The sequence below is a fragment of the Paenibacillus sp. NPDC101420 genome (genome assembly GCF_050277435.1).
Lineage (GTDB): Bacteria > Bacillota > Bacilli > Paenibacillales > Paenibacillaceae > Paenibacillus_AQ.
In genome coordinates this window covers 516,840-632,182 of the sequence record NZ_JBNNSE010000002.1, presented here as the reverse complement: position 1 = coordinate 632,182, position 115,343 = coordinate 516,840, and the positions used below count along the sequence as shown (strand labels likewise).

The window sequence follows — 115,343 nt, the reverse complement described above, 5'->3', positions numbered from 1 at the left end:
AAAGAAGCCGGACTGAATGATGTGGATAAGCTTCTTGGAGTAATAGAACTCTCTTCAGGTGAAAGTAATACCGGCTCCATCCTAATCGACTCTATCATTAATTACAAGTCGCAATTTGCCAAAAAGCTGGGTATTTCCTTTCAAACGGATATTAAGATTCCACCTCAGCTTGACCTTGATGCTTATGCATTTAGCATTATTCTAGGGAACACCCTTGATAATGCCATAGAAGCATGCAAGCATCCAGGTGTGACTCAGCCCTATATTAAATTCCAGCTTCATTATCATAAGGGTACTTTATTTATCAGAATACAGAATCCATATCAGCATTCAATACGTATGAATCATTTCGGGGAATTAGCCACAACAAAACGAGACAAGCATTTTCATGGTATCGGTCTAAAAAGCGTAAAGAATGCGGTAGAAGAAATCGGCGGAATATGGGATATCATCTATGAAAACCAAATTTTCCAAGTGGAAATTTGTCTTTTTAACATTGAGATCTTATCAGTTGCAGAAACTGAGCAAAAATGCACCTCATAGAAAGACATCGGACCCAGAGGTTTTTCCAATGTTTATTCTAAGGGGTGCATTTCAGTCACAAGTACATCTATTATTTTACTTACGGTTCGATTGTAAATTTAGACGAAAACGAAATACTGCATCTTCACCGTACCACATAGGGAAATTGGTACCCCAGATATTGTTGTGCAAATTAAAATGCCATCCTTTATCTAGAGAAACAAAAGAATTATCAAATTGTAGCAGTCTTTTTTGACCCGGTGCAGCCAAAGCAGCATCCATGGTTTCGATAAAGGCGCTCCCATCTGCCCCCTGATAACTAACGCCACGTCCAATTGCATGAAGATTACGATTCCCGTCCTTCACTACACGCAAAGGTGAGACTGGCAAGCCCATCTTATCCATCATCCAAAGATTTGGATTATCGACATTCAATGCACAACCGAACCAGCTTGCTTCTGGAAGGCGGTTCGCTTCTTTTCCGAACCATTGCAGTGATACGTCAACCGTACCTTCATGCTCAAAATCATACACTAATTCAAGTTCCTTCGGCGCACCATATAATTCATAGGCTTGTACCGGCATGCGTAAACGTAGCAAGAACCGTTTGCCGTTTACTCGCATCATATCAGTCACGATGGGCTCATATAGCTGATGGCTAGGTAATGGTCGAACGAATTCAAAGCCAGGCTTATTAAAGTCGGCATCAGACCATGGATGGGTGAAGCTTAAATTTTGCATATAGGTACGGAAGTATCTGGCATAGTCCTCCGTTCCAAACGTCTCATAGGCGTAAACGCCGAAGGGATGGCTTTCGTCTACCCATACTTTCTCATTAGCGTCCGATAAATGAACAAGTGAGCCATTCACACCAAAGGTCAGTTTATAACCCTCAACCGCGTACACCTCTTGGACACTAACCTGCTCAGCATCAGCGGAACAATCTTTCCTCGTAGGCTCTAGCCTACCGAACGCTTCCTTTGCCTCCGCTTGTTTATCTTTATCCAGGCATGCGACTGCCTGATCCAGATAGCCTCGTTGCTCCGCCCAAGAACGTTCGATCATCGAATACTTTCGGACGCTCTGTTCTGAGGCAAATAAACCAATAGAATGTTTATCGAATTCATCCATAGCGAATGCACCAATATAATTGAATTTCGCAGGAATATCGTCTATATCAATCTCGTCCTTGATTCTAGCATCATTGAAATCTATTTTCGCATAGTTTCGAAAGTCAGGAAGCCATTTTTTTACGTCTAAACCCCATGTATGCTCTGCTACCATCAACATAGCATCGCTCATCCCTTTATAGGCAGTACTATGCTCGTCTAAGCTTCCTTCGGACAGCCATTTGCTTCTCAAACGTTGAAGCTCACGAAGCTTGGCAAGTTTTAATGGATCTGTCCCTGCACCATGAATCCAAGTATCACCGATTTCTTCACTAACCACAGGAAGCTGCTCGCGAACTTGCATAAGACTTCTTGCAAATGCATCTAGTGAAGACGCTATAATCTCAGCGTCAGGGTATCGTTCTTGGATTTCACGGAACTGCTCTTCGATTTCCTCAGCACTTGGCGGCCCACAATTGTCACCTGTATGCGCAAATAGCAATATATCGTCGATCCCTTCAATCTCAACCGGCTCTCCGTAGCTTCCGGCATAGTTCACAATTAATTCGCTGCCATCCTCTGCCTGCCAGCGAAACAGCTTTGGTACATCAGGACGCATAGATGCTGGGTTAACTCCGAGATGCATATACTGAATGCCTGCTTTCTGCATATACGGAACCATGGACAGGGTATGACCTGGCACATCCGTCATTTTGGCGGCTATCGTTTGTTTTCCAAATTGTTGATCAAGCTCTTGGCTGATCGTTAGCCCGTATTGGAAAAGCTCCTTATCCATAAGCTCTGTATGTGTAGTGAACGGTAACCCATGCCACACTATATGTCCTTTACGAATTGCCTTCTCCATCGCTTCTCTTTCCGAAGCAGGTGCGCGATCCAAATAATAACGAATTAGCCAGGATCCAGTCGTCCATACAAATTGCGCGCGGCCTCCTTCAGCCTCTAATGTATCGGCCAAAGCGATCGCTTTCGGAATATACTCTTCCATGTATTGTCTTAATACATGCGCAGCCAAATTCGTGAACCCAATATCCAAATGCGTTTTAAATACAACATGGACCTTCTTAGTGTTATTCATTTTCCCGACCTGCTTCCGTTAGATTATGGCTTATAGAAAACTGGAATTTCCAACGATCTATTTTCAGATTATTATATGTCACTGATCTATACAACCAAATAGTCCGAAATAATAACATTAAATAATATGAAAAATACAATGTCGCAATTTTATATCACTGATATAAAAAAAACTCTTCCCTCCACAAAAATGTGGGGAAAGAGCCTCAAAAGTTAATTTACAAGCGAATTATTTAATAACGTTGGGTCTAACGGAGCTTCGCTCGACGATGGTGGTATCAATCTTAATCGTTAGCGCCCCTTCACGTGAATTATCCATCCGTTTAACAACTCGCTGGACAGCTGCTTGTCCGAGTTTCTCTGTAGCTTGTCTTGCTGTAGTTAATGGAACCGGCAGCAAGCTTGCCAATTGAATGTCGGTAAACCCTATGATAGACAAATGATCCGGAACCAATATTTGCATGGAGATTGCCGTATACAAGCATGATGCAGCGATATAGTCGTCTGCACATACGACTGCCGTTAAAGCGGAATTATTACCTAAAAACGACGCCAACTGCACATTCGGAGCATTCAACTGATGCATATAATCTTCTGAGCAGCTCAAGTAAATTTTACGGCTGTTTACCGGCAGATCATGATCCAGCATAGCTTGAAGATAACCTCTATACCGGTCTTCCCTGCTCGTCACACCATCAAATGCCATTGAAAGATATCCGATTTCCTGATGGCCTTTCTCAATCAAATACTGGGTGGTTTTATAAGCCCCTTGGTAATGATCATGGTAGACACAGTCAATCTGCACCTCTCGAAAGATACGATCAATGATAACTAGAGGGTAGTTTAATAGACTAAGCTCCAATACTTTCTCACTGCACTGCATACTCCCACGCGGATATAAAATAATACCCTCCACTTGATCATCGTACAGCTCTTGCAAGCATATGCTTTCGTCTTCTTTGTCCCCAGTCATTCGAATGAGTAAATGACAATTCGCTTCACGCGCTTCTTTTTCGACGGAAGTAATTATTCTACCAATATAATCATCCATATTAGGAATCACCAATGCAATCCTTCGTATCGGTTTCTTCTCCTCGATCACCTTCTCCAGCATCTGTTCACCGGAATGTGTATGCTGGTAATCAGCGGATATGAATGTCCCACGACGGGCATGGCGATAAACGATCCCTTTTTTCTCCAAGATCTGCAGAGCAAGCTTCGCCGTCATGCGACTGACACCGTACAACTTCGCAATTTCCCCTTCAGATGGGACAAGATCATGTGACTGAAGCCTTCTCTTCCTTATTTCTTCCATAATATGATTTGCTGTCTGTATATATAATAGCGGTTTCCGCTCTTTTTGATGATCCTGATTATCCATTCGAGTCTTCACCCTTTACTCTTCTATGCCGTTAGTCTAAATATTTCGAATGGGACATCTTGTTCTCAAAATAGAATGAACAGTGGATTTATATGCTGCGTTATCAAATAGGAGGTCAACCACTTGAAAAATAAAGAATCATTTGTATTCGTCACAATCCCACTATCCGAGATCAAGAAATTCATTCTTATTGACTTTGTAGCTGGAACGGTCATTTACTTTGCCATTAGGTTTCCCTTACATTCCTTTATAGCCGCCTCAGCCGGCAGCATGTTCGGCCCAATACTCATTCGCCAATCCATGAAATTGGTTCAGAATCGCGCTAAAGCTTAAACCATAAAAGGCAAACTTTCAACCTTGCTGTATGTATTTTAGAAATTGTTCAATCTGTTTTTTATGATGCTTATCATGTGGTATAAAACTTCTCATATACTTGCGAACACTGAACTTCTTGCGGTCTCCATCCTTATATTCCAAATCACATTCTTCATCCGATAATCCAGAGACTGCATCTAAAATTCTAGATCTGTAGAGCACAAATTGTTCAATCAAGGTTTGCTTGGATAACAATTTGGCATACTCAATCGCGTTAGCATTAAATTCGTTAAAATCCAAATGTTTCGTTGTTAGTGGTTCTTTCAAAATAATCTTCTTAATAGCACCTTCATAGAAATATTTATCCCAGAGCATGAGGTGACAGAGAATATCCTTCACGGTCCATTTACCAGTAGCTATGGGCTTATCCCAATGTTTATCTGGCACCTCTTCTAATGATTTCACGAATGGAATAAGAGACTTAAATTCGAGTATCATTTGCTCCTTTGATTTTACTGCCATAGAAGCTAACCTCCGTGTGAATATAAAATAGAATAGCAAAAATATTATGCAGCATCATCCTTAGAAGCAGTTATTAGATCAGCCTCAGTAGATTCTGGATTCAGCCAAATCTCAATCATATCATGGGTACGCTTTACATCATTTTCATCGAGTATATAATACCATTGATCCGTATGTTTTCCTTCCCCTTGGAGCATATGACTCGTTATTTCAGGGGTTCCACCTTCAAGAATTACCTTCTTAGCCAAATCCAAAATAAAATCTGACTTCATATTGGTTTTAAAGTTACTGCCAGCAATTTCAATAATGTTCTGTATATTAAGAATATTATCTATTCTTTTCATCCGATCAAGCGCTGCTTTTAGGAAAATCCTTTGTCTCTCTGTTCTCTTAAAATCAGAATCTTCCCGATATCTTACATACATTAAAGCTTCCTTACCGGAATAGATCGGTTTGTTCGGCTCAATTCTTAGTTTTTCATGATCGGGGCTCTTATTCTCTATCACCTTGGTGATTGGAAGCACCACTCCTCCAAGAGCATCTGTAACACCCACAAGCCCATTAAAATTAATAGTAGCATAGTAATCAATAGGTGCGTTCAGTAGATTCTTAACGGTATCCACACTCATCTGAGGACCACCGTAGGAATGCGCTGCATTAATCTTGGTTTCTTTTCGTGCTCCTTTGATATTTTCTGCTCCAATAATTTCAGTATATGAATCACGGGGAATGGAGACGAGCAGTGCTTTATGGTCTACAGGTCGAATAACTGTATAAATAATGGAATCAGAAAGTCCGTTTTCTTTGCCACGCTGATCGGTGCCTAGTAGAAGGATAGAGAAAGGACGGTCTTTATTTTCCGTCGTTGCTTGTAATCCAGATTCTTCAGTGTCTTCCAACGGCACATAAGACTCTTCAAGGGTGTGTTCAATAGTTGGTGCTACAACATTATCAAACCCAAAAATCATTAGTTCTTTACGGAAAATAAAGGATCCCAGCCCAACAAGAAGTAAGGTAGCGATCGAAAAGTACCAAATCTTCATTTTCTTGCTGATTTTATTCTTTTTCACTTTCTTTTTCTCGATTCTACTTAATGCAAATGAAGCAGGTGGATGAGTGCTCTGTTTATTTTTCATTTGAATGAATTACCCTTTCTGTTTATGCGACTTCTCACCATTAATGAACATCACTTTTTATTTGTGCCTACCCTCCATTACCTAAATATCCCATTATTATAGACGATCATTGGATCGATAAGTTTCTTTTTATAAGAAATTTTTGAGGCAAAAAAAAGACCACATCCTATCAAGGATGGGTCTGCAAAGTTTATTGAGGTTACATTAGGTTTTGTTCAGGATCGTATCGATTTCACTTTTCAGTAAAAGATACCTGACAACACTTCTCATAATTGGGACTTTGGTTAACTTATGCTGGTCTACATAGCTTTTCATTTGATCTTTAGACAGACCAAGCAAGCTACCGGCTTCAGACACAGTCAATACTTCTTTGTTGCTTGTAGCGTTAAAGGTTTTCTTCACTTTTAAATTCCAGTCTTCAAACACCTGCACTTACATCCGCCACCTTTCTACTAAGCGAGAAATATAAGACATAAAGTATTGTGTGAAACTTATAATTTCTTATATTTAAAAAAATCCCCAAACTATAAGTTTGGGGATTCTTTTCACAACTTTAGAGTTTTACAACATTCTCAGCTTGTTGACCACGATTGCCTTGAACTACGTTAAATTCTACACGTTGTCCTTCATCCAAAGACTTGAATCCGTCACCAGTGATTGCGCTGAAATGTACGAATACGTCTTCTCCGCCTTCAACCTCGATAAAACCAAAGCCTTTGTCTGCGTTAAACCATTTCACTGTTCCTGTTTGCATAATATAATTACCACCTTTTTTTAATTTACATGTTATTCTTATCCCAAAAAAATCTCTTACAAAATCTCTAAAAAAATAAAAATTCACATATGGTACAAGGTTATTGTCATCTTAAGAATAACCCTCTACGCTATGTGAATTAGCAGGTAACTACTTTCGATATATTGATTATAGCACATCCGATGGCATGTAGATACCTTTTAGATTATGTAAGAAATGGAAAAAACCCTAATCCTTTATAAAAGGACAGGGTTTCCCACCTGTAATCACGATATCACATCAGTTTAAATTTTAAAATAAGACAATTTGTCCAGCAAATCTTGCACCATTGAGCTAAGGGATTCCGTCGAAGCTGAGATCTCTTCCATAGAAGCAAGCTGCTCCTCTGAGGCTGCTGCTACACTTTGTGAATCTGCGGACGCTTCTGATGCAAGTTCGGCTAATACTTTTACACTAGCTGAAATTTGCTCTGTACCAGCAGTCATCTGCTGTGCAGCTGCAGATACTTCCTGAATCTGATCTGTAACCTGTGTCATTTCAGCAAGAATCGATGTAAACAAAAGATCACTGTCAGATACACCCTGCACACCGATACGTACTTGCTCATTACCAACGGCCATAGCCTGTGAGGCTTGATTAGTATCTTGGACCACATGTTCGACTAATTCAGTAACTTGTTCGGCAGCTTGTTTCGTTTGATCCGCCAACATCCGTATTTCCGAAGCTACTACAGCAAATCCACGACCTTGTTCACCCACTCTGGATGCTTCAATTGCTGCGTTTAATGCCAATAGATTAGTCTGCTTACTAATATTTGAGATCAGACCAATAATCCCACTAATCTGTACAGATCTTTCACCTAGTCGTTCAATCGCCAGACTGGTCTCGTCCACGGATTGCTTAAGCTCTGTCATCTGGTTCACCGCCATTTGAAGCTGTGCACTGCCTCTCTTCGTTTGATCGGTTACTTCGTCTGCAGATGCAGACACCGCTGATGAAGAGTCAGCGATACGTTGCACTCCAATGCTAAGATCGCTCATGGCCAGAGAAGATTCTCCTGCATAACCATTCTGCAGTTGCGCTCCCTCGGCGACTCGTCCAATAGCCACAGCAATCTGTTCAGCAGCTTTCCCTGTCTGTTCCGCGTTCGCTGTCAACTCTTCAGAAGTAGCACCCACTGACATCGATAAATCAGCCACAAGTCCAAACATTTCTCGAAGCTTATATGTCATCTGATTAAAATGTGAAGACATCTTACCGAATTCATCATCATTTCGAACCTGCAATGTTTGTGTTAAGTCCCCTTGAGCCATAAGCTGCAATTTCTCAGATAATACTCGAAGCGGTTTGATCACCATTAACCATAATTGTAAGACTATAACTATTCCTAGAATCAGCATCCCAACAATCATGATAATAAATGATTCTGTTTTCGTTTGTTCGTAATCAGCCATGATTGTAGCTTTAGGAATCGCAGTCTGCGTATACCATACCTGATCGCTTTCTGGCAGTGGAATCGGAACAAAAATACGAAGTACATTTTCTCCTTTCGAATTATTGGTGTACCCCTGAACCGACTTCCCATTCTTCACTTGTCTCCACAGTGCAGCTTTCTCTTCCGTATCACCGAAATCTTTAAGTACACTTTCTGGATCATTAGGATTAGCTGCATATTTACCATTACCCGTGACTAGAGAAACGTATCCACCCATAGGTTTATATTTCTCAGCATCCTCCTGGAGCTTTGATAACGAAACATCAAATCCTACCGTCCCAAGAAAAGTGCCCGATTTGTCCAAAATGGGCAGCATAACCGAAATCATCTCTATAGCCCCACCAGTCGTCTCATAGGAATAGGGTTCAATGTAGATCGGTTTTTTCTCTTTTTTAGGTATAAGGTAATAATCACCCGCACCTTCTACATCGTAATTCTTTAAGGGTTCAACCGTTATTGAACCTTGATTCCTAAGAACATAAGGAATAAAACGCCCCGTACCATCATCATATGGCGTCTTATTGATATTAGCCTGATCATTTTGATCGAAGGCATTGGGTTCCCACACTGTACTAATTGCAAAAAGCTCGGGTCTATTCTCAAGCATCGATTTCATTGTAGAAATAACTTCTTCACGACTCAAAGTTTGATGTTCTCTTGATTCAACCAGTACTTCTGTGAATACCTTTGCTGCCGACTCTATGTCTACCATACTATTCTGAATAGTTTCCGCATAACTTCGCCCAGCAACTTCCGCCTCTAGTTCACCGTTCGATATGCTCACACTTCGCAGATTAAGCAGATTCGCGATTAGACTAAAGAAAAAGATAACAATGATAACTAAACTTACTACCAGAACAAATTTAACCGTTAAAGAAAGCCTACGATATAACGCCATCTGAACAACTCCACTCTAGGATAATATACCTTATCTTTAATCGACAAAATACGACTATCATTAAATAGGTCTTTTCACCTATAATTAAATAATAAAATTTAAAACACCTATCCCTTCAAAAAGTATGTTTAAATAAAAGTAGCCTAACTAAAAAAATCTCAATACAAAGGAGTTCATGCCGATGGAAATATCCTCTTTTTTGTTGCCTAAAGATCAAGTTGCCTATATCACTAACTCACTATCCATGCTGGAAGCCTTAGAACAATTAGAGCAGCACCATTATACGGCTATCCCTATTATTGATAATGAAGGAAAATATGTAGGAACACTTTCGGAAGGGGATCTATTGTGGAAGCTGAAAAACACAGCAGGTCTAACTTTTGACAATATAGGAGAAGTTCCAGTAAGCGATATCCAGAAGCATGTTCATAACGAGAGCGTTCTCATAAATGCCGAAATGGAGGATATGCTGACGCTCGCCGCAGATCAGAATTTTGTTCCTGTGATTGATAAAGAAGGCGTGTTTGTCGGAATTATTCGTCGAAAAGATATCATTGAATATTATACTCGCAACATTACTGATTAACTGATTAATTGAACAACAAATAGACCTGATCAGCAACATCATGAGAAGATGAAGCTAATCAGGTCTATTTTCTACCCTAAATTATAGTTCAGTCAGAATAATAGTTCCTTGAGGGGTGATAGCTAATGTATGTTCATACTGTGCTGACAGACCGCCGTCAATGGTACGTGCAGTCCAACCATCCGCATCAATTTTTGTTCTGTAGCTGCCTGTGTTCAGCATCGGTTCAATGGTAAATACCATCCCCTCTTTAAGACGAGGTCCTCTGCCAGCCGGACCATAGTGAGGTACTTCTGGTGCTTCATGCATTTCTGAACCAATCCCATGGCCAATAAAATCACGCACAACTGAAAAACCATTAGACTCTGCGTAAACTTGAATAGCATGAGCGACATCCCCGATACGGTTGCCTGCAACTGCCTGCTCGATACCACGGAATAAAGATTCCTTTGTGGTGTCTAGCAATTTAGTCGCCTGCTCACTAATGTTGCCAATCCCATATGACCAAGCGGAATCTGCCAACCAGCCATCTAAGTTAACTACCATGTCTATGGTTACTATATCTCCATCTTTAAGTGGTTCCTTTTTCGGAAATCCGTGGCAGATTACATCATTTACAGAGGCACAAGTTGCGTACGGATATCCGTTATATCCCTTTTGCTCAGGAGTTGCTCCTTGAGACAGTATAAATTTTTCTGCAAATTCATCAATCTCCCAGGTAGTAATTCCCGGCTGTAGAATTTGCGCAATTTGACGATGACATTCAGCGAGAATTTTTCCCGCCGCACGCATTTTTTCGATTTCTTCCATCGTTTTCATGATAATCATAATATCGCCTCTTCTGTACAGAACACATCACTCTCGGGCAATGGCTCTTCTTTTGTATTTAGTTTCCCCTTTATATTATGAAAGAAAAACACGAGAAATCCAAATCATTAAGCAAAAAAAATATTTATTCCTGTCTGAAACTAAAAAACTCCCCTTATTCTTATAAAAATGTGGTTAGGGTTAGGGTTAGGCCAACCAACAAAGAGGTGTCCCAGCAGCCATAATGCAGGCTCTGGGACACCCATTTCAGTCTAAATTAGATTAGTCATGAAAATTAAGACCTGACGAAACCGCTTTGACATAACCTGCACGGATCACGAAATCTCCAAAATGCTCGCTATGCAGACGTTCTTTTGAATAACGATGAAGAATTGGCTCCAGCGTCTCCAGAATTTCTTTTTCATCTATGTTTTCTTTATACATTTTGTTCAAGCGATCTCCCGTAAAACCTGCTCCCAAGTACATATTATATCTGCCTGGACCTTTACCAATAAACGAGATTTCGCCTAGTGCCGGTCTTGCACACCCATTAGGACAGCCTGTCATCCGGATCACGATTTCCTCATCGCGTAGACCAGCTTCATCAAGGACAAGCTCTAGCTTATCAATCAACGAAGGCAAATAACGTTCTGCTTCAGCCATTGCAAGTCCGCAGGTTGGTAGCGCCACACAAGACATCGAACTGCGTCGTAGCGCAGACAGATGAGCTCCGTCCGTAAGTCCATGCTGTTTAGCCAGCTCAGCCACTTTTCGCTTTTTGGCAGTGGTTACGTTAGCAATCGTTAAATTCTGATTCGGCGTAAGCCGGAAATCCCCGGTATGAATCTTGGCAATTTCCCGCAGTCCAGTCATCAATGTGTACCCTTCTTGGTCATGAATCCGTCCGCTTTGGATATAAAGCGTCAAATTCCATTTTCCATTGGTACCCTTCACCCAGCCATAGCGATCTCCATTATGGTCGAAATGGTACTCACGTGCCGCCTCAAGCTGCCATCCGAGTCTTTCATGCAGCTCATCGACAAACCATTCCAGACCGTGGCGGTCAATCGTATACTTGAACCGTGCATTTTTGCGGACAGAACGATTTCCATAGTCCCGCTGAATCGTTACTGTCTTCTCCGCTACATCAATCAATTGATCAGGACGGCAAAAACCAATGATACGGCCAAGCTGAGGATACGTGCTGGTATCGCCATGCGTCATTCCCATACCGCCGCCTACAGAAACGTTGAACCCTACCAGCTTATCATTCTCAAGAATAGCGATGAAGCCTAGATCCTGCGAGAACACATCTACGTCATTTGAAGGAGGCACCGCAAGACCAATCTTGAATTTACGCGGTAAATATACCGGACCATAGATCGGTTCAACTTCTGCCCGATCTCCTAAACTATCCACTACCTTTTCACCGTCTAGCCAAATTTCATGGTAAGCGGGAGTACGTGGGGATAGATGATCACTAACTTTGCGCGCCCATTCATAGACTTCTGCATGCACCTCAGATTGATAAGGATTCGGATTGCTCATTACGTTACGGTTGACATCCCCACAAGCTGCAAGGGTTGTCATTAGCGTATCATTGATGCTTCGAATGGTCTTTTTTAAGTTCCATTTGAGAACGCCATGCATTTGAAATGCCTGTCTTGTAGTCAGACGTAAGGTTCCGTTACCATACTTCTGTGCCAGATCATCCATCACCAGCCATTGTTCCGGTGTAGCTACACCACCTGGGGCAACTACGCGAAGCATAAACTGGAATGCTGGCTCCAGCTTCTGACGTTCCCGTTCATTGCGCAAATCTCTGTCATCCTGCATATAGCTTCCGTGAAATTTAAGCAGCCGATTATCATCTTCAGGCAGACCACCCGTAATCGGATTGCTTAGTGTCTCAACTAATGCACCCCGCAGATAGTTACTCTCCGATTTAATATGCTCAACATCACTTGGAGGCCCGCCGATCGGCTTAACCTTCTCATTGTTTGCCATTGTTGTTATCTCCCCCCGAAGTCATTCGATAACTCCATCTATCCATTAATAGACATCACGCTGGTAACGCTGCGTCTGTTGCATATCTTCCAGATAAGCCGCTGCCGCTTCAGGGCTCAGTCCGCCCTCACTCTGAATCACCGTAAGCAGTGCAGAATGAACATCATGCGCCATGTACTTCTCGTCACCACAAACGTAGATATGAGCACCTTCTTGCAGCCATTCATAAACCTCACGACTCTTTTGTAAAATGCGATGTTGTACATATACTTTCTCTTCGGTATCACGTGAGAAGGCGACATCCAGCTTGCTTAGAACGCCATCCTTTAGCATTCTCTGCCAATCAGTCTGATACAGGAAATCTGTTACAAAATGCCGATCCCCATAGAACAGCCAAGATTTCCCTTCCGCTCCCAGTTCTCCACGTTCCTCGAGGAAAGAGCGGAATGGTGCAACACCTGTGCCTGGTCCGATCATGATGATCGGCGCATCCGGATTAGTCGGCAGCTTAAAGTTAGGATTATGCTGAATGTAAATAGGCAAAGTATCTCCCGGCTCTACTCTTTCTGCGCAATGCACTGAGCAGACACCGTAACGTTCCCTACCGTGAGCCTCATAACGTACAGCTCTGACGGTTAGATGAACCTCATCCGGGTTAGCTTTATAACTGCTGGCGATAGAATATAGCCGTGCAGGAAGCTTCCGCAAAATCGTCACAAAACTGCTGGCTGGACCTTCCCACGGTGAGAAGTCCTGGATCAAATCGAGTAGATCGCGTCCTTGAATATACGCTTTAAGCTCCGGAGCACGGTCTGGAGCTAATAACTCACTCAGCTTGTTTGAAGCAGACAGCTTTGCCGCTTGCTCCAGCAAAGGTTTGGTCAATACAGTGATTTCATAATGATGCAGAAGTGCCTCACGTAAGGCTCCTTCATCACCTTTCTTATTAAACGGAACCTTATCATTAGGATTCCAGCCCATAGTATGAATAATAGCGTCCACCAGTTCAGGATGATTCTCTGGGTATACTCCCAGTGCATCCCCAGGTTCAAACTGTATATTAGAGCCTTCAAGCGATAGTTCCAAATGGCGAGTCTCCCGGTCCGAACCGCGTCCGTTCAAATTCAGATTCTCCAGTACCTCTGCCTTAAAAGGATTATTACGAGTATATAGAGGTTCTTGTGACTCTGCGTCCTCCGCGGCTTGAACCGCTTTTGCAGCAATGGCTGGAGCATTTAAATTTGCATTTAATGCACCAATTACACCTTCAAACCATTCGGCAACGGAATCGTCATAATCGAGATCACAATCTACACGTGGACTTAGGCGCTTACCACCAAGCTCCTCTAACCTCTGATCGAACTCTTTACCCGTCTGACAGAAAAATTCATAAGAGGTGTCTCCCAGAGCCAGAACTGAAAACCGTAGGTTCTCTAATTGAGGAGCTCTTTTACTGTAAAGAAATTCATGAAAAATCCTTGCATTATCAGGTGGTTCACCTTCTCCATGAGTACTCACCAATAGAAGTAGATTTTCAACCTTTTTAAGCGCTGTAGGTTTGAAATTGTTCATCGCGGAGAGTGTGACCTGAAATCCTTGCTCTTCCAGCTTGCGGGACAAGCTCCCCGCAAGTCGCTGGCAATTCCCCGTTTGCGAACCAAATAATATGGTCACTTCCCGTGAGGCTGCTGGTTGGCTCGTTACAGCAGCGCCAACCTCTGTATTTCCAATCTTATTCGATGGCACTTGAAGTTCAGCACCTGCTGGCGCTGCCGCCGTAGTACGTCCAATCGCGGACAAATATCCACTGAGCCATATTTGCTGCGTCTCCGTTAAGGTTGGTAGAAGACGATTGAGAAGCTCGACTTGATTCTCGTTAAAAGGACTGTTCGTTACCTGTAGTTGCAACAATATCCACCTCTCCTAAACATGAAATCTGGTTATGATCCGTGCCTCAATTGAATTTATCTGAGCCTTTTTTAGAACCTCATAAAATCAGGCTATCACAATATTTGTAAACGATCAATGAAGTCATTTTCACCTAAAAATTGTTAATTATTGAAAAAGTATCAATAAAGTACGTAAAAACCGATCAAAACAGTATGATTTGCCCTGTTTTGATCGGTTTCATTATAAAAAATGATACTATTTATAAAATATTGTGATAAATAAAAACTATAAATCCTTCTTACTTTCGGGAAATAATACCTCGCCTACCCCTGTCTTTATCTTCACAATCTCTTCAAGCGTATTTGATAACTCACCTGGCGGATAAGGCTTCGTCAAATACTTCTGTATCACATCATTCAATTGGTTCTTATCTGATTGATCCAGAGCAGAAGAGATAACAATCGGAATATTCTCTGTTCTCGAATCCTCTTTTAGCATTCGGATCAAATCCCAGCCGTCCAGTTCTTCACCAAGCATCAAATCAACCACGATCGCAACAAATGGTGTTTTCAAGGCTTGATCAAAAGCTTGCTGTGGATGATAGTGATGGGTAACACGGAACCCCTTCCCTTTAAGCTCTTCTGATAAAAGCAACGAAAGACTATAATCATCTTCAACAATCATTACATTCGGTTTGAGCTCTTTATCAGCATTCCATTTATTCAGCTCATCTTGCTGCCGGCTTGCTTCTGCATTAAGGATTGGAAGGCTAAACCAAACGGTTGTCCCTTCACCCTCTACCGAATCTATACCGATGGTTCCCTTTTGTTTCTCAATAATTTCTTTACAGATGGCAAGACCGAGACCTGTTCCACCAATTCTTTTGGAGGCACTGTTGTCCACTCGTCTGAATTTTTGGAATAGCTGTCCGATTTGATCCTTTGGAATGCCCAGACCATTATCCTGGATACGCACAATAATATGATCCGGCTCATTATGCAGCAGTACCTTCACTTCATTGTTAGAGGGTGAGAACTTGATCGCATTACTTAACAAATTCGTTAGAACTTGGACGATCTTATCCTTGTCCACATCTACCTCCGCATTCAGAGCCTCATCCACCAATAGCACATGATGTGTGCTACTAAGTTTATATTGATCGATAACCCCAAGGACAATTTCACTAAGATTTACATGCTCCGTGATATACTGCTGCTTCCCTGACTCCATTCTCTGCAGATCCAGAAAATCATTAATAAGCTCAGTCAACCGCTTCGCTTCCTTATGAATCGTCTCCAAATACTTCAGCTGCTTCTCAGGCTTCATGGTTTTGGACAATAGCAGTTCCGTGAATCCTAATACACTCGACAATGGCGTTCTCAGCTCATGACTTACCGTACTGACAAGATCAGATTTCATAAGATCCAGCTCGTACTCCCTAGTGATATCTCTATATACAAACAATGTACCAATTCTAAGCTCCCGACGGAAAACAGGAATCGCATAAACATCAATATGCTTCTTGGATTCCGTTCCAATGGAGTATTGCATACTGCTAGACTCCAGAGCATCCTCAGAGATTGCCTGTTCAAAAAACGACCGAAGTTCATGGTTCTCATTCGAGCGTTCGATGAAATAATCCATCCATTCTTTTCTAGGAGTCAGTGTACCTTCGATCCAGTCATAGTTAACGATGTTGCACAGCGCCTTATTCATCTGAAGCATCACGCCTTCTGTACTCACGAACTGAATGCCTTCGTTTACGTTATTCACGATATCGCGGTTCAGCTTTCGCCCATGTTCAATCTCTTCGTACATGAACAAACGTTCAATCGCCAGAGCTACGCGATTCATCATTCCTTGAACCTCATTAATCTCTTCTTTACTGAAAGAATGTCCAATCCGGGTCCCGCAAAATACAGCTAGAATCTCATCTTCTGCATTTACAACAGTGGTATAGAAATCATAACAGTAGACCTCATCCGCAGAAATCCCCTGTTCCGATTGCGTAGCTAGACGCTTAATCAGATAGGTTTTTTCCGTCTTCAAACGATATAACATTTCATTGTTCTCATTATCGAGATAACGCTCTACATTTTCCTGAGGAATCCCTTTAACAGCCGCGATCTTATCTTTTACAAGAAGGAAGAAACTCGAATCAAATGAATACAGGTGATGCATGAACTGAATAAACTTATCTGCAAATTCATGTTTATCTAAGGTGTAAGTAATGTCATGATTCAACTGATTATTAAGCTCAAGCATTTTTTTTGTCTGTTCCGTATTCTTCAGCGTTTCCGCTAGCTCCAGCTGTACACTCTTCATAGAGGTGACATCATACGCGATAAAAATGTACTGATAAATCACACCCTCATTGTTCAGATACGGCACGACAGTCAGATGCATCCAGATTGGCGATCCGTCTTTAGTCAGAATCTGGAGTTCATTGCTCCATACCCCGCCCGTATATAATTTGTTGAAGATCTTCTGCATTTGTTCTCTAGAAATATTATAGAGTTCAAATAACTTATAGGTAAAACCGATAATTTCAGAATTTTTATAGCCGGTATATTTACTTAAATTATCATTCGCGTAGGTAAATACTCCTTTATCTGTAAGGATCCCCACCGCTGAGGATTGATCGAGTGCCTTCATCATACTCTCTATTTCACTAAGCGAACGTTGCAGTCTATACTGCTGATCCTGAAGTTCATCTTGCTGCGCGTGCAGCTCTTCATTCTGCATCATCAATTCTTCTTCTTTGTCCTGAATACTTCTGGCCATATTTAGAAATGCATTATAAAGCCGACCAATCTCATCTTGATGCTTAAGCTTGCCGAGAAGAATTTCCTCACCGGCAGCCAAGGAATGAGTGGCCCCTTCCAGCTTCAAAATAGGATTAATCAAATTCTTAAGAATCCGCCAGATCATAAAGGTAAAGAACAGTAGAATAATCGTGCTAAAAAAGAAGGCGATAAAGGTGAATTCGTTAGCTCGTTTAATATAATCCATAGCCATGGTATTTAATGCTGCATCGGATCGCTGTCTGTACTCTTTCGTATACGTTAGAAAATCATTCACTGATTTAGTAATACCATCTCCGGATAGTACTCTTAAAGCAGCATAATCATCAGCCTCGACAAGCCGAATTGCTTCCGGTAAGGTTTTATTTTTATACTGGACATAAAATGATTTTAAACCATCTCTAAACAAGGCTTCTTCGGCGGATAAATTAAGATTAGAATACGTATCCAGTATTTGATCAAATTTTACTAAGGCTGCATTTAAGAGCTTTAATTCATTCTCGTCCTTAAGCAAAGTGAATCCCCTAGCTCGGAAAAACACCTCATTTAACGTGCTCGCCATCTCGCTGATCGTGTCTGCTTTATACTGCAAACTTTCACGTTCTCTACTTAATTCATCTTGCTCATAGTTTATGAAAATAAAAAAAACAGTTCCCATAAGAAAGATTAAAGAAAACACTAATACAATGATGCGGAAATATTTATTTTTGATGCTGTGATTAGCGTTACTTTTCTTCACCACTCAGGATCCCCTCCACAATCTGCAAGAGTTCCATCGGACTAAATGGTTTCGGCATGAAGTAACGCGCACCTGCTTCAACTGCTCGAATTCGATCTACATCTTGAGCTTTGGCCGTTAACATTAATATAGCTGTACTTTTCTTCTTCTCCTCATCCAGCTGCTGAAGCACTTCAATCCCTGTCATTTCCGGCATCATATAATCCAGAATCACCAAATCATAAGGATCCGTAGACAGCTTAGTTAGAGCTTCCAACCCATTCTCCGCTGTGTGAATCTCAACATTCTCCAAATCTTCCAATGTATCCTCGATTAACATCCGTAATACTTCTTCATCATCCACTACCATTATTTTTTGCATATTCACACAATTCCCTTCATGTTAGAACAAGAATCTATGAGCCAACCGTTCCATTCGGGACAACAGCTCAGGCATATGGACAGGTTTTACTACATAATCATCGGCACCCATCTGCAGGGCATGTACAATATCCGCCTGATTATTTCTCCCTGTCAGCATGATCACTAATATATTCACTTCCGGATACGTCTTGCGAATTCTTTCCAGGACTTCAACGCCATCAAGATCCGGCATCACTCCATCTAGTAGAATGATATATTTCTCATCTATGGAATACCAATCCGATTGCAAGAAATCCAGCCCGTTCGCATAACTGCTGATATTCACCTCAGCAATATCCTCCGGCTCCCAAGTATCAATCTGATGAGTCACTATTTTTCGAATCAACGCATCATCATCCACAACAATTACATTTAGAACCGAATGCTTTTTAGTCGACGATAAATGGTCCGTGTAGAGTGTAGTCTGATTCCTTCCGGCATCTTTGCTGGCATAGAGAGCTTGGTCTGCTTCTTCTACAATTTTATCGGCAATATTCTCAGCTTCTGTTACCTCTGATATCCCACTCGAGAAGGTCACATGAAAGACTTCATTCTTCGCAAAAAAGTCAGTGGCAGCAAATTGCTCCTGAATACGGTTTATTACTGTCAATGCAGAACTCGCATCCGTATTTGGTAGGAACACAGCAAACTCTTCTCCACCGAAGCGGCAAAAGGTATCTTCCATACGAATCGAACCCTTTACAAGCTCAGACAAGGACTGTAATACCTCATCTCCGATTAGATGACCATATGTATCATTAATCTTTTTGAAATAGTCCAGATCAATCAGTGCTAAAGAAAACACCCGTTCCGTGCGCTTAAAATCGCAAATCAGCTGCTTCATCACTTGATTAAAGTGTTTTCGATTAAACGCACCCGTCAATTCATCCACAATGATGGATTCCTGCCACTCCCGCTTTAACTCAAAGCGGTTTTTAATCAAAGCCAGAAATAAATCAATATCTACAGGCTTCGATAAAAAATCCATCACGCCCAGCCTATACGCATGCAGTTGAGTCGCTTTGGAGTACTCCCCACTTATAATGATGATTGGAATACGTTCTTTTTTGGCTTTGCCGATAATTTGATTCAAGACCTCAATTCCGCTGATATCAGGCAAAAGAATATCCAGAAGAATTAGATCCGGTTTGGTTTCATAAAAAATCTTGAGACCCCGTTCAGCGGATAAGGCTATGCTTACATAATAGTTCTGCTTCTCCAATGATTCTTTTAAATAAGCCACTAATTCTACATCATCATCAATAAGCAAAATATCATTATGTGGGAGTGCAACATCATTTCCTTTTTTGTCTAACGGCTTAACTGAACCTAGAGAAACCGATGAATCTTGGTTAAACAGTGGAATAAGCGGATACAAATAATCGCCCCACTCTTCAATAGACCAGCTCTTAAGGCTACTTTCCATGAAATAGGGCAACGTTGCATCGGCAAACTGTTCAACTTCTTGTAACCCCACTGTTCCTGCCGTACCTTTCAAATTATGCAAAAAACGATAAATGTCCTTCTCGTTAACTTCCGACAGTTCCGACCATTCTTGGAGGGTTTGTTTGGTCCGCTCTTCAACCATATTTTTATATTTTTGTGTAGTCATATTTACTCCTTCAGAGTATCGTATCAATCTCTCACTTCATCATATTTTTCATATACTGTCAATCGAATTTTCTTTAAATTCATAGGACTTTATATAAAAATGATCAAACGGACAAAAAACCTTTGGTTGAAGCTTGCTTCAGCATTTGTAATAATGATTGGAATGGTTCATTCCGTTTACACGGCGTAATCACCATATACAAAGGGAGGCTGTATTTATGAAGGGGATTATTACTGTATTAGGAAAAGACAAAGTAGGGATTATTGCCAAGGTATGTACATATCTTGCCGAGCACAATTTGAACATTCTGGATATTTCTCAGACGATTGTACAAGATTATTTTAACATGATGATGATTGTAGACATTTCTGGCGCGACTAAAGCATTTGAGGATATTGTTGAAGATTTACATTTGATCGGAGAAGCGATCGGCGTGGAAATCAAGCTTCAGCATGAGGATATTTTTAATATTATGCACCGCATTTAGGAGGATGACCATGATATCACTGGTGGAAGTACAAGAAACGAATAAGATGATCCGTGAAATGAATCTGGATGTACGTACTATAACGATGGGGATCAGCCTCATGGATTGTGCACATACAGATATGAGAACTTTTAACCAAAACGTATACGACAAAATCACTAGATCCGCCGAGAAGCTCGTCAAAACAGGTGAAGATCTGGAAAGACAATTCGGTGTACCCATTGTTAATAAACGGATTTCTGTGACTCCTATTGCTATTGCTGCTGGCGCCGTGAAGACGGATACGTATGTGCCTGTAGCGGAAATTTTGGACAAGGCTGCCAAAGAAGTCGGCGTTAACTTTATTGGCGGCTTCTCTGCGCTTGTGCAAAAAGGGTGCACCAAAGGTGATCGTATTCTAATCGACAGTATCCCAGAAGCACTCGCAGTCACTGAAAGAGTCTGTTCGTCCGTCAACGTCGGCTCCTCCAGAAGTGGAATCAATATGGATGCTGTGAAATTAATGGGTGATATCATTATTCAAACTGCGGAACGCACCAAGGATCGGGATTCCATCGGCTGTGCTAAGCTGGTTGTCTTCTGTAATGCTGTCGAGGACAATCCTTTTATGGCTGGAGCCTTTCATGGGGTCGGTGAACGGGAATGTGTCATCAACGTTGGCGTCAGTGGCCCAGGTGTAATCAAGCGTGCATTAGAGGAAGTAAAAGGTCAGGACTTCGAAACCCTGTGTGAAACGATCAAACGAACTGCGTTTAAAGTTACGCGTGTGGGACAACTAGTTGCGCAGGAAGCATCGAAACGGATGAACGTGCCTTTTGGGATTATCGATTTATCTCTGGCTCCAACACCAGAAATTGGGGATTCCATTGCGGAGATCTTTCAAGTCATGGGTCTGGAAGAAGCTGGCGCACCAGGAACAACAGCAGCTCTGGCGATTCTAAATGACAATGTTAAAAAAGGTGGCGTGATGGCCTCCTCCTATGTTGGTGGACTCAGTGGAGCCTTTATTCCAGTTAGTGAAGATCACGGAATGATTCAAGCCGTACAACGTGGTGCTCTTACACTTGAGAAGCTAGAAGCCATGACCTGTGTATGTTCTGTGGGACTGGACATGATTGCTATTCCGGGAAGTACCACCAAAGAGACGATCTCTGGCATCATCGCCGATGAAGCTGCTATCGGAATGGTCAACAACAAAACAACCGCTGTTCGCGTCATTCCTGTCATTGGCAAGGATGTAGGCGAAATCGTAGAATTTGGCGGCCTACTTGGATATGCGCCTGTCATGGCTGTTAACGGCTTCAATTGTGCCAACTTTATCAACCGAGGCGGACGAATTCCTGCTCCAATTCACAGCTTTAAGAACTAATAGAAACCTCAAACAGCAAGTCCCTATTTGTACCTAGGCGACTTGCTGTTTTTTATTGTTCAGAGCTTGAAGATGTTAATGTTATCAGATTTAAGCTCTCTGGATCCCAATATTAGGTGTTCCCCCGGTCAAATCGATAAATAATACATAGTCATTTCCATCCGTGCCCTTCAGCACGAGTCCTGTCTGACTTGAAACTCCCACAGCGAAATATCTGACTTGCTGAAGGCTCGTAGGTGCTGAAACTGGTGACAATGCCTGATTCACCGCGATCAAACGGGTCGCAGTTTTGATGGTGCCTGCACCGCTAATCTCACCGGTAACCCCCAAATGACCGAGCAGGGACTGACTGCCGTTCACCTGAAGGCTTCCCATAATAGTCTGACTACCATTTAATTGCAAGTTTGAATCGATAGTCTCATTCCCGTTGACATGCAGATCATTTTGAATGGTCTGACTTCCTGTAACAAGAATATTATCGAAGGTTGGCAAGACGATCATCCCTTTCAGGTTTTATAGTATATCTTATGTTAGACAAGACAATCCGGTCATAGATAGATATACATCTTTTACTAAATCCGCTTTTTCCTTCAAGATTCAGATTAATGGTCTTATACCTAAAGTCAAATGAACCCCCTACACATATAATGATTAGCAAGACTAGGTGCTAGAGCGAACGACTGGCTCCAATGAATACAGGAGGAATTATGAAGAAGACAGCTACTAGGCTCACTCCTCAAAGGACCACAACTCACGAAGTCTCCATCAGCCAAGTTCATCAATCGCAACACCATAATCTCATTCTCGAGAACTCTTACAGAGCGGAAACCATAACACGGGAACTAAAGCAATTAAGAGTATTGCTTCTGGTCCCCTCAGAGATAAGTGATAAAATGCCTAATGTACGACTTTTTAAAGATCAGCTAAGGCATCAGGTCAAAGAAGTGCTTGCCATTAAGTTACATCATAATCTAGAAGAATATTTAGCCCAGTATCAGCCTGATCTGATACTAGCCTTGGGATCAGAATCCCTGTTCCCTGAGGAGAATATTCCTGCCCTCAAAGCTTATAACGCTCCTAAGGCCGTATGGATGGCAGACGCGACCTGCCTTACCCGAACAGAACGTAATCTAGCGCTGTTATTCGATTATATTTTCACACAGAACATAGCTAATCTAATCTATTATCAAGGTTTACGTGAGAAACATTCGTGCTACCTCCCTTATGCTCCAGATACAGAACTCTATTATCCAAGACGTGTCGAGAACCGTTACCACAGTGACGTACTCATTCTCGGACATTTTCAAATGAATAGTGTTCTTGACACCTTAGCTCATTCGGAACTACTTCATGGTCTCAAGATAATGACCATTGGTAGCGGGTGGGAGCCCACTAAAAATTTCATAGACATCACCTACGATAAAGCAGAAATATCTAACTATTATAATGGAGCAAGGATCATCATCAATTGCACAGGATCTGTGCAGCAAATTATGGAGGTCGCTGCTTGCGGTGTATTTCAGTTCGTGGAAGATCATCCCCATTTTCAAAGTTACCCCATCACAGAAGAAGGCCTTATTCGTTTCCAGAACTTTAAAGAGCTCTCTGAGAGCTTCAAGTACTATATTGCTCATAGTGATGCAAGGAGAAGTTCGGCCTCTCTTGCTCTAAAGGAAGTGAAGTACAATCATTCTTATCTTCAGCAGGGAAAGCTGCTTCTCAAAAAAATATTCACGGAACCATAGGGGGTGACTTGACTTGAAATGCATCGCTTTTGTATTGCCTCAGTTTCATCAGATAGCAGAGAACGATTCCTGGTGGGGAGAGGGATTTACAGAATGGACAAATGTCAGGAAGGCTACAGCCCTTTATCCTGGACATGATCAACCGAAAAAACCGTTAAATAATAACTACTACGATTTAACGGACCCTAATGTGAAACAATGGCAGGCAGAAACTGCAAAAGCTCATGGCATTTACGGTTTTTGTTATTATCACTATTGGTTCAATGGCAGGCGACTTCTGGAACAACCGGTTCAGCAGATTCTTGCCAGCAAAGAGCCTGACTTCCCCTTTTGTCTGTCTTGGGCTAACGAACCTTGGACACGTAGCTGGGATGGCACTGAAGAAGATGTCTTGATGCCACAAGAATATGGAGAAGAACGGGATTGGCGAATGCATTTTTATGCTTTGTTGGAGGCCTTCAAAGATGAACGATATATTTGCGTAGACGGCAAACCAGTATTCATTATCTATAGATCCTCCAGCATCCCTCGGTGTGATGAAATGCTTCAATGTTGGCGTGATTTGGCTCAGCAAAACGGACTTAAGGGCCTTCATCTTGTCCGGACACTGGGCGGATTCCCCCTATATACAGAGCACGGGTTCGACGCCAGTCTAGAATTCGAGCCTCACTACACATTCGCACATGGCGGTGTAAAGCACTTATGGAGTTCCAAGCAGGTGGAGGATCAAAAGCATATTGTCATTGATTACGATGAATTATGGGAATCTATGTTAGAACGGACACCTCATAGGGATGGGGAAATTATATATCCGGGAGCATTTGTTAACTGGGATAATACACCACGCAAAGGTGCTGCCGGACAAAGTACTTTAGGTGCAAATCCTCACAAATTCGGTCAATACCTGTCACGACAAATTGAGAGGACCAAGAAGATGTTCAAAAGTGATTTTATTTATATTAACGCTTGGAACGAATGGGCTGAGGGTGCCTATTTAGAACCGGATGATCATTATCGGTATCAATACTTGCAAGCCATTAAGAAAGCCCTTCAATATCATCACAAAGAAGATCCTTCCACGCCGTAGCGTCAGAAGGATCTTCTTCTTTTACTCCTTATGGTCTTTCCGAAGTCTGCACTCTGGCGCTTCTTGCACTAATCATTCTCCAACCCGTTAGCAGTGCAGCCACAAAGCATATGGATGCCGAAGTCATGAACACTACATGCATCCCACTGATAAATAACTCTGGTCGGCCTGGAACTAGACCTGTTACCCGATAACCAGCTTCACTGCTCATCACATGAAAGAGAATCGTCGTAGCTATCGTAATACCGACGACCATCCCCACATTACGAACAAGCGAGTTGACGCTGCCCGCAGAACCAAGCTGAGTTCTAGGCACCTTTGACATCACAAGCGAATTATTTGGCGACTGAAACAGACCACTCCCTATTCCTAACATAGCGATCCACACGCCTACCAGCACAACAGAGCTTCCTTCATGAAGCTCAGCTAATCCAAACTGAGCAATAACCATAACTACCAGCCCTGCAAAAGTTAGGAATTCAGACCCGATTTTATCAGATAAAGCACCGCTTATTGGTGCTACGACTACCATACATATCGGTAATAACATCAACAGGAATCCCGCTTCAAAGGGCGATAGATTCAGCATATTCTGTGCATAAAACGGCGCGATGATATTAAAGCAGAAGTTCGCTGTAAACACGAGAAACCCACATAAAATACTTAATGAAAACAACGGATTCTTAAATAATGACAATTGCAGTAGCGGTTCTTTCCGGCGAAGCTCCGTCCATAAGAAAGCAATGAAGCTGACTATAGCTACGATTAAAGACGTCACAATTAAGCTATCCCCATAACCGAGCTGCTGTCCCAATAAAAGCCCTGCGAACAAACTTATGATAAAAATAGCGAAGAGTAAACTACCCGGAACGTCTATTGTAGATTTCGTCCTAGTTAAATCCTTAGGCAGTACCTTCCAGCCTAACAGGATAGCGATCACTCCAATAGGAATGTTCACCCAAAAAATATACTCCCAGCCTAATGTCGAAACCATAATCCCACCTAAGCTAGGGCCAGCTATACTTCCCAGAGACACGAATGTACCTATGAAACCAAGCGCTTTCCCCCGCTCATTGGCAGGAAAGATATCCGTAACGATTCCCTGGCTGTTCGCCATTGTCATCGAAGCTCCGATAGCCTGAATGACACGCGAAGCAAGTAAAGCAGGTAAACTTAAACTAAATCCACACAGCATAGAACCAATTACAAAAACTATCGTACCAATCTTAAAGATTCGAATCTTCCCGACAATATCTCCAAGCTTCCCGAAGAAAAGAATCGCAGCACAAATTGCCATCAAATATCCTGTGGTTACCCATTCGATTTGTGCCATAGGCAGCTTCAATTGTTTCGATAATTCTGGCAGAGCGATGTTGACAATACTACCATCAAGTGTGGACATGAAGGTGAAAATATTCAGAACAATTAAAATTATCCAGCGTTTCTTCTGAATTTCCTTGTCTTCCTGATAGGTTGCGCTAATAGAACTCATAAACTAACACCTCATTGAATATATAATCAACGTTTAGTTGCGCACGCAACAAAACTCACTTACCCAGTGTACATCAATTTAGTTGCGCGCGCAACGACTTTATTGTACACTTTGTCTCAGAGTAGCAAATACGCGAACTATAAACCCAAAGAGGTGTCTATATCTTGGAAAAAGAGCCTATAGGAAAGTTGATTTCCTATTTTCATCGTCAAAATCAAAAGCAATTGGTAAAAAAATTCATGCCCTATGGAATAGGTAGTGGTGGGCAACATAGTTTTCTAAAACTGATTACTTCCAGACCAGGGATTACACAAGATCAACTAACTTCTGAACTAAAATTCGATAAAGCCACCACCGCACGCTCCGTGAAGCAATTAGAGAATTCGGGTTATATTGAACGTAAACCAGATCCTAATGATCGACGCTCTCAACTACTATATCCAACGCCTAAAGCAATCGATTTCTCGCCAATTCTTCAGTCTATTTTAGATGATTATAACAAGAGCCTAGTTGGTAAATTAACCAGCGAGGAAGTAGAGCAGCTTCGCTACTTACTTCAAAAAATCAGCACTGACGAAGAATAGGACAAAAAAAGAAACTGTCTCAAAAGTAGTAAAGGCTACTTAAGGGACAGCTTCTTTTTTTGAGAATTATTAGGGAAATGCTCCCTGAAAATAGCTGGTAAATGTTTTAAATGAATAGAAAGAGGGAAATCCTCCCTAAAAATCAGAGTAATATCGGTATTTGCCAACAAATCAGCAAAATTATAGGGAGATTTTCCCTAATTATTAGTCAGATGAGCAGAAATCTCAGAATTACAGGGAGAAATTCCCTAATTATCGATCTGTGCTCCCGTTTCCTTGGTGAGGACACTCCACTTTTCCACAACCAGTCCATTCACTCCGCTACTTTTAGAGAAAAAACCTATATCATCCCGTGTTCACTTCACCTTTACAGTTTCAGCAACTTCTTTCGTAATCGCCTCCCCGCCGAGGCTCTTCCATTTCGCTACAAAAACGTCAAAGTCACTAAGCGGTGAATCGCCCACAATGATATTCAAAAATGTCTCGCTCTCCAGATTTTGCAGCTCCGTCCACTTACTCTTCATTAGTTGGGTGTTTCCGTAAAATACTCCCCGCACTCCCTCAATAGCAGTTGAAGTTAAGACGGCAACTCCATATTTATATGCATTCGCTGCTTTCCAGCCTTCCAGATCTTTCTTTGGTTGTTCAGTGTCCTCCACCCATTGATCATAAATGAGACGGGTATCTGGATTTAATGTTTCCGGGTCTATTTTGCCATGCAAAGCTTGCTGGATATCTGCATAATGTTTCTCTATCGCATCCGAATAATCAATTAAAAGGTCAAACGGATAATAAGCACGCAGCTGAATTCCTGTTTGCGCAGAGAAATCATCCAGCTTCTTAACTTCCTCCGAATTAGGGTCTTGTCTTCTCTCAAGTCTTGTAAACACGTTCAACTGCTTCATAATCGCCTCTGGATGCTCGAAACCTTTACGCACAACAAGGTAACGGTCTGTTACCGGAGCCAAATGAGCAACAAATTTACCAGACTCATCAAGTGGAGCAGCATACGCTCTCCATTCTGCCTTCGTATCGAGAGCAACCGCCTCTGACAAAGGATAATACGGCATCCACCACGGGCCAAAGAACATGCCTGATTTCCCTGTAATAATAGGCTCTTGCGTTTCTTTATAAAGTGCAAAATTAGGGTCCAGCAACCCTCTTTTATACCAATCAGCCAGTTTGGCTAGCGCTTGTTTGGTCTCAGGTGCAATGGATCCATATACGATATTCCCAGCGTTATCCTTGATCCAATTGGTGGGAAAAGCATGCAATGCACTAAACACAGCATCCAGACCATTTACTAATGGCTTTGTCCCATAGATGATATTTTTGTAGCCGCTAAGTCCGACCGTATCTCTTTTGCCATTGCCATCGGGGTCCTTCTCAATAAAAGCCTTCGCTATGTTCTCAATATCTTCAAAGGTTTGCGGTGCCTGCAGCTCCAGTTTATCCAGCCAATCCTGACGCACCCAGAGCAGAACAGGCGAATCCGCATCAATGGCTACATTAGGCAATCCGTATAATTTGCCGTATCGAGAAGCATCGGATAATGCCTCACCCTGAGTAGAATTGTACATATCCTTAATTAAATCAGAGCCATATACATTGTAGGTCTCTGTAAGATCCTCTATCATGTCATTATCAATGAGTTTCTTCAATTGATCTCGATCAACAACCATCGCATCCGGCAAATCATTGCTATCGATCGCAAGCTGTGCTTTTTGATTAAAAGCATCTTCACCCTTCGCTTCCCAAGAGTGAACTACCTTGATATTCGTAATGCTCTCCAAATAACGGGTGATTGGATTGTTGTCGTTGCTGTCACCTGTATTTAGCCTGGAATCGGGAACCTTAAATCCTACACGAATCACGATCGGATCTTCGTATTTGCTATACGCTAAAGAAGCATCTTCGACCTCACCCTGAGGACTTCGAGTAGAATCTACTGTTTTGTTCTGGTCACGGCATGATGTAAGTCCGATCATCATTACAAGTAAGAGGATGGATCTATACAATCTCATCATTGGTCCTTCCCCTCCGCACGATATTCACTCGGGAGTTGACCAATACGTTCTTTGAACAGTCTACTGAAGTAACGGTCATCTTCAAAGCCAGACCTTGAAGCAATCTCACAGACGGGTAATGAAGTCTCCCGTAATAATGATTTAGCCAACTCAAGCCGCATTCCCCGTAAACATTCACCGAATGTCTCCCCGGCAAAACGAGCGAAACATTGACTGAAATAACCACGGCTCATATTAATTTCCGCCGCTACGTCGCTCTGATTGATTTTGTCACCTGCATGGCTCTTCATGTAACGAACTGCGCGAATAAGGCAAGACATCACCTCTTTAGTCAATCCTAGCTCGAGCATTCTCCTTCCCGCATGATCAGAAAATCGGCGCAGCCAGGTCTTCCAATGGCACCAGTTCAAATTAAAAGAAATATCCCGTTCCAGTTGAACAGCATCCTCTGACTTCAAAAGTAAAGAACTCCAGCTTTGCAAAAGGGAATGGGCGAACGTTAGAAATCTATCTTGCCTTGGCTTCTGCAGGAGTATGTTCGTTACAAAATTCTCCCATTCGTTTCCATCAATCGTCCACTTGAGATTTTGAGCTTGCACGAATAGATCAGCTTCATCCGGTTTTAAATGGGGAACCGCTATTTCCTTCTTTAGTTCCTCATAATTCAGAAAGGTCAGTTCTTCAGCACTAGAATGATAAAATAGCATATGCCGAAGCTTCGTGGTGAGCTGCTCCTCCAATTCCTGTAGTGACTGATCTCTTAACCCACTGATGAGCGCGGTCTGCCATCTCCCAGAAAGCTGGTTCTTAAGCTCACGCTTCCCCTCCTCTTCCGAGAACCGGTGAAGCAAGGGCGACATCCACATCTCATGAAAGGTAATCAGCGGATTATTCTTCACGAAGGATAGGTGAAATAACTCTTCTTCATTACAGTGGCTGCTTAATGGTAAATAGAGCAGTGCCTTGTCTGCAGCTATCCTTTTACCTTCACCATGAACCAGTGCATCCCTTGTATTGTCCTCCCATTTGATGCGATCGACCAGGCGACGTATAGTCTCGTCCGCATTTTCCATCTCCAATAGAGTTTTGACAATATAATCAACGGCTCCTAAACGCATGGCCTCCTGCACATAGTCAAACTCATGATGGCAAGTAAGCACAACACAGCGAATACCTGCGAAACGCTGCCTTACTAGTTTAATTAGCTCGAACCCAGAAATGCCGGGCATGGTCAAATCTACAAATAACAGATCCACATCCTGTTGTTGAAGTAGCTCCAAGGCCGATTTGCCATCTCCCGCCTCACCGACAATCACAACCCCTAAGGATGACCAATCAATTAGAGATATGAAGCCTTTCCGCACAAGTCTCTCGTCATCAACCACTACAGCCTTAATCATCGAAGTCCTCCTTACCTTTCCTCGGAATCACGATAGATACAACCGTACCTTCCCCTAGCTTGCTGTACATCTCTAGCTTCATTTGTTCTCCATAGTAGGTTCTGAGCATCCGGTTCACGTACGAGAATCCGATTCCGAGCCCCCGTTTCTTGGCGCCATTCTCTGACAGCAGTTGATCTAACGTATCCGCATCCATTCCAGCCCCATTGTCTCTTACACACAGCTGAACTTCTCCTTCACCATGCTCTGTAATCAAGACGTCCACCCTGCCATTATCGCTTAGTCCATGATAAATCGAGTTCTCAACAAGAGGTTGAAGTAAGAATCTGGGGACAGCCACAGACAATACATCCTCATCAGCCTCCACGTTAAATTCGAATTCATAGTCATAACGGATGCGCTGCAGTTCCATATAATTTCGGATCGCTTCAATTTCCTCTCCAAGGGTAACAATGATGCTTTGCTTGCCCAGATTATAATGCAGCACCTTAACAAGAAGGGTAACCAGCTTGTCGATCTCCTTCTGACCGTTAAGCCTTGCCATCCACTGCACCGTGTTCAATGTATTATGCAAAAAATGAGGGTTAATCTGGCTAAGTAGCTTTTCAATCTCGAATTGGCTTTTCTGCTTCTCATTATGGGCTACCGCAACAATCAGCTCATTCACCTGTTTCTTCATCTGCTGGAAGTTACTGAGCACAAAATCAAACTCTTCCACATTCGTGTAGGCAACCGGAGAGGTAACATTTTCCGCCATTCGATTAATTTCAAGGTTAACCTTGCGCAAAGGACCATAAATCTTTTTCCAGATCATCAAAGCCAGAACTCCAGCAAAGAGTAGTGTCGAGAACGCGAGCAGGATCATTTTATAGAACCAAGAATAAATTTCACTGTTGAATTCGGACTTTTTAACTACTGCAATAAGCTTCCATCCCTGTGGGCTAGCGTATCGAAACAGATGATATCCGGTAAGTGTTTCATGTGATAGATTAGAGTTGCTTCCAGCAGCTTTGATAATTCCTTGAGGCAATTTACCATCAATGACATAAGTGCTAGAGCCCTGTTGATTCACAAGCAGGTGGTTAACCTTCATCCCGTAAGATTCCTGATTAAATATTTTGCGAAGCAGGCTATAATTCGTCTCTAAATAAATATATAGCTTATGCTCACCTGGTACGCGTACAATGCGCTGCTCTGAGAACACGAGATTATCGCCGACGGCATACATCGTAGAATGAGGTCCATAATAATCAGCTCCGTTATATCGCATAAAAGAAGGTAACGTACTGATATCGAAATTTCTGCGCGCACTCATATTCGTGAACAGAACCGGATCATCACTGCTTGGCATAATGTAGGCTGTAAGTCCAATGTAGGGATTCGTGAAATTAACGAGGTTGATCTTCTGGTTGATGGAGTTCATCATTTGCGATTTGCGATAAATTTGCTTTTCCTGAATAAATGAGGACATTTCTTCCACAATCTGACCATCCAGCGCAAACTGTTTAGAGGCAAAATCCATATTGTCGATGGCATTCTCCAAGCTAGAGGCTTCCTGTTTCAAGCTTGCACTTATACCATTGCCAATTTTCCCTGAAAGAATAGAGTAAATAGAGGTGTAGGTTACGAATCCTACTAAGAGAAGCGGAAGAAGTGTTCCGATAACTAGATAGATGAATAAGGTATTCCGTAAGGATTTGACAACTGGGGTATGATTACGCTTAAGTACTCTTACCATCCGAATGATCCTCTTCCTTCTTCCTGTAAGCGTTCTATATATATATCAATGTGAGAATACCACATTTATCCTTAATTGAATAGAATAGGGCAGAACAGCCTCCACGCCGCCCCGCCCTATTTGTATTTTTCTAATCACACCTTATTTCACGCTTTTACGAGCCTCGAACAATTCCTCTGCCTTTTTAATCGAGAAATCCATAACTTCGGCATAGCCGAGACCATTCACCTTATCATGCATTTCTTTATTCAATTTGTCATATTCCGCTTGATCTTTAGCAAAAACCATTTTCCAAGAAATTTGTTGAATGACCGTACCAATTTGTTTGTTCTTTTGCTCCAGTGTTTTGTCCATCATCAATGGTTCTTTTCCAGTGAAGCCTTGTGGTGCTACGGCCAATAGATTATTTTTCTCAAAATACTCCTTAGGCGTCAGAACGCCCATCTTCGCTCTCCAGTCACTATCAAGCTTAGACGGATTACGCTCTAGGGTTGTCGTCCATAGATTGTGATCGTATGGCTCTTTGTTGTCTGGATTCACCATCGCCGGAACTACAAAAGAGAAGTTCATTTGATTAGAGCCGTAATAGTAGTCACCACCACCATATTCTGCAGGCACTTGTGTATTCTGTTGATCGGCATAAGCCTTCCAACCAAAGTCAGTCACGACAGGTTTACCGCTTGCATCCATATCCCAGGTTAGACCTTTAGGTCCGTTAGGCACCGCTGTTCCGCTTCCTGCAGAGATCATTGCACCTTCCGGAGTATACATCCAGTTAATAAATTCCATAATTCTAGCAGGTTCTTTAGCTTTTGCACCGATTGCTATAATACCGTTACCACCGTATACATTGAAGCCAGTGGAATACATCAGCTCATCCTTGAACGGAACTAATGCAAAACCTTTACCTTCTGCTGTTCTTTCCGATGTATTGTAGTTTGCTGCCCCTAGCCACGGGAACCAAGAGAACAACAGACGACCATCCTTGTATTTCGCTACAACATCGTCGAATTTTTGTGTCATAGAATCTGGATCCACCAGACCCATTTGGTTAGCTTCAAAATACAGTTTGAGCGACTTCATATACCAGCTGTCTTCGGATAAGAAGTCATAATATTTCTCTTCGTCTGCTTTAACATATACAGCGGTATCAGGAATTTCGTCATAGCCCATCATGTTGGCGAACTGTTTCGCCAGTGTCATTTTATAGTTGCCGTCCCAGTCAGACCACATCGAGAAAGCATAGGTTTTCTTTCCTTGCTCATTTTTGGGCTCAAGCTCTTGCATTTTTTTCAGCACGGGCAAATAATCTTCAATCTTTGAAATTTCAGGTGCTCCGATTTGTTGATAAAGATCCCATCGCAGGTCTGGCCCCCAAGTCATATCTCTCCCTTCAGAAGGTCCAGATGGATTAGAAGCTACGCTGTTTCCGATGCCAAACACTGATGATCCACCGCCAAAAGCAACCTTTGCTTTCTCAATCGCTTTTGGGAACGTACTCGCAATGTCTTTTCCGTATTTATCCAGAAGTCCGTCTTGTGTCCAGTCTAAGAGAAGCTTTCCTTTGATCGCATTTGGATAATGGTTCTTATCATCACCGAAAATAATGATATCTCCAAGATCTCCGGAAGCCATCATTGCAGAGATTTTGGTATCTCCACCTGTCAGGTTTGAAGCTACAATGTCCATCTCAATATTGAACTTATCTTTGATGATTTTGGCAAACCACCCGGTTTGTGGACCCGCATAGTTAGCTGTTGTAGAGAATACGGTCAGCTTCAGCGGCTTGGAATGATCAAGTGCTCCGTCATCCGGTGCTGCTGTTTCTTCCGCCGGCGCATTCGTTGCAGCGGAAGTAGGCTTCTCTGTGCTCGTGTTTTTACCCGAGTTAGCCGTATTATTCCCCCCGCCACATGCTGCCAGAACAAAGACCAGGATTACGGATAGCATGACAAGCGATGCTCTTCTTAGTCTCATTGCTTTATACCCTCCCTTTCGTATCTTCACATATAGTTCAGCTCTGCTCCTAGCAGAGGAAAACCCCATTTCGTTACCGATCCGGTAGCTCATTAGCCCTTAACCGCACCGATCATAATCCCTTTGACGAAAAAGCGCTGGAAGAATGGGTAAACGATTAGAATCGGCAATACGACGATCATCGTTACGGTCATCCGTACAGAGGTTGGAGTCTGCATATTCGCTACACTAGCGGCCATATCTGGTGAATTACGAATTAAAGCTGCGAGTGAGCTGGACTCGTTCAAATAACGCCATAACAAGAATTGGAGCGTAAAGTACTTCGTATCTGTCATCAGAAACGCCGTATCAATAAATGAGTTCCACTGATTCACTGCGGAAAAAATCGTAATCGTAGCCAAAATTGGCGTAGTAAGCGGTACAATAATGCTCCAGAACACCCGCATGTAACCAGCACCATCCATAGACGCTGACTCCTCAAGGGATGGAGGAATGGCCTCAACGAAGGTTTTGACCAAAATGATGTTGAATGGCGTAATAATCGTAGGCAAAATATAAGCCAGATAATTATTGGTCAGATGCAAATTGTGCATTGTAATATACCAAGGGATCAGACCTGCGCTAAAATACATCGTAACCACGACACTCCGGTACCAAATACTCCGGCCCCACATTTCCTTTTTGGTGAACAAATATCCTAAAAAAGCTGAAGACCCCACAGTAAGCAACGTCCCGACAACCGTTCTATACACGGAGACTGTTGCCGCATGTCCTAAACCGCTGATTCTTAGCACCTTACTATAGTTATCAAAATGGATCTGTCTTGGATAAAATTTGATATCCCCCGCTGCGCTAAGATCATTCGAGCTGATCGTATTGATGAACAAATAATAGAATGGGTAAATGCATGACAGGGTGAACAATCCAAAGAATGTATAGATCATAATCTGGAAGATAAGTTCTCCAGCCGTTAGTTTTTTCTTTCTCAAGTGGGATCACCCCTGACTTAAATGATAGATTCGTCACGCACCATCTTAGACAACGTGTTCGCTGCGAATAGTAGAATTACACTGACAACCGATTTCAACATGCTGACGGCCGTGGCAAAAGGAAAGTTGTTCGCGAAGGCGATGTTGTATACATAAAGATCCAGCACCTCAATAGAATCCTTATTCATCGCATTTTGAAAGGCAAAGTACTGCTCCATCCCGTTATTGACTAGATTACCTATGGAGAGCAGCAGAAGTACAAAAAAGGTTGGAATCAGACCTGGAATGGTGATATGCCAAATTTTGCGGAACCGACTTGCACCATCCACCTCAACAGCTTCGTACAATTCCTGATCAATGCCTGCGATTGCAGCAAGATAGAGAATAGCACCCCAGCCTAACGATTTCCACCAGTACCAAACGATCATCGTGACCCAAATATTTGAGCTGGAGGCTAAGAAGTTATACCCTTCATCTACCACTCCAAGCTGCACTAAAATGTGAGTGATGACACCGTTATCTACAGAGAACAACGAGAATGCCAATGCATATACCAGAATCCAGCTGATAAAGTTTGGAATCGTGGTTAGTGTCTGCACCAACTTGCGATACCAGCCTGACTTAATCTCAGTCAACATAATGGCAAAGATCACTGGAAAGATGGATGTAATTAATCCGAGTGAACTCATGGCAAGCGTGTTCTTCAGCACCCGCAGAACCTCTGCAGTCTGTGTCGGATTAGATACAATCGTCTTGAACCATTTCAAACCAACGTAAGGCGTGTCTGACAACGGTATTCCGGGAATGAAATCATAAAAGGCATAAATCCATCCGCTGATCGGCAGATAATAGAAAATAAAGGTGACAACAAGAAATGGAAAAGCCATGAAGAACAACTTATGTTTGTTCTTCATCTTCCAGCGGGATCGATGAACCGGATCGACGCTGGGAAGCAGTTCGCCAGCAGGTACCCCCATATCGGAATCTCCTATACCCAGATTTTGATTACGTTTTCAGAGTATCAGAATCTGAGCTTCTGGCGAGATAGAGAGCAGAACGCCTTATCAGGGAAACCGTCAGATACTTGTGAACCAAATTCGCAATACAATCGACCATTTTCTACCTGTTTGCGGGACTAGTGATGGAGGGCATATATGACTTTAGACAAAAAACGACCACCACTTAGGAAGTACCCGAAGTGGTGGTCGTTTTTTTAAATGTCTATTTTCAACTGAATCATAATCAAACGAATATTATCTAGACTACATGCTAATGCCCAGACGCCTGAACATTCCCTTCCGCAGAGGCATCCATCTTCTGACGTCCCATATAGAACGAAGCCAATAACGCTAAAGCTGCAGGAATCACCGCCCAAGCAAAGGTGTTTACTATGGAAGAAGATAACCCAGCTGTAATCTTACTCAGAATTTCAGGTGGAATGAGCGCCCTAGTCTCAGGTGAGAGCAAAGCATGCGGATCTTTAAAATCCATAGCTCCCGCCGGAGCCGCTCCTCCACCATTAGCCGAGAGTAGCTTGGTAAGACTGCCTGAGAAATAGTGACTTTGAATGATACCGAAGGTGGTAATGCCTATGGTCATGCCCATTGAACGAATGAAATTCAGCGTTGCGCTGGCAGAGCCACGTTGCTGTGCCGTCAATCCATGAATAGATGCCGTACTTAGCACTGAGAATGAAGCACCAATCCCTAGCCCAATTAAAATCATATATAAAGTAACAAGCAGTCGTGAAGCATCCGGCGTGAGTGTCGCTACAAGTCCAGTACCGATCACCAAAAGTGCGAATGTAGGAATCAGCAGGCTGCGGTAACTGGTTTTTGACATCAGAAATCCGCCCATTGTAGCTGTAACCACTGAGCCAACCATCATTGGCAGCAATACAAGTCCTGAATTTGTAGCTGATCCGCCCAATACCCCTTGAATAAAGATCGGAATATACACAGAAGCCACAATAAAGGCTGCACCGCTAAATAGTGCACAGATAATGCTCACCGCATATAATCTTTTTTTAAACAAAGCAAAGGAAATAATCGGTTCTTTCGCTTTAGTTTCTACAACAAGAAACACAGCTACAAGGATGGCAAAGGCTGCAAATAAACCAAGAATCATAGACGAATTCCAAGCATACTCTTTCCCGCCTAGTTCCAGCGCAAACATTAAGCAAATGACTGAACCAAGCAGCGTAGCCGCTCCCAACCAGTCAATGGGCTGTTTAGAATGCTCATGCGATTCTTTATAAAAGAATACGACCATCGCAAAAGCCAACAGTCCAAGGGGTAAGTTAATATAAAATATCCACTGCCAAGCAATATGATCGGTAATATACGCACCCAGTAATGGACCAAATATACTCGACAATCCAAATACTGCTCCGAATGCCCCGCCAAGCTTGCCCCGCGTCTCCAGCGGAACAGCATCGAACATGATGGCAAAAGCGATTGGCACCAGCGCCCCGCCACCAATGCCCTGAATAGCCCGGTACGCAGCTAACTGAGTTATTGTATCAGCCGTTCCACAGAGAGCCGAACCCGCCATGAATACGATAATTCCAAAAATAAAAAACTTCTTACGACCATACATATCAGACAGCTTGCCGAAAATGGGCATACCCGCCATCTCGGCTACGAGATAGGCTGATGTCACCCAGACAAATTTGTCCATTCCGCCAAGCTCCCCAACAATATTACCCATTGCAGTTGCAACGATGGTGCTGTCCATGGAGGCCATAAGAATTCCTAATAGGAGACCTGCGATAACAATACCCAGATTGGGCGATTTGGCAGCACTCATATGTTCCACTCCTCTTTTTCTCAAAAAATAACTATAATATTGTCTTTATATCTTCACTTGATGCTTCACTGTTGCGTGCTTATGAACTTCTAGTGTATCGCGGAATTCCACCGTTTCTATTTCACAATCCGGACCAATGATTACACGTTCTCCCCTTACCATACTAGCCTTTGTATTGACCAGATCAATAGCATCGCCTTCGATTAGCCCCGCTTCAAACAGTATTTTCGAAGTTGGCTTCATCATATGCAGCAGTCTCCCCGTTTTACTCTTCTTAATGGTTAAGATACTGCCCCCAACCTCCTTCGCACTACTTGGACCAAACAATTTAATCTCCAAATGCTCAGCACTAAGTAATCCAGCTACGCTTAAGGCACCGGAAATTTGCAATTTTTCCCCTTCACAATCACCCTTCACATCCAAATTTCCGTAGAGATGAAGCTCATCGATTTTTACGGAGGCTGCTTTTATTTCACCCTGTCCACGTAAGGAATCCCCTTCAAGATTACCCTCGAGTGCAATTTCGCCAGTGATTTTCATTTGCTTCATATGCAGATTTCCAGCTATATTGGCATTTCCAGTCAGATTCATCTTCTCGCAATTCACATCTCCAGCGAATTTGCATTCTCCAGTGATCTTAACATCTTTGAAAGAACCACCGGCTGAAGATGTCGTTCCAATTATTTTCAGATTATCATTCACAGGGCCTTCTCCACCTTTCCAACCTTAGCCTCTGGATGCACTGTAATTTGTTCTCGATACTCTACCCGTCCGAGTGTACAGCCTGGGCCAATAATGACAATATTTCCTCTGATGATATCCGCAGTTGTATATTCTACATCTATAAAATCTCCCTCAATCGTTCGAGCACATAGCTCAGGCCGAAGTTTAGGGATGATTCCGCTAAACATCTTACTCCAAAACCCATTATTCACTTGCCGTATCACGAGGCTTTCCACACCAATTTCATTAGCCTTCCCTTGACTCTGCAGTTTGAAATCCACATGACCGGCACTTAGTAAACCACCAACACTAAAGCTACCTTCACCTACGAAATCCTCAAGTTCACAATCCCCTTTGATACTCACCATTCCGTTAAGGGTACAGCTTTCACCTCGAAAACTCTTACCTACATTAAGAACCCCATCCACCTTTAGGGTACCAAAACGCATATTACCCATCACTTTGATGACCCCGTTGCATTCTGCTTCTTCTGCTGCGAGATCATCATTCAAATTCATATGCCCATTTCCTTTAAACATTCGCGCCACAATCGGTCCGACTACTTTACCTACACCATCCATGTTTACGTTGTTGTAAGTACCTCCGGCCCCACCACTAACCCCGTTTATTATTAAATCAGGCAGCTGATTTTTGTCCATTACTCTTCCTCCTATTCAACAAGCTTGTAGGCAAGCTTACCTTTCAATTGTTCGATCAAATCTGCATATGTCATTTTACTGACTAATCTAACCCCTTCATCAAACCATAACTCCGAAGGCGCTTGTGCCAGAATGAAGGATGAAACCCCCATTTTCCGGACAAAAAACAACTCCCAGCTTCCACTCTCGAGCCTTGAAACTTTCTCCTGCAAAGTGCGAAACAGAAGCTCCGCCTCCTCCATACTCATTTCCCCAGCACTAAGCAGACGGTCTACAGCGAATAAATGAACGAGCTCCTCAAAAGTATATTTACTTTCATCACCGAGACTTTCTCCAAATTTCCTCAGTGTTGTTGTCGAAACAATGTTACGTTCTATAATTTCCTTAGCAGTTAAACTCACCTTCTCAAAGGATGCCTTATCCGATAGCTTATCAGCCATTTCATCCAAAGAAAGCCCATCTTTCATATTCACAATGTTGTGAATTCGCGACAAGATCATCTCTTTAGGAAAAAAAGTCTCTTGTCCAGTAAAGGTAGATTTGCGAATAAACCATTCCTCGGGGATTAACTGCTTCCTTTTCCAGCGGTACAATTGCCCATATGAAATACCGGTTAAATCCAGTAGTTGCTTCTTCGAAATCAAATCATCTTCCATATGCGATCACTCCTCAAAAACATCGTAACATAACACTGTTACGTTGTAAATAAAACACTCCCCCTTAAATCTCCTACTGAAACAAATCATTGCATTAAAGTTTCCCTCCAAGATTTTACGACACAAGAAAAGAGTAAACCTCCGTCTAGAGGAGGATCTTCGCTCTTTTACCCGCACTGTATTCTTTGATTTAAGCTAGGCATATTAATTTATGACAAAAAGAGAAGGAGTCTTTATCGACTCCTTCTCTTTTCCTCACTTAATGTCTTTAGAATCTTTTTTTTGGTTTGGCTTAATCGTTTTTCAGCACCATGTGGGTGTAATGGTTCACCCCAGATAAATCCATCACCTTCGTACCTCGGAATGATATGCATATGGTAATGGGTAAGGTCGTTAAACTTCCCTCCATCTTGACAAATTCTTATACCGTCAGGTTTAAACAAGCTCTTCAAAGCAATTGAAAGTTTTTTCGAAGCATCCATGATAGCATAAGCAGTCTCTGACTCCATCTCTTCGACATCACAGTAATGCTTTTTGGGGAGGATTAGAGTATGTCCTTCATTAAAAGGAGCAATATCAAGCACACAAGTAATAAATTCATTTTCATAAACAATATTCAAGTCAGGTTCAATACCGTTAGCGATTCTACATCCTAAGCATTCCATGTACAGCAGCACTCCATCCTATTTATTTTCATTTACTACTTGTTGAGCAATGCTTAGAATTGTATCCTCATCCAAACTGTTGAACTTTAAAGTGATTGAACCTTTTGAAGCATTGAATGCTAAAAACGTATAATCACTTTTTTTTATTTTTTGCACCTGATTGCCGCTAATATCAATAATATCAGCATCGTTCAAATCAACTTGAGTATTGCTATAGGTTATTTCAATGAGTGTTTCTCCTTGATAAGGTCCGTAGATGATTTCTCTTTCATTGGACGCTTTTTGTTCCTTTGTTAACTTCTCCAGTTTCCCTTTGTTTTTCGTATATGTGACTAAAACTTCTTGATTATCTCCAATAAAGTTGCCTTGTTTGTCCTTTGAAGGGAATTTATGTTGTATATAACTAACTTCATATCCATCCAGTGTAGGGATACTAAATGAAGATCCTAATGCACTAACCTGCACCTGCGCTTTAGCTAATTCATCGTTGGAACCAGCCTTTTGACATCCTGATATTAAAAATATAATTGCAGCAATAAAAAATATAAATCCAGATTTGTTCATGAAATCACCTCTAATTATTTGAATTAATACCAATGGAAAACCTTGTTAGTTCGTAGATTTACTTCAGTAACATTCCTCTTAATCCCTTTAATATCCCTAAATATGGAAGCACTATATATACGTTGTAAAAGTAAATTTGTTGCACTAAACCCCTCGTCCATTTCGACGATACCTTGGAATGATTCCGTTGGAATTTACTTCATTTCCTTCAAATCCAATGGGTAATCAACATCTTACCATAGTGTCACCTTAATAAAAGAACAAACGTTTGTAAAAATCAAATATCAACAATGTGATTTAACATAGCCTAAAACAAAGAAAAGAAAGCCCTCCCGAGCCAATACTATGGCATCTGGGACAGCCTTCTTTATTTTACTTGCTCTATCTACAAATCTTATCGTTTAAGTCTTTCATTAACCTTACTGCACATAGGTATAATGCGCTGAATCATATTGTGGGCCGGATTTCTCGTAAGTGAACCAGTACTCAATGCTGCTGCCAGCACTTAACCCACTCACAGTCTGTTTCCATGTACCTGAGCTGTTGGTCATCCGGTAATTAAGCTGTGGCCCCCCGTTAACCTTATAATGCACATCTACATAAAGAGCACTGGTTACAGGTGTAATATAAATGCTCGCTTCTGTTGAAGAAAGTCTCGTTACCCCTGCTGTAAAGTCAGCCGTCACATGATCACCGCCTCCGCTGCCTCCAGTGGGATTAGTAGTAACTGTTGCGGTATTACTAGCGGATGATAAATTACCTGCTGCGTCCGTAGCTTTTACTGTAAACGTATAGGCTGTGCTCGGAGTAAGTCCACTAACAGTTGCTGTAGTTCCCGCCACAGAGGCTACCTGCTGTGTTCCGCGATAAACGAGATATCCCGTTACACCAACATTATCAGTTGAAGCAGACCAGCTCAGGTTAACTGCTGTATCCGTCTTGCTGGTTACTGTCAGATTAGCAGGTGTAGTAGGTGCTATCGTGTCTCCAGTATTACCACCACCCGTCAAGTATTGCCCGGTGAATGGGTTAAATCGATGCAGGGATAGAATTAACCAACCCGTGCTGGACACGCAGTTTTGCTGCGCCATCACCCAATAGCTGTTGCTGGTCCCTTTCAGTGAGTACGGGATTCCCCCAAGCGAAGCGCCGCTTGTGCCTTGTTTTTTAATAATTTCAGTGTTAATGGCATCCGCTTTGGATACATTGCCTTGCATAAAGTAGGCGAGCGACATAAATGCGCTTCCTTCAAACCATACATCAGCACCCGTGTTACCGATTTGATTCCCGTTATCGTCATATGCGGGTAAAACTTCATCCGTCCAGTCAAAATCATAGCCGGTCAGCGTATTCCCAGCATCATTGTAAGTAAGCGTCTGCTTGTAACGCGGATTTGCAAGGGTCCCCGGGGTGCCGGAGGCATTTTCAACATATGCTAAGCTTGCTCCATAGTTATGCGTTCCGGATACTCCTAAAGCCAGTACTCCCCATGGATTCACATCTAAAGGAATTTTAGGATCAATCAGATTCGTATCGTTTTTCCAGCCTCCCTTGAAGCGTTTGACACTGTCATCCCACACATAATTATCCAGGAAGGTTTTGACTCCAGTAGCTGCGCTATTGTATGTGGCAGCCTTTGAGGAATCCACCGTAGCATAATACTGCAGCACCCGATAAATATCGATATTGTGCTCGGTTGAGCTCCAAGGCTCATCTGAATTACTCCAACCACTCCATCCCCCTGCAATACTGCCATTAGCCTTTTTATACTGTAAACTCCAATCTAGTGCTTTGAGCGCCATTGGACGATACCGTGAATCATTATATTGCTTCTCATAAGCCATAGCAGCCATTGCCATCCATACAACGGGTCCCACATGTTTACGGATTTCTTCTCCGAAGCCATTGTTATACCAATAAGAATTCAGCCAGAAGCCTGAAGGGTCCTGAATGTCTCGCATTTTGTTCAACACTTGCTCTGCCCGTGTCCGTTCACCTTTTACAATAAAGGCAATAGCTGCAACAGCTTGATCATACGTGTATACAATCTGTTTGGGGTTGTTAGGTCCCCAGAAATCCTCAAAGCTATCTACCAGTCCCTCAAAAGCATATCCCGCCGTTGCATCCTGCTGGGCCTTCAGCCAGACTAAAGCACGATTTGAAGCATCACTTGTGGCATCTGCACTCGCTTTTCCACCAAAAGGTAGAGCTACCCCAAGCACCAACAGACTTGTCATTAAGATCGAAAACAGCTTCCTCACCTTCATAACTTTCCTCCTCATAATCATGATGAACTAGGCAATGAGAGTTCTTTGAAGCATAACACTAAAGCGTTTTCAAACAGCGACAACAGGAACTTTTGAATTCTTTACCATGGTAATTGTCCTCATTTTCAGCCTTCGCGGCCAATTCGTCAACGATTTTCTGTAAAATTTTAACTAAATGAGGCGAAACAACCATAAATCCCATTTAAGAAACTATACGAAAGACCGCACTTATTTTATTAATTCGTGTTCACGAAGACAAAACAAAAAGAGCAGACAGCTCCTTGGGTAGGATTCTATCTGCTCTTATGATTTAATAACTATTCTATTCAGCTTTATCTTCACCAGAAGCTTCGACTGCAGCTGGTTCAGCAGCATCTTCATCGGTTGGCTCTTGAGCTGCTGGAGGTGCGATCCGGACAATCAAAGTGTCCTCAGGCGTCAATACTTCCCAGCCTTCATGCTTCGGAAGATCAGACACCAGCAATTGATCACCAATATCTAGTCCACTGAGATCCACCTCAAAGGATGCCGTTAATTTATCTGGAAGTGTGCGAATATCCAGCTCATGCAATTCAATTTGCTGCACGCCGCCACTCTTCACACCTACTGGATCACCTGTAAAGTGGAATGCCACTTTTGTATCCAATTTAGCCTTCATATCAATTTGTTGAAAATCAATATGCAGCAGTTGTTTGGATACTGGCTGGCGCTGGATTTCTTGGATGACAACGTTCTTTTTACCCGAGTCTGGTAATTCCAAGGTTAATACTGCCCGAGGGTTATTAGCCAAAATCCCGGTAATTGTCTTAGCATCCGCTGTAAAGGACTGGCTATCTGAACCTGCACCGTACACGACTACCGGTACAAAGCCTTTTCTGCGCTGTGAAGAAGTCGAGCCGGATCTTTCTGTCAAACGTACTGTTGTATTCACGATGATTCCTCCTAAGTAGGGATTTTATACTAGACCGATTAGATATGTACGTCTAACCTAACCACTCTCTAATTACCCCATTAACCTGGCTTTGAAACCCTTAAAAACTTTTTGAGCACAGGCAAAAATAAGGTCAAATTGTATTATTATACAATTCAACTTTAATTATTCAAGACTTAGGAGCGAATCGTCATTATATCTTTGACAGCTATTAGACTAAATGACAAGCTACAAAATGGTTATTGCCGGCATCACGGAATACCGGGATTTCAGACCTACAAACCTCTTGTGCATAGGGACACCGGGTATGAAATTTACAACCGGAAGGCGGGTTCACTGGGCTCGGAATATCCCCCTTAAGGACAATTCTTTCCCTTTTCAGCTTGGGAATAGGTATTGGAACAGCTGATAGCAATGCCTTGGTATACGGATGGAGCGGATTCTTAAATAATTCATCTCTAGAAGCCGTCTCCATCATAGATCCCAGATACATAACACCGATTCTTGAACATAAATGCTCAACCACACTCAAATCATGGGAGATAAACAAATAGGTGAGCCCACGGCTCTGCTGCAGCTTACTAAATAAATTAATAATCTGTGCTTGGATAGATACATCCAAGGCCGAGACTGGCTCGTCTGCAATGATTAGCTCAGGATTCAGCACAAGCGCACGCGCGATTCCGATCCGTTGTCGCTGTCCTCCTGAGAATTCATGCGGGAAGCGATCAATATGATAAGAGGATAAACCACATGCCTCAAGCGCCTCAAGTACCCGATCACGAACCTCTGATTTTGAGCATAACCCATGATCCAGTAAAGCTTCTCCGATAGCATCCCCTATGCGGACCCGAGGGTTAAGTGAGCTATACGGGTCTTGAAAGATTAGCTGCATTTGGGGTCTGATATTTCGCAATTCAGCGGGAGACAAAGAATGAATGTCTATCCCTTTGAATTTGATCTCGCCTGCAGTTTTATCCGTTAGCCGTAAAATCGTCCGTCCGACCGTACTCTTTCCGCTCCCGGATTCTCCTACAAGCCCAAACGTCTCCCCTGGCTGAAGCGTGATGCTAATATCATCAACAGCCTTTACATGCCCAACCGTCCGGTTAAGCAATCCCTTAGTGACAGGGAAATATTTCTTCAGATGATTGACCTCAAGCAGTGCCTCAGGCATGAACAACCGCCTCCTCATACAACCAGCAAGCTACCTTTTGTCTGCTGGCCACTTCTTTAAGCTGGGGCTGCTGGCTGACACATACAGGCATGCAATGCTCACAGCGGTCATGAAAATAACAAGAGGGTACCAGCTCTAGCGGATTTGGCACTTGACCTGGTATGGAATACAGCTCATCCTGCCGCTGATTGATAACTGGCTTCGATTTGAGCAGCCCTTTCGTATAAGGGTGTTTGGGATTGTTGAACAATTCAACAACCTCCCCCTCCTCCACAATCTTTCCGGAGTACATAACAATCACGTAATCAGCCATCTCCGCGACTACACCCAGATCATGGGTGATTAATAGAATAGACATGCCGGAGTTGTCTTTAATTTCACGAAGCATATCCAGAATTTGTGCTTGAATCGTTACATCCAGCGCCGTTGTCGGTTCATCTGCAATCAATAACTTTGGACTGCAGGCGATAGCAATAGCGATCATTATCCGCTGCAGCATCCCTCCACTTAATTCATGTGGATAACTATCAGCAATTTGCTCAGGTCGTGATATGCCTACCTGTTTTATTAGTTCAATCGCCCGGATACGCGCCTGCTTCTTATTCATCTTCAAATGCACGATCAACGGCTCCATAATTTGTTCACCGATCTTGATTACAGGATTAAGGGAGGACATGGGCTCCTGGAAGATCATCGCGATCTCGTTGCCACGGATGGCTCGCAGTGTGTTTTTGTCCATTTGCAACAAATCTTCACCCTGAAAATCAATTTTGCCATGGGTTACCTTGCCCCCTGGCTCTTCAACAAGTCCCATGATGGACATCGCGGTCACGCTTTTGCCGCAGCCCGATTCTCCGACGATACAGACCGTCTCTCCTTCACGGACACGGAAGCTTACATCATCAACGGCTTTCACTTTTCCTTCTTCCGTGAAGAAGTATGTACTTAGACCGTCTATATTCATTAAATCACTCATGTGAGGGTCACCTACCTCTTCTGTTTAGGATCAAGTACGTCCCGGAGTCCGTCACCAAACATATTGATCGCGATTACTGTCGCGAAGATGGATAGCCCAGGTGGAATCCACAGCCACGGCCGATCCTTGAAGTCGATCATATTATTCGCTGCGTCAATCATATTGCCCCAGGTTGGCGTTGGCGGCATAACACCTAGCCCAAAAAAGCTAAGAACCGATTCACTCAGAATAGCGCCACCGATGTTGAGCGTTGCCATAACGATCAGCAGCGGGATAATGTTCGGCAGCAAATGGTTAAATAATTTACGCCGATCCCGAAGGCCTAATACTACAGCTGCTTGCATAAACTCACGTTCTCGCAGACTAAGCATTTGCCCCCGTACCATACGCGCCATACCTGGCCAGCTCACAATGCTGAGCATAAGCATAACGATATACATCCGGTAGTCCGTTGGAATCTTCCACTCTGATAATAATGCTCCAAAAATAAAGAGCAGCGGCAAACTCGGAACCGTCAATAGAAGATCCGCAATCCGCATTATGATTTGATCGGCGATTCCGCGGTAATACCCAGCTATGGCTCCCAAAAGAGCCCCGATAAACACTGAAAGAACCATTGATGCCAGTCCTACTGTTAGTGAAATGCGTCCTGCCTGCATCACCCGGGTCAAAATATCTCTGCCCAGCGCGTCAGTGCCAAGCCAATGCTTCATATCAGGGGCCTTGTTCATCAGTGCCATATTTATTTTGTTATCCGTATAGGGTGAGAACAGCGGGCCAATAAAACAAAGCGCAAACATAAAGATCACTACCACAAACCCGGATACCGCCAGCTTGTTCTTCAGCAACCTCCGAAGGGATTGCCGGAATAAAGAGGATTTTCCTTTGGTGGTCTGGGGTTTCGAGATACCCGCTACATTACTTTGAACTGCCACGTCAGCTTCCTCCTCTCTATAGCCGAACTCTAGGATCAGCAATCCGGTACAAAACATCCGAAAGCAACGTTCCTATGACGGTAAGTATGGCAATAAACATCGTAAAGCCCATCAGCAAAGGATAATCCCTAAGTCCGAAGGACTGCATATACAGCTGGCCAATCCCAGGCCAATTGAATATTTTTTCAATAATAAGTGATCCGCCAAATAGTGCTGGAAGCTCGAAACCAACCAGTGTAATTGCGGGCAGCAAGGCATTACGTAAGGCGTGTGTAAATAGCACCTTTCGTTCTTTTAAGCCTTTGGCACGGGCGGTGCGGATATAATCCTGTTTTAAGACATCGATCATATTACTGCGGAAATAACGGGTGAGTGAGCCCAATCCAAGTAGAGTCATAACAACAACCGGAAGGGTCATATGCGTTACAATCTCCTTAAAATACGCCAGACCCGTAGCATTACTACCTGTCGTGATTATTCCACCCGGAGGGAGCCACTTGAGATCGACGGCCAGGATTTTGATCAGGAATAAGCCTATAAAAAATGACGGCAGCGACATTGCTGCGAATATAGCGATCATCACGAGTGTATCGAACCAGGAATATTGCTTATAAGCTGAAATCACACCAATAATAACTGCAATCACCCACGTCAGAAACGTGGAAACGGCAGCCAGTAAAAAGGAATTCCAAATATAATCATTAAAAAGCTGCAGCACAGGCTTTTGTTGGGCTAAGGAATACCCGAAATCGCCATGCAGCGCATTCTTCATCCAGATTCCATAGCGCTCAAGCATCGGCTTGTTTAAGCCGTAAATCTCACGCAGCTCAGCTTTACGTTCTGCAGTCAATTTGATATTTCCGGTTATGAAGTCTCCGGGAGTTGAAGCATACAGGCAGAAGATCAATAATGATGCCGCAAATAAGATAATGACCATGTACAACAGTCTTTTCGATAAATAAGCGCTCATGACAGACTCCTTATGATTTGTCCCCTGCTCATCAGAGCAGGGGACACTGTTTTATTTATTTCAGGCTCCAAGTTGGCAGACTGCCAGCAAGACCGATGAACGGGCTGACCGATAGATTCTCAATACGTCCGTTATAGGCGTATACAGTCTTTTTGTAACTTGTGAAAATAATAGGCAGTTCATCATTGAAGAGCTGATACAGCTCTTTGTACACCGCTTTGCGTGCTTCAATATCAGTAGTAGCTAAGGCTTTATTGTATAGCTCCAGGAATTTCGGATTGTCATAATCCGTGATTTCTCCATCGAAGAATTGCATAAACCCGTCAGCCGGATCAGTTAACATACTTGTGGAGAAGGATACAAGATCGTAGTCCCCGCCTTCTACCTTAGATACCAAAGAGTTAAAATCTGCAAAAACCTCAGGCTGGAAATCGATACCCAGTGCTTCAAAATTCTCTTTAGCTACAGCAATGAAAATATCTGTATTTTTGCTCTTAGAGCCGAGGTAGTGAATGGTAAGCGGTTTGCCATCTTTTTCACGGATACCACCCGCGCCTACTGTCCAGCCTGCTTCATCCAGCAATTGTTTTGCTTTTTCCGGATCATATTTGTAAGGATTAATGCCTTCCTCCGTGTAAGACCAAGAGATAGGGGATGCCGGGATGTTGGCAATTGAGCCTGCACCTTGCGCTGCATCTACATAAATACTCTGACGATCCAGACCGTACACAATGGCTTGACGTACAAGCTTATCCTTGAGCTGTTCATGCTTCAGATTGACTTGCAAATAACCATAGGTGCTTGGAGTGTAAGGAATAATATTCACAAAACCGAGCGCTTTCAGCTTCTCGATATTCTCGTCTGTCGCACTAAAAGAAGCGTAGTCTACCTCACCTGTTTCTACGAACTGCCATACATCGCCTTCCGTAGTTTTATAAATGAAATGTTCCGTTTTTGGTTTACCTTTGAAATAATTCTCATTCGCCACAAAACGTACTTCTTGCCCCGGAATAAATTTCTCCAGCTTGTAAGGTCCATCTCCAAGTGGCTTCTCATGCAGCTTCTTGATGTATTCAAGATCTCCAAATTTATAGTCCTTGCCATAGTAAGCTTTCGACAGAACATTCGAGCCGAGCTGTACCAGCGCTGTTGCGTTTGGTTGCTCAAGCGTCACTGAGATCGTCTGTGGATCAATCACTTTAATCCCTTCAATCGCTGTAGAAGTACCTTCTTTATAGGCTTTGCCGCCTTTAACATTTAGGGATGGGAGCTGTGAGCTACCGTCATACGATTTGTCGTATTGGATCGTCCAAGTAAACGCTACGTCATCCGCTGTCAATGGTGAACCGTCGCTGAATTTTAGATCTTTTCTCAAGTGGAACGTGTATGTAAGCTGATCATCCGAAACATCCCAGCTCTCTGCAAGCTCCGGTGTTGGAACGCCTTTATCGTCTACAGTTACGAGAGAAGCGTATAGCAGTGAAGATACATTGCCATCATAACCACTTTGCTGAAAATACGGAGTAAAAGCTCCGCTCGGGTCCGTTAACCCTACGATAATGGTGTCAGTACGTTTCTGTGCAACTGCTGGAAGTTTGGACAAATCGGTTGCGGTAAAAGGCTCGCTTAGCGCACCCGCAGGAACAGTCTCTGCCGGAGTTGTTGCTTCCACATTGGTTGAATTGGACCCTGCAGCCGCGTTGTTACCAGACGAGGATTCGTTATTACTGTTGTTAGCGCAAGCAGAAAGTAACAGTGAACCCGTAAGCAGTAATGAAGTGATTACAATCGCATTTTTTCTCATGTACCTATCTCCCTTTTCTCTCTAATAGAATAATAACTATAATTCCTACCTGTTAAGTATGAATAACTTCTGATGTTCATTATAGAAAGGTTTTTGAGTTCTGTAAAGAGAGAACTTTTAAAAAATTCTCTATAAACAGAATCAAATGAGAATTAAGACAACTAAAAAAAGCCAAAACCCTCTCTTCATAAGAGAATTCTGACTTTTAGATCGTTATTTTTTTTTTTGAGAAATGATTATTTCAAATAATCGAATAGCTGCTCATTCATCCGATGAATGCCTTCCAGGCGTAGACTATATCCGGTGACATTCTCCCCTTCAATATAGGCATGAAGCAAACCCGCACAACGAAGATTAAAAATATGATCGTGAACAATTCCCTTCGAGATCCCCGCATGCTTAACAATTTCGGTGAATGTTTTGCGACCACCGCTAAGAGCATGGAGAATTTTCAGGCGGCTTTTTTCACCCAGACTACGAATGGCTCTATACATAAAAGGTGAAATTTCCTCGTTCTCCATCGAAATCCAGGCCGCATAATGACAGATTGTTAATTCACCGTAGCAATAGATAATATTAGCAGGCTGAAAATGATACTGTGGAATTAATACAAGCTTCTTAAGCCCATCAGTAGGCATGAAATAGAATCCGTTGGTCGTTTTGTTCACAAAATCAGCAGTATCCAGTGCATTAAGCTCCATGTTCTTCAAATCCGTATGCTGCTGTAATTTGCTTAGAATCGCAGGATTGCATTGACTAAAGTACTGGCGGTTCCATTCGGAGAGTAAAAATACTACGCGATTACGGTAATCCTCCATATGGCTTGGAAATACCATTACATATTTTGATAAGGTCTCATATAACTCGCCAACTGTTAACCCTTCAATCCAGTTCAGCACACTGTCTACATCATCCTTGAATGGACAACAGTAAATGAGCAGATTCAACATTTTCCATTCATTGTTTAGTTCGGTTTCCTTCAGACGGGATAATAGTTCCTCACTTAGGGTGCTTTCAATTTCAGTAACCCACGCTACCCCTAGGTCAATCTTCTTATAGGATTTTTTGCAGAGATAAGTATGTAAGCTATTCAATAACTCATAAATCGATCCAAATTCAACCTCAACTTTGTATTCCACAATGATTCCTCCTGCTAGCGGTTCTTTTCAGTAGTGAGATATTCTCTTAATCTTATTGTATTATCCTGAGAATACGCAAGCTACTTTATAAACGGGAGTGTATAAAAATTCATTGACTGCTGCTTGACTACTGTTTGAATGCAGAATTTATTTGCATCTCTCTTTGATTTTGAGATTGCGAGAGTCTAAGCAAGGGAATTGCTACTCATATGAAGCAGGACATTAAAGTGCGATTTCAACGGTGAACACGTCCCCATACGAAGTTGCTATCGGGCACAGTGGACCTTATAAGCAGTATTCCCCCCAATTTGGGGTTCTATCGGACTCCATAGGCGCTATTGGCATAGAAATCGCCTAATTTGTGCTTTTTCCTAAGGAATAGCTGTAATGGAGTCCGAAACTTTACTCAAACGGCTAAAAATTTGCAAATAACGTCATCTGAGTCCGAAAGCTCCAATGGATGATTATGATAACAGGAGTTTTGGCACGCTGAGGTCTCAAGAATTCCCATGAGTCCGGCTGTCCTGGATATTCCTGCGTTAGAGTGCCAGGAATGTCTGGGCCGGCTTGCGTATCCAGCACACCAGCTTGTCCAGAAATTCCAGTCCTCCCACCTTCTCGGCTCGCCAAAAGTCACTCGATCACGTCTGCCTCCTGTCCCCATTCCGCAAAGCCAGACTACTTGCAGAACAAACATTACAAAGCAACTGCCTTGAGTAACATGAGCGCATCATTCACACCAATAATCCTAACTTCCTCGATAAATCCATCTATGGAACGCCATCAAACGTCCAGGGCGAGCAATCATTCTGCTTCGTTCCTCGCTTTTTGCAAATCGTGGTAGTAAAATATAGGCAATAACAATTTAGGAGTGAAGCCATAAGATGCAAATTCAAACTGGAACAGGACGTTTTTTTGTTGCGAATGACGGTAAGGACCTTGCCGAGATCACATACAGTTTGGATGAAGATGCTGGGGAATTGGTCATTGACCACACTCGTGTCTCTGAGGAACTGCGCGGTCAAGGTACAGGTGAAGAACTTGTACGGGCTGTTGTAGATAAGGCTCGAAATGAAAATTTGAAAATTGTTCCTGTGTGCTCCTATGCAGCTCATCAATTTGAGAAGCATCCGGAGTATAAGGACGTGCTGAGCGGGAACACAGGCGAGCGAGACTGATCTCCGTTCCCGTTTCCGTGAAGCTTTATTAACCTATTCGAACTAATACACTTAGTTCAAATACACTTTAGGAGGAAACGGGTTTGACTACTACTGATACTTTGAGAAATATAGAAGAATTACAAGAACGCTGTGAGCAATATGATGGAATTTCACTGAAATTGAATTGGGATATGCTTCGCCAGCCATCAAGCGTAGGAGATACGGAATGGCTCGTGACATATGAAGATGATTTACTCGTCGGCTTCTTAGGACTTTATGGATTCGGAAGCGATATGGAGGTCTGTGGCATGGTTCGACCAGGCTACCGCCGACGGGGCATCTTCACCTCACTGTGGAACCGAGCGCAAACTATTATCAAACGGGGCAATGTTGCTACCCTACTTCTAAACGCTCCTGCTGCCTCATCATCTGGTGTAGCATTCCTTCAAACGCTACCACTAGAGTTTAATCACGCGGAATACCAAATGAAATGGGGCGAAAATTCGGTTGCTTCTTCTGAAGCAAGCTCAGCCACAGGGACTGTGATCTTACGCCCTGCTCGTGAAGACGAAGCCCCAATTCTCGTTGAGCTGGATTGTGGAGGCTTTGACATAAAGACTGAAGATGCTGCCGAACTCTATGACCTGCAGAAACAGGAAGGCCTGCAAGAACATATTATGATCGAAATGGACGGACAACCTGTTGGTAAAATGCGGCTGTGGACCGAAGATAATGAAACCTGGATTTATGGATTTACTGTCAGCAAGAAGCTACGGGGGCTAGGCATTGGACGAAGTGCACTTCTTCAAACGATCGAACGAGAACGTAAAAACTATAATGGAATTAATCTCGAGGTCGCTCTAGATAATCCCAATGCGCTTAAGCTATATGAAAGCTGTGGCTTTATCATTCAGAATAAACAGGATTATTACCGTTATATCGGCTAATCCATAGAATTAAAGCCTCCTGTCTAATGGGCGTTCTCGCCTGTAGAGCAGGAGGCCTTATTTTATTATTAGGAGTAATCACATCAGCCCAAAGCCTCCAACATTAGCTTCGCCTCTATCATTTCTACGGTCGCTACAGTTTAATGAACCATCAGCGTGCACTTCCTGCTCCAGAAATACAGATAACAATCGAACATAATCCAAAGACTCCTTATACGGGACTGCATTTCCCTTGTAAGAGTATTTACGACCCTCTAGCAAGGAGTAGATTTCCACGGTCTCCGCAGGTTCACCGTAAGCCGCATAACAAAAGACGTTTGTCATATGCAAAAAGCCCGCAATAGTATCCTCATTGCCATTCACCATAAATTTCTGAATGTTCAGGCTTCGACCATTCTGAGTAGAATTCCAAGCTAATTGAGTAATCATCGAAAGCTCCAAGCTCAGCTCCGGGACTGGCACATACCACTGCTCGTATAGCATTACCGGAATTTCCAGTAAATGATTGGTCGAAACGATACGCATTAGTTCATCCGCTATACTCGTCTTGATATCCCAATATTGCAGTAATGAAGGAAAAGCATCCCCCCTAGGTGGCCAACGACGCTCTAACAGAAATTGTATCGGTGTCTCCCTTCGAACTTCAGGCAGCAAACTATAAAAGTCGTTAAGTGTATGCCCTACAGCATATTGAACCTGCTGGCGCCAGCGTGGGAGCCCGGTCGCTGGAGCTCCGCTTGATAAATTCTCGGCCCCTCCAAGCATAATGTGCTCCACTCGATAATCATGCAGTCGTTTATATGGAGGCGTATGTAAATTCACTTGTTTCTTCATCCAACTTCCCGCTGGCCCGCCCATCCTATGATGCCACCATACAAGCTTCGATAAATTGACGACCGAATTGACGGCAAGCTTCTTTTTCAGCAGCGTTCGGGCCATATTCAATCTTAAGACTATCCTGTAATATCACAGCTCCACGTTCCTTTAACTTCTCCACGAATAAGTCCACGGCTCCACAATAAATCGCGTAACCTGTGTCTCCACTGCCAAAAACTGCTGATTTCATAGCGGTCAAATCAAGCTCATCCATCTCCTCATAGAAATCAAGAGCTTCATCAGGTAGCTCACCATCTCCCCAAGTGTATGCCCCTAACAGGACGCCTTCATATGAATTTATCTCAACCGCGTTACATTCAGTGACCGATTTCAAAACGGCTTCACCGCCTGCTTGGCGTATTCCCTCTACAATCAATTCAGCCATTTCCTCAGTGTTTCCAGTTAGACTGGCGTATGCCACTAGCACTTTAGTCATCTTTCTGTTCCTCCCATTACTAAACATAAAATTTAAATGATGTGTGCTTCACCCTCATTCTATTTGATAATGATTATCATTGTCAAATGAATAAAATAAAAAAAAACGCAAACTCCCGTTTATTCACACGGTTGATGTTTGCGTTCAATCCCTTTTTTGTTCAAAATTATTTAGTATGCTCCTTCGAGCAAGGTAATGTGATTACCATCTGGATCGCGGAAATTCATTTCTTTCCCGCCATACGCCATCGTAACCGGTGGCTGACAATCCAGTCCCTTAGCCTTTAACTGCTCGTACGTCTCATCGAGATTATCGCAGCTGAATACTAAATTAACAAAGCCAGTCGTGAGCTTTTCCCATTTCGTCTCATCCCAAATGATGATTCCAGGCTGCTTCTTGTCGAATCCAATCTTTGCGCCATCAAAATTGCCGTAGCCTTCGAACGGAATTGGAATCCCTAGCACCTCCGAATAAAATGCAGCCAACGCAGCAGTATCCTTAGTGTAGATGTTAGTACCTTCAAAAGACGAAATCATAATTTGTCCCCTTTCATTCTCATCATCATAGTGCCCATTTCTTACTTGAGTTTAACAAGGCTAGCACCCTTTGTATTGCAAAATTGCGACATTTATCTGCCCGCATAGACTAAAGCCTCAAGTGGTGTTCTTCCTGCATATTTCTTGAAACTGTTTATAAAATGAGGCTGGTGGCTGAATCCATACGTAAAAATAAGTTCCTGCATATTCTTCGTCTGCACAGGCAGTTGATACATTTCCCGCCATACATTCTGAAATCGCACAAGGTCAGCTGTTTTTTTAGGTGATACACCTATGTATTCTTGAAAAAGTCTTTCGAGTTGGCGTCGGCTTAGATTAGAGCTGGTTTCCAAATCCTCAGCTGTTACCACACCCTTTTGTTTAATTAGGGTATAAATTGCATTCATCATCCGATCATTAGTCCGTCCACCACGCTCAAGACGCTGAAAAAGATAAGCCTCAGCTGCCACTATCCTATCATTCATAGAATTTGCTTGTTCCAGCAGAAGTCCTAGCTCTTTTTTAAAAGTACAAAAGTATTGGTCCACATCTACAAATGCATTCAGGACATCCCGCAGATGGTCATCTGCAAAAAAATGAACGGCCCAGAAATGAAATCGGATACCAAAGGTTGAGATCATACCTTCCCCTCTGTCTGAAGGGACTTCAAAAGGAGCATCATTGATGCCGGAAAAAACGGTAGTTGTTAAGCCTGTCGATTCATTCAGATTCCAAATAATATCCATGCATGTATCTGGAATAATTGTTTCCATTCGAGGTTCGTAACCAGATGCCTTGTCCACTACGTGAACGGATGCCTCTGTAGGAATACGCGGTGTATCAGAACCCCAGAAACAGCGAATATATGGCTGCAAAGCTTGACTGGGTAGAAATTCACTAGTTTGTGCTGGATTTGCAGTTATCGGGAAATATAGAGGCGCAAGATTGAACATAAGCTGCTATTCTCCGATCATAAATATTGTAAAGACTCTGATATCTGATCATACACAATCATTGCTTGATCTACCAGAATAATAGCTGTGAGCATGGAAATATTATACACATAATCTTCATTGGATAAAATAAGTAGAGTGTTGAGCTTGTGCGTATTTTGTTTGTAGCTATATGGTGAAATGATGTACAATAAAGGCTAAATGAATTTTTGAAGGATGGATTAAAAAATGTATATAGCTAGCGACTGGAAAGACTATGAAGTAATTGACACTGGCGGTGGAGAGAAGCTTGAACGTTGGGGTGACATTATTCTGCGCCGTCCGGATCCACAAATTATTTGGCCACTCTCCAATGAGACAGCGAAATGGCGTGATGTACACGGTCATTATCACCGTTCCTCAGCCGGTGGTGGACAATGGGAAATGAAGAAAACAATTCCGGATGATTGGAAAATTAGTTACGGAAAATTAAAATTCCATTTACGTCCTACAAATTTTAAGCATACAGGGTTATTCCCTGAACAAGCGGCCAACTGGAGCTGGATGATGGACAAGATTACGGCTGCTAACCGTCCGATCTCAGTACTGAATCTATTTGCTTACACTGGTGGAGCTACTGTAGCCGCCGCAAGTGCCGGCGCTTCTGTTGTTCACGTGGATGCAGCCAAAGGAATGGTGCAATGGGCAAAAGAAAATGTCCAGCTGTCCGGTCTGGGCGAGCGTCCAGTTCGCTACATCACGGATGACGTATTCAAATTCGTACAACGTGAACAACGTCGTGGTAGTAAGTATGATGCGATTATAATGGACCCGCCTTCCTACGGAAGAGGACCTGGCGGAGAAATGTGGAAGCTGGAATCCAGCTTATATCCTTTCCTTGAGAGCTGTATGCAAATAATGAGCGACAAACCTTTGTTTATGCTAATCAATTCATACACCACTGGGATTTCTCCAACTGTCCTACGTAATATGTTGTCGATGACCATGGGGAAACGTTATGGCGGGAAGCTCACCTCCGGTGAAATCGGTCTTCCGATCACTTCCTCCGGCATGAACCTGCCATGCGGTATTCTGGGACGCTGGGAGGCGTAAGCCATGACACAGCATTTATCTGGCAGCAACGAGCCGCTGGACGGAATGTCGAAGCGCTTTGAAGTGTTATACGAAGATAATCATCTTCTAGGCATAGTGAAGCCCGTGAATATTCCTGTTCAGGAGGATGCTACTGGAGATCCTGATCTGCTCAACCTGCTCAAAGAAGATGTGAAGGAACGCTTTAACAAGCCTGGCAACGTCTATATGGGGCTAGTCCACCGCCTGGATCGTCCGGTTGGGGGTGCAATGATCTTTGCCAAGACATCAAAAGCAGCATCGAGACTATCCGAGTGTGTCAGAACTCACAGCTTTCATAAGGTGTACTTAACGGTCGTGCACGGTAAACCACCAGCATCTCATGGCCGTCTTACCGATACGCTGCTTAAAGACGCCAAGAGCAATACCGTCACTGTAGTCCGGAAAGGAACACCCGGCGGTAAGGAAGCCATTCTGGATTACACAGTACTTGGCAGCGCTGAGGGTTACAGCCTGCTCAAGATCGATTTACTTACCGGACGTTCACATCAAATTCGAGTGCAGCTTAGCTCCATCGGCTGCCCCTTATACGGTGATCAGAAGTATGGAGCTTCGGTGAACAGACCTGGACAGCAAATTGCACTGTGGTCTGCACTTGTAGGCTTTCCCCACCCTGTTACTAAAGAAGAAGTAGAACTTATTTCCCTGCCTCCGCAAACCCATCCATGGGATTTATGGTCCAAGGAATTACAAAAGAAGGCTATCCGTTAATGGATGGCCTTCTTTTTTTGAAATAAAGAGTTGTTGTATATATTCATGGTGTAGAACCTTCCGGTGCAGTTGTAACAACCATTTTGCCCATTAAATAGAGTAGTAGCTGTTGGTTATGAGAGGATATCGGATCAAGCGCTTCTGCAAAAAAATCACTGCGGATCTTCAAACCACGTACAGTCTCCTGCGTTCCAATTTCCGTTATACTCACCCATACAATACGGCGATCCGCAGCATCTCTCTCCCGAATGATAAGCCCATTTTTCTCCATCCGATCAAGTAACATAGTAACCGCTGCAGGACTGGTCGCCAGATGTGGAGCCAGATCAGAAGGCTTCATGGCATCACGTTCCTGAAGCAGTTCAAGTACTGTGAGTTGGGCATCCGTTAGCGATGGGGCAAGATTACTGTCCATATGTAGTTTGTAATCTTTTAAAATTTTATGCCAAATTTTACTGAATTCAGAAGCGTGCACACTGATTCCTTCCTTTCCTTGCGGTTCTATCCGGTATAACTACATTTTCGCGAAACAAATTCCATTTCCTGCAAAAGAAGAAAAATAAATCTTCTAAACTGATAAGCGGGAAAATTAAAAAAAGGCACTTAGTCAGTTCTCAAGAAGAATTGACTAAGTGCCTTGATAAGTTATTTTAACAAATCTGTTTATTACTAGTTTATTTTACTTAACTGCCGGGAAAAGATTAACAATCTCATCCTTTTTCTCCACAGGAACAATCTGTTTGCCTGTAGAACGACGCTCTCCAAGTGGTGCAGATTCAGAAGAGAATGTATGATGTGCATTCTCCCGTGTAATTGCATTAAGTTCCAGCGGTTCTCTGCAATAGAAAGCCCCTGCCAATTTACTGCCATTTGGTCGTACTCGCTTGCCTTCCTTAAATTCAAAGGTTGGCATCCCTTTGCCACCGCGGCTTTGAGATGGATAATCCACTAGTAATGAACGTTTCGCATATCCGATATCGGAGATAGAAAGGATCTCACCTTCATCTTCACTGACCCAGAAGCAAGAAATCACCTCATCGCCCTCACGAAGCTGAATGCCTCTTACACCGGATGCAACACGGCCCATAGGATTAACTTCATTCTCATGGAATCTAATACTCATTCCTTCGCGAGTCACGAGTACAATGTCCTTGTCATTCGTACTAGTAGCCACTGTAATGATCTCATCACCGTCTGCTACCTTACAGGCTGCTACGGCTCCAGAGCGGCTTGTAGAGTATTCCTTGAGCTCTGTACGCTTAACCTGACCTCTGCGGGTGATAAACACGAGGCTTTGCTGCGGATCATCAAGATTATTGACCGGAATCACGCTAATGATTCCATCCCCTTTAGACAATCCGATAACGTTAACAATCGCAGTACCAGGTTCTTTCCATTTAAACTCTGGAATCTGGTGAACCGGAAGTAAGAAGTACTGCCCCTTGCGCGTAAATACCAGCAGACTGTCACGGGTATTCACATCGAGCAGCTTAACGATATGATCGCCTTCTTTAACGCCTGATGTATGACGTTCCCCACCAGAGCGGGTAAAGGAAAGCATACTTGTACGCTTAATATAACCGTCTGCGGAAAGTGCTACTAGCACATCCTCTGCGTTGACCAGCGCTTCAAGGCTAACTTTAAGCTCCTCAACTTCGCCTTGGATCAGCGAACGGCGATCGATCCCGTATTTATCACGGATCTCCAGCAATTCCTTACGGATTACAGCTACGAGCTTCTTGTCACTTTCCAAAATGCCACGCAGATGTGTAATCTTTGCCATCATTTCATCCAATTCTTTTTGGAGTGAAGTAATCTCCAAATTCGTCAAACGATACAATTGTAAGGTAAGAATAGAATCCGCTTGACGTTCACTGAACCCGAACATCCACACGAGATTGTTCTGAGCATCCTGACGGTTCTTCGATGCTTTGATGGCAGCGATGACCTCATCCAGAATATTCAGCGCCTTAACCAAGCCCTCTAAGACATGAGCACGGTCTTCTGCGCGTTCCAGATCAAATTGGGTGCGATGAGTCACTACTTCACGCTGATGCGCGATATAAGCCTCCAGGATGGCTTTAAGACCAAGCTGTTGCGGAGCCTTGTTGACAATCGCCACCATATTGAAATTATAGGTGATTTGTAGATCGGTTTTTTTGAGCAGATACGCCAAAACGCCTTGGGCATCCGCTTCTTTCTTGAGTTCAACTACAATCCGAAGTCCTTCTCGTCCACTCTCATCACGAACTTCAGCAATGCCATCGATTTTCTTCTCTAATCGAATATTCTCCATGGAGGTAACTAGTCGTGATTTTACAATCTGGAATGGAACTTCCGTAATCACGATTTGTTGCTTGCCTCCACGCATATTTTCAATCTCAGTCTTGGAGCGTAAATAAATACGGCCTTTACCAGTGCGGTAAGCATCCATGATGCCGTCTCCGCCCATAATAGTGCCGCCTGTAGGGAAATCCGGACCTTTCATAAAGGTCATGATATCTTCAAGTTCAATATCCGGCTTCTGCATCACTGCGATACAAGCATCAATAACCTCACGTAGGTTATGTGGCGGAATCTCAGTGGCAAAGCCTGCGGAAATCCCGCTCGTGCCGTTTACGAGTAGATTCGGATACCGGGAAGGAACAACCACAGGCTCTTTGGCTGTATTGTCAAAGTTGTCCTTAAACAGCACCGTCCGCTTCTCGATATCACGCATCATCTCCATTGCAATCGGAGATAAGCGTGCTTCTGTATAACGCATTGCCGCAGCTGGGTCATCGTCCATCGAGCCCCAGTTGCCATGACCGTCAACAAGAACATGCCCCATCTTCCATGGCTGTGCCATACGAACCATACCGTCGTAAATCGAGGAGTCACCATGTGGATGGTAATTACCCATTACATCCCCGACGGTTTTGGCCGACTTACGGTACGGCTTGTCAGGCGTGTTGCCAGAATCGTACATCGCATAAAGAATACGGCGTTGTACAGGCTTAAGTCCATCGCGGACATCGGGAATCGCCCGGTCCTGAATAATATATTTGGAATACCGACCAAAGCGGTCACCGACGACCTCTTCCAGAAAAGCCGGCAAAAATTGTTCTGATAAACTACTCACTTGGCTCACCTTCTGTTCCTCAATCTGTCCACTTTCTTAAAGATTGGTGATATTCTTTCACTTCGCTTTGCGGATCATTCTTCCGGTCGCTGTTGTTTCCAGATTTTTTGATTATACCGCTGTTAGCAGATAAAATCCGGAAACAAAGGCGAACGCTAACGCTCCTCCAGAACGATTCCGCCACTCCGTTTGCCTATCACCAAAAAATTAAAAATAGTGGAAGTATTCGTCACTTGCAGCACTACTAACTGCAACTACTCTACAATTTCAGTGAAATCGACATTTTCAACAATCCAGCGTTTACGTGGATCGACTTTATCACCCATCAGTGTAGAAACACGACGCTCAGCCTTAGCAGCATCCTCAATCTGCACCTGAAGCAGTGTACGCGATTCTGGATTCATCGTTGTTTCCCACAGCTGATCAGGGTTCATCTCACCCAATCCTTTATAACGCTGAAGCTCGAAGTTTTTGCCGAATTCCTTTAAGTAATTTTGCAGTTCTTCATCACTCCATGCATACCTAACGGTTTCCAGCTTGCCCGTTTTGCGGGTCAGCTTATAAAGCGGAGGCTGAGCAATAAAAACCTTTCCTGCATCTATTAACGGCTTCATATAACGATAGAAAAATGTCAGCAGCAGCACCTGAATATGCGCTCCATCTGTATCCGCATCGGTCATAATGATAATTTTGGAATAATTGCTGTCTTCGACGGTAAAATCCGGACCAATTCCTGCACCAATCGTGGAAATGATCGCTTTATATTCATCGTTCTTCAGGATATCCAGCAGCTTGGCTTTTTCCGGATTCATCGGTTTCCCTTTTAGCGGCAAGATCGCCTGAATCTTTGAATCACGGCCTTGCTTCGCTGAGCCACCAGCTGAATCACCTTCTACGATAAACAGCTCAGTTCGTGTAACGTCCTTAGACTGCGCAGGTGATAATTTTCCGCCAAGATTCGAGCTCTCGCTACGTTTCTTACCTGTACGGATCTCATCGCGGGCTTTGCGAGCCGCTTCCCGAGCCTTCGAGGCCTGAATTGATTTTTTCAGAAGGCTCTGTGCTACCTGCGGGTTTTCTTCCAGAAAACGAGCCATATTCTCAGATACGATATAGTCTACTGCACTACGAGCAGAAGCACTACCAAGCTGATCCTTCGTCTGTCCAACAAATTCAACCTCGGACATTTTGACACTAATGACAGCCATCATACCTTCGCGCAAATCATTTCCTTCTAAATTCTTATCCTTTTCTTTAAGCAGCTGTGTACGTCGGGCATAATCATTCAACACACGAGTATACGCGGTCTTAAAGCCTGTCTCATGAGTACCGCCGCTACGAGTAGGAATGGAGTTAACGAAGGAAGCCAAGGTTTCTGTATAGCCTCCATTGTACTGAAGGGCTACTTCCACTTCGATATCGTCCTTTTCAGCGCTGAAGTGAATAACATCATGTAGAACATCCTTGCCCTCATTCAGGAACTGTACGAATTGGCTTGCTCCACCCTCGTAAAAGAACTCATCCTGACGATTGCTCCGCTCATCATGCAGCGTAATACGCAGACCGGAATTCAGAAAGGCAATCTCCTGTACTCGCTCTGCCAGCGTATCATAATTCAGGGCAATTCCATTTGGAAAGACGCGAATATCCGGTTTAAAAGTAATTTTCGAACCGGTTTTGTTGGTGTTGCCCAGAATTTCAAGGCCCGTTACAGGTTCGCCAACATGCTCTTTCCCCTTCTTGTCCACCCAATATTCAAACCGTTGACGATGGATTTTGCCTTCACGATAAATCTCTACTTCAAGCCATTCAGACAAAGCATTCGTTACTGAAGCCCCTACGCCATGCAAACCGCCTGATTTCTTGTAACCAGATCCACCGAATTTACCGCCTGCATGCAAAATTGTAAATACAACTTGCGGCGTTGGCACTCCTGTCTTATGCATTCCAGTTGGAATCCCACGACCGTTGTCCGTCACCGTTACTGAGCCATCTTTGCGAAGCAGTAAGTCAATCTTCGTACAATACTTGGCTAAATGCTCATCCACAGCATTATCTACAATTTCCCATACTAGATGATGTAGTCCCGAAGAACTTGTACTGCCGATATACATGCCAGGTCGTTTGCGTACTGCAACCAGACCTTCGAGCACTTGAATGTCGTCAGCATCGTATCCAGTACGGCTATTCTCGCCGTTATTAGAAACTTCAGCAAACATATCGATCTGTTCGAGCATTCATGCTCCTCCTTCTTTTCTCTATACTCAAGCATTAACGCCTTCGGCGTCCTTATAAAGACGGTAAGCCTTTAAGCGAGAAATATAAGACATACAGTATAAATGCAAAACTTATACTTTCTTATATCTCTAGAAATGCAAACAAACGTTTTCGTCACTTTGTACATTCTAATTCAAAATATCCCTTTTCGTAAAGACGGCGAATGAAATGATCACCGAAGCAGCCCCCCACACGGCCAGTACAGCCATGGAAAATGACAAGGACATCCCCTCTATGGGTGCGGGAGTTCCTGACAAATAACCGGTCAGTCCAAGATTTACCATAAATAAATATTTCGCTGTTGTCCAGGCTGAAGCCATATTAGTCAGAATATTTCCAGCGATCAGCGCTGCCATCATGACCACTATACTAGCAGCAGTGCTCCTTACAAGTACAGAGATCATAAAAGCAAGCAGGGCAACTACGACACTTACGAACCAGACCAATCCACCTTGCATAAGCATATATTTCCATTGTGGTACTGCATGCACAGTAGACATATCCACCGAGTCTCCACTGATCTTAAAGCCTGTAAAGACAGGGATATTAAAGCCCTTATATCCAAAAGCAAGACCAGAGATAAGGTAGCTGATCACAAAGGTGGAGAGCACAATAAGCGAGACAAACATAAGCAGAGCCGCTAATTTGCTAAACAAAACTTTCCAACGCTTAACTGGCCTTGTCAGCAGCATTTTGATCGTCCCTGTAGTTCGCTCCGCAGAAACTAAATCCGAGGCTACCGCCATAATGAGCAGCGGAATAAATAAAGTAACGGAATTATCCATAAACTCACGGGTAAAGGTAACGCCACTTGGCTCGTTCGGATTCACATCATGGTGAAGGTAGTACTGAAGCTGCTGTACAAATATTCGCCGATAAGTCTTCCATTCCTCTGGAATTCGGTCGCTACCCAAAGAATTTTGATTATCAATGATCTGCTGCTGGATCTCCAGGCGCCAATCGGAGTTGAATTTATCTCGGCTACGCTCAGCTGAGCGCATTTGAGCGTAGGTGAACATAGGCACCAGTACAATCAGAATCAGCAGTATAACATAAAACCGTTTCTTTTTTATGATTTTTAAACATTCATTACGGATTAGCGGAAGCATATTATTCAACGTTCTCACCCTCCGTTAGTTTCAAGAATAGCTGTTCCAGTGTCGGATTGATTTTATGCACAGCCCTAACTTCGATTTCAGCAGTCACCATAACAGCCACAATCTCGGGGATCAAATCCTGCTCCATAATTGTGATTAAAGAATTCGGGCCCATACCAGCAATTATTGAATCATCCAAGGTAACGTCTTCCAGATTCTGAATCTGAATATCCGGGCGATCAGCCAGTAATGCCCTAGCTTCAGAAAAAGGCTCCAGCTCCCAAAGTACATACGGAGAATTTCGAGCGATCAGCTCATCTACCGCACCCACTGCAAGTACTCGCCCTTTACTAATAATCGCAACACGGTCGCAGAGAAGCTGGATTTCACTAAGTAAATGACTCGATACAAATACCGCTAAACCCTCATCTGCTAGTTTGCGTATAAATTCTCGCAGCTCCTTAATTCCCTTTGGATCTAAGCCATTTGTAGGCTCGTCCAGAATAAGCAGACGCGGACGTCCCAGAAGAGCCTGCGCTATACCAAGTCGTTGTCTCATCCCAAGCGAATATGTACTTACCTTATCATGGATTCGTTGATCCAACCGAACGATATCTACGACTTCACTAATACGTGCATTATCTATACCTGGCTGCATACGGGCAAAATGCTGTAAATTCTCCCATCCCGTCAAATAGGTATATACCTCAGGATTCTCAACGATAGAGCCGACAAATTGCAACGCTTTTTCCGGATTTCGGTTCACATTGTAACCACATACCGTAATCTTGCCCTCGCTTGGACGAATCAAATCGACAAGCATTCTAATCGTAGTTGTCTTCCCAGCTCCATTGGGTCCGAGGAAGCCAAAAATTTCTCCTTCTCTCACATCAAACGTAACATCATCTATAATCCACTTTCGCCCTATTTTTTTCCGTACCCCGTCTACAGACAAGACGACCGGGCTGGATTCTCCACTGTTCGCTTTTGTCATATTCTCCTTAGCTCCTTGTTACTGTCATTTCCTTGGCTAGTACTTGCTCAAAGGATATTTTATCTAATACAAATCATCATTCTTAGAAAGCTGGCTCTCACTTCTTTTTCTAGTGTATAGCCTGAATGAATCGCTCTCCAATTCGTTGATAGCCATCCCCATTCGGATGAAAATGATCCGTTGATAAGTATTTGTCCAAATGCTTGTTAAACAAGTCGAAGGTTGGAACCAATGTCATATTGCTGTGCTTATTAATAATATCCATTGCCGCATTATTCCACTTCGCAACCGCCTGATTACCTGGTACAAGTAGATCTGGTATATCACCAAAGGGATTGTATAACCCCATATAATAAATTTGAGCGTTTGGATTGATTTCCGTGATTTTCTCCAGAATCTTACCTAATCTTTCTACTGCTTCCGGAAGGGCTGCTAGCAAAGACTCTGGAGTCAGCTCTTGATCAGTCGTGGATTCACTTTGAAGTGCGCCACTATTCTGCAAAATATTGGAGTCCTTGAATAAATCATTCCCTCCGATCGAGAGTAGAATGACATTCGCCATATGCAGCGCGTAATCTATACCATCTTCATCCAGCTTGCTTTGCAGTCCTGCAGTTGTTAAACCATTAATTCCCATATTACCCAGTAAATCAACTTCGACACCTTTAGCGGATAAACCACTAACCGTACGCTTAACAAATCCTTCTCCGGTGTTATCACCAGTTCCCTTGGCTAGCGAATCTCCGAGAGCAACAAATTTGAGCTTCTTAACCGTCTCCGTCACTGGAGCGGCTGTTTGCTGAGGTAAGTTGGTCCCTGACGCTTCTCCAACCGGATAGATGATGTCTCTGACCGCATAAACTAAACCTACAATTAGAATTATTGTTGTTACTATGGAAATCAGGCTGACCGTGCGCCATGTCCACTTTGAATCATTCAAAGCCATCCCTCCGTGTGCCGTTCTATTATGTATTGTTCCACATTTTACAAAGATCTTAACTATGTACATAAACATAAATCTTCCATACCGGTTTTGCAAATGTCTAAAATAGAAATAAATCCAGCTAATCCGCTTATTTAACCCGAATCTGAATACGAAAATTCTCAAAAAAATTTAGCGATTAAAGTTTGGGTACAAAAAAACGTTCCCCGATTTTCATCGGAGAACGTTTGATTCCAGCAATTTTTTTTAATTATTTACCAATAAATTCTTGAACCCAATAGTTATTGTCATACCCTACACCGATATAATTGAAGTTAGCATTCAAAATATTAGCCTTGTGACCAGGACTATTCATCCATGCTTTCATTACTTCTTCTGGTGTTTTTTGACCCATTGCGATGTTCTCGCCTGCAGCGTTATAAGTGATACCAAAGGATTTCATCATATCGAATGGTGAGCCATACGTAGGTGAAGTATGTGAAAAATAGTTATTAGTACGCATATCCGTAGCTTTTGTAGCTGCTACTTTATGAAGGCTGTCCAACCCAGAAACAGGCTTCAAACCAGCTGCTGCACGCTCTTTATTTACCAGCGTTACGATCTGTTGAACATAAGTTCCTTTATTGCTCGCAGCACCTGTAGTAGGTGTAGTTTCTGTAGGTTTAGTTACAGGTTTAGTTACAGGTTTAGTTACAGTAGTCGTATCCGAAGGCTTAGTTACAGGCTTGGTTACAGTAGTTGTATCCGAAGGCTTAGTAACCGGAGTTCCGGTAGATGTATCTTTATTTGGAACCGTTCCTGTTTGAGGCTTGGACACCACGATTGTGCTATTAAAAATAGGGAATCCCTGTAGGTTAGCTTGTTTTAAATATTGTAAAACTTGCTCATAGCTAGTACCTGATTTAATTACTGTTACCTCAGTTGAGGCCGCATTCGCTTCGAGTGGAAGAGAAATACTAAGTGCCATAACAGCTGCTACACTACCACCAATAATTGCTCTTAATCTCTTGTTCTTCATTCTGCCATCTCCTCTTTCTTGTGTGTACTATATGCTTCTGCTTAGAGTGACCAGCTACAAATGTTACAAAGTTGTAATTTGTTCCTCAGTCATTGTAGCATAAATCTATCAGCTGTGCTCTTCTAATTTTTAACATTTACTAGTCTTGATTGTAAGTTTCCTGAGCATGAATTGCATTCGATATTGGTGTTAAAAAGCAAAAAAAGTCGCCATTCTCGAGAGAATAGCAACTTCTATGTGCTAAAAGATAAAAAGTAACTAGTGAAACGACTGCCAAAATTCTCCCTCAGTAGAGATAAGTCCCATAATTTCTGCATAAGGAATACGGAAAGTAGGAAAACCCGCAGAATAAGGAGCAATCTCATAAGGTGCGAAATAAAGATATAACGCTTCATTATCTACAAAGAAAGGCTGATCTGAGGTAATTCCTTTATACGTATCCGGAAAAACATAGGAGTACTCAGGATCATTCTCAATCTGCTTACCTACGATTTTACTGAGCTTCTCCACGTATCTACTTCCTGGCTTGAACAAATCACCTAGCTTATAGAACCTTCCGTTACGTACGTTAGTATGTGTATAGATTTTGGTAGGCATGCCGTGGGCTGCTCCAAAAGGATAACGGTATCCCGTTAACTCCAGCACTAGAAGGTTTTTGCGGAAAAAGGACACTGAAAAATCACCATTATAACTGAAATCCTGTGTTGCTCCATTACTACCTGGGTCTTCGACTAGCGAAAGCTTCCGTAATTTATCATTAACCTCTCTAGAAACTTCCGCGCTTGCAATTCCTTCAACAACCGGATAGTAAACCAGATAATCCCTGTTCGGTTTGTACTTCTTCTCGACTACGGAATACGGAGGTCTAAGTGGGATGACTCCATTTTGCCTCCAAATCTGCTTCCCTTGACGATCATAATATGCTGTACGTTGATCTATATCTGCTCTAATTAGGCGTCCACTGAGGGTAAGTGTTCCCGTCCCTTGAATAACTGGAGGCTGAGCTGCTCTTTTTCCAGTTCGATCTATAAAAAAAGTCTCCTTAGCATCATATACAGATGCCAGTCCGTCCTGATAATTATTCACACCAAGCAGGGTATGATTGCTCAGAATTGCTCCTGTCTCTGCATCAGCGATAATGTAACGTGAGCCTCGATAAGGTTGACTAGGGAATATTGGTGTTCCTATAGCTGCTCTACCTTCACCAAGCTGCAGGACTTCATAATATTTCGCGGGGATAATCATTTTTCCTTGTTTATCAATCAGCCCGTAGGCGTTGCCATAGTTCTCAGCGGTATTCACCACTGCACGCCCCTCAGAGAAAGGTAAGGCAGAAGTAAATTGTGGCTGAATAGCTACTGTTCCATCCGTGTTTAAATAGCCGTACTTACCGTTCTCAGTCTCTTGATAGGAGAGCAGCCCATCACCCGGACTCCCTACGAATGGATGATTGTACGTATAGAGAATCTTCCCTTCAGGATCAATGAGTGCGTACTCCCCCTCTTTAATCTTGACTAAAGCCACACCATTCATGAAATCATTGGCGTCCACATAAATTGCAGGCAAAACCTCTTTGCCTTGCGCATCTACATACCCATATAGTGATGGACCACCCGTTGTATTTTGTTTCGAAAATAATGCAAGTCCCTCATGCAATGAGTTTAGATAATCATAACGGGCTGGAGTCACCTCTTTACCTTTTTCATCGATAAATGTGTACCCTTTCGCATCTGATACTACTGCGCGTCCTTCCGAAAAAGGGGCAATAAACGAGTAAATGGGCTTCACCCGCTCCCTTCCAGAGCTGTCGATCAGTCCGCTACTGTTTTTTCGTTGTACAATTGCTAGCCCGTTCTTCTGAAAATCCTCAGCATATTCGTATCTAGGTTCAATCTGAGCACGACCTTCGTCGTTAATATATCCCCAGAGCATACCCTCTTTAAGATTAAAAGGCGCCGGATGTAGCCCAGTATTCCTTAATTCATCATCAACCCACTCCGGTAATACATACGGCGTCTCATAAGGCTTATTTGAGTAGTCTACACGATATAATCCCGCCTCTGCCGGGATCGTAACGAACAGTTCCTCTTCTGTGCGTATGAAATCTTCTTCTTGCTGCGTAATATATTCGTTCCAGCCAATGCCGTCCCATCTCCATACATCCGCTTGCAATGGACCATTGTCATTCCCTTTCCCCAGCTCATTCAATCTAATCCTTAACATCGAGTCGCTCCCCTTTAACAAAGGCATTTGCCTATAGAATATGGGAGAATGTTGGTTTATGTGATTTTGATCTTTGAGGTGTGGGAGAAAGGTGAAAACGCATTAAGCGTGTTAGGTGTGTCGATACTGGTTGCACCGTGGGAGGTTGGACGGGGGCAAAGACTGGTGGCATTGCTGGTGACGGGGGATGTGACAGTGCGGGGATTCGTGTGACTCCTAGGGTTTGTGGGATGCGCTTGAGAATGGTTAGGGCTGCGATGCGGGTTTGGGGTGCAGCGCGAAGTTTCGGGTCGTGGTGTGGAAAGTAACATAGTAGCCGTTAAGTAAATAAGGGAGTGTGATTGAAGATGGATTGAGCTACGGGGCGAGTACGAGTGCAGGGTGTGGGGATTCGTGTGACTCCTGGGATTTGCGGGATGCACTTGAGGATGGATCGGGCCGCGGGGGAGTCGGGTTTGGAGGATTCACGCGTTCGTGGGGTGCGGAAGTATGACAAGATGAGGCGGGAGATTTGCTAGGGCTATTGTCAAAGCGTACTTGGATCGGGGTGTGGAGTAACGTAGGAGGTGTGGAGTTAGTAAGGGAGTGTGATTGAGGATGGCGGTTCGTGCTGGGCGTTCGCTCCGAGAACGAAACGTTGCTCCTATCGCTATTGTCTCCAAATTTATTGATTTGTACCACATGCGCATTAAAGTATAAAGAGAAGAACGAACGCTAGCGCTTGCACGCAATCATGCCGTTCTCTCAGCTGCTATTAACGTTTTTCGTCAACTCAGTCTCACCACGAATTCAAGGCTTCACGTTGCTCCTATCGGTTAATTCTAGAGCATTTATGCCCTTCATTCTTCCACAATGACTCGTTTGGCTATTTCTGGGGCATTTATACCCTTTATTCTTCTACAATGGCTCATTTCGGCTATTTCTAGGGCATTTATACCCCTTATTCTTCCACTTTGGCTCTTTTCCGCTATTTCTGGGGCATTTATACCCCTTATTCTTCCACTAGGGCTCTTTTCCGCTATTTCTGGGGTATTTATGCCCTTGTTTCTTCATGCATCCGCTTCATATAGCTCATTTTCGTCGATTCTAAGGGATTTTTACCGTTCATTTGCCACCTGTAGCTCATTTCAGCCGATTCTACGGGATTAATACCGTTCTTTTACCACTTCTAGCTCATTTCAGCCGATTCTACGGGATTTTTACCGTTCTTTTGCAACTTGTAGCTCATTTCAGCCGATTCTGCGGGATTATTACCGTTCTTTTACCACTTTTAGCTCAATTCCGCCGATTCTACGGGATTTTTACCGTTCATTTGTCACATTTCAAACAAAAACAAGTCAAGTATCTGCATGTATTATAAGTTGGTCTAAGACGTGGCTAAGTCGCTATAGGATTACTGGCGGCAGTAGCCGAAGGTGTTCGCACGATGTTGTTGTAGCGGTATTGGGTATAGTGAAGTTGGTTGTGACGGTGTTAGTTGCAGAAGTGTTGTTGTATCAGTGTTGTTGTATCAGTGTTGTTGCGCCAGTTTTAGTTATAGCAGTTTTGGTTGTCGCAATTTTATTTGTGACAGTGTTAATTGTTTGTTTTACCTGCTACTTTTTCGAAGCGAAGCCATCGAAACAGGCATGCCAAAAAGCGTTTGCGATAACTAGCAAACGCTTCTTCTGCCCTACCCCAGCGAGGTGATAAGGATAACGGAGGGGAATTTTGGAGCTGTAGAAACGAAGTGGTCGCCTTTGTTCTCAGATTCCAACCGCTAACGCGGTATCAATCAAGGAATCTGAGAACAACAGCGATCGTAAGCCCAATATTCCCCGGAGTTAGCCCTTAATCACCACGCGACCACGCTGCTACTTCTTCGAAGAGTACTTCCGCATATCAAATGCGACAGCGGCTATAATAATCAAACCTTTGATAATCAACTGATAGTACGGGCTAATGCCGATAAAGGTCAGACCATAGTTAATGAGAGTAAAGATGATAACCCCCACTAGAACACCCGGTACAGTACCGATACCCCCGGTTGTAGATACACCACCAACTACACAAGCTGCAATGGCATCAAGCTCATACATGTTACCGTAGTTATTAGTTGCTCCACCTGTTCTAGCAGCTTCCAGAACGCCTGCCAGACCATAAAGCGCACCAGCAATGGCATAGATGTAAATCAGGTTCTTGGATACATCGATACCGGATACTTTAGCTGCCTGCATATTTCCGCCAATAGCATACATATTCTTACCCAGCTTGGTTTTATTGAATACCACCCACACAATGGCAGCGACACCCAAGGCTATCAGCACGATATACGGGATTGAATATTGGCCGCTCCCGATAAAGCCCGAGCCGATCTTGGTGAAATCAGGACGCAGACCGCCGATTGGCTGGGATTGGTTCGGGTCCATATCAAAGTACAGGGAGTTCAGCCCGTACACGATTAGCATTGTACCCAAGGTAGCGATAAATGGCGGAACATGAAGCTTGGAAACGACAATACCATTTATAAGTCCACAGAGAAGACCAGCAACGATAGCAATAAGGATTGGGAGCCATACTTCCACTTGCGGAAGATCTGGAAAAAAACGACGGGAATAGTCTGGGATTTGCAGCATGGAAGCGGAGATAACCGCCGTAAAACCAACCACCCGTCCAGCTGACAAGTCAGTACCTGCCGTAATAAGGATAAAGGCAACCCCAAGTGCGATGATAACGCGTGTAGACGACTGAATCAGTACGTCACGCAGGGTGTTGATGGACATAAAGTTTGGATCATATATGATGATCCCCATAATCAGCAGTACCAGCACGATGTAAATTGCGTTTTGAGTCACAAAGGATTGAGCTTTTTTAACGTTCATTAGTAGTGATCCCCCTTAAAATTACGCAAACATATTCTCCTATCCGTACTCCTTAATGCTGTGCAGCGAGACGCATAACTTCGGTTTCCGTAGCTTGCTCGCCTTCTAATATTCCTGTAAGCCGTCCTTCCGACATGACCATGACACGGTCAGACATTCCGAGCAGCTCCGGCATTTCAGAGGAGATCATAATGATACTCTTCCCTTGCTGCGCCAAGTCGGCAATTATGGAGTAAATCTCGAATTTAGCCCCTACGTCGATACCACGGGTCGGCTCGTCCAGAAGCAGGATTTCGGGCTCAGTAAGCAGCCATCTAGCAAGCAAGACCTTTTGCTGATTACCACCAGAAAGATTCATGATTAGCGTTTTGGTTGTAGGTGTTTTAGTTCGTAATTTTTCAATCATTTTATCGACTTCAACTTTTTTCTTCTTGCTATTCAGCAGGAAGTACGGTTTTTGATAACGATGTAGATTAGCAATCGCACCATTCTCATGAACAGACAAGACTGGAAATATGCCTGTTACACGACGCTCTTCGGTAAGCAAAGCCATTCCGTGTTTCTTAGCATCTTTCGGAGAATTAATAGTAACATCCTTGCCTTTAATAGAGATCGTTCCGGATTTCAAGGCTCGCAGACCGAACAACGCCTCAATTACCTCAGTTCTCTGGGCACCTACCAGACCCCCAATACCAAGGACCTCTCCACGTCTTAATTCGAAAGACACATCTTTAAAAGATCTTTCCTCCGGAGAGGTTAAGCCTTCCACTTTCATGTATACTTCGCCAGGTACGTTGAAGCGTTCAGGGAAACGGCTGGTCAATTCGCGGCCCACCATTTTGGAAATGATAAGATCTGTAGTTAATTCTGCCGCTGGCCAAGTTCCGATTTTTTTACCGTCACGCATAATAGTAACTTCGTCAGAGATTGCAAGAATCTCTTCCATTTTGTGAGATATATAGATAATAGCTACGCCTCTACTTCTGAGATCCCGTATGATCCGGAATAAATGTTCCACCTCCACACTGGTTAGGGAAGAAGTGGGTTCATCCATTACAATAACTCGGGAGTGAAAAGAGACAGCCTTCGCAATTTCAATGGATTGGATTTTGGATACGGAAAGCTTACCCACTAATGTTTCGGGATTCAGGTCGATATCCAGATCTTTAAACAAATTTTCCGTGTCAGTGAACATTTTCTTATGGTCAATAAACTGAATCGGTCCGATTCCCTTCGTTGGAAAACGTCCTAGCCAGATATTCTCCATAACACTTCGGAACGGCACGGGATGCAGCTCCTGGTGAATCATCGAAATACCACTTTTTAACGCATCATTTGAACTGCTGATGGAAGCCTTCTCGCCATCCAAAAAGATCTCACCGGCATCCGGTGAATAAATACCAAAAAGACATTTCATAAGTGTGGACTTACCTGCACCATTCTCGCCCATAAGGGCATGCACCGAACCCGGTCTGACCTTTAAACTAACATCATCCAGCGCTTTGACGCCGGGGAATTCTTTAGTAATGTTGTTCATTTCCAGCAAAAACTCAGCTTTTTCCATGTTGTTACGCCCCCTACGCTTTTTTTCTTTTTTATGAGAGGCACAGCGGTTCCATCCTGTTCCCTGCCTAAAAGAAATACCGAGGAGCGGTTATCCGCTCCCCGTGCTGTCATATGATCATGAGTAACTCTGTAGCCGATGTTAATTACTTAGCGTCAGCTATGTTGTCTTTCGTAATCTTTTTGTAGGAAATCCATACGTATTGGTTGTCAGTGATATCAAAGCCTACATTGTCTTTCGAAGGCGTTTCGCCTTTAGCAAGCAGAGCAGCAACTGTGATGGCAGCCTTACCTTGGTTGTTCGCATCATTCAGCACCGTACCGAGCATTGTTCCATCTTCCAGCGCTTGAATCGCAGGAGCAGTTGCATCCACACCTACTACCGGCATGAATTTGTCACCCGTAAAGTAGCCAGAAGCTTTCAGAGCTTCGATTGCACCGAGGGCCATATCATCGTTGTTAGCAAGAACAGCTTCAATTTTGTCGCCGTGGGAGCCAAGGAATGCAGCCATTTTTTCTTGTCCTTTTACGCGATCCCACATTGCTGTATCTTCAGCCAGTTTCTCTACCTTGATTCCTGCATCTTCGATAGCTTGAATAGAGTAAGTAGTACGAAGCTCAGCATCTTGGTGGCCTGGTTCACCTTTCAGCATTACATATTGGAGAACTCCGTCGCCGTTCTTGTCCGCTTCAGGATGTGCTTTCCAGTAGTCAACAATCAGTTGGCCGGACATTGTACCGGACTCTTCTGCTTTCGCACCTACATAATAAACTTTATCCCATTTCTTCATATCTTCAGGAAGCGGTTCGCGGTTAAGGAATACCACTGGAATGTTTGCTGTTTTTGCTTTTTCGATAATGACGCCAGCAGCTGTACGGTCAACTGGGTTAATCAGCATCCCGTTATATTTTTTAGTGATGAATAAGTCAACCTTGTCATTTTGTGTTGGTTGTGAATTTTGGCTATCTACGATATCTACTGTAGCGATGCCTTTAGCAGCACTATCGATAGCGTTACGAACACCTGTCATAAAAGTATCGTCAAATTTGTAAATGGCGACCCCAACTTTAGGCGTTTCTGTTGTAGTGCCCGAGTTCTCAGTCTTTGGAGCGTTAGTTGCCTTGTCTGTAGCACTATCTGTAGTTTTGTTGTTGCCACCACAGCCTGTCAGAGCAGCACCCAGCAAAGCACTAGCTAATAGAACGGAAGTGATTTTTTTCATTATTCATTGACCTCCTATTTATACTTCTTTTTTTGTTTGCCCCTGATCGTCTCGGGTACATCCATATTATGCCTCACCTGAAAACGCTTGCGAATATAAAATCCTACTCATTACTATAAAAATTCTAATGAACCCAAGAAGAAATATAAGGATGATTTTCATTAAAAATTTATACTTTCTTATATTCTAAAATAAAAAACGAATACCGCCCCATTCAAGGATGGTATCCGTTACACGAAACGTATAAGCATAAACGCCTTCGGCGCCTATTTTAAAACAGCTCCTATCTAACAAACGGAAATAACAGCTTTTGATTCTCTGGCCACAGCATATTGTCCAAATCAATTAGCTTTGTTCCTGTATCGACACGTTCTGGTACATCGATTCCTTCGATCACTTCTACGGCATGTTTTACTGCCAAATACCCGTTGCTAAAAGGATTTTGGATCACTGTTGCTTGAACAGTACCGTCCTGCAGCAATTCCATCATGGAGGGGGAGCTATCAAAGGCTACCATTTTTATATTTTGCAGCCCCCGACTTTGGATAGCCATTGCCGCCCCCTGTGAAGCAGTCTCATTCAGGCTCGCGATTCCTCGAAGATTCGGATGCTTCAGCAGCATCAGTTGTGTAAGATCTTCTGCATCCTTAATACTGGAGGTCGTGTATGAAATCTCAACCACTTGTATATTCGGATAACGTGCAGTGTAATTTAAAAATCCCTTCTCCCGCTCCTCCGCATCTCTTGCACCATACTCAATGCCGTTAGAAGACTCCTGCTTCTCACTCTGCGTTGAATTGGTGAAGTTAATAATACCAACCTCGCCGTATCCTTTTAACAGCTTGATCAATCGTTCTGCAGATTTTTGACCCGCTTCATAGCCGTTCGAGCCAATATATGTCCTTACTCTTGCTGAACCTACTTCCGCATCTACGGATATGACAGGGATTTTGGAATAAGCCGCCTGATCTACAACCTGAGCAAGCCCCATGTAACTACTTGCAGCTAAAATAATCACGTCTGCTTTTTCTTTTATGGAGTCCTGCACCATTTTCACCTGTTCTGTGATGTCACTCTCGGAGTCCGGAGCTTTGAAGGTTAGTTTGACGTTGAATTCCTGCGCTGCAGCTTCTGCTCCCAATTTAACCGTATTCCAGTAATCGCCCCTGTTCATTTTCACAATAAGATGAATATTACGGGTCTTATTTGTGTTAATGTAATTGGGCGCTGAATTAAAACAAGAGGTAACTGTAGTCCATAACACCGCACACATTAACAAGGTTAGCCAAAAACGAAAGGTTTTCATGACGATGTCTCATCCTCCTTAAGCCCTTCATTGCCTTCGCCTTTTGCTAGTGCCGGGAAGATAAGGGTAACCGTAGTGCCTTCTTCAATTTCACTTTCAAAAGAAAGTCCATATTCACGGCCATAGTACAACTCAATACGCTCGTTCACATTTCTTACGCCTACCCCGGAACCACTCATACTCTTACTGCCGCCTGTCAAAATAACCTTCATAGTCTCCTTGGACATTCCTAATCCATTATCACTAATCCTTATAATGACAAGATTGTCCTTCAGTTCTGCTTGGATAGAGATAAAGCCTTCATCAGGCATCATTTCTATTCCGTGATACAAGGCATTCTCTACAATCGGCTGCAAAATCAGCTTAATCGTCTGACACTGCAGTACTTCATCTTGTGCAATGATCTCGTAGCGGAATTTATTTTTAAAACGAAAGCTCTGAATGACGAGATAATGACGAATATGATCAAGCTCTTCCTGCACGGTAATCATATTATTCCCTTTGCTTAGACTAATTCGGAAAAACTTAGATAAAGATTGAATCATTGTAACGACCTCCTCCGTCTTACCACGCTCAGCAAGCCGGATCACAGAGTTCAAAGTATTGTACAAAAAGTGTGGATTAATCTGGGATTGCAGAACTTCAAGCTCACCCTTACGTTTCGTCTCTTGTTCATAAATAATTTGATCCATCAATTGACGGATACGCTGTAGCATGAGGTTAAAGCGTTTAGACAACTGTTCTACCTCATAGGCGCCACTCACATCGATTCGAGTATTAAGATCCCCTTCTCCTACCTGCTGAAGTGTCCGTTCCAGCTTACGGATCGGGCGGGCAATTCGCGCAGACAAAAAGACAGATACGATAATTACACATAAAATAACTACCGCTAAGAACCAGGATAAAAAGTTGTTCAGATCACGCTTGGTGGTCACGATCTCGTCATAATAAGCAACACCTACTATTTTCCACCCGGTTTGTTCTAACGTACGTACTGTAATAAATCGTTTTTCACCTGTAGACTCATCCAAATAGCTACGATAAGCATATTCCAATACCGGCTCCACATTCTCATACTTTAAACCAGCATAAATAAGCTGCTGCTGCGGATGATACACGATGTTGCCTAACTGATCGAGGATGTAAGCGTATCCTCTTTTACCAAGCTTAACCTGCTTACTCAGCTCATCTATGGTGCGAAAGTTAAAATCCATCAGGAGGATACCCGTTTTTAGGACTCCATTTTCCTGATATTGAATGAGTTTACTGATCGACACAACCCAAATATATTGACCTTTAAACAAGTTCTGAATATGGGGCGCTGAATAGGAGATCTCAGATGTTCTTTTGGCCGTTGTAAACCAGCTCTGGGTTTCTAACTGTGTGTTGCTGCGCAACTTCTGTCCTGCTGTGCCCACGACGTATTTCCCCTGTGGTGTAAAAACCGCAGCAGAAACCAGATCCTCTCTACTTCCCATTAACATGGCCATTCTTTCCATCAGTAAAGCAGAGTCCACGGAGGGACTATTCGTAATTTGATCTTCTGCAGTTTCAAAAATATTTCGCATTCCTTTTACATAAAGCTCCAAATTGTAGTTCACTTGCTCAATAATCTGCTGCATATTCATATTGGCATTCTCTTCTGCTGTCTTCGCAAACTTGTTATACAGCATAAGGCTGACAACGACGGCTACAAGAACGGCAACGGATGTAAAAGTGAGCGTAATCGTTACTTGAATACTACGCAGCTTAGAGGACAACCGGCGTTTTCCCCCTGTTGGATGCTGCGGCCGCAGTCGAAAAGAATATGGCTTTTCTTGCCGCATAACTACCCTCCTCTGGAGCTATTTTTATACTCTTTGGGAGACTGACCATATTTTTTACGGAAGCAAAAGCTGAAATAGTTAGGATCAGCAAAGCCAATTTTCTCGGCGATTTCAAAAGCCTTCAGTTCCGTGGAGCGTAAAAGTTCCTTCGCTGCCTCTAATCGGATTTGCAAGAGATAACTAACGAAAGTCATCTTCATTTCCTTCTTAAAAATACTGCTAAAATAACCCGTACTGATATGTAAATGCTGACAGACCTTTCCGATAGAAATATCCGATTCCTCATAATGGCTACGGATGTAATCTTTAGCTTCATCAATGAGCAGCTTATAGCTAGATTGGCGTTCTAAGGCAATAGAGTCCATTAGCCGGCTGCAGATCGTAATAATCCATTGCTTGGCTTCACTCATACTATTGAATTTATTCATCTCAGTTAATGAGGAAATGCCAGATCCAACGAACTTAGCAGCATCACTACCGGACTCTTTGGCTACACGCAGGATGGATGTAATAATCTCCAGCAAAAAAATCTGATAATCCTGAGTAGATACCTGCTCAGCATTCAATCCGCCAAATAACTCCTCCACGACCTCCTTAAGCTCCTGTACGGTTCCCATCTTAATCGTTCGGATTAAGGACTGCTGGGTCAATTCATCATAGGCCAAGAGTGTATTCGAACGTGACTCCACATCCTCGATCCAAATGACTCTGTTATTGCCAAGAATGAGACGATAATCTAACGCTTGCATGGCATCTCCAAAGGAGTTAAATAGCATAGCAGGCGAGTGACAAACCGTTCCAGAACCAGCGGTTACCGTTAGCTTAAGAAACCGCTGCACATTGTGACGGATTTCTTCTAGAATTTCAAAAGTCTTCCCCGTAATTTCAGTTTCTTCTCCTGCATCACAAATGGAAAGAAGCACTACCTCATCACGATGGATAAACACCCTGCCAAAATTATGCTTATTACATAATTCTTCTGCAATATTCAGCACAGCGAAGAGCTGTAAATTTCTCTCTCCCGTATCTCGCAAAGAAATTTGCTTACCTGCGGTAAGGCTAACCGTTTCCCGCTCTGGACGAATATAATCCACACTAATTACCGAGGCTTGGAACCATTTTCCATGTAGATCAATTCCGTATTCCGAACTTTTCTCATCTATTTCATTCATTCGTAACTTGCGTGAAACTAGTGAAGATAAAAACTGCTCACGCAGCACAGGCAGACTTTTCCGATAATGCTCACTGAGTACAAAAACATTCTCCTTCTCTGCGATTTCAGCCTCTATAGTGGCTCTGACCTTTAGCAGAACATCAATCAGCTCCTGTGAAGAAAACGGTTTCAAAATATACTCATCGATTTGCAGTTTAATCGCCTTCTGTGCATATTCAAATTCATCATACCCTGTCAGAATAATGATCTTGGTATTAGGATGCCGCTCGCGAATCCATTCCGCCAGCTGCAGCCCGTTCATAAAAGGCATTTGAATATCAGTCACAACTACATCCGGGAGTAAACGATCTATCGCATCCGCTGCCTCTCGTCCATTCTCCGCCTGTTCTACAATTTCGAAGCCATAGTGCTCCCAATCAATCTGACTGATGACCCCTTCCCTTACATCTTCTTCATCTTCAGCAAGAATTAACTTGTACATTTCTCATCCCTCTTTGGACACGATTTATTTAGCTGTCATAAAATTCATTCTATATGATTCAAACTATTCCATCTATGGTTAAGTTATTTAAATAGATTTTGAGCAAAAAAAACCATCCCGCCGTAGCTGGGATGGGGATGATCGGAACCTATAAGTATTATAGCAACGCTTTGTTAAAGCGATAGCCTGCTGTCTTTTCGAAACCTAGATGACGATAAAAAGCATGTGCCGGTGCGCGTTCTACGCGGTTACCACTTCTCAAGAAGAGCTGACAGCAACCTTGCTCACGTGCCCATTCTTCAGCTGCGGCCACAAGTCTTTTACCGAGTCCGTTTCCTCTGAGTTCTTCTGATACGATAAGTGCAGTAATCTCAGTGATACAATCTGTCTGTTTGTAATACGAGATTACCTGTCTAAGACCGACCATTCCCACAACTTCATTGTTTAGTTCTGCAACAAGCGTGCATTGGAGATGGTTATTCTCCATGCTTTCCAGTCTCTCTTTCATCACGCTAAGCGTTGTTGGATAGCCGAATTCACGCAGAAGCGCTGTCACTCTCTCCAGATCATTCAAGCCGCATTTGCGAATTTCCAGTACAGGTGCCATGGTACTACTGTTCATCCTCATTTACCTCCACTTTTAGCATAGACGCTGCCTGCTTGGCTACCGTCCGCGCGATTTCCACATTTTCCGCCGCACTTAACGCTACAGCCATCCGCCGCCCTGGACGGACTTCTGGTTTACCAAACACCCGAACCTGAGTCCTAGGTAGATCCAAAGCTTCACCAATTCCGGTCACAACAAAAGCTCGTCCTTCTCCTTCAGCCTTCAGCGTAGCTGAGGCACCTGGTGTCAGTAATTGTACTGACTGGACTGGAAAACCAAGAATAGCTCTGACATGCACTGCAAATTGAGATAAATCCTGCGTTGCCATCGTTACCATCCCCGTATCATGAGGTCTAGGGGACACTTCACTAAACAATACGCCTCGATCCGTCAAGAAAAGCTCCACTCCAAAAATACCAAAACCTCCGAGCTGATCGGTAACTGCCTTGGCAATAGACTGAGCTTCATCCAGAAGTTCCGCCTTCATAAAGTGAGGCTGCCATGATTCGACATAATCCCCGTCCTTCTGAATATGCCCAATAGGTGGACAAAATATCGTGCCAGACACGGACCGCACCGTTAAAAGTGTAATCTCGCTTTCAAAGGTAACGAATGCCTCTACGATAACACGAGTGCCTTTAGCTCTCGCTCCATCCAAAGCAGTGTTCCAGCATTCTTCCGCATCCTCCGGTCTTTTGCAAACACTCTGACCTTTGCCGGAAGAACTCATAATCGGCTTGATGACACAAGGAGTGCCTAGTTCTGCAACGGCTTGATGCAGTTCTTCCAGACTATCTGCAAAACGATAATCCGCTGTTGGCAATCCAAGTTCTTCAGCAGCAAGTCGGCGAATTCCTTCTCTGTCCATGGTCAGACGAGCCGCTCGTGCGGTCGGAACAACAAAGAAACCTTCCTCTTCAAGCTCTTGAAGAGCATGAGTAGCGATTGCTTCAATCTCCGGAACAATAACATCCGGTTTTTCTGAGCGAATAAGCATTTTAAGCGCCTCTGCATCCAGCATATCAATAACATGTGAACGATGAGCTACACCCATCGCTGGTGCATCGCTATAACGGTCTACAGCTACGGTCTCTACGCCAAGACGTTGAGCTTCGATTATGACTTCCTTACCCAGTTCCCCGCTGCCCAGTAGCAGCAGCTTGCGGCTTTGAGCTGAAAAAGGAGCTCCCCACATTGTCGATTTCAACCTCTTTCGGCAAATTGACTATCTCGTTTCCATAAATTTCTGAAAACAAAACAGTTTCATTGTATATTTTCAGGCTTCTTTATTTTCATCCATCATACGCCAGATTGCAAGTGTTCTTCGACAATTTCCTACAAATTTCAAAGATTTTTGTCTAATCTATCAACGAAAGATTGTTCCAAGAGAGATAATTGGTGACCTAATTGACCCCAATGATCTGCGGATTCACCCCCTTTAAGGAGATCTAACATCGCTTTCTCTTGCTCCGCTAACCCTTCTTGTAGGCGTTCTGCAGCAACCTTTAATTCTCTGGCTATGCAATCGACATAATGCGCAAGCAATTTTTTCTTCTGCTCTGCCGCCGCAACATTAACAGCTTCTTTCACAAGAGGCTCAGCCGCACCTTTGACTTGCTCCCGGCCAGCGCCTTCAAAGAAATAGCGAGGGGATTTGAAATGTCCCCATAAGGTTGGCCATTCCACGGACTGAAGCTGGCATTCCAACTCACTAGGAGAAGGCCATGCTGCTTCTTCATTCTCCATCAGATGAAACTCTTGAGTAGAGAAAAACAGCTCAGTAGCAGCCGCTTCAGCCGCTTCATGAACAAGTCTACGCCCGGTACTTTCTAATCGCAGTGTTGTCGCCCATAGCTCTTGCTCCAATTCACGCTTAGTGGTACGCATCAGCTCTGCACCACACGCAGCGAAGATAGCTTTTAAATTTCCTGCGTCCTCACGTAATAATGAGGGGTGGAAAGATTCCTGAAAATTTCTGGTGAAGGAGAAGCTAATTCGTTGACAGACATGATAGATCAGTTCCTCACCTTCATGAACAAGATCTCTGCTAGGACGTTCTTCGGTCTCCAATAGGGAAAGTCTCTTCATAGCTAGCTGACGACGTTCTTGCATTTCTTTTAATCCTGCTTCACGCTCGTTTGCCGCCATAGAAGCGAGATTCTGCCACTCTTCCGCCCTGCGGCGAACAGATGCGATGCTCTCTGCAGCTGCGTTAAGTGAAAGTTGAGGAAGTTCATCTCCCGCAAAGCTTGATAAGGCTTGCTCAAAATGATGGAAACGGGAAGCCTCATAGCGTGCATAATCATGCTGGGTTTTGCCTTCCAGAGCAAGCAAGCTAGAGAGTGCATAAATTCTCGGCGAGCGTAAGCCGCCTGCACGTAAATTTTGAGCAACATGTTCTCGTACCTCTTCCAATTCATCTTCGCCTGAAGCAAGATCAGAAGCGTTGATAATAAAGAACATTTTATCAAGTGCAAAGCTATCTTTAATTCGGCCTAGCTGCGCAAGCAGACCTCGATCTGCTTTTGAAAAGGCGTGGTTGTAATAGGTAACAAAACAAATCGCGTCTGCGTTTTTCATGTAATTAAAGGTTACGCCTGTATGACGAGCATGCAATGAGTCGGCTCCTGGTGTATCCACGAGTACAATTCCGCTTTCGGTCAATGGACAGGCATAATACAAATCAATCCCCTGCACAAAACAGGCTCGGGTCTCCTCCGCTACAAGGCCTCGGTATTCTTCTAAATCAACCGTTCGCACCGTTCCCAGCAAGGGCTTAGCTTCTGCCCAGCCAGCCGCTGCTGCCCTTAGAAATCCAGCATGTGGCAACGCAGAAGGATGAATTCCCCTTGCAGGCAAGCTTGCTAGAACTGTTGTCCATGAGTTTTGCTGTGGTTCTCCTAGTTGCAGCACACTGAAGGAATGGCAGATGTCATCCCAGAAATCTGCCATCGTCTTCATTGTGACAACCGCGCTGGCATGGCGGAAGTCACCTTCCGGCGCCAAAATGCGGTTGACCGCAGCCGTGGCAGGATGTGGAGACACGGGCAGCACTTCTTCGCCGAGCAAAGCGTTGGCGAAGGAGGACTTACCCGCGCTGAATGCACCAAACAGCGCGAGGGTAAAGCGGCCGCCGGCGAGATCCTCCGCCCGTGCGGCCAGACTCCGCGCCGCCGATGCCATCGCTGGCTCGCGGCGCAGCAGCTCTGCCGCAGCCGCCAGCGCGTCAGCGGCTGCGGATAGCCGGCGGCGGCCGCCCGCCGGCGAAGCCGTTCCCGCCGCCCAATTTGCGGCGGCGGCACTTCCAGCCGCAGCGCTTTGCGGCGGCTGGACCTCCCGCGGTGCGGCGCTCTGCGCAGCCGCTCGCGGGGTTACCCTCACCTCCGGCAGGATGCCGGGGGTGAGGGGCCGGCGCGGCGGCAGCAGCGCCGCGAGTTCGTGCGCGCGGGCAGCTGCCGCGCGGTCCAGCGCGGCTAGCGCGTCAACGGCGCGCGCCTGCCGCGCAAGAGCCTGTTCGCGGCGCTGGAGTACTGCACGCTGCTCCTCCATGAGCGGCGGCAGCTTCGCTAACAGCTCATCGCTCACCGCTAACGCGGCACGGCGGAACTGGCTCTTAATATCAGCCGCAAGTGTGCGGCAGAAATTGAGCAGCGCCTCGCCGCTATACCCCGTTCCCGGCTTAACTGCAGCCGCCAGCCACTCCTGGCTCACCGCCGGGAACCCTTGCTTCAGAGTCGTCTCCGCCTCCTCCTCCCACAGCCCGAGATTCTCCGCCCAATCACGTACCAGCTGAATCAAATGCCATTCCAGCTGAGCGGAAACCTCTCGGGTCAACAGTCCTTGCCAGACTGCCAGTCGTTTACTTTGTTCCTTCTCCCGCCGTGCAGCCGTAGAGAATAACCCTAATCGAAACGTAGGGCTAGCACTTTCCATATAGCTTCCCGACGCCTCTCTTACATCTGCAGGCATTAGATTAGCATTATTAAGTAAGGTGTCTAGGCCAGTTCGCAAACTCGCTCGTGACTGCTGAGGCAACGCCTCAAGTCGTGCCTTCTCTTCTTCGAGTGACTTCAGTTCATTCGTCACTGTCTCTGCATTCGTACCTTCTAGTTCTTCAAGAAGAGCCGCTCTTTCCTCCTGCTGATCTTCACGGAATGCAGTTAGAGAAGAATCCGCTGTATGATGAATAGAACGAGACAAGCTATATTGAAGTAGCTGTTCCTTTTGTTCCAACAGTTCGGTTATAAGGCTGAGTAGCTGATCCCAATGATTAAGAGGATGCTCTTTCTTTTTGAGAGAGGTGAATAAAATTCCCGCACAATGAATCCCCCATTGTTCAAAAGCATTTTCAAGTTGACGTTTATATTCCTCAATGGAAATCTCTTGTTCCCTGTGCTTGTCGATCTGATTAACAATCAGATACAAAGGTTTACCCCAGTCACTAAGATTTTTAGCAAAGGCCAAATTATTCTCTGACTGTACATGGTTATAATCCATCACATAAAATACGACATCAGCTAAATGCAGCGCAGAGCGGGTGGCCGCCTGATGACCATCATCCGTCGAATCTACACCAGGTGTATCCAATAGTACGCCATCCTTACCTAGCAGTGGTATCTCATTCCACACTTCAATTGCGGAATATTCACCACCATTTCGACAGTATTCTTGTAATCTTTCTGGAGTTGTCTCTATAGGAGCAGCATCATTTTTACTTCCTTCAACTCTAGGATAAATAAGCACTCGTGGAACTCCACTGCGAATAGAGACAATATTCGCACTAGTCGGCACAGGTCCAGAAGGCAGCACCGAACTGCCGCAAAGAAGATTGATCATACTGGATTTTCCTGCCGAAAAATGTCCGCAAAAAGCAAGGGTCAGCTCATTCCCACCCTCTTTATGTTGTAAATCTTCATATATACGTTCAGAGCCTTCATCACCCCAGCGATGCATTAATCCACGCAACTGGAAAAGCAGCGATGCCGTTTCACTTAATGTCTCTTTCTCGATTCTAACCTGTTCCGCTCTCACTGACTCTCCACCTCCACTGTTACCATCTAATCATGCTTTGAATATAACCCATTCAAGAATACGAAATCAGACTCATTATTAAAATATAGGAAAGTAAAAGTTTCACATGATACATTATCCTTATATTTCTCGCTTAAACGCTTACCGTCCTTATAAGGACGCCGAAGACGTTTATGCTTATTCAATGTTTATACAGGTGTAATTTCTGTGATGTCACGCAGAACCTTTTTTATAAATAATAATTACAGTTTATCACCAGTTTGACACAAATTAAATACACACTACTTACAAAATAACCTATCATCTCTTACGAAATGAGGTTATTCAAACATCTTTCTGCTTTTTCGCTAGAAAAGTAAGAAACAAAAAAGGAGCCAGCCCTAGGGCCGACTCCTTTTATCACTTCTAAATTTATGCAGTTTCCGAAACAGGCAAAAGAATTTCGAATACTTTTCCGTGTTGCAGAATAGTCAAACCACGAGATTTATCTCTCATTACAACAACCTCAGGTTTCACTGACATACGCTCAAAATAGTGTTCAGGAACGTCACCGGAATGACTGATCGTGATACCTTCTACTTCTTGCTCTTCGTTCTCTTCGAGTGGGCTTTCCACTACGCGATCAAAAATATCCGAGAACACTTCAAAATTATCTGTGTATACAGAAATGCATTTCATCTCTATCCCATCCTCTTCTTCAACTCTAACTTTTTGGCGTATGATCTTTAGCTTTCCTGACAACAGCTGTTTTCATACGTTTTTTGCCCTCTCGACATACATCAAGGAGCGGGCAAACTTGACATTTTGGGTTCTGTGCCTTGCAGTGATATCGTCCGAAAAAGATAAGCCGGTGATGAGTGATCGTCCATTCGTCACGTGGCACAGCCTTCATCAGCTTCTTTTCCACTTCCAGCACAGAATCTTTCCAGCCTGCTAATGCAAGTCGTTTAGCAACCCTCTCCACATGCGTGTCCACTGCAATGGCAGGAACTCCAAAAGCATTGGATACTACTACATTTGCAGTTTTACGACCTACACCGGGTAAAGTTACAAGCAAGTCATGAGCCTCAGGCACCTCGCCACCATACTGTTCTATGAGTATAGAGCATAGGCTTTGGATATGCTTAGCTTTGTTACGATATAGGCCGATGCGCCGGATATCCCCCTCCAACTCCTCCAGCGGTACAGAAATATAATCGATGGGGGCTTTGTACTTTTGGAACAGGTCCACGGTCACTTTGTTCACCGTTGCATCCGTACATTGGGCTGATAACAGTACCGCTATCGTTAATTCAAAAGCGTTACTGTGATTTAGCTCGCAATGAGCATCAGGGAACAAGTCTCCAATCGTATCCAAAATGTGGCGGACCTCTGCAACTTTCATAGTGTCCCCTCCACGGAGCGATTACGCTCATTAAAACTCACATGAGCGTGTCATCTCTAATGTAAAGAAATATAAGCAAAGTCTGTATTATAACGTATGGTTTCATACATTTCAAGAAAATACAACTCTTATACTTTCTTATATTTCAAAAAAAACGTCTTGACGCAGGCAAAGCTCCTGTGTCAAGACGGTGATTCACTCAGAAATCCACCATTGCTACTATTGTTTCACAATTTCAACCACGATATCATTATTGAAATACATTATAATATTATCATTTTCTTTCAGAGATTGCACGGACAATGTCGTATCTCCTTGATGAATATATACATTTGAAGCAAAAGTGAACTGATACTTATCGTTCAGATTAGCTCTCTTAGTCACCAATGAGTTCGTCGTACTGTCATAGCGAGAGAATGAACGAGTTAACTGTGGTAACACACGAATGACTGTCGCTCCATCCGTGTCTTTACGAATCTCCACTCTGTCCGCTGTTGTTAAGTTACTAAGAGCAGTTGTTGTGGCGCCATCACGTATGATTCTAACCCCACCGCTTACAGTAAAGTTTTGTGCTGCTCCAGCATACTCTTTTACCACCAAACTATTCGCTGCAGCATCGACTGAATTAATCTGACCCGTTGTAAGCTTAACTGTCTGAATAGCGAGTGGAGTGCTTCCATCAAAAGTCACATTAAGAAAATCTCCCGATTTCACAGCTGTAAGTTTTATACTTTCGCCTGCTTCATTTGTTAATGGAATAGCATAAGGATTAATTTCACTGGTCCCTCCACTCCATTTAATGCTCAAACGGTTGGTTCCAGAATTTACTGTTGCTGCTTCAACCTGAAGAACGGTCTTAACTTTCAGGACAGCGATTAAATCTTGACCAGCCGTTAACGAGGCTGTCACATAACTACCAACAGGAATATCCGTTACGGTTGGATTCGTTTTACCAAAGAGATCAATAAGCTGCGGCGAAGGCAGAGTCAAGCTCTGTCCGTCATTTAGCTTCAGAACTATAGTTCTTGCTGAAACATTGACAGCAGTAACGGTTCCTTCATACTTCGTAACAACTTCCAGAGACAATGCTCGTTGTCCGATTGCCTTTATATTCACCTTGCGATTCTCAGTCAATCTTGCACCAACACTAGTTAAGTTAGGCAATACACCTTCATAGGTGAGCTTTGTTTTTTCATCCAACTGAACGACATGGGCTTTTTTATCAGTGTCCATAACCGTTAGAAGCTGCGTTTTACTATTATAATCAATAACTGTCGCTCCACTAAACTGATCAATTTGGCGGCTTAACACTTCAATCTTTATGACTTGATCACTGCTGTTCAGCGTAAGCTGAACCTTGTCCCCACCGACTGTATCAGCTATAAGATCATCGGCCACAGGGCTATTCATGTTCGGTATAATAATTGCTGGCTTTGTAGCCAGTAGCTTAACTTCACGAGTTCCATCCGTTTTTTTATAAACAACTGTTGAATTAGTCAGTTCTGTAAGTACACCCTGAACGGTCCGTTCAATACCTTCTGTCACTTCTACAGTACGTATCACATTTTCTTTAACCGTATATTTAACAGCAGAACCTGTCTTCAATTCTGCAGGCTGCAACACGGATGCTTGATAAGTGAATAATGAAGTTCCATCTTCCCATTTAAAGGTTTCCACCGTACCAGCAGCATTTTTAAACGTAATGCTTTTCCCAGTAAGATCTATACTTTGAACGGTACCTGTTGTCGTTTTGTTAACTACCCCTGAAGTCACTTGAACCTTGACAACTTTATGTGAACCACTATAAGTTTCACGCTGTAACGTAACTATACTGTCTGCTACCAGCGAAGCAGGTTCAATTGAAGTCCCATTCGCATCTACAAAGGTAGTCGTTTCATCGTAGTAATATTCAGTGAACCCAGTAGCTGATTTCAGCCATAGCTTATTACCAGGTGCTACCATTGCGAAACTTCCGGAAAGGCTCTCCACTTGTTGTGTAGGGTCAGTCACTTCAACATAGGCTGCGTTATATGTCGCTCCAATTACAGTAACCTTTGTGTAAGGTTGGATATCACTTAGATTTATTCTACTTTCAGAAGCGCTTGTGTAATAAGCGGTGCTCGCTCCCAGGGTATATGTAGAAGTCTTTCCGTTATTATAAACGGATAGTTTCCCATCTGCTAATTGACTGATTGTTCCTGTGTAAGTGTTATCATACTCAAGTGTATTATGGGCTTCTGCCCGACTGAAAAAGGTCGCCAGCTGAGCACGGGTCACAGCCCCTTGTGGATCAAAGCGATTACCGTCAAGACCATTGGCTAGTTTTAGATCAACAGCAACGTTGATATACCCTCTTTTGTTCGCAGACACTTTAGAATCGTCTGCAAAGCCTGTCGGTTTGCTAGCTGCTACAGTTGCATCTGCACTTTTACCTAGTGCACGAATTAACAGTTCAGCAATCCATTCTCGGGATGCTTTACGTTCACCCCATGAAGTTTTCAAATTATCAGGAGACATTTCCGTAGTTTTGTCCAAAAGACCTTGCTGGAAAGCTAGAACAACATAATCTTTGTAATAATTTGAAACCTTAAAATCAGTAGGCAAGGCCACAGCTGAAGAAGTATCCACTTTATCCTGCAACTTCATAAAACGTAATGCCATAAGCACTGCTTCCTGCTGAGTTACAGAATCTCCCGGGCGAAATAAACCATTATTTCCAACCACAATTCCTTGTGATGCTAATTTATAAATATGCTTTTCAGCCCAGAAGCCTGTCTTCACATCGCTAAAAATTCCTACAGATTGTGTAGTGGTTGTTGCTGTTGTCGTAGCAGCTGTGTCTGCAAACACTGTGCTTGCGCCACTAAAAATCATGGTTCCAGCCATAACAGCCGATACTGCTTTCGTAGAATAAGCCTTCAATGGTCGTTTTGACCTTTTTTGCGCGGACAATAGATTATTCCCCTCTCTATGACTCAAATAAATAGTATAATTTAAAATTCGTCAGTTAGATGCTTTTATCCTTTGTTGTAATAACAATTAGCTATTATCTCTAGTCATAGGATGCATTAGGTCAACATGACCCATTAAGCTTTCAACCTTTTCACCATCCACCAAAACTTCGATGCTTTTTACTTCTTCAAATTGAAAATAGGTTTTGGCAAGTGATGAAATCGCTAAGGACTCCCCACCAGCACCCAGCTGTGCTTCATCCGGTTTATGAAGATCCATCACAATTTGACCATCAACAAACTTTAACGATTTCAGTTCAATTTTGCCCCATAATGATACAAGGTCAGTATTCTCGTTGCTTTGCAATGCTTTGAACGTCTCTGTATATTTCTGGGCATCGTCAGAGAAGCTAATGCTAGTCTTAGCAGGAATCAGATCCATAACTTGTGAATCCGTATAATATGCATCGATACTCTGGCTCTGTTTTTGCTTCTCATCTGCTACTGGCTTTGCAGTTGCCTGAGTTTCTGTGTTGCTATTATCTGCTGTCGGTTGCGGAGTGCTAGTCACTTCGTTTCCTGGTTCATCGCTTGGAGCCGGTGTACTTTCTCCCGCACCACTTACAACATTTGAAGTCTCTTGCTCCACACCATTTGCTGGAGCCGCAGTAGGCTTGTCTCCACAGCCAGCAATCACTAGCAGAAGCAGTGTAGCGATCCCAATTGTACTCCATTTTTGTTTCATCATTAATAAACGCCTCCTCTAGATGAATACGGGCAGACAGGTACCGCAAAACCACTTCTTGCCTTTTAAAATAAAAGCAGAAAGCTGACTTTGCGGCGCTCGTCTGCCACTGGTCTGTTATTTTATACCCAAATATTCCTTAATCCCACTCACTATTGAAGCCGCAACTTTGTTTTGAAGTGCATCTGTAAAGAGCAATGCTTCATCTTTTTTGTTGCTAAGGTATCCCACTTCAAGTAATACTGCAGGCATTTTCGTTTCACGGATAACATGGAAATTCCCATAACGTACACCGCGATCACTAAGCCCTGTAGCTTGAACAAGATATTTATGCATCACGTTCGCCAATGCTTTACTGGCTTCCCGTTGATAATACGTTTCTGTTCCACTAGCTGATGAGGAACCTGAGCTATTGGCGTGTACAGATATGAAGATATCAGCTTTTAAATTATTCGCCATAGCGGCTCTTTCTTTAAGCTCCAAGAAAGTATCATTACTTCGTGTTAACACGACGTCAATATTACTTTCTTTTTTCAGCAATTCAGCTGTCTTAAGTACGATGGCCAAATTAAAATTCTTCTCGTATTTACCTGTAACACCCACTGCTCCAGAATCTTTAGCACCATGCCCTGCATCTAATACTACTAGCTTTCTGCCATTATTTCCTGGTTGTGTAGTAGTATCATCAGTGCTTTCCGCATTTAGATCGATTACAACCAGCTTAGAATCGTCTCCAGTTACGCTAACGTTGTAATTCTTAGCATAGTTCAAATCGATTACAAAACGTACTGTATAAGGATTCGTGCTATAAAGGGAGTAACGTACTCCTGATACATCGGGATAATCTTTCACTTCCAAGCTACCGTTTAGGTCAGGATCAAGGATCTGTCCTGTGCCAAATAGGTCTGAGAAGGTGGCATTAGGTAAATCAACAACTAACCGATCCGGCCCAGTCATCACTGTCACTTTCGGTACTGAATTACCCTCCATGGCTATGCTCAAACGATTTTCGCTAAAGCTCACACCATTTACCATCGCTAAATTCTTAGAAGGATCTACCGGCGGTACAACCTCAGATCCACCATTTTCAGTATTTCCACCTGAACTGCCGTTATCATTTGAGGATCCTGGGGTAATAAGATACACACTCTTCTTCACGTTGTCCCACGAGACATTTAATCCGAACTGTTCACTAATGAACCGAATCGGTACAAGTGTCGTATTACTACGAAGGATAGGTGCTGTGGTAAGTGTTACTGTCTTGTCATCAACTGAGGCTATCTTTTGATTCACAACCAATTTGATGACTTTTCCTTGCTGTTCAATCGTTACCGTCTTGCTCTTCTGATCCCAACCCACGTTATATCCAAGGCTTTCAGAGATCAACCTTAACGGCACCATGATTGTATCATTCACATTCTCAACCGGGACATTTTGCCCTGCGGTCAGCTCCTTGCCGTCCAGAAAAATCTTGCTATTCCCGGCAGCAGCATGTCCGTTCTCAGGCAAAACAAATACTAAGAGCAACAAAAACAACATCAAACTGAATTTCTTCATTCTTCACCTCTAAATCTAGTATTCGCCTGTGAATGGCGATCGTGATGGCCTGTCTACGTCAACCTCAGACCTCTATTAGACGCTAATAATCTATAAAGGTTGCGAATATATTCCATAAAAATTGAGAAATCTCACCAACATTAAGCATTAAAGTCCTAGATATTCCTTAATACCGGCTACAATTTCTCTCGCTAATTTGTCTTGAAGCTGCTCACTATACATCCCTGATTCATTTCCTGAATTAGTAAGATACCCCACTTCTAGAAGTACTGCCGGCATACTGGTTTCTCTTGTAACATGCAGACTTTTCGTTCTTACTCCGTTGTCCTTGAATCCAGTACCTGCTATCAGATGTTTGTGCATGACCTGAGCAAGCGGCAGACTCCCACTACGCGAATAGTACGTTTCACTGCCATTTATTTTGTCTCTATTCGGATAACCCAGCTCTAGTGAATTCCCATGCACTGAAATAAATAGATTAGCCTTTGCTGCTTCTGCGATATTTACTCGATCCTGAAGACCCAACGTAATGTCTTCAGTCCTAGTAAATACGACGTCAACCAAAGCTTCCTGCATAAGTAGTGTTTGCACTTTACGGATAACTGCCAGATTGAAGTCTTTTTCCAGCTTACCCGTGAGACTGACTGCTCCTGATTGTGTCCCTCCATGACCCGCGTCGAGAACTACAACTGGCTTTCCTGTCATTCCACTACCACCTGAGGTGTTCCCTTCACTGCCTGTAACATTCAAATCCAGTGTCACCAGTCCAGTACTTTCATCCGTACTTAATTGATAAGGCTGGCTCCCGACCGTTTGAATCACGAACCTAACAGTAGAAGGACTTACACTGAACAACGCATACCGGATCTCAGAAACTAGAGGGTAACCAGTAACATCCAGCTTCCCTTGCGGACTTCCGTTTGTGGTAATACTCGGTAGACCTCCTACGAAATCAGGAGCAAAAGCTGCACCGGGAAAATCTACAACGATTCGATCTGGACTGCTCATTTTTGTGATGCTAGGTTTAGGGGCCCCAGAAACAGCGATGATTAATCGATTCTCAGTGAAGGCTGCCCCATTTACCAGCGGACCTGCTGCATTCACACCAGTGCTTCCTGGTACTGAGGATGATTGTGGTGTCGGTGAGGGCAAAACACTTCCAGTGCTTGTGCCATTATCCACGCCGGGTGTAGTAATCTGGGTTGGAGAAGGAGTACTTGTTGCTGTTGGACTAGTAACGGTTCCCTCAGGTGTAGCCACCGAAGCTTGTCCACCCGTCAAATAGACCGTTTTATCGCTATTATCCCAGCCAACCTTTAGACCGAACTGCTCACTTACGAAGCGAATCGGAACGAGAACTGTACCACCGCTTTGCTTGGGTGCTGCGTTTAAATCAAACGTTACTCCATCCGCATCAGCTGTTTTTTTTCCTACAGCCAGCTCAATGCTTTTTCCATCTTGGTGAACCGTTACTTTGCGGGCCTGCTGCTCCCACAATACCTCAAATCCAAGATTCTCCACTACCACTCTGACGGGAATCATAACGCTACCATTGACATTCTCAAGTTTAATTCCTTTTGGCAAAGCAAGCTCTTGATTGTCCATAATAATTCTGCCTGAGCTGCTACCAGCTGCGGCAGCTTCACGTCCAGTGAATGATAGTAATAATAATGGCAGCAACAATAGTAGCAACGTTCGATACCCAACTCTTCTCATTTTCCCGCTCCTTCTGCAAGTAATAGATCTAGATAAGTATTAAGACGACAGAAATCACCAAATGTTTCCTTTATCACCAATCAATATTTCGATTATAGCAAAAAAACTTCTATTTCCGACACCCGGAAATAGAAGTTTTGCGTAATTTTTGTAAAAGTTAAGAATGAAACCAGTTATATCCTATTATTAAGAGAATAACTTAGCCGCATGACGCTCTTCATACGCAGCAATTTCATCTGCATGCTGAAGGGTTAATCCGATATCATCCAGACCTTGCAGCAAGAACTGACGACGGTGCTCATCCAGATCAAAGCTGATGCTCAGTCCAAATTCATCGTGAAGTGTATTGCTCTCAAGATCCACGGTCAACTGGTAGCCATCATGCTCGGCTGTCCGATTAAATAGCTCATCCACTTGCTCTTCCGAAAGCTTGATCGGCAAAATGCCATTCTTAAAGCAGTTGTTGTAGAAGATATCTGCATAAGAAGGTGCAATAACAACTCTGAACCCATAATCCATAATCGCCCAAGGTGCATGTTCCCGTGAGGAACCACAGCCAAAGTTAGCACGTGAGATCAAGACAGAAGCACCTTTATAGCGTGGCTTATTCATTTCAAAGGCAGCGTTATCGTTACCAGCTTCATCAAAACGCCATTCGTAGAACAAAAATTGTCCAAATCCTGTCCGTTCAATCCGTTTCAGGAACTGCTTTGGGATAATAGCATCCGTATCTACATTCACCCGATCTACTGGTGCAACAATTCCTGTTAATTTTTTAAAAGCATCCATAGTTTTATCCTCCCGTGTTCTCTCTAGTTCTATGAGCTGACAGCTTCCGTCTTATAGTTCCAATCACGTACATCAGTGAAACGGCCTTTTATCGCAGCTGCAGCAGCCATAGCTGGGGATACAAGATGCGTGCGTCCACCGCGACCTTGACGTCCTTCAAAGTTACGGTTCGAGGTAGATGCACAGCGTTGCCCCGGTTGCAGTACATCAGGGTTCATCGCAAGACACATGCTGCATCCCGCTTCGCGCCATTCAAAGCCCGCGTCAGTAAAGACTTTATCAAGCCCTTCCTTCTCAGCCTGCATTTTAACACGACCAGATCCAGGAACAACAATGGCAGTAACCTTATCAGAGACTTTATGGCCTTTTGCTACCACGGCTGCGGCTCTCAAATCTTCGATCCGTCCGTTAGTACAAGAACCGATAAATACATAATCAATTGGAATTTCAGAAATAGGAGTTCCAGGAGTCAAATCCATATATTCAAGCGCTTTTTCAGCAGCTTTGCGTTCATTTTCAGTGGTAAAGTCAGCCGGATTTGGCACGCTAGAGTTGATATCAGTACCCATGCCCGGGCTAGTACCCCAAGTCACTTGTGGAATCAATGTCTCCACATCGAATTCAACTACCGTATCATACTGAGCACCTTCGTCACTAACAAGACTCTTCCATCCTTCAACAGCAGCGTCGTATGCTTCGCCTTGCGGCACATATTGACGTCCACGCAGATAGTTAAAAGTAGTTTCGTCAGGAGCGATCAAACCTGCTCTTGCTCCGCCTTCGATCGACATGTTGCAGACGGTCATACGTTCTTCCATCGACAGCTCACGAATAGCTTCACCTGTGTATTCAATTACATAACCTGTTGCAAAATCAGTACCATACTTAGCAATAACACCAAGGATCATATCCTTTGCTGTTACACCAGGATTGCGTTTACCTGTGAAACGAACTTCCATAGTCTTAGCTTTGGATTGCTGCAAACATTGGGTAGCCATTACATGTTCAACTTCACTAGTACCGATACCAAAAGCCAGCGCACCAAATGCTCCATGTGTGGAGGTATGGCTGTCACCGCAAACGATAGTTTTACCAGGGTGCGTCAAACCGATCTCAGGTCCCATTACGTGTACAACGCCTTGATCGATATCATTCAGGTCGAACAATCTAACTCCAAAATCAGCACAGTTTTTAGAAAGTGTATCAATTTGCTGCTTGGAAATTGGATCCTTAATGTTAAAACGATCCTTGGTAGGAACGTTGTGGTCCATTGTAGCGAAAGTCAGCTCAGGACGGCGGACCTTGCGGTTACTGAGGCGAAGTCCTTCGAAAGCTTGTGGAGAAGTTACTTCATGAACCAAATGCAGATCGATATAAATAATGCTAGGTTTACCTTCCTCTTGATGAATAACATGATTATCCCAAATCTTTTCAAACATTGTCTTGTTGCTCATAATTTCACCTCATTAATAGAATCGTTCATTGGAAGAGAGCGTGGAGTCTCTCTTGAATGATCTAAATATAACATCACCATCTTTATAATTCCAAGATATGATATCTATAGAAGTGATAGGTTTAACCTATAAATTGAAGATGATTTTTTTGCTGAGACCCTAGTCAGCCCACTCCTTAGACGAATGCCCTTCATACTATATCGGGTCCTGGTTGTTGAAATGCAGTGCATTTGTTAGCGCAGAAGGAGTTGGAACAATTGAGGTCAGGAACGAGACTTACCGGGCGAGTTATTTTCAAAGGTGATCAAGGGTATGAAACGGCACGTAAAAATTGGGATCCGCATACTGACAAATTCCCGAAAGTGTTTGTTTTCGCACAAAAAACACAAGATGTAGCGAACGCCATAAAATGGGCTAACGAGAATAAAGTCCCCATCCGTGCAAGAAGCGGTAGACATTCTCTGGAGGTTAATCTTTCACAGGTCACCGGAGGAATCGTCATCGATGTAAGTGAAATGAAGAAAATCAAACTAAATAAAAAATCAGGAACTGTTGTTGTGGGTACCGGAAATACTGTGGGGAGAATTGCACACACGCTTGCTGGGCAAGGATATATGGCTCCATTCGGCGATAGCCCTACGGTTGGAATCGGAGGCATCACCCTAGGCGGGGGTATCGGGCCGCTCCAGCGAACCGTGGGCCTTGTTAGTGATAATCTAATCGAACTCGAAATGGTTGATGCCAAAGGGAAAATTATTCGTGCCAATAAGAATAGTAACTCTGATCTCCTCTGGGCTTCCCGCGGAGGTGGCGGGGGGAATTTCGGAGTTTACACCAGTTACAAATTCAAAGTACGTCCTGCTCCAGCTTCGGCTACCGTTTTTCGTATCACCTGGCCTTGGGATCAGTTCGAGAAGGTATTCAAAGCTTGGCAACTCTGGGCTCCTTGCGTTAATACCAAACTGGGCAGTGAATTATCCATTGGTCCGAAAAAAGGCGGTAATGTCACTATGACGGGGCTGTTCCTCGGATCAAAGGCAGAGGCTTCCCGCCTCTTAAAGCCCGTTACGAGCGTTGGAACGCCTACGAATCAAATCATCCGCTCTTTGCCCTATACAAAAGTAGTGAGTTTTATGTTAGCGCCTGATCCAGTGCTAACTCAAAGAGTCAGCAACCAGTTCTCCAGCGGTTTCGTAAGAAAACCCTTCCCGGACAAGGCAATTAAGTCCATGCGTGAATTCTTAGAGAAAGTGGAGGGAGAATTCGCAGGTTTCTTTTTCCTCAACTGGGGTGGAGCTGTGAGCCGTAAGTCACCCAAATCTACAGCCTTTTACTGGCGTAAAGCGAAATTCTATGTTGAGTGGAATAGCTCATGGATCAAGAAATCGGAAGCTGCCAGAAATATATTCGTAGTACGAAATACACGCCGGAAGCTGCAGCCATTTATCGTGGGGAGCTACATCAACGTTCCAGACCAGGGAATTAAAAATTCCGGACCAGTATATTATGGAGCGAACTATCCTAGATTACGGAGAGTCAAAGCTAAATATGACCCGGGAAATATATTTAACAACCCTCAAAGCATCTCTCCAGCCCGCAAAGTATAGTAAGACGTAATAGCGTAGCATCGAAATTAGACCGGCAAACATAAAGGACTCCAGCGAATACTGGTAAACCACACCTTCCTATTTGCCGGTCAGTGCGTTCGTGCACGAACTTACATGTGAACCTATATAAAACTTCAGTTTCATAGTTTATACTTATAAGTAAAAACAATCTCCCAAAGGAGTTTATACATGGAACTGAGACAACTACAATATGTACTACAAATCGCAGCCGAAAAAAACTTCTCCCGTGCAGCGGACAAGCTGCACATTGCCCAACCATCACTCAGTCAGCAGCTTTCCAAGCTGGAAAAAGAGCTCGGTGTGATGCTGTTCCAGCGAAATACCAGCTCTGTTGAACTGACCTATGCTGGATCTAAATTCGTAGAGCAAGCCCAAATCATCATTGATGGCGTAGAACTGCTGCGACAAGAAATGTCTGATATTTCTGAATTGCGTACCGGGCGCGTCGTTGTAGGCAGTATGCCGATCACTGGTGCACATTTACTACCGCATGTACTTCCGGTTTTTAAACAAAATTACCCGGAAGTAGAAATCACTCTGCTCGAAGACTCCTCCATGAACCTAGAGAAGCTCACTGCGAGTGGTCAGACTGATTTGAGCCTGCTCTCATTGCCACTCGAAATTCCAGCTCTTGCTTACGAAGAACTGGGTGAGGAAAGGATCGATCTTGCAGTCCCACCCGAACACCCGCTGGCTAAACGTAGCTTAGATGGAACTAAGACCTCTTTACAAGAACTAAAGGACGAGCCATTTATCGTACTTAAAGAAGGCCAAGGCTTCCGTAAAATGACTATGGATCTGTGCCGAAACGCTGGCTTCGAACCAAAAATTGTTTTTGAGAGCAATAACATGGAAACAGTTCAGTCACTGGTCGCCACTGGAATGGGTGTAACTCTTGTGCCTCATTTTATTGCCCGTGCACCGCGGAGTGAATTCGTCCCTGTCTACTTACCGCTCACTGATCCTGCCCCTAGCCGAACACTTGTCGTAGCCTATCGACGTGGACGTTATTTATCTAAAGCCGCTAAAGCTTTTGTAGAAACATTTAAATCTACGGTATCTGAATTAACCGAAGAATAGACCCTTGGAAGGCTGCTCAGATCATCTGACACCGAGCCGCACTTTCATTAACTGGCCGCTTTTTCGTTTAGATCTTGATTCTGCGCCTGCTCAGGATTGTTGTCTTTAGTCAATTTAATTCACCTCTTGGTAACAGATTATACCCTTACTTAGAGGTTAAACAGAATAATCAAAGCTTTCTAATGCGAGAAATAGTTCCTTCGTTTTTCCTTTGCAAAGCAACCATCTCCATGGTATTCTATTGAAAATAAGTGAAACGTGCAGACGGGACCAGTAAGAATGAGTCTAACCGCGCCTAGAGAGTAAATTCCGACAGGCTGAAAGAATTTACCGCGGTTTTCGTTCCGAATCCTACCCCCGAGCGGCCTGTGCTAAGCAGGACGGATCCTCCCGTTACGAGAATGAAGTCGGATGATCCCTCATCAATGAAGGTGGTACCGCGGAAGTTTACAAGCTTTCGTCCTTTGCTAAGTCTAAGGATGGGGGCTTTTTGTCGTTTTCAGCATCTATAAAAATACTGAGGAAGTGAACAGATATGACGACACGAATCGTAGTCAAAATAGGCAGCAGCTCACTGACTGGAACAGAAGGCGGATTAAATCGCGAAGCCGTGTCCTTCTTCGCTTCAGAGATTGCCGAATTGAAGAGAAACGGCTGCGAGGTGTTATTAGTAACCTCCGGTGCTGTAGCCGCAGGCTTTCGCAGTATCGGTTATCCTACACGTCCGAAGCTGCTGCATGAGAAGCAAGCAGCTGCAGCTGTAGGCCAAGTACTGCTCATGCAGGCATATCAGGAAGCTTTTGCCGAGCATGGAATAACCACAGCACAGATCTTACTAACCCGTACCGACTTTTGTAGTCGCAGAGCTATGAACAACGCGATGATGACGGTAGAAGAGCTGCTTCGCCTAGGAGCGGTACCCGTATTTAACGAGAATGACACCGTCTCCGTTGATGAGTTAAAATTCGGTGATAACGACACTTTGTCCGCGCTGGTAGCTAACCTGCTGAAAGCCACCAGATTGCTCGTCTTAACTGACATGGATGGCTTATATAGTGGAGATCCTCGGAAACATCCCGACGCTGTTCGCTATCAGTTCGTTGATGATATTACGCCGGAGATTTATGCTATTGCTGGTGGAGCTGGCTCTAGTGTGGGGACAGGTGGCATGCGTTCAAAAATCGATGCTGCCAAGATCGCTACACGAGGCGGTGTGCCCGTCTTTGTTGGGAGAGCTACCGAGCCAGGGGATTTACAACTCGCAGCGACAGGCTCGGGCCGAGGTACTTATTTTGCAACCAAGTTATCTTCTTTACCAGTTAAAAAGCAATGGCTTGGCTTCATGTCCACCCCACTCGGCTCCCTGTACGTTGACGAAGGCGCCGTTGAAGCGCTGCTTCATGGCGGTCATAGTCTGCTGCCTGTCGGCGTCAAGCAGATCGAAGGAAACTTTCACGCTGGGGATGTTGTAGAAGTCCTTGGACCAGACTCCAAATTGCTGGGACGCGGGATTGTGAATTACGATGACACTCAGCTGCGCAGTATTCAAGGGTTACCCAGCCGTCAGATTGTACCGAAGCTGGGAGAAGTACACCGGCTGGAGGTCATTCACCGTGACGAATGGATTACATTGAGGTAAAAATTTTGCCCATACAAATTTAAGGAGGAATCGTCATGAGTGAAGTTGTCAATAAAGCAAAATTAGCCAAGGAAACCACCGGAGTATTAGCGAGTCTAACTACCGGCCAAAAAAATGAAGCACTCTTAGTTATGGCTGATGCGCTGCGCCGTGAAGCTCCAGCTATCATTGCTGCCAACCGGGAAGATCTGGAACGCGGACGCTTAAGTGGTACTCCCGAGTCCATGCTTGATCGACTAGCGTTAGATGTAGGCCGAATTAACAGTATCGCAGAAGGACTTCAACAAATCGCTGTATTACCTGATCCAATTGGTGACACGCTAGAAACTATTGAACGTCCAAATGGTCTCAACATCCAGAAACTCCGTGTTCCACTCGGTGTCATCGGCATTATCTATGAAGCACGTCCAAACGTAACTGTTGATGCCGCTGGTCTGTGTCTAAAGACTGGTAACGCTGTTGTGTTGCGAGGTGGCTCCTCCGCCCTGTCCTCCAACCGACAAATTGTCGAGGTTCTTCACAACGCTCTAGCAAATACTTCAATGCCGAAAAATGCGCTACAGTTGATCGAAGATCCCAACCGTTCCTCCGTTGATGAAATGCTTAAGCTCAACGGACTACTTGACGTGATTATCCCTCGCGGAGGAAGTTCTCTGATTCAAAATGTTGTGCTTAACGCAACCGTGCCCGTCATTGAAACGGGTGCAGGCATCTGCCATACTTATCTCGACGCAAGCGCTTTGCCAGAAATGGCTCAGAACATTAGTCTGAATGCCAAAGCACAGCGCCCTTCAGTTTGCAATTCCATGGAGACGCTACTCGTTCATAAGGATTACGCAAACGAGTATCTGCTTTCTTTGGCCGAAGCTTTCCGGGATGTTAACGTTGAATTACGTGGCTGCCAGGAAACATTATCCTTTGTCCCATGGGCATTACCTGCAACATTAGAGGACTATGCTACTGAATATAATGATTATATCTTGAATATCAAAATCGTCAGCGATTTAGACGAAGCTATGCAGCATATCGCCCAGTATGGCACGAAGCACTCGGAATGTATCGTAACTGAAGATCCGGATAACGCTTCACGCTTCTTACAGGAGGTTGATGCTGCAGCTGTTTACCACAATGCTTCAACCCGCTTCACAGACGGCTTTGAATTTGGATTTGGTGCAGAGATCGGCATTAGTACACAGAAACTCCATGCCCGTGGACCGATGGGTCTGCCTGCTCTTACTTCAACCAAATATAAGATTTATGGAACAGGTCAAATTCGGGGTTAGTGTCCATGCATCCGTTTTTAATTACACCACTTTTAGGAGGATTTTGAGCCATGTGTCAGCAACCTTCCATTCCACTTATGAATCATAATATTGTATTTTATGGCGCAGGCTCTATGGCAGAAGCCATCGTTCGCGGGATGATTAGCCGTAGTATCGTAAAATCCGATAATGTTATTATGCTTAACCGTAGCAGTAGTGAACGTCTGGCAGAACTAAGAAGTCGTTACGGTGTAATCGGTACAAATGATCCTGAACAAAAAACAGATTACCTACGGAACTCACCAGTAATCGTGTTGGCTATGAAACCAAAAGACGCTGCAGAAGCACTTCGGGGACTCAGCCCACTTCTCTCACCTGATCAGATCATAGTCTCTGTAATTGCTGGGCTGTCCATTCGAACGATGCAAGGTCTGCTTGGCAAAGAGCAACCCATCGTCCGTACTATGCCGAATACTTCTAGTTCCATAGGTCTTGGTGCCACTGGCATAGCCTTTTCCAAAGAAGTAGATGAGAAAGGACGACGCCTAGCACTCAACATCTTTGAAGCTGTCGGACTAACAACAGTCATTGATGAAGAACGCATGGAGACCTTAACGGGTATCTCCGGCAGTGGGCCTGCCTATATTTATTATATGATGGAGGCAATGATCGCTGCCGGTATACGGGGCGGACTGCCGCTTGATCAAAGCACGGAGTTAACCGTTCAAACGGTTCTTGGCGCTGCTAGAATGGTACAACAGACGGGCGAGGATCCAGCTGCACTTCGTAAAAAGGTCACATCCCCGAATGGCTCTACACAAGCAGCGATAGAAGTACTCGAGCAGGGAGAATTTTTCGAAACTGTCATCGCGGCAGTAAATCGCTGTGCCGAACGTTCCCGTGAAATGGGCGCTGCGCTTGAGAAAGAGCTGCATTCGTAAAATAAAAAGATCGCTTCCCATACCACATTGGTCAGGAAGCGATTTTTTTCAATTTAAGGCCATGATTAGCCCGTTACAACATTTCCATAAGTATCTCGAACAATCACTTTAACATTAGCCGGAGCCCCAACAGTCACGTCCAGCGTGTTCCTAGAATTATCGAATAGCAGATCTCTAGGAGTTTCCCCTAAAATGATGTATAGCGTATTCCCAACATGCTTAGTTTGAAGCAGCTGTTGTTCTTGTGCTTCTTGTAGCTTTCCTTTATTTGAAGAATAACTCCCGAATACATTCAGCTCGTTTCCACCCGTTTGATCTACTTTAATCCCATAAGGCTCTGCAGCTTGGATAATGATGGTACTAACGCCCTCTGGAACGGCTCCCTTCCAATCTGGCAATGCGTAACTTTCTTGCACAGCTGAAACGGTACGGCGAAATTCCTGTGTTAATCCTAAAGAACTAAATGCTGCAAAAACCAAACAACATACAGCTATAAACCCTACGAACAGAACGCTTAGCACATCATAATACATTTTTCCTTTTCCACGAAACCATAAAGTGTATATCACAATTTCTAAGCCTAATAGTATAAAAATGATCGGCCACCAAGCAAGCGTCGTCTCAAACACTTCGGCGCCCCTCCACTGCGAGACCATGATTAGTGCTCCCAGAAATAAAAGGCTCAATCCCATCGACAACGTTCCAACACGCCAGCGTCTTGATTTATCTTCAGCAACCGGACGCTCACTTGAAACAATAACTCCTTGCTGTAATTCTGTCGGATTATTCAAGAATGACCACCTGTCCCTTTTCTCCCTTTATTGTTCTTGCTTCCCGCCATCAGCTTCAAACCACCGCCAATCAACAGCACAGATACGATAAAGGTCCTGAAATATTCATTGACTATATACTCTAAACGCCATCCAGGAAATCTGATATCAAGCGCAGGAACTGCGACATTAACTACAATGTAATACAGTCCTAGACACATCAGAGCAGCTCCAAGCCATCCTTGATGATTTAAAAATCCTTCTATGACTGGCTTATCCTGCAAGGGTTCACGTCCATACCGGCTGACAAGCTGTAAGCCATCGAACAAACTGTAAAACCAAATGACTGGGATCAAGAAGAAGAGTAACGTTAACCGCAGTAGGTCCATGACATAAATGCTTCCTAGGAATAGTAACATGAGCTGTAATCCTCTTTTTTGCAGCCCTAGATACATTTGTCCGGCACCCGGAAAAGCAGAAAGCAATGTTGCCAAAACTTTGCTACGGCGCCCTTCCTCACGACCAGCCTCCATCTCTTCGAATAAAGTGCGATCAACCAGCGCTTCACCAGCTTGCTTGCGATGGATTAACTGAACCGCATCAAACATACAATATAACCAAATCACTGGTAATACGCCAAACAGAAGAAGGAAAACATCACTTGACGTAATCCCTGCCAGGAATAACATCACGGTCATGAAACCGAAGAAAGAAATGAGGAAAGACAATCCTCGCTGCATCAACCCCATATGAAAATGACCCAATCCTGGAATGAACGATAATAAAATTACATGTACACGCTCATTATCGTCTGTCTTAACGGGCATTGAAGAAAAATCAAAATTCGATCCATCTGGAGTCATTGCAGGAGCAGGCATCTGGAGCATTTTAACCACCAGATGCACCATCGAAACCGTCCCAATAAGTAGGAACCCTATCACACCCATTAATAGAATATCCTCGGCACCTTCAGCCACAGCTATTAAGAATGACATAAATAAGATGCCAAAGCTTAACAGAAGATAAACAATTCCCTGTGGGCGTTTTCCCATATAATAATGACCTGCTCCAGGAATCAAATTAAGAAAAAAAGCTTTTAATTTACTACGCTGCTGTTGCATATTTCATTTCTCCTCTCATCACTTTCTGCTGCCCATTAGCTGATCCAACCATCCGCTAGTTGCCTGTATGACTTGCTCGCTAAATGATGGGGAATTATCTTTTTTAGGGATCATAAGCTCCATTTGACCTGTGTGCAGCTTATCAAACATACCAGATGTCATTATCAACAGCGTAAGTGACGCGGCAACCGCATAATGAAAGATTGTCTTTTCATACCAGCGATATCGCCGTACCCCTTCTTCAACCGTCACTTGTTCCAATGCTGCTGACGATTCCGTCATACTAGCCCAATCTCCCATAACCCTCTCTGTAAAAATAGACGAATTCTCCAATGAAGGCAGATCCTCCTGTAGCTCATCCAACATTTCCATGTATGAAGTAAAACTTTCCGTATCTTCCAGCAGCAACTGTTCCCAATCTTCTCTGGTCGCCTCGTCCATGTGACCTTCAATATAAGCTTTTGCTTGTTCCCGTTGGATTAGATCGTCTCCACGCTTCATCATAGCCATTCGTCCTCCTTCCAATGATTTCGGATCCATTGTCTCGCCCTATACAATCTGGACTCTACCGTCTTCAGGGAAATTCCCTGCTCTGCAGCAATCTGATCATATTTTTTATGTTCCAGATAATAAGCCACCATAATTTCACGATGAGTTTCAGGCAGGCTATTGATTTCACCGAGCAGCCGATCCATCCGATCACGGCGTATAACACCTGACAACACATCCTCTTCGTTGGAAGCGGTCTGGCTCAGTACAAGCTCATAGTCAACAGGAAGTTCCCTAAGTCGATCACGTTTACGTTTCGCATCAATTGCCTTATTTAAGGCGATCCGTGTAATCCATGACTTTAAACCTTGATAACGGTAGTCAGGGAGAGATTTGTACATTTGTAAAAAAGCTTCCTGAGCAGCATCTTCAGCCATTTTGACATCGCGTAATACAGAATAAGTAATTTTGTAAATTTGCTGACTGTATGTATTTACAAATTGACGGAACGCATCCTCGTTACCTTGGCAAATCCGCTGGATTAATACCTCTTCTTCAATGACTCTCCCCTCCTTCCCACAGCAATAGACGCGCCAGATTACAACTACCCCTGCACTTTTTAATAAAAATATTAAAAAGAACCGCACTTACTTTAGCGATGGGCTAAAGCAGTGCGGTTCTCTCCTAATCTATCTATCTTCCGCCATTGCGGAATTTTTGTGTATAGTTCTTAACATCCTGAGCGTTCTTGACCCGGTTGCGGGCCCATTCCAGCAATATTCGATCAATATAACGGAAATGAACCTTTCCTGCAAATACAGATTCCTTCAGCGCTAACAGAATCAGCTCCTCGGGATACCGGTCTTGATCCACCCAACTGGATATCGTCTCACACTCCATTGGAGATAGCGGACGTCCGAATTCCTTTTCGAAAATACTGAATAGATTTCGGCTTTCCTCTTCAGCCCCAAGTTGAGAAGGAGATGAGGGGGGCTTTCCGCCGAATCCACCCCCTGAAGCAGCTCGAGGTGCCGACGTTGCATAGCCACCTACGTGCTTATCTTGCTCATGCTCTTGTACAACTGTCGCTAGATAAGCACCAAGCTTTCCGTATAACCCTGAGAAATTGTAGCGTTCATAATGGATGTCTCTTAGCTCATCGTTGTCTCCATCGATGCTAATAAAACCTTCCTTCATAAGCTTCTGCAACTCTCCTGCTAGTACAGATATGCTACGGCCAGTTACAACCTGAAGCTCCTCAAGAGAAGGGAAGTCAATCCCTTCCACCTGCCTGAAAGAAAGCAGATGTATCAGCAGCATAGCTTCACTTCCGCTTAAATTCAGCTTCCGGTAATACTTCAGTAATGCGTAAGGTATGACGGCCATTCCGTTCTCCAGACCGAAGGAGACGCCTTCGCCCCAGGTACTCCATCCTTTGCCGTCCATGAACGTCCCCCTTCAAATATAAGAACTTATGGGTAGAGACGGTACAGTGTACGTGGGAATGGAATAGTCTCACGTACATGGTCAAGGCCACAGATCCAAGCTACAGTACGCTCAAGTCCAAGTCCAAAACCAGAGTGAGGTACAGATCCGTAAGTACGCAGATCCATGTACCATTTGTAAGAGTCCATCGAAAGATTATGCTCTTTGTAACGCTCTTCAAGCAGCGCAGGATCATCGATCCGCTGTGAACCACCAATAATCTCTCCGTAGCCTTCTGGAGCGATCATATCCGCACACAGTACGACTTCCGGACGGTTTGGATCTGGCTTCATATAGAACGCTTTGAAAGAAGCAGGATAATGAGTAATAAATACAGGTTTATCGTATGCTTCTGCGATTGCTGTTTCATGAGGTGCACCGAAATCATCACCCCAAGCAATATCTTCAAAGCCTTTATCGTTCAAGAACTTGATCGCATCGTCATAAGTAATGCGTGGGAATGGTGCTTTGATATTCTCCAGCTTGGAAATATCGCGACCTACCGCTTCCAACTCCGCACGGCAATTCTTCAATACAGATTGCACTACGAAGCTAATAAATTCTTCCTGAACCTTCAAGCTTTCTTCGTGATCTGTAAAGGCCATTTCTGGTTCGATCATCCAGAACTCAATTAAGTGGCGACGAGTCTTAGATTTCTCTGCACGGAAAGTTGGTCCAAAGGAATATACACGGCCTAGTGCCATTGCTGCAGCTTCCATATACAACTGTCCGCTTTGTGTTAGATAGGCGTCCTCATCGAAGTACTTCGTGTGGAACAAGTTAGTAGTTCCTTCTGCTGACGTTGGCGTCAGAATCGGAGGATCCACCTTTGTAAATCCACTCTCGTTGAAGAACTGTTGGATTGCACGAATAATTTCCGCACGAATTACCAGAACAGCCCGCTGCTTCGAGGCACGCAGCCAAAGGTGACGGTGATCCATCAAGAAATCTACGCCATGCTCTTTCGGAGTAATTGGATAATTCTCTGTAAGATGCAGGACTTCAATTCCAGTTACAGTCATTTCAAAACCAGATTGACTGCGAGGTTCCTCGCGGATAATTCCGGTCACATACAAAGAGCTTTCCTGTGTGAGGCTCTTAGCTGCATCCCATACCTCTTCAGGCACTTCTGATTTCACTACAACTCCCTGAATATAACCTGTACCATCGCGAAGCTGCAGGAACTGAATTTTACCACTGGAGCGCTTGTTGTTTACCCAACAACCGATAACAACACTCTCTCCAACATGTTCATTCACGTTCTTAATTACACTCTTGTTAGCCATGCCTTCAATCTCTCCTCTAATTTAGCCGTTAATTCCTTGCACAATACGGTGTGTATCACGTGCAATGACAAGTTCTTCGTTTGTCGGAACTACTAGCACTTGTACCTTGGAATCTTCCGTAGAGATACGACGTGGATCGCCGGAACGAACTTTGTTAGCTTCAGCATCCAACTCAATACCCAGGAACGTAAGGTTATTTAGCAGTTTCTCACGAAGCAATGAAGCATTTTCACCAACACCGGCAGTAAATACGATCGCATCTACACCGTTCATGGCAGCCGTATATGAACCGATATACTTGCGCAAGCGGTACTCATACATTTCAAAAGCTAGTGTGGAATTAGGCTCACCTTTTTCCATACCATCAATAATATCGCGCATGTCACTGCTTACGCCCGAAATCGCTAAGAGGCCACTATGTTTATTCAACATGGAGTTAACTTCTCCTACGGACAATTCTTCCTTGTTCATCACATAAGGGACAATTGCTGGGTCAAGATCGCCACTGCGAGTACCCATCATCAAACCTTCCAGAGGGGTCATACCCATGGAAGTATCCACGGACACTCCACCTTGAACTGCAGTTACACTACCGCCGTTACCGATATGACAAGTAATGATCTTCAGATCTTCCAGAGGACGCTCCAAGTACTCCGCAGCAGCCTTGCTTACGAAGTCGTGTGATGTACCGTGTGCGCCATAACGACGAACTTTATATTTATTGTACAATACTCTAGGAATAGCGTACATATAAGCTTTTTCAGGCATGGTTTGGTGGAATGCGGTATCGAATACAACAACCTGCGGTACACCTGGCATATTTACTTCAGAAGCCGTAATCCCCATCATTGCTGCTGGGTTATGCAGTGGTGCAAGGTCAAACAATTGACGAATTTTCGTTTTTGCGTCAGCATCCACAAGTGCGGAGGATTTGAAGAACTCTCCACCATGCACTACGCGGTGACCTACAGCATCAATTTCTTTAATAGATTCAATTACACCATGCTCTTTGTCTGTAAGACAAGCAAGGACTTTGCGGATCGCAGTATTATGTTCCAGAATTTCGCTTACTTCTGTCACTTCCGCTTTGCCAGTAGGTTTATGATTCAGAATGGAGGAATCCATCCCGATACGTTCAACCAAACCCTTAGCCAAAACCGATTCATCGGTCATGTTATACAGCTGATATTTCAAAGAAGAACTACCTGAGTTAATAACTAAAATATTCATACACGGTCACCATCCTTGTCGTACTTGAAGAAGCCTTCTCCTGATTTCATACCCAGTTGTCCTGCACGTACCATCTTCTTAAGAATTGTAGAAGGACGGTATTTCAGCTCTCCGTATTCACGGAACATATTTTCGAGTGCCGCAAGTACCGAATCCAGGCCAAATCTGTCAGCCATTTCAAGCGGTCCATATTGGAATTGATAACCAATACGCATAGCATCGTCAATATCCTGTGCGGAGGCAACGCCTTCTTGCAGCACATGCATGGCTTCATTGATAAACAAGCAAATGAGGCGTGATGTTACAAATCCTGGGGATTCATAAATCATTACACCTTTTTTCTCAACAATCTCATCAACAAAGGATTTTGTATCTTCAAAAGTAGCATCTGAAGTTTTCAGACCACGTACGATTTCTACAAGATCCACTTTAGCTACAGGATATATGAAATGCATTCCGATCACGCGTTCCGGATACATCGTAGAACTTGCAAGTTCAGTCAAGCTAAGTGTTGATGTATTGCTGGCAAGAATAATGTGGTTCGGGCATACTTGATCCAATTGATTCAAAATCTTTTTCTTTTCTTCTAAATCCTCAACAATGGTTTCGATAACCATGTCACAAGAGCTGAGCTCCGCGAAATGTGTCACTTTTTGAATGCGGCTAAGAATCAGCTTCTTCTCAGCTTGAGTGATCGCCCATTTCTCCAGTTGCTTATCTAGACTTGTCTCGATCATTTCGTAAGAGTAGTCCAGTTTCTCCGCGGTTTTCTCCACTAGTAATACATCCAGGCCTTTGGCTGCTAACATTTCAGCAATACCTTGTCCCATTGTGCCACCGCCGATGACACCTATTTTTTTGAAATTCATAAAAAAGTCTCCATCCTTTCAGGTATCTATACTTTTGTATTGTACCTTGTCTGTCGCAAAAATTTATAAAGCCCGACATATAATGATATCTTAGCATGCCTGAAAAGTAAAAAAAAATAACCAGCATAAATATTTATGCTGGTAAAAGGACGCTGTCACGAAATTGACATCGAAATTGCTCTCCAGAGAGTACTTCTTCCTTCATTAAAATGTCAAGAGAGTAATCAAATACATTTCGTTGCTTTTCAAGGTGCTCACGAGTGCGCGTCATCAGCTCATCCAATATCTTACTATTTTCCTTCATAAGCTCTTCAGTGGTAACCATTTCCAGCTTAGCAATACCCAGCGAAGTTAAACCTGACTTCATCATCGTTTCCACAATATTCAGCGCCTGATCGAAATCACCGCGTGAACCTGTGCTTCGTCCACCATAATACATTTCTTCAGCAGCTGCTCCACCAAGTGCAATCATAATCTGATCTTCGAGATAATCTTTGGTGTACAAATACTGCTCTTGCTGAGGATTATGTCGCACATAACCAAGGGCTTGCCCACGCGGAGTCAGCGTAACCTGACTAACGCTTCCGGGACGAAGGAGCTCTGCCATGATGGCATGTCCCAATTCATGAATGGCGACTCTCTTTTTCTCTTCGTGATTTGTTTCTCTATCCGTTTTTTCACCCATCATTACCTTGTCAATCGCCATCGACAGATGCCGCTGCTCAACTTTCGTCAAGTCCTCACGCATCATATAAATCGCAGCCTCATTCATGACACTTTCAAGCTGAGCACCGGAAAAGCCATAGGCTTCTTCAGCAATTTTGTCGAGACTCACATCTGGATGAAGAGGTTTATTCTTCGCATGCAATTCCAGAATCGATTTGCGGCCCTTTTTGTCAGGCATGTCCACTTGAATATGACGGTCGAAGCGTCCAGGACGTAGCAATGCCGAATCAAGCATTTCTTTCCGGTTTGTTGCAGCTACCAGTAGAATACGCGGTGTTTCGTTATTATAAATACCATCCATCTCAGTCAACAGCTGATTCAAGGTCTGATCATATTCACGCTGCTGTCCGCCTTCACGTTTACCGCCAATTACGTCAATTTCATCAATAAAAATAATGGCACTCTGTTTATTTTCCTTAACAGCACGGTTACGAGCATCCTTGAACAAATCGCGGATCCGGCCGGCCCCGACACCTACATACATTTCTACAAATTCACTGCCTGATGCAGCCACGAATACAGAGTTTGTATAATGTGCAGCTGCTCTGGCCATAAGGGTCTTACCTGTTCCTGGAGGGCCAGTGAGTAGAATCCCTTTCAAAGGGCGAATCCCAAATTTACTGATCTCCTCATGCCGGATCAAAAAATCAAGTGCCTCACGAAGCTCTTGCTTCGCATTATCTTGCCCACCTATTTCTTCAAAAGTGAGCTTTGAAGGTCCTTCCTTCTTGCGTTTCTTTCCAGCACCAGCGTTCACTGTAAGCCCACCACGCAAATGAGCAATTATAAGTAGTGCAGTGAGCATCCCAGCTGCTATAACAATCGGGAATATATTAATACCTAAAAAAGCCATGAAAATAAACAGTACAGGAATAAATCCGAGTAAAATTTCTTTAAGGTACTTAGGCATTATTCCATACCCCCAAGGTCGCAGGTTTTCGCGGCAAAATAATAAATTTGCTTTCTTTTCCATTACTCAAGCTTACGTACACATTGTTGTCGTCGATATCAGTAGATGCTATCACATCTTTAAATTCCGTATTTTGCTGTTTCAATCTATCAAGTTCTGTAGGTATAATCGTATATTTACGGCTCTCCATGGCTTCAGCTACAGAGAACATCGCTTTATCCCAGTAATCATCCAATAGTTCACTTGAATTTTGCTCCACATCGAGTTTAAGTTTACGTCCTTCAATCACTGATTTTCCTTCTTTGGATACATACGATACTAGATCACGTAAATTCGTGCCCGGCTGCAAATCAAGTTTCAAAGTGACCTCATCGCGGTTAATACTAATATGTGAAGTATTTACTCCCTCAAATCCGGTTACAATCTTTTGGAGCGGTTCCTGTAAAGCAAACTGACGATATAAAAAGAATCCTCCGAATAATAGCATAGCCGACAGTAGAGACGTTATCAGTACAGGTACAAGACGTAATTTCAAGAAACGTCCTCCTCTCAAAGATGAAAAAATGTAAACAGAATGATCCAAAGTCATAGCTGCTAAGAGCTCACCAGAGCCTGACGTTCTACTAACACTGTTCTAATTACAAACAGTAGTATATCACAGGTGTATATACTATATTGAAAAAAAGTGTGAAGATATTTAAAATTTTATTTTTTAATTCTTTCCATTTTATTTAATTTATTGATTTAATTCGACAAAAAAAGGGCTGTTACTCTTAAAATAACAGACCTTTTTTCGTATGAATCTTTAAATCGCAATATATAAATCCACTCTTATAGTATATCACAGTTCGTGTACTAATAGTATATCAAATAATATGTCATTTTAAAAAACAAGCGAACCATAAATGGTCCGCTTGTTTCTCTTATAATGCCTTTGTTTAATTTAGCGGCTAGGTAAACTGTAACCTTCACCCATTTGAGCCCCATCCGAGAACCGATAAAATTGATAATAATATCGACCGCTTTGTTTATAAAAAAGCTGCCAAGCATACTCCCCGTTATATACTCCTGGCAACAACCGCTCAATGCTGATGTCCGGAAGATCGGCTTTTATAAGGCTACGCATTTTCGCTTCAGAGGTCCCTTTACTTAGTTCTTCAGCATATACTGCGTCGGTTCCTTCAGCAAACTTCCCGTCTACAGTAAAACGTACCCAAACCATCAACTCGGTCCCGGCTTCATTCTTCCCTGTTAAGACCCAGTACACCGCATTTTCATCCCACACGGATTTCTGCGCTTTGGTTACCTCTGTCAGACCAGCACTGGTTTTAGCGACATCCTTAGCGATATCTCGCTCGTTCCATTGATCTTTCATAATATAAGCATAGAACTGGATAAGTCCAAACAGAAGGAGCAGAATCAGAACTGACCCCAGGAGGATCCATTTTTTCCTTTTCTTCAAGGTACAGCTCCCTTTCTAGTAATATATCTTTTTTGATTATATAACACACCTGTGTGTTTATCCAAAGTTTCATATCCAATTCAATGATCTAATTATCAGAAACACAAAAGGCTGTAACTTTGCAATCGCAGAAAGTCACAGCCTTTCAGTTATTCGTTATGATCTTAGACTACCGTTTAAGCAGTCCATCAAATGATTCTTGCGCCTTACGACGGATTGCTTCCTCATCTAGCGTTACACATTCTCCATGTTTTACAACCTGTTTACCATTCACCCATACATGCTCAACATCCTTGGCACTGGCAGAGTATACAGCATGAGACAACAGATCTGTGTGTGGTAGCAAATGCGGCTGGTCTATATCAATCGCGATAAAGTCCGCTTTCATGCCAACAGCGAGTCTACCCACATCATTTAAAAAGATAGACTTTGCGCCATACTCTGTAGCTATACGCAGCGCTTCCGGAGCTGGAACAGCCGTCGGATCACCACTTACACCTTTATGGATGAGGGCTGCAAGACGCATCTCTTCAAACATATCCAGGTTATTATTGCTTGCCGCACCATCTGTACCCAGTGATACCTTCACACCAGCCTTTAGAAGATCCGTAACCCGAGCCACTCCACTAGCCAGTTTCAGATTACTTCCTGGGTTATGAGACACGCCTACATCATGACGAGCCAGTATCTCGATCTCTTCATCATTCAAATGAACGCCATGTGCAACAATAGACGGACGTGTGAACATTCCAAGCTTCTCTAAATGCGCTACAGGCCGAAGTCCGTAATCCACCACATTCTGCTCCACTTCGCGTTTGGTCTCGGACATATGGGTATGCATCGGTAAATCCAAATCATGTGCCGCTTGAACAAACTTAACAAAGAAGTCCGGTGGGCAAGTATATGGGGCGTGTGGCGAGATCATCGTCGTAATTCTACCATCAGCCTTACCATGCCAATTTCGTGCAAAAGAAATCGCTTCCGCAAGCTTGTGATTTTGTACTTCCTCTGGGCATAATCCGATTACGCCTCTCATCAGTACAGAACGAATGCCTGATAATTCGACTACCTCTGCTACTCGATCCATATGATCATACATATCCAAGAAGGTTGTAGTACCACCTTTTAGCATTTCCAGTACCGACAAGGAGGTTCCCCAGTATACATCTTCTCCAGTGAATTTCGCTTCCATCGGCCACATCTTCTCTTGAAGCCACACCTGAAGTGCTAAATCATCTCCATAACCACGAAGCAATGACATTGCCGCATGGCCATGTGTGTTTACCAGACCTGGCATAAACAGCAGACGACTGCCATCAACAACTTGTACATCATCTTCCATTAAAGGCTCTTCTTTTCCTATGTAAGTGATCAAATCATCTTCAATAGTCATATATCCATTCAGAACCGGCTCATCCGTTCCCGGAATAAGAAAACGCCCGCCCTTAATAATCGTTTTACTGCTCTTCATTTCCGGTTTCTTCCTTTCCGTCTTTCAAATAATAAGCAAGGCTTTGCAAATCCGTTGTAAAATCGGCAGCATGAACCCGGATATTCGATGGTGTTTTTAGAATCACTGGTGCAAAATTCAAAATCGCCTCAATGCCAGACTCAATGAGAATATCTGCTACATTCTGCGCTTCTGAATCAGGCACAGTAATGATCCCAATTCGAATACCTTGCTCACGAACCGTCTGACCAAGCTCCTCCATCGGTTGAACGGTAAGAGAGTTAATTTTCCGCCCTACCTTAGGTGCATAGGAGTCAAATATAGCGGTAATCTTCATAGTATCTTTCAGATAAGCATTGTAATTAGATAATGCATGTCCAAGGTTACCGGCACCTACTAAAGCCACATTCAATTGTTGATCCAGCTTCAGAATATGACGGATTTTTTCAATAAGATAAGTTACGTCATACCCGATACCTTTTCTACCAAAGTCTCCAAAATAAGCTAAATCTTTACGAATTTGAGCAGGATTCAAATCAAGTTTTTGTCCTAGTTCTTGTGAGGAAACGGTTAATATTTCACGTTTCTGGAGATCATTCAGGAAACGCAAGTACACAGGAAGTCTGCGAACAACGGCTTCTGATATTTTATCCGATTTCAT

95 protein-coding genes (1 of these 95 only partly in view) are annotated in these 115,343 nt (G+C 43.6%); 17 read left to right on the top strand and 78 right to left on the bottom strand.

Translation table 11 applies throughout. The features are described from left to right. Positions 1 to 543: the 3' end of an ATP-binding protein gene (locus ACQKMP_RS11630; RefSeq protein WP_379424322.1), read on the top strand. Its footprint begins 765 nt before the window's first position; the window shows 543 of its 1,308 coding nt (coding positions 766-1,308); its start codon lies beyond the left edge, outside the window; it ends in the stop codon at positions 541 to 543. Positions 544 to 618: 75 nt separating this feature from the next. Here the strand turns inward: ACQKMP_RS11630 and ACQKMP_RS11625 are convergent, their stop codons facing one another. Both ACQKMP_RS11625 and ACQKMP_RS11620 read right to left on the bottom strand, forming a co-directional pair. Then, positions 619 to 2,727, bottom strand: a complete 2,109-nt coding sequence (locus ACQKMP_RS11625; protein ID WP_427469399.1) for a DUF5054 domain-containing protein — start codon at positions 2,725 to 2,727, stop codon at positions 619 to 621. 228 nt (positions 2,728 to 2,955) lie between these two features. Beyond that, a complete protein-coding gene (locus ACQKMP_RS11620) occupies positions 2,956 to 4,107 on the bottom strand; it encodes a substrate-binding domain-containing protein (RefSeq protein ID WP_427469397.1) in 1,152 nt (383 codons plus the stop codon). Positions 4,108 to 4,230: 123 nt separating this feature from the next. On the opposite strand from ACQKMP_RS11620, the gene ACQKMP_RS11615 reads away from it, so the two are divergent. Beyond that, positions 4,231 to 4,440, top strand: a complete 210-nt coding sequence (locus tag ACQKMP_RS11615) for a hypothetical protein (RefSeq protein WP_042189964.1) — start codon at positions 4,231 to 4,233, stop codon at positions 4,438 to 4,440. An 18-nt stretch (positions 4,441 to 4,458) separates the two neighbouring features. On the opposite strand, the gene ACQKMP_RS11610 is transcribed toward ACQKMP_RS11615, so the two are convergent. The 5 genes from ACQKMP_RS11610 to ACQKMP_RS11590 all read right to left on the bottom strand — a co-directional run bounded on the left by ACQKMP_RS11610 (position 4,459) and on the right by ACQKMP_RS11590 (position 9,227). Beyond that, entirely contained in the window at positions 4,459 to 4,944 is a 486-nt protein-coding gene (locus tag ACQKMP_RS11610) for a DinB family protein (protein WP_042189967.1), read from the bottom strand. Positions 4,945 to 4,988: 44 nt separating this feature from the next. Then, positions 4,989 to 6,080 carry an LCP family protein gene (locus ACQKMP_RS11605; RefSeq protein WP_427469396.1) on the bottom strand — a complete coding sequence of 364 codons (1,092 nt, stop codon included), beginning with the start codon at positions 6,078 to 6,080 and terminating at the stop codon, positions 4,989 to 4,991. Between the two features lie 204 nt (positions 6,081 to 6,284). Beyond that, complete coding sequence (locus ACQKMP_RS11600; RefSeq protein WP_042189969.1) at positions 6,285 to 6,512, bottom strand: helix-turn-helix domain-containing protein; 228 nt, start codon at positions 6,510 to 6,512, stop codon at positions 6,285 to 6,287. Positions 6,513 to 6,633: 121 nt separating this feature from the next. Further along, on the bottom strand, positions 6,634 to 6,834 hold the full coding sequence (locus tag ACQKMP_RS11595; RefSeq protein WP_036685790.1) for a cold-shock protein: 201 nt from the start codon (positions 6,832 to 6,834) through the stop codon (positions 6,634 to 6,636). A gap of 284 nt (positions 6,835 to 7,118) precedes the next feature. Then, positions 7,119 to 9,227 (bottom strand): methyl-accepting chemotaxis protein, encoded by a 2,109-nt coding sequence (locus ACQKMP_RS11590; RefSeq protein ID WP_339266073.1) that lies wholly within the window; start codon positions 9,225 to 9,227, stop codon positions 7,119 to 7,121. A 181-nt stretch (positions 9,228 to 9,408) separates the two neighbouring features. On the opposite strand from ACQKMP_RS11590, the gene ACQKMP_RS11585 reads away from it, so the two are divergent. Continuing rightward, a complete protein-coding gene (locus ACQKMP_RS11585) occupies positions 9,409 to 9,813 on the top strand; it encodes a CBS domain-containing protein (protein ID WP_042189973.1) in 405 nt (134 codons plus the stop codon). A gap of 81 nt (positions 9,814 to 9,894) precedes the next feature. On the opposite strand, the gene map is transcribed toward ACQKMP_RS11585, so the two are convergent. The 6 genes from map to ACQKMP_RS11555 form a co-directional block, all read right to left on the bottom strand. Further along, positions 9,895 to 10,641, bottom strand: coding sequence for a type I methionyl aminopeptidase (gene map / locus ACQKMP_RS11580; RefSeq protein ID WP_042129378.1), 747 nt, complete (start codon positions 10,639 to 10,641; stop codon positions 9,895 to 9,897). A gap of 261 nt (positions 10,642 to 10,902) precedes the next feature. Further along, positions 10,903 to 12,627, bottom strand: a complete 1,725-nt coding sequence (gene cysI / locus ACQKMP_RS11575; protein ID WP_339242568.1) for an assimilatory sulfite reductase (NADPH) hemoprotein subunit — start codon at positions 12,625 to 12,627, stop codon at positions 10,903 to 10,905. Between the two features lie 45 nt (positions 12,628 to 12,672). Further along, positions 12,673 to 14,535: an assimilatory sulfite reductase (NADPH) flavoprotein subunit gene (locus tag ACQKMP_RS11570; RefSeq protein WP_339248628.1), complete on the bottom strand. Its 1,863-nt coding sequence runs from the start codon at positions 14,533 to 14,535 to the stop codon at positions 12,673 to 12,675. A gap of 267 nt (positions 14,536 to 14,802) precedes the next feature. After that, positions 14,803 to 18,060 (bottom strand): ATP-binding protein, encoded by a 3,258-nt coding sequence (locus ACQKMP_RS11565; protein WP_156113155.1) that lies wholly within the window; start codon positions 18,058 to 18,060, stop codon positions 14,803 to 14,805. Continuing rightward, positions 18,047 to 18,421: a response regulator transcription factor gene (locus tag ACQKMP_RS11560; RefSeq protein WP_042194236.1), complete on the bottom strand. Its 375-nt coding sequence runs from the start codon at positions 18,419 to 18,421 to the stop codon at positions 18,047 to 18,049. Before ACQKMP_RS11560 ends, ACQKMP_RS11565 begins: the two co-directional genes overlap by 14 nt. 21 nt (positions 18,422 to 18,442) lie before the next feature. Further along, positions 18,443 to 20,074: a diguanylate cyclase gene (locus ACQKMP_RS11555; RefSeq protein ID WP_042189978.1), complete on the bottom strand. Its 1,632-nt coding sequence runs from the start codon at positions 20,072 to 20,074 to the stop codon at positions 18,443 to 18,445. Between the two features lie 217 nt (positions 20,075 to 20,291). Here ACQKMP_RS11555 and ACQKMP_RS11550 point away from each other — a divergent pair, with 217 nt between their 5' ends. Both ACQKMP_RS11550 and ACQKMP_RS11545 read left to right on the top strand, forming a co-directional pair. Next, positions 20,292 to 20,561, top strand: coding sequence for an ACT domain-containing protein (locus ACQKMP_RS11550; protein WP_042189980.1), 270 nt, complete (start codon positions 20,292 to 20,294; stop codon positions 20,559 to 20,561). Positions 20,562 to 20,574: 13 nt separating this feature from the next. Beyond that, positions 20,575 to 21,930 carry a PFL family protein gene (locus tag ACQKMP_RS11545; protein ID WP_256716384.1) on the top strand — a complete coding sequence of 452 codons (1,356 nt, stop codon included), beginning with the start codon at positions 20,575 to 20,577 and terminating at the stop codon, positions 21,928 to 21,930. 90 nt (positions 21,931 to 22,020) lie between these two features. Here the strand turns inward: ACQKMP_RS11545 and ACQKMP_RS11540 are convergent, their stop codons facing one another. Then, the gene (locus ACQKMP_RS11540) at positions 22,021 to 22,431 is read right to left on the bottom strand and encodes a hypothetical protein (protein ID WP_231573315.1); all 411 of its coding nucleotides are present in this window, start codon (positions 22,429 to 22,431) and stop codon (positions 22,021 to 22,023) included. A gap of 206 nt (positions 22,432 to 22,637) precedes the next feature. On the opposite strand from ACQKMP_RS11540, the gene ACQKMP_RS11535 reads away from it, so the two are divergent. Next, positions 22,638 to 23,675: a glycosyltransferase family protein gene (locus tag ACQKMP_RS11535; RefSeq protein WP_427469395.1), complete on the top strand. Its 1,038-nt coding sequence runs from the start codon at positions 22,638 to 22,640 to the stop codon at positions 23,673 to 23,675. 13 nt (positions 23,676 to 23,688) lie between these two features. Next, positions 23,689 to 24,762 carry a glycoside hydrolase family 99-like domain-containing protein gene (locus tag ACQKMP_RS11530; protein ID WP_339242580.1) on the top strand — a complete coding sequence of 358 codons (1,074 nt, stop codon included), beginning with the start codon at positions 23,689 to 23,691 and terminating at the stop codon, positions 24,760 to 24,762. A 28-nt stretch (positions 24,763 to 24,790) separates the two neighbouring features. Here ACQKMP_RS11530 and ACQKMP_RS11525 read toward each other — a convergent pair whose 3' ends face one another. Next, the gene (locus ACQKMP_RS11525; RefSeq protein WP_427469394.1) at positions 24,791 to 26,254 is read right to left on the bottom strand and encodes an MFS transporter; all 1,464 of its coding nucleotides are present in this window, start codon (positions 26,252 to 26,254) and stop codon (positions 24,791 to 24,793) included. A gap of 164 nt (positions 26,255 to 26,418) precedes the next feature. Here ACQKMP_RS11525 and ACQKMP_RS11520 point away from each other — a divergent pair, with 164 nt between their 5' ends. Next, entirely contained in the window at positions 26,419 to 26,838 is a 420-nt protein-coding gene (locus tag ACQKMP_RS11520; RefSeq protein ID WP_076284623.1) for a MarR family winged helix-turn-helix transcriptional regulator, read from the top strand. Between the two features lie 356 nt (positions 26,839 to 27,194). Here ACQKMP_RS11520 and ACQKMP_RS11515 read toward each other — a convergent pair whose 3' ends face one another. From ACQKMP_RS11515 to ACQKMP_RS11420, 20 genes are all read right to left on the bottom strand, one after another. Next, positions 27,195 to 28,865, bottom strand: a complete 1,671-nt coding sequence (locus ACQKMP_RS11515) for an extracellular solute-binding protein (protein WP_052404363.1) — start codon at positions 28,863 to 28,865, stop codon at positions 27,195 to 27,197. Then, entirely contained in the window at positions 28,862 to 30,265 is a 1,404-nt protein-coding gene (locus ACQKMP_RS11510; protein WP_427469393.1) for a response regulator transcription factor, read from the bottom strand. Before ACQKMP_RS11510 ends, ACQKMP_RS11515 begins: the two co-directional genes overlap by 4 nt. Next, a complete protein-coding gene (locus ACQKMP_RS11505; RefSeq protein ID WP_341128765.1) occupies positions 30,258 to 32,003 on the bottom strand; it encodes a sensor histidine kinase in 1,746 nt (581 codons plus the stop codon). The genes ACQKMP_RS11510 and ACQKMP_RS11505 overlap by 8 nt, the downstream gene beginning before the upstream one ends. A gap of 141 nt (positions 32,004 to 32,144) precedes the next feature. After that, entirely contained in the window at positions 32,145 to 33,980 is a 1,836-nt protein-coding gene (locus ACQKMP_RS11500; protein WP_427469392.1) for an ABC transporter substrate-binding protein, read from the bottom strand. Between the two features lie 92 nt (positions 33,981 to 34,072). Beyond that, positions 34,073 to 34,969: a carbohydrate ABC transporter permease gene (locus ACQKMP_RS11495; RefSeq protein WP_427469391.1), complete on the bottom strand. Its 897-nt coding sequence runs from the start codon at positions 34,967 to 34,969 to the stop codon at positions 34,073 to 34,075. 17 nt (positions 34,970 to 34,986) lie between these two features. Continuing rightward, on the bottom strand, positions 34,987 to 35,946 hold the full coding sequence (locus ACQKMP_RS11490) for an ABC transporter permease (protein ID WP_042190003.1): 960 nt from the start codon (positions 35,944 to 35,946) through the stop codon (positions 34,987 to 34,989). 292 nt (positions 35,947 to 36,238) lie between these two features. Continuing rightward, complete coding sequence (locus ACQKMP_RS11485) at positions 36,239 to 37,777, bottom strand: MDR family MFS transporter (RefSeq protein WP_427469390.1); 1,539 nt, start codon at positions 37,775 to 37,777, stop codon at positions 36,239 to 36,241. Between the two features lie 45 nt (positions 37,778 to 37,822). Then, positions 37,823 to 38,479, bottom strand: coding sequence for a hypothetical protein (locus ACQKMP_RS11480; RefSeq protein ID WP_052404364.1), 657 nt, complete (start codon positions 38,477 to 38,479; stop codon positions 37,823 to 37,825). Next, positions 38,476 to 39,159, bottom strand: a complete 684-nt coding sequence (locus tag ACQKMP_RS11475) for a hypothetical protein (RefSeq protein WP_339266096.1) — start codon at positions 39,157 to 39,159, stop codon at positions 38,476 to 38,478. Before ACQKMP_RS11475 ends, ACQKMP_RS11480 begins: the two co-directional genes overlap by 4 nt. An 11-nt stretch (positions 39,160 to 39,170) precedes the next feature. Continuing rightward, on the bottom strand, positions 39,171 to 39,815 hold the full coding sequence (locus ACQKMP_RS11470; protein ID WP_427469389.1) for a YhbD family protein: 645 nt from the start codon (positions 39,813 to 39,815) through the stop codon (positions 39,171 to 39,173). 233 nt (positions 39,816 to 40,048) lie between these two features. Beyond that, entirely contained in the window at positions 40,049 to 40,480 is a 432-nt protein-coding gene (locus tag ACQKMP_RS11465) for an HIT family protein (protein WP_427469388.1), read from the bottom strand. A gap of 18 nt (positions 40,481 to 40,498) precedes the next feature. Beyond that, positions 40,499 to 41,044 carry a hypothetical protein gene (locus ACQKMP_RS11460; protein WP_427469387.1) on the bottom strand — a complete coding sequence of 182 codons (546 nt, stop codon included), beginning with the start codon at positions 41,042 to 41,044 and terminating at the stop codon, positions 40,499 to 40,501. Between the two features lie 419 nt (positions 41,045 to 41,463). After that, the gene (locus ACQKMP_RS11455; RefSeq protein ID WP_427469386.1) at positions 41,464 to 43,311 is read right to left on the bottom strand and encodes a fibronectin type III domain-containing protein; all 1,848 of its coding nucleotides are present in this window, start codon (positions 43,309 to 43,311) and stop codon (positions 41,464 to 41,466) included. A 322-nt stretch (positions 43,312 to 43,633) separates the two neighbouring features. Then, positions 43,634 to 44,242, bottom strand: coding sequence for a 50S ribosomal protein L25 (locus ACQKMP_RS11450; protein ID WP_052404365.1), 609 nt, complete (start codon positions 44,240 to 44,242; stop codon positions 43,634 to 43,636). Positions 44,243 to 44,453: 211 nt separating this feature from the next. After that, positions 44,454 to 45,419, bottom strand: coding sequence for an ABC transporter ATP-binding protein (locus ACQKMP_RS11445; protein WP_076284613.1), 966 nt, complete (start codon positions 45,417 to 45,419; stop codon positions 44,454 to 44,456). Then, positions 45,412 to 46,395, bottom strand: a complete 984-nt coding sequence (locus ACQKMP_RS11440; RefSeq protein WP_042190016.1) for an ABC transporter ATP-binding protein — start codon at positions 46,393 to 46,395, stop codon at positions 45,412 to 45,414. Before ACQKMP_RS11440 ends, ACQKMP_RS11445 begins: the two co-directional genes overlap by 8 nt. Positions 46,396 to 46,406: 11 nt before the next feature. Continuing rightward, positions 46,407 to 47,330: an oligopeptide ABC transporter permease gene (opp4C, locus tag ACQKMP_RS11435; RefSeq protein WP_427469385.1), complete on the bottom strand. Its 924-nt coding sequence runs from the start codon at positions 47,328 to 47,330 to the stop codon at positions 46,407 to 46,409. Positions 47,331 to 47,346: 16 nt separating this feature from the next. Next, entirely contained in the window at positions 47,347 to 48,300 is a 954-nt protein-coding gene (locus ACQKMP_RS11430) for an ABC transporter permease (protein ID WP_339242616.1), read from the bottom strand. A 55-nt stretch (positions 48,301 to 48,355) separates the two neighbouring features. Continuing rightward, positions 48,356 to 50,104, bottom strand: a complete 1,749-nt coding sequence (locus ACQKMP_RS11425) for an ABC transporter substrate-binding protein (protein WP_339797334.1) — start codon at positions 50,102 to 50,104, stop codon at positions 48,356 to 48,358. A 236-nt stretch (positions 50,105 to 50,340) separates the two neighbouring features. Further along, positions 50,341 to 51,243: an ArsR/SmtB family transcription factor gene (locus tag ACQKMP_RS11420; RefSeq protein WP_427469384.1), complete on the bottom strand. Its 903-nt coding sequence runs from the start codon at positions 51,241 to 51,243 to the stop codon at positions 50,341 to 50,343. 884 nt (positions 51,244 to 52,127) lie between these two features. Between ACQKMP_RS11420 and ACQKMP_RS11415 the strand changes: the two genes are divergently transcribed. Together ACQKMP_RS11415 and ACQKMP_RS11410 are read left to right on the top strand one after the other, a co-directional pair. After that, positions 52,128 to 52,421 carry a GNAT family N-acetyltransferase gene (locus ACQKMP_RS11415; RefSeq protein ID WP_427469383.1) on the top strand — a complete coding sequence of 98 codons (294 nt, stop codon included), beginning with the start codon at positions 52,128 to 52,130 and terminating at the stop codon, positions 52,419 to 52,421. A gap of 83 nt (positions 52,422 to 52,504) precedes the next feature. Further along, the gene (locus ACQKMP_RS11410; protein ID WP_042190030.1) at positions 52,505 to 53,350 is read left to right on the top strand and encodes a GNAT family N-acetyltransferase; all 846 of its coding nucleotides are present in this window, start codon (positions 52,505 to 52,507) and stop codon (positions 53,348 to 53,350) included. 78 nt (positions 53,351 to 53,428) lie between these two features. Here ACQKMP_RS11410 and ACQKMP_RS11405 read toward each other — a convergent pair whose 3' ends face one another. The 4 genes from ACQKMP_RS11405 to ACQKMP_RS11390 form a co-directional block, all read right to left on the bottom strand. Then, positions 53,429 to 54,208: a hypothetical protein gene (locus tag ACQKMP_RS11405; protein ID WP_052404366.1), complete on the bottom strand. Its 780-nt coding sequence runs from the start codon at positions 54,206 to 54,208 to the stop codon at positions 53,429 to 53,431. 1 nt (position 54,209) lies between these two features. Next, entirely contained in the window at positions 54,210 to 54,662 is a 453-nt protein-coding gene (locus ACQKMP_RS11400) for a flavodoxin (RefSeq protein ID WP_042190032.1), read from the bottom strand. A 170-nt stretch (positions 54,663 to 54,832) separates the two neighbouring features. Next, positions 54,833 to 55,198: a VOC family protein gene (locus ACQKMP_RS11395; protein WP_042190035.1), complete on the bottom strand. Its 366-nt coding sequence runs from the start codon at positions 55,196 to 55,198 to the stop codon at positions 54,833 to 54,835. Positions 55,199 to 55,290: 92 nt separating this feature from the next. Further along, positions 55,291 to 56,151 carry a helix-turn-helix domain-containing protein gene (locus ACQKMP_RS11390; protein ID WP_427469382.1) on the bottom strand — a complete coding sequence of 287 codons (861 nt, stop codon included), beginning with the start codon at positions 56,149 to 56,151 and terminating at the stop codon, positions 55,291 to 55,293. A 228-nt stretch (positions 56,152 to 56,379) separates the two neighbouring features. Here ACQKMP_RS11390 and ACQKMP_RS11385 point away from each other — a divergent pair, with 228 nt between their 5' ends. Continuing rightward, positions 56,380 to 57,243, top strand: coding sequence for a class I SAM-dependent methyltransferase (locus ACQKMP_RS11385; RefSeq protein ID WP_427469381.1), 864 nt, complete (start codon positions 56,380 to 56,382; stop codon positions 57,241 to 57,243). A gap of 3 nt (positions 57,244 to 57,246) precedes the next feature. Further along, positions 57,247 to 57,993, top strand: coding sequence for an RluA family pseudouridine synthase (locus ACQKMP_RS11380; protein ID WP_231573316.1), 747 nt, complete (start codon positions 57,247 to 57,249; stop codon positions 57,991 to 57,993). Positions 57,994 to 58,036: 43 nt separating this feature from the next. Here the strand turns inward: ACQKMP_RS11380 and ACQKMP_RS11375 are convergent, their stop codons facing one another. From ACQKMP_RS11375 to leuC, 26 genes are all read right to left on the bottom strand, one after another. Then, complete coding sequence (locus tag ACQKMP_RS11375; RefSeq protein ID WP_076284605.1) at positions 58,037 to 58,468, bottom strand: MarR family winged helix-turn-helix transcriptional regulator; 432 nt, start codon at positions 58,466 to 58,468, stop codon at positions 58,037 to 58,039. A 204-nt stretch (positions 58,469 to 58,672) separates the two neighbouring features. Beyond that, positions 58,673 to 61,114 (bottom strand): DNA gyrase subunit A, encoded by a 2,442-nt coding sequence (gene gyrA / locus ACQKMP_RS11370; RefSeq protein ID WP_042190043.1) that lies wholly within the window; start codon positions 61,112 to 61,114, stop codon positions 58,673 to 58,675. A gap of 254 nt (positions 61,115 to 61,368) precedes the next feature. Beyond that, positions 61,369 to 63,351: a DNA topoisomerase IV subunit B gene (parE, locus tag ACQKMP_RS11365; protein WP_042190046.1), complete on the bottom strand. Its 1,983-nt coding sequence runs from the start codon at positions 63,349 to 63,351 to the stop codon at positions 61,369 to 61,371. Between the two features lie 168 nt (positions 63,352 to 63,519). Then, positions 63,520 to 64,509 (bottom strand): ABC transporter permease, encoded by a 990-nt coding sequence (locus ACQKMP_RS11360; protein WP_042190048.1) that lies wholly within the window; start codon positions 64,507 to 64,509, stop codon positions 63,520 to 63,522. Next, complete coding sequence (locus tag ACQKMP_RS11355) at positions 64,502 to 65,482, bottom strand: ABC transporter ATP-binding protein (protein WP_042190050.1); 981 nt, start codon at positions 65,480 to 65,482, stop codon at positions 64,502 to 64,504. The genes ACQKMP_RS11360 and ACQKMP_RS11355 overlap by 8 nt, the downstream gene beginning before the upstream one ends. Before the next feature lie 109 nt (positions 65,483 to 65,591). Beyond that, the gene (locus ACQKMP_RS11350; protein ID WP_427469380.1) at positions 65,592 to 66,428 is read right to left on the bottom strand and encodes a GDSL-type esterase/lipase family protein; all 837 of its coding nucleotides are present in this window, start codon (positions 66,426 to 66,428) and stop codon (positions 65,592 to 65,594) included. A gap of 247 nt (positions 66,429 to 66,675) precedes the next feature. Continuing rightward, positions 66,676 to 67,443 (bottom strand): CAP domain-containing protein, encoded by a 768-nt coding sequence (locus tag ACQKMP_RS11345; RefSeq protein ID WP_427469379.1) that lies wholly within the window; start codon positions 67,441 to 67,443, stop codon positions 66,676 to 66,678. Between the two features lie 258 nt (positions 67,444 to 67,701). Continuing rightward, complete coding sequence (locus ACQKMP_RS11340) at positions 67,702 to 69,666, bottom strand: WG repeat-containing protein (protein WP_339266119.1); 1,965 nt, start codon at positions 69,664 to 69,666, stop codon at positions 67,702 to 67,704. A 1,853-nt stretch (positions 69,667 to 71,519) separates the two neighbouring features. After that, on the bottom strand, positions 71,520 to 72,527 hold the full coding sequence (gene mglC / locus ACQKMP_RS11335; protein WP_339266122.1) for a galactose/methyl galactoside ABC transporter permease MglC: 1,008 nt from the start codon (positions 72,525 to 72,527) through the stop codon (positions 71,520 to 71,522). Between the two features lie 52 nt (positions 72,528 to 72,579). After that, on the bottom strand, positions 72,580 to 74,091 hold the full coding sequence (locus ACQKMP_RS11330) for a sugar ABC transporter ATP-binding protein (protein ID WP_042190063.1): 1,512 nt from the start codon (positions 74,089 to 74,091) through the stop codon (positions 72,580 to 72,582). A gap of 145 nt (positions 74,092 to 74,236) precedes the next feature. After that, entirely contained in the window at positions 74,237 to 75,313 is a 1,077-nt protein-coding gene (locus tag ACQKMP_RS11325) for a galactose ABC transporter substrate-binding protein (RefSeq protein WP_143764073.1), read from the bottom strand. Positions 75,314 to 75,596: 283 nt separating this feature from the next. After that, positions 75,597 to 76,619 (bottom strand): substrate-binding domain-containing protein, encoded by a 1,023-nt coding sequence (locus tag ACQKMP_RS11320; RefSeq protein ID WP_052404367.1) that lies wholly within the window; start codon positions 76,617 to 76,619, stop codon positions 75,597 to 75,599. Then, complete coding sequence (locus ACQKMP_RS11315) at positions 76,616 to 78,445, bottom strand: sensor histidine kinase (RefSeq protein WP_081951172.1); 1,830 nt, start codon at positions 78,443 to 78,445, stop codon at positions 76,616 to 76,618. The genes ACQKMP_RS11320 and ACQKMP_RS11315 overlap by 4 nt, the downstream gene beginning before the upstream one ends. A gap of 2 nt (positions 78,446 to 78,447) precedes the next feature. After that, the gene (locus ACQKMP_RS11310) at positions 78,448 to 80,100 is read right to left on the bottom strand and encodes a response regulator (RefSeq protein WP_339266128.1); all 1,653 of its coding nucleotides are present in this window, start codon (positions 80,098 to 80,100) and stop codon (positions 78,448 to 78,450) included. A gap of 157 nt (positions 80,101 to 80,257) precedes the next feature. Further along, positions 80,258 to 80,722 carry a GNAT family N-acetyltransferase gene (locus ACQKMP_RS11305; protein ID WP_231573317.1) on the bottom strand — a complete coding sequence of 155 codons (465 nt, stop codon included), beginning with the start codon at positions 80,720 to 80,722 and terminating at the stop codon, positions 80,258 to 80,260. After that, positions 80,712 to 81,902 (bottom strand): formate-dependent phosphoribosylglycinamide formyltransferase, encoded by a 1,191-nt coding sequence (gene purT / locus ACQKMP_RS11300; RefSeq protein ID WP_427469741.1) that lies wholly within the window; start codon positions 81,900 to 81,902, stop codon positions 80,712 to 80,714. The genes ACQKMP_RS11305 and purT overlap by 11 nt, the downstream gene beginning before the upstream one ends. Positions 81,903 to 82,051: 149 nt before the next feature. Further along, entirely contained in the window at positions 82,052 to 85,738 is a 3,687-nt protein-coding gene (locus ACQKMP_RS11295) for a dynamin family protein (protein WP_427469378.1), read from the bottom strand. Between the two features lie 307 nt (positions 85,739 to 86,045). After that, positions 86,046 to 86,153, bottom strand: a complete 108-nt coding sequence (locus ACQKMP_RS11290; RefSeq protein ID WP_427469739.1) for a hypothetical protein — start codon at positions 86,151 to 86,153, stop codon at positions 86,046 to 86,048. Further along, positions 86,150 to 86,416, bottom strand: coding sequence for a hypothetical protein (locus ACQKMP_RS11285; RefSeq protein ID WP_042129455.1), 267 nt, complete (start codon positions 86,414 to 86,416; stop codon positions 86,150 to 86,152). The genes ACQKMP_RS11290 and ACQKMP_RS11285 overlap by 4 nt, the downstream gene beginning before the upstream one ends. A 25-nt stretch (positions 86,417 to 86,441) precedes the next feature. Next, positions 86,442 to 87,122, bottom strand: coding sequence for an endonuclease III (gene nth, locus ACQKMP_RS11280; RefSeq protein WP_042190074.1), 681 nt, complete (start codon positions 87,120 to 87,122; stop codon positions 86,442 to 86,444). A 219-nt stretch (positions 87,123 to 87,341) separates the two neighbouring features. Further along, positions 87,342 to 90,074: an S-layer homology domain-containing protein gene (locus tag ACQKMP_RS11275; RefSeq protein WP_427469377.1), complete on the bottom strand. Its 2,733-nt coding sequence runs from the start codon at positions 90,072 to 90,074 to the stop codon at positions 87,342 to 87,344. 87 nt (positions 90,075 to 90,161) lie between these two features. Further along, positions 90,162 to 90,821, bottom strand: coding sequence for a GerMN domain-containing protein (locus tag ACQKMP_RS11270; RefSeq protein ID WP_042190076.1), 660 nt, complete (start codon positions 90,819 to 90,821; stop codon positions 90,162 to 90,164). 114 nt (positions 90,822 to 90,935) lie between these two features. Beyond that, the gene (locus ACQKMP_RS11265; RefSeq protein WP_339242656.1) at positions 90,936 to 92,375 is read right to left on the bottom strand and encodes an N-acetylmuramoyl-L-alanine amidase family protein; all 1,440 of its coding nucleotides are present in this window, start codon (positions 92,373 to 92,375) and stop codon (positions 90,936 to 90,938) included. 147 nt (positions 92,376 to 92,522) lie between these two features. Next, positions 92,523 to 94,091, bottom strand: coding sequence for an N-acetylmuramoyl-L-alanine amidase family protein (locus ACQKMP_RS11260; protein ID WP_042190080.1), 1,569 nt, complete (start codon positions 94,089 to 94,091; stop codon positions 92,523 to 92,525). Between the two features lie 186 nt (positions 94,092 to 94,277). Next, entirely contained in the window at positions 94,278 to 94,880 is a 603-nt protein-coding gene (gene leuD, locus ACQKMP_RS11255) for a 3-isopropylmalate dehydratase small subunit (RefSeq protein ID WP_042190082.1), read from the bottom strand. Between the two features lie 29 nt (positions 94,881 to 94,909). Then, positions 94,910 to 96,334 (bottom strand): 3-isopropylmalate dehydratase large subunit, encoded by a 1,425-nt coding sequence (gene leuC, locus ACQKMP_RS11250; RefSeq protein ID WP_042190084.1) that lies wholly within the window; start codon positions 96,332 to 96,334, stop codon positions 94,910 to 94,912. Positions 96,335 to 96,591: 257 nt separating this feature from the next. Between leuC and ACQKMP_RS11245 the strand changes: the two genes are divergently transcribed. The 5 genes from ACQKMP_RS11245 to proC all read left to right on the top strand — a co-directional run bounded on the left by ACQKMP_RS11245 (position 96,592) and on the right by proC (position 102,884). Next, positions 96,592 to 97,941, top strand: a complete 1,350-nt coding sequence (locus ACQKMP_RS11245) for an FAD-binding oxidoreductase (RefSeq protein ID WP_042190087.1) — start codon at positions 96,592 to 96,594, stop codon at positions 97,939 to 97,941. 189 nt (positions 97,942 to 98,130) lie between these two features. Then, complete coding sequence (locus tag ACQKMP_RS11240; protein WP_042190089.1) at positions 98,131 to 99,042, top strand: LysR family transcriptional regulator; 912 nt, start codon at positions 98,131 to 98,133, stop codon at positions 99,040 to 99,042. Between the two features lie 535 nt (positions 99,043 to 99,577). Then, positions 99,578 to 100,681, top strand: coding sequence for a glutamate 5-kinase (proB, locus tag ACQKMP_RS11235; protein WP_042190091.1), 1,104 nt, complete (start codon positions 99,578 to 99,580; stop codon positions 100,679 to 100,681). A gap of 35 nt (positions 100,682 to 100,716) precedes the next feature. Then, on the top strand, positions 100,717 to 101,964 hold the full coding sequence (locus tag ACQKMP_RS11230) for a glutamate-5-semialdehyde dehydrogenase (protein WP_042190094.1): 1,248 nt from the start codon (positions 100,717 to 100,719) through the stop codon (positions 101,962 to 101,964). A gap of 50 nt (positions 101,965 to 102,014) precedes the next feature. After that, positions 102,015 to 102,884 (top strand): pyrroline-5-carboxylate reductase, encoded by an 870-nt coding sequence (gene proC, locus ACQKMP_RS11225; protein WP_042190097.1) that lies wholly within the window; start codon positions 102,015 to 102,017, stop codon positions 102,882 to 102,884. A 65-nt stretch (positions 102,885 to 102,949) separates the two neighbouring features. On the opposite strand, the gene ACQKMP_RS11220 is transcribed toward proC, so the two are convergent. From ACQKMP_RS11220 to ACQKMP_RS11160, 13 genes are all read right to left on the bottom strand, one after another. Continuing rightward, the gene (locus ACQKMP_RS11220) at positions 102,950 to 103,675 is read right to left on the bottom strand and encodes a hypothetical protein (RefSeq protein ID WP_379424357.1); all 726 of its coding nucleotides are present in this window, start codon (positions 103,673 to 103,675) and stop codon (positions 102,950 to 102,952) included. Next, a complete protein-coding gene (locus ACQKMP_RS11215; RefSeq protein WP_339242666.1) occupies positions 103,672 to 104,775 on the bottom strand; it encodes a hypothetical protein in 1,104 nt (367 codons plus the stop codon). Before ACQKMP_RS11215 ends, ACQKMP_RS11220 begins: the two co-directional genes overlap by 4 nt. A gap of 18 nt (positions 104,776 to 104,793) precedes the next feature. Beyond that, entirely contained in the window at positions 104,794 to 105,279 is a 486-nt protein-coding gene (locus ACQKMP_RS11210; RefSeq protein WP_427469376.1) for a hypothetical protein, read from the bottom strand. After that, entirely contained in the window at positions 105,276 to 105,911 is a 636-nt protein-coding gene (locus ACQKMP_RS11205) for an RNA polymerase sigma factor (RefSeq protein ID WP_231573318.1), read from the bottom strand. Before ACQKMP_RS11205 ends, ACQKMP_RS11210 begins: the two co-directional genes overlap by 4 nt. 46 nt (positions 105,912 to 105,957) lie before the next feature. After that, on the bottom strand, positions 105,958 to 106,710 hold the full coding sequence (locus ACQKMP_RS11200) for a DnaD domain-containing protein (protein ID WP_060622747.1): 753 nt from the start codon (positions 106,708 to 106,710) through the stop codon (positions 105,958 to 105,960). 26 nt (positions 106,711 to 106,736) lie between these two features. Then, entirely contained in the window at positions 106,737 to 108,035 is a 1,299-nt protein-coding gene (gene asnS, locus ACQKMP_RS11195; RefSeq protein WP_036676308.1) for an asparagine--tRNA ligase, read from the bottom strand. 21 nt (positions 108,036 to 108,056) lie between these two features. Then, positions 108,057 to 109,265, bottom strand: a complete 1,209-nt coding sequence (locus ACQKMP_RS11190) for an acetate/propionate family kinase (RefSeq protein WP_042190106.1) — start codon at positions 109,263 to 109,265, stop codon at positions 108,057 to 108,059. Further along, on the bottom strand, positions 109,262 to 110,134 hold the full coding sequence (locus ACQKMP_RS11185) for a 3-hydroxyacyl-CoA dehydrogenase family protein (RefSeq protein ID WP_042129488.1): 873 nt from the start codon (positions 110,132 to 110,134) through the stop codon (positions 109,262 to 109,264). The genes ACQKMP_RS11190 and ACQKMP_RS11185 overlap by 4 nt, the downstream gene beginning before the upstream one ends. A gap of 133 nt (positions 110,135 to 110,267) precedes the next feature. Then, positions 110,268 to 111,770 carry an AAA family ATPase gene (locus ACQKMP_RS11180; RefSeq protein ID WP_042190108.1) on the bottom strand — a complete coding sequence of 501 codons (1,503 nt, stop codon included), beginning with the start codon at positions 111,768 to 111,770 and terminating at the stop codon, positions 110,268 to 110,270. Beyond that, entirely contained in the window at positions 111,763 to 112,305 is a 543-nt protein-coding gene (locus tag ACQKMP_RS11175) for a hypothetical protein (RefSeq protein ID WP_042190109.1), read from the bottom strand. Before ACQKMP_RS11175 ends, ACQKMP_RS11180 begins: the two co-directional genes overlap by 8 nt. A 408-nt stretch (positions 112,306 to 112,713) precedes the next feature. Next, positions 112,714 to 113,232 carry a DUF5590 domain-containing protein gene (locus tag ACQKMP_RS11170; protein WP_339242675.1) on the bottom strand — a complete coding sequence of 173 codons (519 nt, stop codon included), beginning with the start codon at positions 113,230 to 113,232 and terminating at the stop codon, positions 112,714 to 112,716. A 169-nt stretch (positions 113,233 to 113,401) separates the two neighbouring features. Next, positions 113,402 to 114,703 (bottom strand): amidohydrolase, encoded by a 1,302-nt coding sequence (locus ACQKMP_RS11165; protein ID WP_042190113.1) that lies wholly within the window; start codon positions 114,701 to 114,703, stop codon positions 113,402 to 113,404. Then, the gene (locus ACQKMP_RS11160; RefSeq protein ID WP_076299589.1) at positions 114,690 to 115,343 is read right to left on the bottom strand and encodes a redox-sensing transcriptional repressor Rex; all 654 of its coding nucleotides are present in this window, start codon (positions 115,341 to 115,343) and stop codon (positions 114,690 to 114,692) included. Before ACQKMP_RS11160 ends, ACQKMP_RS11165 begins: the two co-directional genes overlap by 14 nt.

Bases quoted from the DNA above. Each gene is read 5' to 3' on its own strand.
- ACQKMP_RS11265 (WP_339242656.1), bottom strand. From the start codon at position 92,375: ATGAAGAAATTCAGTTTGATGTTGTTTTTGTTGCTCTTAGTATTTGTT.
- ACQKMP_RS11380 (WP_231573316.1), top strand. From the start codon at position 57,247: ATGACACAGCATTTATCTGGCAGCAACGAGCCGCTGGACGGAATGTCG.
- ACQKMP_RS11215 (WP_339242666.1), bottom strand. From the start codon at position 104,775: ATGCAACAGCAGCGTAGTAAATTAAAAGCTTTTTTTCTTAATTTGATT.
- leuD (WP_042190082.1), bottom strand. From the start codon at position 94,880: ATGGATGCTTTTAAAAAATTAACAGGAATTGTTGCACCAGTAGATCGG.
- ACQKMP_RS11230 (WP_042190094.1), top strand. From the start codon at position 100,717: ATGAGTGAAGTTGTCAATAAAGCAAAATTAGCCAAGGAAACCACCGGA.
- ACQKMP_RS11460 (WP_427469387.1), bottom strand. From the start codon at position 41,044: ATGAACAAATCTGGATTTATATTTTTTATTGCTGCAATTATATTTTTA.
- ACQKMP_RS11165 (WP_042190113.1), bottom strand. From the start codon at position 114,703: ATGAAGAGCAGTAAAACGATTATTAAGGGCGGGCGTTTTCTTATTCCG.
- ACQKMP_RS11535 (WP_427469395.1), top strand. From the start codon at position 22,638: ATGAAGAAGACAGCTACTAGGCTCACTCCTCAAAGGACCACAACTCAC.
- ACQKMP_RS11200 (WP_060622747.1), bottom strand. From the start codon at position 106,710: ATGGACGGCAAAGGATGGAGTACCTGGGGCGAAGGCGTCTCCTTCGGT.
- ACQKMP_RS11550 (WP_042189980.1), top strand. From the start codon at position 20,292: ATGAAGGGGATTATTACTGTATTAGGAAAAGACAAAGTAGGGATTATT.
- ACQKMP_RS11210 (WP_427469376.1), bottom strand. From the start codon at position 105,279: ATGATGAAGCGTGGAGACGATCTAATCCAACGGGAACAAGCAAAAGCT.
- nth (WP_042190074.1), bottom strand. From the start codon at position 87,122: ATGAAAGTTGCAGAGGTCCGCCACATTTTGGATACGATTGGAGACTTG.
- ACQKMP_RS11385 (WP_427469381.1), top strand. From the start codon at position 56,380: ATGTATATAGCTAGCGACTGGAAAGACTATGAAGTAATTGACACTGGC.
- ACQKMP_RS11260 (WP_042190080.1), bottom strand. From the start codon at position 94,091: ATGAGAAGAGTTGGGTATCGAACGTTGCTACTATTGTTGCTGCCATTA.
- cysI (WP_339242568.1), bottom strand. From the start codon at position 12,627: ATGGCAAACAATGAGAAGGTTAAGCCGATCGGCGGGCCTCCAAGTGAT.
- ACQKMP_RS11440 (WP_042190016.1), bottom strand. From the start codon at position 46,395: ATGAGTGATTTAATGAATATAGACGGTCTAAGTACATACTTCTTCACG.
- ACQKMP_RS11430 (WP_339242616.1), bottom strand. From the start codon at position 48,300: ATGAGCGCTTATTTATCGAAAAGACTGTTGTACATGGTCATTATCTTA.
- ACQKMP_RS11515 (WP_052404363.1), bottom strand. From the start codon at position 28,865: ATGATGAGATTGTATAGATCCATCCTCTTACTTGTAATGATGATCGGA.
- ACQKMP_RS11620 (WP_427469397.1), bottom strand. From the start codon at position 4,107: ATGGATAATCAGGATCATCAAAAAGAGCGGAAACCGCTATTATATATA.
- ACQKMP_RS11320 (WP_052404367.1), bottom strand. From the start codon at position 76,619: ATGAAAACCTTTCGTTTTTGGCTAACCTTGTTAATGTGTGCGGTGTTA.
- ACQKMP_RS11560 (WP_042194236.1), bottom strand. From the start codon at position 18,421: ATGCAAAAAATAATGGTAGTGGATGATGAAGAAGTATTACGGATGTTA.
- ACQKMP_RS11625 (WP_427469399.1), bottom strand. From the start codon at position 2,727: ATGAATAACACTAAGAAGGTCCATGTTGTATTTAAAACGCATTTGGAT.
- ACQKMP_RS11500 (WP_427469392.1), bottom strand. From the start codon at position 33,980: ATGAGACTAAGAAGAGCATCGCTTGTCATGCTATCCGTAATCCTGGTC.
- ACQKMP_RS11305 (WP_231573317.1), bottom strand. From the start codon at position 80,722: ATGAACAGTAGTACCATGGCACCTGTACTGGAAATTCGCAAATGCGGC.
- purT (WP_427469741.1), bottom strand. From the start codon at position 81,902: ATGTGGGGAGCTCCTTTTTCAGCTCAAAGCCGCAAGCTGCTGCTACTG.
- ACQKMP_RS11525 (WP_427469394.1), bottom strand. From the start codon at position 26,254: ATGAGTTCTATTAGCGCAACCTATCAGGAAGACAAGGAAATTCAGAAG.
- ACQKMP_RS11240 (WP_042190089.1), top strand. From the start codon at position 98,131: ATGGAACTGAGACAACTACAATATGTACTACAAATCGCAGCCGAAAAA.
- ACQKMP_RS11270 (WP_042190076.1), bottom strand. From the start codon at position 90,821: ATGATGAAACAAAAATGGAGTACAATTGGGATCGCTACACTGCTTCTG.
- ACQKMP_RS11585 (WP_042189973.1), top strand. From the start codon at position 9,409: ATGGAAATATCCTCTTTTTTGTTGCCTAAAGATCAAGTTGCCTATATC.
- ACQKMP_RS11505 (WP_341128765.1), bottom strand. From the start codon at position 32,003: ATGGTAAGAGTACTTAAGCGTAATCATACCCCAGTTGTCAAATCCTTA.
- ACQKMP_RS11590 (WP_339266073.1), bottom strand. From the start codon at position 9,227: ATGGCGTTATATCGTAGGCTTTCTTTAACGGTTAAATTTGTTCTGGTA.
- ACQKMP_RS11425 (WP_339797334.1), bottom strand. From the start codon at position 50,104: ATGAGAAAAAATGCGATTGTAATCACTTCATTACTGCTTACGGGTTCA.
- ACQKMP_RS11555 (WP_042189978.1), bottom strand. From the start codon at position 20,074: ATGACTACACAAAAATATAAAAATATGGTTGAAGAGCGGACCAAACAA.
- ACQKMP_RS11395 (WP_042190035.1), bottom strand. From the start codon at position 55,198: ATGATTTCGTCTTTTGAAGGTACTAACATCTACACTAAGGATACTGCT.
- ACQKMP_RS11355 (WP_042190050.1), bottom strand. From the start codon at position 65,482: ATGACAAAAGCGAACAGTGGAGAATCCAGCCCGGTCGTCTTGTCTGTA.
- ACQKMP_RS11455 (WP_427469386.1), bottom strand. From the start codon at position 43,311: ATGAAGGTGAGGAAGCTGTTTTCGATCTTAATGACAAGTCTGTTGGTG.
- ACQKMP_RS11605 (WP_427469396.1), bottom strand. From the start codon at position 6,080: ATGAAAAATAAACAGAGCACTCATCCACCTGCTTCATTTGCATTAAGT.
- ACQKMP_RS11510 (WP_427469393.1), bottom strand. From the start codon at position 30,265: ATGATTAAGGCTGTAGTGGTTGATGACGAGAGACTTGTGCGGAAAGGC.
- ACQKMP_RS11185 (WP_042129488.1), bottom strand. From the start codon at position 110,134: ATGAATTTCAAAAAAATAGGTGTCATCGGCGGTGGCACAATGGGACAA.
- ACQKMP_RS11470 (WP_427469389.1), bottom strand. From the start codon at position 39,815: ATGGAAGATGATTTGATTTCGAAGAAGCAACTACTGGATTTAACCGGT.
- ACQKMP_RS11390 (WP_427469382.1), bottom strand. From the start codon at position 56,151: ATGTTCAATCTTGCGCCTCTATATTTCCCGATAACTGCAAATCCAGCA.
- ACQKMP_RS11350 (WP_427469380.1), bottom strand. From the start codon at position 66,428: ATGGCTTTGAATGATTCAAAGTGGACATGGCGCACGGTCAGCCTGATT.
- ACQKMP_RS11485 (WP_427469390.1), bottom strand. From the start codon at position 37,777: ATGAGTGCTGCCAAATCGCCCAATCTGGGTATTGTTATCGCAGGTCTC.
- ACQKMP_RS11325 (WP_143764073.1), bottom strand. From the start codon at position 75,313: ATGAAAAAAATCACTTCCGTTCTATTAGCTAGTGCTTTGCTGGGTGCT.
- ACQKMP_RS11475 (WP_339266096.1), bottom strand. From the start codon at position 39,159: ATGGACAAAAATCAGCTGCCTGATTTAATAATAAACGGGGTTAGTGGT.
- ACQKMP_RS11345 (WP_427469379.1), bottom strand. From the start codon at position 67,443: ATGAAGAACAAGAGATTAAGAGCAATTATTGGTGGTAGTGTAGCAGCT.
- ACQKMP_RS11310 (WP_339266128.1), bottom strand. From the start codon at position 80,100: ATGTACAAGTTAATTCTTGCTGAAGATGAAGAAGATGTAAGGGAAGGG.
- ACQKMP_RS11180 (WP_042190108.1), bottom strand. From the start codon at position 111,770: ATGCCTAAGTACCTTAAAGAAATTTTACTCGGATTTATTCCTGTACTG.
- ACQKMP_RS11490 (WP_042190003.1), bottom strand. From the start codon at position 35,946: ATGGGGGTACCTGCTGGCGAACTGCTTCCCAGCGTCGATCCGGTTCAT.
- ACQKMP_RS11315 (WP_081951172.1), bottom strand. From the start codon at position 78,445: ATGCGGCAAGAAAAGCCATATTCTTTTCGACTGCGGCCGCAGCATCCA.
- ACQKMP_RS11540 (WP_231573315.1), bottom strand. From the start codon at position 22,431: ATGATCGTCTTGCCAACCTTCGATAATATTCTTGTTACAGGAAGTCAG.
- proC (WP_042190097.1), top strand. From the start codon at position 102,015: ATGTGTCAGCAACCTTCCATTCCACTTATGAATCATAATATTGTATTT.
- proB (WP_042190091.1), top strand. From the start codon at position 99,578: ATGACGACACGAATCGTAGTCAAAATAGGCAGCAGCTCACTGACTGGA.
- ACQKMP_RS11400 (WP_042190032.1), bottom strand. From the start codon at position 54,662: ATGACTAAAGTGCTAGTGGCATACGCCAGTCTAACTGGAAACACTGAG.
- asnS (WP_036676308.1), bottom strand. From the start codon at position 108,035: ATGGCTAACAAGAGTGTAATTAAGAACGTGAATGAACATGTTGGAGAG.
- leuC (WP_042190084.1), bottom strand. From the start codon at position 96,334: ATGAGCAACAAGACAATGTTTGAAAAGATTTGGGATAATCATGTTATT.
- parE (WP_042190046.1), bottom strand. From the start codon at position 63,351: ATGCTCGAACAGATCGATATGTTTGCTGAAGTTTCTAATAACGGCGAG.
- ACQKMP_RS11445 (WP_076284613.1), bottom strand. From the start codon at position 45,419: ATGCCTGAGGCACTGCTTGAGGTCAATCATCTGAAGAAATATTTCCCT.
- ACQKMP_RS11610 (WP_042189967.1), bottom strand. From the start codon at position 4,944: ATGGCAGTAAAATCAAAGGAGCAAATGATACTCGAATTTAAGTCTCTT.
- map (WP_042129378.1), bottom strand. From the start codon at position 10,641: ATGATTATCATGAAAACGATGGAAGAAATCGAAAAAATGCGTGCGGCG.
- ACQKMP_RS11285 (WP_042129455.1), bottom strand. From the start codon at position 86,416: ATGAAATGCATTTCTGTATACACAGATAATTTTGAAGTGTTCTCGGAT.
- ACQKMP_RS11340 (WP_339266119.1), bottom strand. From the start codon at position 69,666: ATGTTAAGGATTAGATTGAATGAGCTGGGGAAAGGGAATGACAATGGT.
- ACQKMP_RS11415 (WP_427469383.1), top strand. From the start codon at position 52,128: ATGCAAATTCAAACTGGAACAGGACGTTTTTTTGTTGCGAATGACGGT.
- ACQKMP_RS11190 (WP_042190106.1), bottom strand. From the start codon at position 109,265: ATGAATATTTTAGTTATTAACTCAGGTAGTTCTTCTTTGAAATATCAG.
- ACQKMP_RS11160 (WP_076299589.1), bottom strand. From the start codon at position 115,343: ATGAAATCGGATAAAATATCAGAAGCCGTTGTTCGCAGACTTCCTGTG.
- ACQKMP_RS11465 (WP_427469388.1), bottom strand. From the start codon at position 40,480: ATGGAATGCTTAGGATGTAGAATCGCTAACGGTATTGAACCTGACTTG.
- mglC (WP_339266122.1), bottom strand. From the start codon at position 72,527: ATGAACGTTAAAAAAGCTCAATCCTTTGTGACTCAAAACGCAATTTAC.
- ACQKMP_RS11595 (WP_036685790.1), bottom strand. From the start codon at position 6,834: ATGCAAACAGGAACAGTGAAATGGTTTAACGCAGACAAAGGCTTTGGT.
- ACQKMP_RS11405 (WP_052404366.1), bottom strand. From the start codon at position 54,208: ATGGGCGGGCCAGCGGGAAGTTGGATGAAGAAACAAGTGAATTTACAT.
- ACQKMP_RS11330 (WP_042190063.1), bottom strand. From the start codon at position 74,091: ATGGAAAAAGCTGAGTTTTTGCTGGAAATGAACAACATTACTAAAGAA.